At 67.1% G+C, this 109,325-nt stretch carries 121 protein-coding genes, 1 other RNA gene and 1 other annotated feature (2 of these 123 only partly in view); of the genes, 59 read left to right on the plus strand and 63 right to left on the minus strand.

What is annotated here, in order from left to right; genetic code table 11:
* The 11 genes from R4823_RS08905 to R4823_RS08955 all read right to left on the minus strand — a co-directional run.
* A protein-coding gene (locus R4823_RS08905; RefSeq protein ID WP_338618320.1) for a tape measure protein crosses the window boundary here: on the minus strand, positions 1-1,851 show its 5' portion. The gene continues 1,539 nt to the left of window position 1, outside the view; 1,851 of the gene's 3,390 nt are visible here — the first part of the coding sequence; it begins with the start codon at positions 1,849-1,851; its stop codon lies beyond the left edge, outside the window.
* Positions 1,852-1,855: 4 nt separating this feature from the next.
* Positions 1,856-2,503 carry a DUF6441 family protein gene (locus R4823_RS08910; protein WP_338618324.1) on the minus strand — a complete coding sequence of 216 codons (648 nt, stop codon included), beginning with the start codon at positions 2,501-2,503 and terminating at the stop codon, positions 1,856-1,858.
* A complete protein-coding gene (locus tag R4823_RS08915; protein ID WP_338618326.1) occupies positions 2,481-2,642 on the minus strand; it encodes a hypothetical protein in 162 nt (53 codons plus the stop codon). Before R4823_RS08915 ends, R4823_RS08910 begins: the two co-directional genes overlap by 23 nt.
* 50 nt (positions 2,643-2,692) lie before the next feature.
* Positions 2,693-3,082: a DUF6631 family protein gene (locus tag R4823_RS08920; protein WP_338618328.1), complete on the minus strand. Its 390-nt coding sequence runs from the start codon at positions 3,080-3,082 to the stop codon at positions 2,693-2,695.
* Positions 3,083-3,092: 10 nt separating this feature from the next.
* A complete protein-coding gene (locus R4823_RS08925) occupies positions 3,093-3,845 on the minus strand; it encodes a hypothetical protein (RefSeq protein WP_338618330.1) in 753 nt (250 codons plus the stop codon).
* 2 nt (positions 3,846-3,847) lie between these two features.
* Positions 3,848-4,018 (minus strand): hypothetical protein, encoded by a 171-nt coding sequence (locus R4823_RS08930; protein ID WP_338618332.1) that lies wholly within the window; start codon positions 4,016-4,018, stop codon positions 3,848-3,850.
* Positions 4,015-4,449, minus strand: a complete 435-nt coding sequence (locus tag R4823_RS08935) for a hypothetical protein (protein ID WP_338618334.1) — start codon at positions 4,447-4,449, stop codon at positions 4,015-4,017. Before R4823_RS08935 ends, R4823_RS08930 begins: the two co-directional genes overlap by 4 nt.
* 85 nt (positions 4,450-4,534) lie before the next feature.
* Positions 4,535-4,816 (minus strand): hypothetical protein, encoded by a 282-nt coding sequence (locus R4823_RS08940; RefSeq protein WP_338618336.1) that lies wholly within the window; start codon positions 4,814-4,816, stop codon positions 4,535-4,537.
* The gene (locus R4823_RS08945; RefSeq protein WP_338618339.1) at positions 4,816-5,817 is read right to left on the minus strand and encodes a major capsid protein; all 1,002 of its coding nucleotides are present in this window, start codon (positions 5,815-5,817) and stop codon (positions 4,816-4,818) included. The genes R4823_RS08940 and R4823_RS08945 overlap by 1 nt, the downstream gene beginning before the upstream one ends.
* A 133-nt stretch (positions 5,818-5,950) precedes the next feature.
* Complete coding sequence (locus tag R4823_RS08950; protein WP_338618342.1) at positions 5,951-6,328, minus strand: head decoration protein; 378 nt, start codon at positions 6,326-6,328, stop codon at positions 5,951-5,953.
* Positions 6,329-6,331: 3 nt separating this feature from the next.
* Positions 6,332-7,555, minus strand: a complete 1,224-nt coding sequence (locus R4823_RS08955) for a S49 family peptidase (RefSeq protein WP_338618343.1) — start codon at positions 7,553-7,555, stop codon at positions 6,332-6,334.
* Positions 7,556-7,614: 59 nt separating this feature from the next.
* On the opposite strand from R4823_RS08955, the gene R4823_RS08960 reads away from it, so the two are divergent.
* Positions 7,615-7,839: a ParD-like family protein gene (locus R4823_RS08960; protein WP_338618345.1), complete on the plus strand. Its 225-nt coding sequence runs from the start codon at positions 7,615-7,617 to the stop codon at positions 7,837-7,839.
* A complete protein-coding gene (locus tag R4823_RS08965) occupies positions 7,836-8,114 on the plus strand; it encodes a type II toxin-antitoxin system RelE/ParE family toxin (RefSeq protein ID WP_338618347.1) in 279 nt (92 codons plus the stop codon). The genes R4823_RS08960 and R4823_RS08965 overlap by 4 nt, the downstream gene beginning before the upstream one ends.
* A gap of 4 nt (positions 8,115-8,118) precedes the next feature.
* On the opposite strand, the gene R4823_RS08970 is transcribed toward R4823_RS08965, so the two are convergent.
* The 4 genes from R4823_RS08970 to R4823_RS08985 form a co-directional block, all read right to left on the minus strand.
* The gene (locus R4823_RS08970; RefSeq protein ID WP_338618348.1) at positions 8,119-9,588 is read right to left on the minus strand and encodes a phage portal protein; all 1,470 of its coding nucleotides are present in this window, start codon (positions 9,586-9,588) and stop codon (positions 8,119-8,121) included.
* 3 nt (positions 9,589-9,591) lie between these two features.
* Positions 9,592-9,816: a hypothetical protein gene (locus tag R4823_RS08975; protein ID WP_338618349.1), complete on the minus strand. Its 225-nt coding sequence runs from the start codon at positions 9,814-9,816 to the stop codon at positions 9,592-9,594.
* A gap of 108 nt (positions 9,817-9,924) precedes the next feature.
* Positions 9,925-11,889 (minus strand): phage terminase large subunit family protein, encoded by a 1,965-nt coding sequence (locus R4823_RS08980; protein WP_338618351.1) that lies wholly within the window; start codon positions 11,887-11,889, stop codon positions 9,925-9,927.
* Positions 11,890-11,962: 73 nt separating this feature from the next.
* On the minus strand, positions 11,963-12,493 hold the full coding sequence (locus R4823_RS08985) for an elements of external origin (protein ID WP_338618353.1): 531 nt from the start codon (positions 12,491-12,493) through the stop codon (positions 11,963-11,965).
* 105 nt (positions 12,494-12,598) lie between these two features.
* Between R4823_RS08985 and R4823_RS08990 the strand changes: the two genes are divergently transcribed.
* The 5 genes from R4823_RS08990 to R4823_RS09010 all read left to right on the plus strand — a co-directional run bounded on the left by R4823_RS08990 (position 12,599) and on the right by R4823_RS09010 (position 14,404).
* A complete protein-coding gene (locus R4823_RS08990) occupies positions 12,599-12,787 on the plus strand; it encodes a hypothetical protein (RefSeq protein WP_338618354.1) in 189 nt (62 codons plus the stop codon).
* A gap of 82 nt (positions 12,788-12,869) precedes the next feature.
* Entirely contained in the window at positions 12,870-13,352 is a 483-nt protein-coding gene (locus tag R4823_RS08995; protein ID WP_338618355.1) for a DUF3489 domain-containing protein, read from the plus strand.
* A gap of 81 nt (positions 13,353-13,433) precedes the next feature.
* The gene (locus tag R4823_RS09000; RefSeq protein ID WP_338618356.1) at positions 13,434-13,655 is read left to right on the plus strand and encodes a hypothetical protein; all 222 of its coding nucleotides are present in this window, start codon (positions 13,434-13,436) and stop codon (positions 13,653-13,655) included.
* Positions 13,656-13,752: 97 nt separating this feature from the next.
* Positions 13,753-14,118, plus strand: a complete 366-nt coding sequence (locus R4823_RS09005; RefSeq protein ID WP_338618357.1) for a hypothetical protein — start codon at positions 13,753-13,755, stop codon at positions 14,116-14,118.
* 97 nt (positions 14,119-14,215) lie between these two features.
* Complete coding sequence (locus R4823_RS09010) at positions 14,216-14,404, plus strand: hypothetical protein (protein ID WP_338618359.1); 189 nt, start codon at positions 14,216-14,218, stop codon at positions 14,402-14,404.
* Here the strand turns inward: R4823_RS09010 and R4823_RS09015 are convergent.
* The 17 genes from R4823_RS09015 to R4823_RS09095 form a co-directional block, all read right to left on the minus strand.
* Positions 14,379-15,644: a site-specific DNA-methyltransferase gene (locus R4823_RS09015; RefSeq protein WP_338618361.1), complete on the minus strand. Its 1,266-nt coding sequence runs from the start codon at positions 15,642-15,644 to the stop codon at positions 14,379-14,381. The genes R4823_RS09010 and R4823_RS09015 overlap by 26 nt on opposite strands.
* A 70-nt stretch (positions 15,645-15,714) precedes the next feature.
* On the minus strand, positions 15,715-17,142 hold the full coding sequence (locus tag R4823_RS09020) for a site-specific DNA-methyltransferase (protein WP_338618362.1): 1,428 nt from the start codon (positions 17,140-17,142) through the stop codon (positions 15,715-15,717).
* Between the two features lie 386 nt (positions 17,143-17,528).
* Positions 17,529-17,933, minus strand: coding sequence for a DUF6362 family protein (locus R4823_RS09025; protein ID WP_338618365.1), 405 nt, complete (start codon positions 17,931-17,933; stop codon positions 17,529-17,531).
* Positions 17,926-18,135 (minus strand): hypothetical protein, encoded by a 210-nt coding sequence (locus R4823_RS09030; protein WP_338618367.1) that lies wholly within the window; start codon positions 18,133-18,135, stop codon positions 17,926-17,928. The genes R4823_RS09025 and R4823_RS09030 overlap by 8 nt, the downstream gene beginning before the upstream one ends.
* A 1-nt stretch (position 18,136) precedes the next feature.
* Positions 18,137-18,589: a hypothetical protein gene (locus R4823_RS09035; RefSeq protein WP_338619144.1), complete on the minus strand. Its 453-nt coding sequence runs from the start codon at positions 18,587-18,589 to the stop codon at positions 18,137-18,139.
* Between the two features lie 317 nt (positions 18,590-18,906).
* Complete coding sequence (locus tag R4823_RS09040; protein WP_338618369.1) at positions 18,907-21,093, minus strand: AAA family ATPase; 2,187 nt, start codon at positions 21,091-21,093, stop codon at positions 18,907-18,909.
* Entirely contained in the window at positions 21,093-21,848 is a 756-nt protein-coding gene (locus tag R4823_RS09045) for a hypothetical protein (RefSeq protein WP_338618371.1), read from the minus strand. The genes R4823_RS09040 and R4823_RS09045 overlap by 1 nt, the downstream gene beginning before the upstream one ends.
* Positions 21,849-21,858: 10 nt before the next feature.
* A complete protein-coding gene (locus R4823_RS09050) occupies positions 21,859-22,215 on the minus strand; it encodes a DUF6511 domain-containing protein (protein ID WP_338618373.1) in 357 nt (118 codons plus the stop codon).
* Entirely contained in the window at positions 22,212-23,888 is a 1,677-nt protein-coding gene (locus R4823_RS09055) for a DEAD/DEAH box helicase (protein ID WP_338618374.1), read from the minus strand. Before R4823_RS09055 ends, R4823_RS09050 begins: the two co-directional genes overlap by 4 nt.
* 14 nt (positions 23,889-23,902) lie before the next feature.
* The gene (locus R4823_RS09060) at positions 23,903-24,499 is read right to left on the minus strand and encodes a hypothetical protein (protein ID WP_338618375.1); all 597 of its coding nucleotides are present in this window, start codon (positions 24,497-24,499) and stop codon (positions 23,903-23,905) included.
* A gap of 11 nt (positions 24,500-24,510) precedes the next feature.
* Positions 24,511-25,368, minus strand: a complete 858-nt coding sequence (locus R4823_RS09065; protein ID WP_338618376.1) for an ATP-binding protein — start codon at positions 25,366-25,368, stop codon at positions 24,511-24,513.
* Positions 25,365-25,646: a hypothetical protein gene (locus R4823_RS09070; RefSeq protein WP_338618378.1), complete on the minus strand. Its 282-nt coding sequence runs from the start codon at positions 25,644-25,646 to the stop codon at positions 25,365-25,367. The genes R4823_RS09065 and R4823_RS09070 overlap by 4 nt, the downstream gene beginning before the upstream one ends.
* A 5-nt stretch (positions 25,647-25,651) precedes the next feature.
* Positions 25,652-26,122 (minus strand): hypothetical protein, encoded by a 471-nt coding sequence (locus R4823_RS09075; protein ID WP_029577219.1) that lies wholly within the window; start codon positions 26,120-26,122, stop codon positions 25,652-25,654.
* A complete protein-coding gene (locus tag R4823_RS09080) occupies positions 26,119-26,331 on the minus strand; it encodes a helix-turn-helix domain-containing protein (protein WP_029577220.1) in 213 nt (70 codons plus the stop codon). Before R4823_RS09080 ends, R4823_RS09075 begins: the two co-directional genes overlap by 4 nt.
* Positions 26,332-26,518: 187 nt before the next feature.
* On the minus strand, positions 26,519-26,809 hold the full coding sequence (locus R4823_RS09085; protein WP_338618380.1) for a DUF2188 domain-containing protein: 291 nt from the start codon (positions 26,807-26,809) through the stop codon (positions 26,519-26,521).
* On the minus strand, positions 26,809-27,765 hold the full coding sequence (locus tag R4823_RS09090; RefSeq protein WP_338618381.1) for a hypothetical protein: 957 nt from the start codon (positions 27,763-27,765) through the stop codon (positions 26,809-26,811). The genes R4823_RS09085 and R4823_RS09090 overlap by 1 nt, the downstream gene beginning before the upstream one ends.
* Positions 27,766-27,773: 8 nt before the next feature.
* Positions 27,774-28,997: a hypothetical protein gene (locus tag R4823_RS09095; protein WP_338618383.1), complete on the minus strand. Its 1,224-nt coding sequence runs from the start codon at positions 28,995-28,997 to the stop codon at positions 27,774-27,776.
* A 187-nt stretch (positions 28,998-29,184) separates the two neighbouring features.
* Here R4823_RS09095 and R4823_RS09100 point away from each other — a divergent pair, with 187 nt between their 5' ends.
* From R4823_RS09100 to R4823_RS09130, 7 genes are all read left to right on the plus strand, one after another.
* A complete protein-coding gene (locus R4823_RS09100) occupies positions 29,185-29,505 on the plus strand; it encodes a helix-turn-helix transcriptional regulator (RefSeq protein WP_338618385.1) in 321 nt (106 codons plus the stop codon).
* 17 nt (positions 29,506-29,522) lie between these two features.
* Complete coding sequence (locus R4823_RS09105; RefSeq protein WP_338618386.1) at positions 29,523-30,413, plus strand: ImmA/IrrE family metallo-endopeptidase; 891 nt, start codon at positions 29,523-29,525, stop codon at positions 30,411-30,413.
* Between the two features lie 17 nt (positions 30,414-30,430).
* Entirely contained in the window at positions 30,431-31,645 is a 1,215-nt protein-coding gene (locus R4823_RS09110) for a hypothetical protein (protein ID WP_338618387.1), read from the plus strand.
* Positions 31,646-31,774: 129 nt separating this feature from the next.
* Complete coding sequence (locus tag R4823_RS09115; protein WP_338618389.1) at positions 31,775-31,993, plus strand: hypothetical protein; 219 nt, start codon at positions 31,775-31,777, stop codon at positions 31,991-31,993.
* Positions 31,990-32,490 (plus strand): DUF2924 domain-containing protein, encoded by a 501-nt coding sequence (locus tag R4823_RS09120; RefSeq protein ID WP_338618391.1) that lies wholly within the window; start codon positions 31,990-31,992, stop codon positions 32,488-32,490. Before R4823_RS09115 ends, R4823_RS09120 begins: the two co-directional genes overlap by 4 nt.
* Positions 32,487-33,842: a recombinase family protein gene (locus R4823_RS09125; RefSeq protein ID WP_338618394.1), complete on the plus strand. Its 1,356-nt coding sequence runs from the start codon at positions 32,487-32,489 to the stop codon at positions 33,840-33,842. The genes R4823_RS09120 and R4823_RS09125 overlap by 4 nt, the downstream gene beginning before the upstream one ends.
* On the plus strand, positions 33,839-34,270 hold the full coding sequence (locus tag R4823_RS09130) for a LacI family transcriptional regulator (protein WP_338618397.1): 432 nt from the start codon (positions 33,839-33,841) through the stop codon (positions 34,268-34,270). Before R4823_RS09125 ends, R4823_RS09130 begins: the two co-directional genes overlap by 4 nt.
* Before the next feature lie 116 nt (positions 34,271-34,386).
* On the opposite strand, the gene R4823_RS09135 is transcribed toward R4823_RS09130, so the two are convergent.
* The 7 genes from R4823_RS09135 to R4823_RS09165 form a co-directional block, all read right to left on the minus strand.
* Entirely contained in the window at positions 34,387-36,819 is a 2,433-nt protein-coding gene (locus tag R4823_RS09135; RefSeq protein WP_338618399.1) for a hypothetical protein, read from the minus strand.
* 90 nt (positions 36,820-36,909) lie between these two features.
* Positions 36,910-38,001 (minus strand): Fic family protein, encoded by a 1,092-nt coding sequence (locus R4823_RS09140; RefSeq protein ID WP_338618400.1) that lies wholly within the window; start codon positions 37,999-38,001, stop codon positions 36,910-36,912.
* 504 nt (positions 38,002-38,505) lie between these two features.
* Positions 38,506-38,928: a transfer-messenger RNA gene (gene ssrA / locus R4823_RS09145) on the minus strand.
* A 68-nt stretch (positions 38,929-38,996) separates the two neighbouring features.
* On the minus strand, positions 38,997-39,662 hold the full coding sequence (gene gph / locus R4823_RS09150; RefSeq protein ID WP_338618402.1) for a phosphoglycolate phosphatase: 666 nt from the start codon (positions 39,660-39,662) through the stop codon (positions 38,997-38,999).
* Positions 39,659-40,384: a bifunctional 2-polyprenyl-6-hydroxyphenol methylase/3-demethylubiquinol 3-O-methyltransferase UbiG gene (gene ubiG, locus R4823_RS09155; RefSeq protein ID WP_087836636.1), complete on the minus strand. Its 726-nt coding sequence runs from the start codon at positions 40,382-40,384 to the stop codon at positions 39,659-39,661. The genes gph and ubiG overlap by 4 nt, the downstream gene beginning before the upstream one ends.
* Before the next feature lie 102 nt (positions 40,385-40,486).
* Positions 40,487-41,128, minus strand: coding sequence for an outer membrane protein OmpA (gene ompA / locus R4823_RS09160; protein ID WP_087836637.1), 642 nt, complete (start codon positions 41,126-41,128; stop codon positions 40,487-40,489).
* Between the two features lie 98 nt (positions 41,129-41,226).
* Entirely contained in the window at positions 41,227-42,579 is a 1,353-nt protein-coding gene (locus tag R4823_RS09165) for a TRZ/ATZ family hydrolase (protein WP_087836638.1), read from the minus strand.
* A gap of 153 nt (positions 42,580-42,732) precedes the next feature.
* On the opposite strand from R4823_RS09165, the gene gyrA reads away from it, so the two are divergent.
* From gyrA to aroA, 5 genes are read left to right on the plus strand one after another with little or no spacing between them, the layout of a single operon-like run.
* Positions 42,733-45,366 carry a DNA gyrase subunit A gene (gene gyrA / locus R4823_RS09170; protein ID WP_087836639.1) on the plus strand — a complete coding sequence of 878 codons (2,634 nt, stop codon included), beginning with the start codon at positions 42,733-42,735 and terminating at the stop codon, positions 45,364-45,366.
* 10 nt (positions 45,367-45,376) lie between these two features.
* On the plus strand, positions 45,377-46,507 hold the full coding sequence (gene serC / locus R4823_RS09175; RefSeq protein WP_087836640.1) for a 3-phosphoserine/phosphohydroxythreonine transaminase: 1,131 nt from the start codon (positions 45,377-45,379) through the stop codon (positions 46,505-46,507).
* A complete protein-coding gene (gene pheA, locus R4823_RS09180) occupies positions 46,500-47,582 on the plus strand; it encodes a prephenate dehydratase (RefSeq protein ID WP_087836641.1) in 1,083 nt (360 codons plus the stop codon). The genes serC and pheA overlap by 8 nt, the downstream gene beginning before the upstream one ends.
* Before the next feature lie 14 nt (positions 47,583-47,596).
* The gene (locus R4823_RS09185) at positions 47,597-48,523 is read left to right on the plus strand and encodes a prephenate dehydrogenase/arogenate dehydrogenase family protein (RefSeq protein ID WP_279813661.1); all 927 of its coding nucleotides are present in this window, start codon (positions 47,597-47,599) and stop codon (positions 48,521-48,523) included.
* A 5-nt stretch (positions 48,524-48,528) separates the two neighbouring features.
* Complete coding sequence (aroA, locus tag R4823_RS09190) at positions 48,529-49,857, plus strand: 3-phosphoshikimate 1-carboxyvinyltransferase (RefSeq protein ID WP_087836652.1); 1,329 nt, start codon at positions 48,529-48,531, stop codon at positions 49,855-49,857.
* Here aroA and R4823_RS09195 read toward each other — a convergent pair.
* Positions 49,833-50,048, minus strand: coding sequence for a DUF2061 domain-containing protein (locus R4823_RS09195; protein WP_087836643.1), 216 nt, complete (start codon positions 50,046-50,048; stop codon positions 49,833-49,835). The genes aroA and R4823_RS09195 overlap by 25 nt on opposite strands.
* A gap of 102 nt (positions 50,049-50,150) precedes the next feature.
* On the opposite strand from R4823_RS09195, the gene cmk reads away from it, so the two are divergent.
* From cmk to cysM, 9 genes are all read left to right on the plus strand, one after another.
* Complete coding sequence (cmk, locus tag R4823_RS09200; protein WP_279813665.1) at positions 50,151-50,831, plus strand: (d)CMP kinase; 681 nt, start codon at positions 50,151-50,153, stop codon at positions 50,829-50,831.
* 137 nt (positions 50,832-50,968) lie between these two features.
* Entirely contained in the window at positions 50,969-52,675 is a 1,707-nt protein-coding gene (rpsA, locus tag R4823_RS09205; protein ID WP_087836645.1) for a 30S ribosomal protein S1, read from the plus strand.
* A gap of 181 nt (positions 52,676-52,856) precedes the next feature.
* Complete coding sequence (locus R4823_RS09210; RefSeq protein WP_087778781.1) at positions 52,857-53,159, plus strand: integration host factor subunit beta; 303 nt, start codon at positions 52,857-52,859, stop codon at positions 53,157-53,159.
* Between the two features lie 168 nt (positions 53,160-53,327).
* Positions 53,328-53,651, plus strand: coding sequence for a LapA family protein (locus R4823_RS09215; RefSeq protein WP_087836646.1), 324 nt, complete (start codon positions 53,328-53,330; stop codon positions 53,649-53,651).
* A gap of 9 nt (positions 53,652-53,660) precedes the next feature.
* Positions 53,661-54,938, plus strand: a complete 1,278-nt coding sequence (lapB, locus tag R4823_RS09220) for a lipopolysaccharide assembly protein LapB (protein ID WP_338618410.1) — start codon at positions 53,661-53,663, stop codon at positions 54,936-54,938.
* Between the two features lie 243 nt (positions 54,939-55,181).
* Positions 55,182-56,129 (plus strand): D-glycero-beta-D-manno-heptose-7-phosphate kinase, encoded by a 948-nt coding sequence (rfaE1, locus tag R4823_RS09225; RefSeq protein WP_338619145.1) that lies wholly within the window; start codon positions 55,182-55,184, stop codon positions 56,127-56,129.
* Positions 56,130-56,144: 15 nt separating this feature from the next.
* A complete protein-coding gene (gene rfaD, locus R4823_RS09230; RefSeq protein ID WP_087836649.1) occupies positions 56,145-57,134 on the plus strand; it encodes an ADP-glyceromanno-heptose 6-epimerase in 990 nt (329 codons plus the stop codon).
* Positions 57,135-57,286: 152 nt separating this feature from the next.
* Entirely contained in the window at positions 57,287-57,688 is a 402-nt protein-coding gene (locus R4823_RS09235; RefSeq protein ID WP_087836650.1) for a helix-hairpin-helix domain-containing protein, read from the plus strand.
* 29 nt (positions 57,689-57,717) lie between these two features.
* Positions 57,718-58,623, plus strand: a complete 906-nt coding sequence (cysM, locus tag R4823_RS09240; protein ID WP_087836651.1) for a cysteine synthase CysM — start codon at positions 57,718-57,720, stop codon at positions 58,621-58,623.
* Here the strand turns inward: cysM and mltB are convergent.
* Positions 58,596-59,825: a lytic murein transglycosylase B gene (gene mltB / locus R4823_RS09245; protein ID WP_338618413.1), complete on the minus strand. Its 1,230-nt coding sequence runs from the start codon at positions 59,823-59,825 to the stop codon at positions 58,596-58,598. The genes cysM and mltB overlap by 28 nt on opposite strands.
* Before the next feature lie 86 nt (positions 59,826-59,911).
* Between mltB and R4823_RS09250 the strand changes: the two genes are divergently transcribed.
* The 4 genes from R4823_RS09250 to R4823_RS09265 all read left to right on the plus strand — a co-directional run bounded on the left by R4823_RS09250 (position 59,912) and on the right by R4823_RS09265 (position 64,582).
* Positions 59,912-60,832 carry a histone deacetylase family protein gene (locus R4823_RS09250; protein ID WP_087841048.1) on the plus strand — a complete coding sequence of 307 codons (921 nt, stop codon included), beginning with the start codon at positions 59,912-59,914 and terminating at the stop codon, positions 60,830-60,832.
* A gap of 164 nt (positions 60,833-60,996) precedes the next feature.
* Positions 60,997-61,746, plus strand: a complete 750-nt coding sequence (locus tag R4823_RS09255) for an electron transfer flavoprotein subunit beta/FixA family protein (RefSeq protein ID WP_087840980.1) — start codon at positions 60,997-60,999, stop codon at positions 61,744-61,746.
* Between the two features lie 2 nt (positions 61,747-61,748).
* On the plus strand, positions 61,749-62,678 hold the full coding sequence (locus R4823_RS09260; RefSeq protein ID WP_338618414.1) for an FAD-binding protein: 930 nt from the start codon (positions 61,749-61,751) through the stop codon (positions 62,676-62,678).
* A 107-nt stretch (positions 62,679-62,785) separates the two neighbouring features.
* A complete protein-coding gene (locus tag R4823_RS09265; protein ID WP_338618415.1) occupies positions 62,786-64,582 on the plus strand; it encodes an acyl-CoA dehydrogenase in 1,797 nt (598 codons plus the stop codon).
* Positions 64,583-64,603: 21 nt separating this feature from the next.
* Here R4823_RS09265 and R4823_RS09270 read toward each other — a convergent pair whose 3' ends face one another.
* Positions 64,604-65,221 (minus strand): alpha/beta hydrolase, encoded by a 618-nt coding sequence (locus tag R4823_RS09270; RefSeq protein ID WP_338618417.1) that lies wholly within the window; start codon positions 65,219-65,221, stop codon positions 64,604-64,606.
* A 226-nt stretch (positions 65,222-65,447) separates the two neighbouring features.
* Here R4823_RS09270 and R4823_RS09275 point away from each other — a divergent pair, with 226 nt between their 5' ends.
* Together R4823_RS09275 and R4823_RS09280 are read left to right on the plus strand one after the other, a co-directional pair.
* Entirely contained in the window at positions 65,448-66,092 is a 645-nt protein-coding gene (locus R4823_RS09275; RefSeq protein ID WP_087840984.1) for a peroxiredoxin, read from the plus strand.
* A gap of 77 nt (positions 66,093-66,169) precedes the next feature.
* Positions 66,170-66,577, plus strand: a complete 408-nt coding sequence (locus tag R4823_RS09280) for a DoxX family protein (RefSeq protein ID WP_087840985.1) — start codon at positions 66,170-66,172, stop codon at positions 66,575-66,577.
* Here the strand turns inward: R4823_RS09280 and R4823_RS09285 are convergent, their stop codons facing one another.
* Complete coding sequence (locus tag R4823_RS09285) at positions 66,578-67,537, minus strand: CysB family HTH-type transcriptional regulator (protein WP_338618420.1); 960 nt, start codon at positions 67,535-67,537, stop codon at positions 66,578-66,580.
* 292 nt (positions 67,538-67,829) lie between these two features.
* Here R4823_RS09285 and R4823_RS09290 point away from each other — a divergent pair, with 292 nt between their 5' ends.
* Genes R4823_RS09290 through R4823_RS09320 form a run of 7 tightly spaced genes read left to right on the plus strand, consistent with a single transcriptional unit; the run spans position 67,830 to position 74,661 of the window.
* On the plus strand, positions 67,830-68,807 hold the full coding sequence (locus tag R4823_RS09290; protein WP_243724631.1) for a sulfate ABC transporter substrate-binding protein: 978 nt from the start codon (positions 67,830-67,832) through the stop codon (positions 68,805-68,807).
* A gap of 26 nt (positions 68,808-68,833) precedes the next feature.
* Positions 68,834-69,694, plus strand: coding sequence for a sulfate ABC transporter permease subunit CysT (cysT, locus tag R4823_RS09295; protein WP_338619146.1), 861 nt, complete (start codon positions 68,834-68,836; stop codon positions 69,692-69,694).
* On the plus strand, positions 69,691-70,590 hold the full coding sequence (gene cysW / locus R4823_RS09300) for a sulfate ABC transporter permease subunit CysW (protein ID WP_338618421.1): 900 nt from the start codon (positions 69,691-69,693) through the stop codon (positions 70,588-70,590). The genes cysT and cysW overlap by 4 nt, the downstream gene beginning before the upstream one ends.
* 22 nt (positions 70,591-70,612) lie before the next feature.
* Positions 70,613-71,671 carry a sulfate ABC transporter ATP-binding protein gene (locus tag R4823_RS09305; protein ID WP_087840989.1) on the plus strand — a complete coding sequence of 353 codons (1,059 nt, stop codon included), beginning with the start codon at positions 70,613-70,615 and terminating at the stop codon, positions 71,669-71,671.
* A gap of 12 nt (positions 71,672-71,683) precedes the next feature.
* Positions 71,684-72,421, plus strand: a complete 738-nt coding sequence (locus R4823_RS09310; RefSeq protein ID WP_243724623.1) for a phosphoadenylyl-sulfate reductase — start codon at positions 71,684-71,686, stop codon at positions 72,419-72,421.
* A 3-nt stretch (positions 72,422-72,424) separates the two neighbouring features.
* Positions 72,425-73,339 carry a sulfate adenylyltransferase subunit CysD gene (cysD, locus tag R4823_RS09315; RefSeq protein WP_087840991.1) on the plus strand — a complete coding sequence of 305 codons (915 nt, stop codon included), beginning with the start codon at positions 72,425-72,427 and terminating at the stop codon, positions 73,337-73,339.
* On the plus strand, positions 73,339-74,661 hold the full coding sequence (locus R4823_RS09320; protein WP_087840992.1) for a GTP-binding protein: 1,323 nt from the start codon (positions 73,339-73,341) through the stop codon (positions 74,659-74,661). Before cysD ends, R4823_RS09320 begins: the two co-directional genes overlap by 1 nt.
* Before the next feature lie 92 nt (positions 74,662-74,753).
* Here R4823_RS09320 and R4823_RS09325 read toward each other — a convergent pair whose 3' ends face one another.
* The 4 genes from R4823_RS09325 to R4823_RS09340 are packed head-to-tail and all read right to left on the minus strand — an operon-like array spanning position 74,754 to position 79,069.
* Entirely contained in the window at positions 74,754-75,101 is a 348-nt protein-coding gene (locus R4823_RS09325) for a YbaN family protein (RefSeq protein ID WP_279814213.1), read from the minus strand.
* A 38-nt stretch (positions 75,102-75,139) separates the two neighbouring features.
* A complete protein-coding gene (locus R4823_RS09330) occupies positions 75,140-77,284 on the minus strand; it encodes an ATP-dependent helicase (RefSeq protein ID WP_087840994.1) in 2,145 nt (714 codons plus the stop codon).
* 30 nt (positions 77,285-77,314) lie between these two features.
* Entirely contained in the window at positions 77,315-78,061 is a 747-nt protein-coding gene (locus tag R4823_RS09335) for an SDR family NAD(P)-dependent oxidoreductase (protein ID WP_338618423.1), read from the minus strand.
* A gap of 18 nt (positions 78,062-78,079) precedes the next feature.
* The gene (locus R4823_RS09340; RefSeq protein WP_338618424.1) at positions 78,080-79,069 is read right to left on the minus strand and encodes a tripartite tricarboxylate transporter substrate binding protein; all 990 of its coding nucleotides are present in this window, start codon (positions 79,067-79,069) and stop codon (positions 78,080-78,082) included.
* 201 nt (positions 79,070-79,270) lie between these two features.
* On the opposite strand from R4823_RS09340, the gene R4823_RS09345 reads away from it, so the two are divergent.
* On the plus strand, positions 79,271-79,972 hold the full coding sequence (locus tag R4823_RS09345) for a GntR family transcriptional regulator (protein WP_087840996.1): 702 nt from the start codon (positions 79,271-79,273) through the stop codon (positions 79,970-79,972).
* Between the two features lie 39 nt (positions 79,973-80,011).
* On the opposite strand, the gene R4823_RS09350 is transcribed toward R4823_RS09345, so the two are convergent.
* Positions 80,012-80,878, minus strand: a complete 867-nt coding sequence (locus R4823_RS09350; RefSeq protein WP_338618426.1) for an alpha/beta hydrolase — start codon at positions 80,876-80,878, stop codon at positions 80,012-80,014.
* A gap of 120 nt (positions 80,879-80,998) precedes the next feature.
* Between R4823_RS09350 and R4823_RS09355 the strand changes: the two genes are divergently transcribed.
* Entirely contained in the window at positions 80,999-82,135 is a 1,137-nt protein-coding gene (locus R4823_RS09355; RefSeq protein ID WP_243724624.1) for a PA0069 family radical SAM protein, read from the plus strand.
* Positions 82,136-82,142: 7 nt separating this feature from the next.
* Here R4823_RS09355 and R4823_RS09360 read toward each other — a convergent pair whose 3' ends face one another.
* Positions 82,143-82,589 carry an NINE protein gene (locus R4823_RS09360; protein ID WP_243724625.1) on the minus strand — a complete coding sequence of 149 codons (447 nt, stop codon included), beginning with the start codon at positions 82,587-82,589 and terminating at the stop codon, positions 82,143-82,145.
* A 126-nt stretch (positions 82,590-82,715) separates the two neighbouring features.
* Here R4823_RS09360 and rpsP point away from each other — a divergent pair, with 126 nt between their 5' ends.
* From rpsP to R4823_RS09400, 8 genes are all read left to right on the plus strand, one after another.
* Entirely contained in the window at positions 82,716-82,976 is a 261-nt protein-coding gene (rpsP, locus tag R4823_RS09365) for a 30S ribosomal protein S16 (RefSeq protein WP_087840999.1), read from the plus strand.
* A gap of 7 nt (positions 82,977-82,983) precedes the next feature.
* Positions 82,984-83,592, plus strand: coding sequence for a ribosome maturation factor RimM (gene rimM / locus R4823_RS09370; RefSeq protein ID WP_087841052.1), 609 nt, complete (start codon positions 82,984-82,986; stop codon positions 83,590-83,592).
* Between the two features lie 48 nt (positions 83,593-83,640).
* Complete coding sequence (gene trmD, locus R4823_RS09375) at positions 83,641-84,414, plus strand: tRNA (guanosine(37)-N1)-methyltransferase TrmD (RefSeq protein WP_087841053.1); 774 nt, start codon at positions 83,641-83,643, stop codon at positions 84,412-84,414.
* 122 nt (positions 84,415-84,536) lie between these two features.
* Complete coding sequence (rplS, locus tag R4823_RS09380) at positions 84,537-84,920, plus strand: 50S ribosomal protein L19 (RefSeq protein WP_087841000.1); 384 nt, start codon at positions 84,537-84,539, stop codon at positions 84,918-84,920.
* 183 nt (positions 84,921-85,103) lie between these two features.
* Positions 85,104-85,886, plus strand: a complete 783-nt coding sequence (locus R4823_RS09385) for a CoA pyrophosphatase (protein WP_087841001.1) — start codon at positions 85,104-85,106, stop codon at positions 85,884-85,886.
* 68 nt (positions 85,887-85,954) lie between these two features.
* The gene (locus R4823_RS09390) at positions 85,955-86,950 is read left to right on the plus strand and encodes a CobD/CbiB family protein (protein WP_087841002.1); all 996 of its coding nucleotides are present in this window, start codon (positions 85,955-85,957) and stop codon (positions 86,948-86,950) included.
* 106 nt (positions 86,951-87,056) lie between these two features.
* Entirely contained in the window at positions 87,057-87,308 is a 252-nt protein-coding gene (locus R4823_RS09395; protein ID WP_130359865.1) for a hypothetical protein, read from the plus strand.
* A gap of 109 nt (positions 87,309-87,417) precedes the next feature.
* Positions 87,418-87,798 (plus strand): DUF3597 domain-containing protein, encoded by a 381-nt coding sequence (locus tag R4823_RS09400; RefSeq protein ID WP_338618435.1) that lies wholly within the window; start codon positions 87,418-87,420, stop codon positions 87,796-87,798.
* A gap of 76 nt (positions 87,799-87,874) precedes the next feature.
* On the opposite strand, the gene R4823_RS09405 is transcribed toward R4823_RS09400, so the two are convergent.
* The 4 genes from R4823_RS09405 to R4823_RS09420 form a co-directional block, all read right to left on the minus strand.
* Positions 87,875-88,858: a tripartite tricarboxylate transporter substrate binding protein gene (locus R4823_RS09405; protein WP_165963283.1), complete on the minus strand. Its 984-nt coding sequence runs from the start codon at positions 88,856-88,858 to the stop codon at positions 87,875-87,877.
* 22 nt (positions 88,859-88,880) lie between these two features.
* A complete protein-coding gene (locus R4823_RS09410) occupies positions 88,881-90,425 on the minus strand; it encodes a bifunctional 3-(3-hydroxy-phenyl)propionate/3-hydroxycinnamic acid hydroxylase (RefSeq protein WP_338618437.1) in 1,545 nt (514 codons plus the stop codon).
* A 103-nt stretch (positions 90,426-90,528) separates the two neighbouring features.
* Entirely contained in the window at positions 90,529-91,431 is a 903-nt protein-coding gene (locus tag R4823_RS09415) for a VOC family protein (protein ID WP_087841007.1), read from the minus strand.
* A gap of 29 nt (positions 91,432-91,460) precedes the next feature.
* Positions 91,461-91,919: a heme-binding protein gene (locus R4823_RS09420; protein WP_338618441.1), complete on the minus strand. Its 459-nt coding sequence runs from the start codon at positions 91,917-91,919 to the stop codon at positions 91,461-91,463.
* Here R4823_RS09420 and R4823_RS09425 point away from each other — a divergent pair.
* Positions 91,918-93,152, plus strand: a protein-coding gene (locus tag R4823_RS09425) for an IS3 family transposase (protein ID WP_338618288.1) whose coding sequence is annotated in 2 segments (ribosomal slippage) — positions 91,918-92,209 and positions 92,209-93,152 — 1,236 coding nt in all. Because the reading frame shifts where the segments join, the coding sequence is not laid out codon by codon here. The two genes, R4823_RS09420 and R4823_RS09425, sit on opposite strands and share 2 nt — an antisense overlap.
* Positions 92,196-92,312 (plus strand) — a sequence feature (AL1L pseudoknot). Its footprint overlaps the gene before it by 117 nt.
* A gap of 147 nt (positions 93,153-93,299) precedes the next feature.
* Positions 93,300-94,199 (plus strand): LysR family transcriptional regulator, encoded by a 900-nt coding sequence (locus tag R4823_RS09430; protein WP_087841009.1) that lies wholly within the window; start codon positions 93,300-93,302, stop codon positions 94,197-94,199.
* A 256-nt stretch (positions 94,200-94,455) separates the two neighbouring features.
* On the opposite strand, the gene R4823_RS09435 is transcribed toward R4823_RS09430, so the two are convergent.
* The 10 genes from R4823_RS09435 to R4823_RS09480 form a co-directional block, all read right to left on the minus strand.
* Positions 94,456-94,866: a thioesterase family protein gene (locus R4823_RS09435; protein WP_087841010.1), complete on the minus strand. Its 411-nt coding sequence runs from the start codon at positions 94,864-94,866 to the stop codon at positions 94,456-94,458.
* A 20-nt stretch (positions 94,867-94,886) separates the two neighbouring features.
* Positions 94,887-95,381, minus strand: a complete 495-nt coding sequence (locus R4823_RS09440; RefSeq protein ID WP_338618442.1) for a GNAT family N-acetyltransferase — start codon at positions 95,379-95,381, stop codon at positions 94,887-94,889.
* A gap of 124 nt (positions 95,382-95,505) precedes the next feature.
* Positions 95,506-96,972, minus strand: a complete 1,467-nt coding sequence (rng, locus tag R4823_RS09445) for a ribonuclease G (protein WP_087841012.1) — start codon at positions 96,970-96,972, stop codon at positions 95,506-95,508.
* Positions 96,973-97,039: 67 nt separating this feature from the next.
* Entirely contained in the window at positions 97,040-97,636 is a 597-nt protein-coding gene (locus R4823_RS09450) for a nucleoside triphosphate pyrophosphatase (RefSeq protein ID WP_087841013.1), read from the minus strand.
* 146 nt (positions 97,637-97,782) lie between these two features.
* Positions 97,783-98,256 carry a 23S rRNA (pseudouridine(1915)-N(3))-methyltransferase RlmH gene (rlmH, locus tag R4823_RS09455; RefSeq protein WP_087841014.1) on the minus strand — a complete coding sequence of 158 codons (474 nt, stop codon included), beginning with the start codon at positions 98,254-98,256 and terminating at the stop codon, positions 97,783-97,785.
* Between the two features lie 91 nt (positions 98,257-98,347).
* Entirely contained in the window at positions 98,348-98,707 is a 360-nt protein-coding gene (gene rsfS / locus R4823_RS09460) for a ribosome silencing factor (protein ID WP_087841015.1), read from the minus strand.
* 2 nt (positions 98,708-98,709) lie between these two features.
* Positions 98,710-99,339, minus strand: a complete 630-nt coding sequence (gene nadD, locus R4823_RS09465) for a nicotinate (nicotinamide) nucleotide adenylyltransferase (RefSeq protein WP_254914665.1) — start codon at positions 99,337-99,339, stop codon at positions 98,710-98,712.
* Positions 99,336-100,244 carry an oxygen-dependent coproporphyrinogen oxidase gene (hemF, locus tag R4823_RS09470; RefSeq protein ID WP_279813757.1) on the minus strand — a complete coding sequence of 303 codons (909 nt, stop codon included), beginning with the start codon at positions 100,242-100,244 and terminating at the stop codon, positions 99,336-99,338. The genes nadD and hemF overlap by 4 nt, the downstream gene beginning before the upstream one ends.
* The gene (purD, locus tag R4823_RS09475; protein WP_338618450.1) at positions 100,241-101,536 is read right to left on the minus strand and encodes a phosphoribosylamine--glycine ligase; all 1,296 of its coding nucleotides are present in this window, start codon (positions 101,534-101,536) and stop codon (positions 100,241-100,243) included. Before purD ends, hemF begins: the two co-directional genes overlap by 4 nt.
* Complete coding sequence (locus R4823_RS09480) at positions 101,533-102,267, minus strand: YebC/PmpR family DNA-binding transcriptional regulator (RefSeq protein WP_132980387.1); 735 nt, start codon at positions 102,265-102,267, stop codon at positions 101,533-101,535. Before R4823_RS09480 ends, purD begins: the two co-directional genes overlap by 4 nt.
* Before the next feature lie 233 nt (positions 102,268-102,500).
* Between R4823_RS09480 and R4823_RS09485 the strand changes: the two genes are divergently transcribed.
* From R4823_RS09485 to R4823_RS09510, 6 genes are all read left to right on the plus strand, one after another.
* Positions 102,501-104,018: a helicase HerA-like domain-containing protein gene (locus R4823_RS09485; RefSeq protein ID WP_338618453.1), complete on the plus strand. Its 1,518-nt coding sequence runs from the start codon at positions 102,501-102,503 to the stop codon at positions 104,016-104,018.
* 106 nt (positions 104,019-104,124) lie between these two features.
* Positions 104,125-104,613, plus strand: coding sequence for a MarR family transcriptional regulator (locus R4823_RS09490; RefSeq protein ID WP_087841021.1), 489 nt, complete (start codon positions 104,125-104,127; stop codon positions 104,611-104,613).
* A gap of 94 nt (positions 104,614-104,707) precedes the next feature.
* The gene (locus R4823_RS09495) at positions 104,708-106,132 is read left to right on the plus strand and encodes an efflux transporter outer membrane subunit (RefSeq protein WP_087841022.1); all 1,425 of its coding nucleotides are present in this window, start codon (positions 104,708-104,710) and stop codon (positions 106,130-106,132) included.
* A gap of 57 nt (positions 106,133-106,189) precedes the next feature.
* Entirely contained in the window at positions 106,190-107,500 is a 1,311-nt protein-coding gene (locus R4823_RS09500; protein ID WP_087841023.1) for an efflux RND transporter periplasmic adaptor subunit, read from the plus strand.
* Positions 107,501-107,525: 25 nt separating this feature from the next.
* Positions 107,526-109,139, plus strand: coding sequence for a DHA2 family efflux MFS transporter permease subunit (locus R4823_RS09505; protein ID WP_087841024.1), 1,614 nt, complete (start codon positions 107,526-107,528; stop codon positions 109,137-109,139).
* Positions 109,140-109,221: 82 nt separating this feature from the next.
* Positions 109,222-109,325, plus strand: the 5' portion of a protein-coding gene (locus tag R4823_RS09510) for an N-acetylmuramoyl-L-alanine amidase (protein ID WP_303395847.1). The gene runs 760 nt beyond the window's last position; the window shows 104 of its 864 coding nt (coding positions 1-104); its start codon is at positions 109,222-109,224; the stop codon falls past the right edge of the window.

Here is a 109,325-nt window from a genome sequence, read left to right on the forward strand (position 1 = left end):
CGTCTCCTTGAGGAGCTTGAGCTCGGCATCGGCCTGCGCCTGCACGAGGGTGAGGCGCGGCCCTGCGGTGTCGACGCCGGCCGCCGTGGCGCCGCCCGGTTGCGGACGGCCGAACACGCCGGGCGTGGTGTTCTCGGGTCGGATGCGGCTGGCAATGGCGGCGGTGAGCGCCTCACTGGCCTCCCCGACGTAATCGCGCGTGATCGCCTCGCGCACCGTGGCGGCGAGTTCCTGGCCGAAGTCGCGCACCTCGCCGAGCTGGCGGGCAAGCGCCGTGCGCAGTGCACGCGTCGAGAGGTCGCCGCCCAGTGCCGCGGCGATGTCCTCGCCCAAGGCCTTCGCCAGCTCGCCAATGTCGGCGAAGGCGCTGCGAAAGCGCTCGAGCGCGAAGGCGGCGGTCACGCCGATGGCGCTGCCTACGGCGTTGAAGGCGCCGAGGGTGAGGTTGACCAGGGTGCGGATGGCCGACCCGATGGTCTCCAGCGCCGAGAGGACGGTGTCGCGCAGCCCCTGCCAGCTGAGGTCGTTGACGCCGACCAGGTCGACGAGCGTGCGCATCAGCGCACCGACCTTCTCGACCAACAGGTCCCAGGCCGCGACGAGGATCTGCTTCAGGGAGGCGGTCTTGCCGCCGAAGTCGACCACCGCGTCGCGCGCCGAGTAGAGCGCACCTGCCACGAGGCCGATGGCGGTGACGACCACGCCGATGGGCCCGCCGAGCAAGGCCAATGCCCCCCGCAGCAGGCCCGCGGCGCGCCCGAAGAGGGTGGTTGCGGCGACCGCCTGCGCCACCGCGCCGGTCGCGGTGGTGGCCTGGGCACGGGCCTTTGCAGCGCCGGCCACCAGTGCCGCGGTCGCCGTTCCTTGCGCCCGCGCCTGCACCAGGGCCGCTTCGGCGACACGCAACCGGGCCAGGGCCTCGGCCTCCAGCAGGCGCAGGTTGGCGAGGCGCGCGGCCGCCTCGGCGCGCGCCGCTGCAAGGCTCGCCGCGAACGAGCCGATCATGCGCCCGAAGGCGGCCACCAGTGCCACGCCGGCCAGGTCGATGAGCAATTCCAGGTGCTGGGCGACCAGTTGGATCGCCTGCGCGAGGCCCGCGGTCAGGCCGCTGCGGCTGTCGCGCTCGCCGAAGGCCCGGAGGAAGGCGTTCTTGAGGCGGATGAGCGCGCCGGAGACCGTGTCGGGCAGGCTGCCGTACTCCTCGGCGAGCCGCCCGCGCTGGTCGAGCAGCGCATCCAGTACCGCTTGGGCGGTGATCTTGCCCTGCTGTGCCAGCGCACGAAGCGCGCCCAGCGGCACGCCCATGCCGTCGGCGATGGCCTGCGCCAGCCGCGGGGTCTGCTCGACCACCGCATTGAACTCCTCGCCGCGCAGCTGGCCGGAGGCGAACGCCTGCCCCAACTGCAACAGGGCGCCGGCGGCTGCCTCGCTCGAGGCGCCGGAGAGGGCCACGGCTTGGCCGATGGCATCGGTAGCCGCCAGCACGTCCGACTGGGAGCGCCCCAGCGCCTGTACCGAGGGGGCGAGCCGTGCATAGAGCGTGATGGTCTCGGCCAGCGGTGCGCGGTTGCGCTGGGCGATGGCAAAGAGCTCGGCATCGGCGCGGTTGAACTCCTCCTGCGAGGTGACCGCGAGCTTGAGCCGCGCCTGCAACCCCTTGTACTGGTCAGCGGCCTCGGCCAGCTCGCGCAGCCCCAGCCCGATCCCGATGGCCCCGCCGATGCGCCCGAGCACGGCGCCGACCTCGTTTGCCTGATCGCGCAGGCGGCCGAGACTGCCGTTGATCGATTGGAACGCCCGTCGTGTCTCATCCACTGCCGTGATGAGGATCTGGGCGCGGTTGTTGGCCATGGGTTCAGACTCGGGTCATTGCCTTGCGAATGGCCGCGGTTAGCTGCGGGAGATCGGCCCGCACCGCGCCACGCAGGTCGAAGCGTTTCCTGAGCGTCACCCGGTGCACGAGCACGGCGATGGGGATCTCGTGGCCGCGTCGCAGCCGCTTGGTGCCGCTGCGCTCACGCTCGGCGCGCTTGAAGCGGTTCAAGGCGCGGGCGTTCTCTGTGATGTTCTCGGCCATCAGGATCCGCCGGCCGTTCTTCTCGATGAAGTAGGCGTTGCCCGAGCGCATCAGTGCCTCGACCACGCGTGCGAAGGCCTTGCGTCCGAGGCGTCGGTGTTGGGGCAGCAGCGGGATCAGCATCCGGCCCCGGATGGTGCCGCCCTGCTCGTGCAGGCCGAGCCAGGGGATCTTCGAGCCGATGTAGATGGCCGGAAACGCCTCACGCTTGGCGTCGAACACCTTGGCCCGCATGGAGCGCAGGAACGTCGGCCGCGCTTGGCGGAAGCCCGCGCGCATATCAGTGCGCACGCGCTCGGCCATCTCCTTGCCGGTGCTGCGCATCGCCCGCGCGACGGCGGCGTGGATCGCCTTGTGCGTGTCGTTCTGCCACGCCACGAAGCGGCGGCGATCCAGCAGCCCTTCAGCGACCAGATCGATCTTCATTGCGCATCCCTTGTTGCAACTCGGCCTGGAGTTGGCGGATCCCCTCCCGGCTGCCCTGGGCCGCGGTGGTCATCAGCGCCAACTCGGCGGCCAGCCGCTCGCATTCGAGGCGCTGGTCGGCCGCGAGGAAGGCGTTCAATTGGCCAAGGGTGTAGCCGAGGATGTCCGGATAGCGGTGGCCACTTCGGATCAGGCGGGCGATGGCGTCGGCCCAGCCAAGCGGCCGGACAGGCTCTGCGCCAGGGTGCCGATCTTCGGGGCGACCCGGTGGACGAAAAAATCGGCGTTCACCTCGAACACCGCCGCAGCCAGGGCGATCGCCTCGTCGAGCGGTAGCGCATCGACCCATTCGCGCGGCTGGCGGCTGCCGAGCGCCAGCGCACTCAACAGGGCATCGCCGTGCTCGGCGAGCAAGGCGAGCCAGTCCGGATCGCCGGCCAGCTGCTGCGCGAAGGGGCGAACGGCCTTGAGCATTGCGGGCAGCTCGCCGACGACCAACGGGCTGATGCTCAGGCACCGTCCCGCCAGATCCAGCTCCTGGGCGGGCGGCACCATCACGTCCAGATCAGAGGCGTTCATTGGTCACTCCTCACAGCAGCACGATGCGGCCGAACTGGCCGAGGTCGCCGTTGGCACTCTTGAGCGTGTCGGCCAGCACCTGGCCGGAGAGCTCGAACTTCAGCAGTTCGTCAGTGATCACCGATAGTTCCTTGGCCGGATTGATGGCGACGCGGTAGAGGTCGATCACCACCTCGCGGTTGCCGTCGGCGGTGTTGAGCCCCTCGAAGCGGATCCAGCGCTCGGGCAGCGGCTGGGTGAACATCGCCGTGCTCTGCGCGGCGTCGAAGGCATAGTCGACCTGGAACGGCTCGACGAACGGGCCGCCGGTGGTCTTGTCGATGATGGCGAGCGAACCGTGCTTCGGGTTCAGTCTGTACTGGGTCGCGGGCAGGACCGCGGGCGTCGCCGCCGAGTCCTTCACCACCACCGAAGAGACGTTCTGCCTGGCGAGCAGGTAGAGGCTGCCCACGGTCACCGGATTGGGCAGCGCCTCGGCGGTGACGGTGCCCGAGCCATGGTCGGTGGTGGAGCCGTAGAGCGCGAGGGAAAGGTTGGTGGCAATGAGCTCCTCGAGGGTGCAGGCGAACTCACCCTTCTTGGTCTTGATGAGCTGCAGATCGGTGAGGCGCTGGCCGCTGGTGGACTCCTGGTGCTCCAGGGTCTCCACCGAGAGCGATACCTTGAGCTCGGGCACATTGCCCACGTAGGCGAGCCCCTGCGGGTTACCGAGCGCGTCGCGGGCGCCGATATAGACGCGCCCCTGTCCGGAGAAATACGGCATGGTCAGTCTCCCTTGCGTTGGGTGGAATGCGGCTTGGGCTCGGGCGCATCAAGCGGGCGGGCGACGCCCCGTTCGATGAGCCAGCGTGCGGTGGGCTCGCCGAGGTCGAGCCGATCGCCCACCGTGTAGGGCCGGCCGGCGTGGGTGTGGGGTTTGAGCAGTTCAACTGTCATCGGTGGTCTCCGGTTCGGGTCAGGTCCAGGGCATGGGTGCGATAGCGGATCTCGTAGCGGGCCGGCAGTGCGACCGCTCCGGAATCGGCGTCCTCTGGGTCCCACTCGCCGTCGATCTCGCGCACGGCGAGCGCGAGCCCGCCGAGGTTGGGAGCCATCATCAGCGCCGCATGCGCGCCGACCACGATCCGATCGGCTTGGTCGAAGGCGTCCTCATCGCGGGCGATGGCAACCAGGCGCACGGTGAGCGAGCGGTCGACCAGACCGTTGGACTGAGCGGTGATGGCGTCGGCCTCGGCGAACAGCAGCAGCGCGGGGCTCGCCTCCCGGGTGACGGGCACGGTCGGAAAGCGCAGGACCGGGACCGGGACGAGTGCGGCCGATAGGCGTGCGAGAAGCTCCCGCAGGATGCGTTCACGGATGGAGTTCATGCCGCACGTCCCTGTGCGACACCCTTACGGACGCGCTGCGGGTGTGCAAAACGCCAGTCCTGTCGTTTTGTCATCGTTGGGATCCTCAGAGGCGGGAGAGCGCGGCGTGCCGCTCGCTGCCGTCACCGACCGCACGCACCTCGCGCACCCGGTAGCCGACGGCCCCGAGCGTGACCGTGTGGCCGGCCGCCAGATCCGGCAGCGCCGAGGCTGGATAGCGCATGGCGTAGTCGGTGGAGAGCGCGAGACCGTCGAGCACGCTCTCGTCAGGTGCGAGGAAGTCCACCGCGATGCGCCGGCCCTCGAACTCGACCTCGGCGAGCAGGCCGGCGCGGGCGGCGGACGCGTAAAGGTCCTCGATGCGCATCAGAGCGTCAGCTTCACCAGCACGCCGGGGCGGTGGCACATGGGCAGCGGGTTGGACTGGGTGTGCAGGTCGGTGCCGCGGTCGAACTTGCGCGGCTCCTGCTTCGCGTAGAGCGGCTGGCCGAGGGTGTTGACCGTTTCGTTGAAGTCCGCCGGTGCGAAGTAGGTGCCGAAAGTGTCCACGGTGCCGACCGGGAAGGCGTGGGCCTCGCCCGCGGCGATGAAGCGGCGGGTGTTGCCGGTCGGATCGGTGGCCTGGCCGCGGTACTCCTCGAAGGTGAGGCCGGCGAAGCTGAAGCCGGCGCGCACATCGTTGATGAGGATGGCGCCCTGCTGCCAGTTCTCGAAGGCCTTCTCCACCTTCGCGTGGCCGGTGAGCGCGGTGAAGAACTCCGGCGAGCACAGCACGTGGATGCCGGTCATGAACTCGCCCTTGAGACCGTCCTCGATGAGGCGGGAGACCTCGTAGCACTTGGCCTTGACGTTGGTCGACGCGGTGGCGAGTTCGAAGGCGACCGCCTGCGGCGTGAGGCCGAACTCGCTGAGGAGGTCGTAGATGACGCTGCCGTCCGCATCGAGGATCTGGCCCTTGAGCGCGCCCATGCGCAGGTGCTCCAGGGTGATCGCGTGCTTGTTGCGCATCGTCTCCAGGTGCCGGGCCATGACGCCCGCCACCGCCTCCAGCTCGGTCTCGGAGCCGAAGGCGCGGATCCCCTGGACCTCCTCGGGCAGCACCACATCGTCATGGGGGATGTGCGGGATGACGAAGGAGCGCAGCGTGCGCTTGCCGCGCTCGCCCACGGTGCCGGGTGTGCCCGGCGGTTTGGTCGGCAGCAGGTTCAGGCGCCCGGCGTACTCCTCGACGATGATCTGGCGGGTGCGCACCGGCTTGGGCGGGAAGATGCTCAGCTGCTCCAGGCGGCCGTAGCGGTTGGGGATGAGGTTGAGGGCCGCCGTGAGGCTCGCCATCGAGAAACCGGGGTTGTCGAACGGGTTGTGCATTTTTGGGTTCTCCCAGAAAGACGACCAATTCGTCGGGAACGAATTGGCGCGTAAGCCCCGAAGGGGTGAGCCCCAGGGACGGGGCGAACAAACCCGCCGAGCGGCGGGTTGCGAGAGTGGACGGATGTTCGTGTTAGGCGGCGTCGCGCACCAGGATGCCGAGGGCGGCGAGCTGTGCTTCGGCCGCCGCCTTCTCGGCCGGCGCGATCGTGTCCGGCCAGACGAGCGCGCTGCGCGCGACGATGGCGTGGCGGGCGATGAGGATCGCATCCTCGTGGTCGATCAGCGTGGCGTCGGTGTCGGCCGCGAGCACCCCGATCGCGTTCTCGGTGCCGTCGGTGGCGGAAGGGTCGAGCGCGGCGCACTTGCCGTCGGCGGTGCGCTTGCCGAGCACGGTGCCGAGCAGGAGGTTCCGTCCGGCGGCGACCGTGCCCGCATCGCGGGAGTAGAGGTTGGGCGCCTCGTATTTCAGCAGGTCGCCCAGGTTAGGACGCTGGGTGATGGCGGGCATGGCTTACTCCTTGTGAACGAGCTTCTTGACGGCGGCGACGATGGGCGAGCCCTCCGGCCGGGTGGCCTCCTGCGTGCCCGCCTCGGCGGTGATGGTCGACCGGATCGGCGCATGGTCGGAGCGGGCGGCGCGTTCGGCACACAGCAGCCGGCGCACCTCGGGTTCAAGCGTGCCGGCGGCGATGAAGTCGGCGGCCCGCTCCGGGCAGCCGGCGATGAGACACAACTCGGCGATGGCCTGCGCCGATTGGCCGGCCTCGCGGCGGGCTTGCGCGAGCAGTTCGGTGGCATCAGGGGCGCCAAGGGTTTCCTGCGGTTCGTTGTCCATGAGCGGCTCCAATGGGTAGGGCGCCCCCTGTCGAGACACTGCCCGAGTCGGGGGCGCCTTGCGGCCTCGGGAGCGAAGATGGGCGGAGAACTTGGCCAGCGTCGCCTCGAGCGTGCCGATCCCGTCGGCCAGCCCCGCCTCGATCGCGTGCGGGCCGAAGTAGAGAGCGGCCTCGGTGGCACGCACGGCCGGCTCCGGCAGGTGGCGCATGGCCCCGACGTGGGCGACGAAGAGGTCGTAGAGGCGGTCCACCTCGGCCTTGAGTTCGTTGCGGGCGGCGTCGGTGAGCGGTTCGTGGGGCGAGAGGTCGTTCTTGTGGGTCCCCGCGGTGATGGCCGTGTAGCGGTAACCCTCGGCGGCATCCTTCACCGACTGGTCGATGTGCAGTGCGATCACCCCGATCGAGCCCACGCCGCCGGTCTCGGTGACGACGAGCCGGTCGCTCGCGCACGCGATGGCGTAGGCCGCCGAGAAGGCCGCGTCATTGGCCACGGCCCAGATCGGCTTCACGGCGGCGGCCTCGCGCACGCGCCGGGCCAGATCGAAGCTGCCCGAGGCTTCGCCGCCGGGTGAATCCACGTCCAGCAGGATGCCGGCCACCCCCGGGTCGGCCAGCGCCGCCTCCAGCATGGCGGCGATCTCCTGGTAGCTCGTGAGCCCCGAGGCCGCTTCCAGACCGAGGGTGCGCTTGACCAGCGTGCCGTGGATCGGGATCACCGCGATGCCTGCGGCATCCGGGACGGCGGGGCGGGCGGTGGGCACTGCCGCCAGCGGCTCAGGGAGCGTCGTACTCGCCAGCTCCAGGCGTGGGCCCAGGACGGACAGGATCACGTCGAGCTTGGCGCGCTGGACGAGCAACGGCGTCCCGAAGATCCGGGAGGCGAGATGGGGCAGGAGCATGGTTGTCTGATACCCTGAGGGCTGACTACAATTGTGGTAACCGTTTCGAGGAGAGTGACATGAGCGTTTCCGTCCGCATCGACGACACCCTGGTCGAGCAGGCCCGCACGGCGGCCAAGGCCGAGTTCCGCACGGTGCAGGGGCAGATCGAGTTCTGGGCAAAGGTCGGCCGCGCCGCCCTGGACAACCCCGACCTGCCGGCGAGCTTCATCGCCGAGAGCCTGATCTCCCTGGCCGAGCCGCGCGAGGAGGCCACGCCCTTCGTGCCGCGTAGTCGCAAGTGAGCTGGGAGGTGCGGCAGACCCGCCGCTTCGCCCGCGCCTATAAGAAGCTCCACGACAACGTGGCCGCCGAGGTCGACGCCGCGGTCGAGGTCGTGGCCGCCGACCCGGATCTCGGCGAGCAGAAGAAGGGCGATCTCGCCGCGCTTCGGGTCTACAAGTTCCACTGTCAAAACCAGCTCTGGCTGCTCGGCTACACCCGCGATGACGGGGTGCGCCTGGTCTATTTCGAGGCGGTCGGCCCGCACGAGAACTTCTACCGCGACCTCAAGCGCTGATTACTCACTCCGACGACTCCGCGACCGCCGATTGGGGGGCCGGGCCCTTGTCGTGTCGCGGGTCGGAATCGAACACCAGGCCCATCCGATCGGCGCGCTCGGTGTCGGCGGCGATCTCCCGGTCGACCTCTTCGGCGTCGTAGCCGTAGGAGGCGATCGCCTCCGAGCGGCTCATCAGGCCCGCGCGGATGGCGAGCTTGAGGGCGTTGAACTCCTTCTGCGGGTCGACCCACTGCCAGCCCTGGGGGATCCACTTGGCGCCCTGGTACTCGCGCCGGCGCCGGCCGTAGCCGGGCAACGCGAGCGCCCCTTCGAGCACCGCCTGGTCCATCCAGGCCCGCCAGATCGGCCGGCACAGCTGATGGACGATGACGCCGTGCTGGATCGCCTCGCAGCGGCGGCGAAACTCCAGCAGTCCTGCGCGGATCGAGGAGTAGTTCACCTGGGTCAGGTCGCCGGTGAGCATCTCGTAGGTGATGCCCATCGCGGCGGCCACGGCGCGAAACTGCTGGCGCATGAACTCGGCGTAGGAGCTGCCGACATCGGCGGGCGCCGAGAACTTGATGTCCTCGCCGGGTTCCAGGATCTGCAGCGTACCGGGCTCCAGGCCCGCGAGCGCCACGCCCTGGGCGTCGGCCAGCCCCTCGCCCATCAGGTTGTCCTCGGGGGCGAGCCGGGTGATGAAGCCCGCGAACATGGCGGCGGTCTTCTTGCGCACCAGCTCGGCATCGTCGTACTGGTCGAGCTCGTTGAGCTTCACCAACGCCCGCGCGAGCCACGGCTCGCCGCGGATCTGCCCGGGGCGCAGCGGGCGAAACAGGTGGACCACCTCGTCGGCCGGCACCCGCACGGTGTCGATCCCGCCCGCGCCGGACATGGGCGCGAGGGCGCCGTCGTTCGGGTGGGCGCGGTAGAGGTGGTAGGCCACCCGCCGACCCAGCCGGTCGAACTCGATGCCGGCGCGAATGAGGTGTCCGTTGGGTAGATCCCGGTTCATGGTGAGCGGCAGGTGTTCGGCCTCCAGCACCTGCACCTGCAGCGCCACCGGCAGACCGTCCTCGGCACGGCGCCAGCGCAGCCGCACGATGGCCTCGCCGCCCTCGCACATCGCCCGGCAGGCGAGCGCCTGCAGACCATAGAAATCAGTCAGTCCGGCGGCATCGGCCTGCTCGCACCAATCCCGCCACAGGGTGTGGACCGCCTCGCGCAGGGTGGCGTCCGCAATCATCGACTGCGGCTTGATGCCGGTGCCGATGGCATTGGCCACGAAGGCCTCGACGCCGGCGGCGGCCCAGGCGTTGCGGCGCACCAGGTCGCGGCTCTTGGCCCGCAGACTCTCTTGCGTCGAGGCGAGGGCCGCCACTGCGCCGGGGTTCCCCACCGCCCAGGCCAGGGTCCGCCGACCCCGTCCCGCGCCATCGTAGATGGGCGTGGTGCCGAGCAGCCGGCGTTTGATACTGCCGATCCAGCCCACCGATCAGAATCCCTTGCCGGTGGTCACGCGGATCTGGCGCGGCGCGCGCGGATACAGGCCCGTGGCCACGGCGTCCTCGTGCATCGCGGTCTCGACCTCGGCGATGGCCGCCTTCAGTTCGTCGACGGTGCGGTACTCGACCGTCTTGTCGCCGAAGGTGACGCGCTTTTCGCCTTTGGCCAGAGCGTCGCGCAGGGCCTGCAATTGGGCCTCCGTGTAGCTGCTCATCGGTAGACCACCAGGTTGATCTCAGTGCTGTTGGCGAGCGAGCCGGCGGCCGAGACAAAGGCCATGTCGAGGGTTTGCACAGTCACGGACGGTTGGTCTTGAAAGGGTTCAGGTGAGCCAGCGGCTGCGGATCACGTGCCGGCCTGTTTTCGTGGTTCCAGAAGCACCAGGGCCACCGCGTGGGGTGGCCTCAGGAGCTCGTTCAATGCTTGTTTCGTTGTCGTCGGGTGGCGGTAGCCCGAGCTGGCGTTCGAGCTCACGCCAGTGGCGGTCCTCGAAGCGGTCGAGCCCCGCGGCGGCAGCCGCGGCGCGGGCGTAGACGTAGCAGTCGAGCGCCTCGTTGCGTTCGCGCAGCTTCTGCCACTCGCGCGCCAGATAGCCGTTGCGGTCGCGCCGGGTGACGAGCTGCTCGGCGCACAGCTGCTGCACGAACTCGGCGTCGATCCGGGGCAGATGGACGTAACCGGCCGGATAGACAGGCGTCACCCCGTCGTCGGCCACCTCCGCGCCCTTGCGCAGGTTGTTGTAGAGCTCCAGTTTGGCGATGCCGGTGGCCACCGCGAACACCTTGATGCCGCGGCGCAGCTTCTTGCCGCCTTGTGAGACATCGACCGCCGTGGGCGTACCGATCAGGGCTGCCCCGCGAGGGACGCCTTTGACCGCCATCACCCGCGCGTCGCGGCAGGCGCGCACGAAGGCGTAAGCCTCCTGGGTGGCAAAGCCGGTATCGAGGGCAAGGCGCGCGAGCGGCAGCTGCGCGCCGCACTCGTGCCTCCAGGTCTCGCCCAGCACTCCCGCCAGCGCCTTCCACACCGCATCGCGCGCCGTATCGCCCATCAGCACCCGGTGCTCGATGAGCCAGCACGCCTTGCCGCGGCCGAAGGCCCACACCGATACCTCGATGCGGTCCTTCTGCACATCGGCACCGGCGGTGAGCAGCAGGCCCCCCGCCGGGACACTGCCCGCTTGGTAACCCTCGCGCCGCTCCAGCAGCCGCTGCCAGTCGGGCGCTTCGCCTTCCTCGACCCAGGTCTCGCCCAGCTCGGTGTTCTTGAAGGTCTTGATGGCCGAGGCCGATTTGCTCTCCGACATCGCCGCCGATTCCCACGCCGCGGCGATGTCGCGCCAGGAGCGCCAGCCAAGCGGGCTGTAGAGGCTGGAGAGGTGAAAGCCAGCCGTCTTGCCGGCATTCTCCGGCGCGAGAGCCCGCCACTCTCCGTGCTCCAGCATCCAGCCTTTGTGGTGCTCGGGGATCGGCCGCTCGCAGGCCTCGCACACATAGGCGGCGGTCGCGGGCTGTCCGCGCTCCCAGCGCAGCTGCTCGAAACGCAGCCATTGGCGCGCACCGCAGTGCGGGCACGGCACGAAATAGCGACGCTGATCGGAGGCGGCGTACTCGCGCTCGATGCTGCTCGCCCCGGCAATGGTCGGGGTGGAGACGATGAGGAGCTTGCGTCGTGCAAAGGTGCGGGTGCGCGCCTCGGCCAGCGCGATGGCGTCGCCTTCGCCCTCGACATCCAGCAGGTAGCCGTCGACCTCGTCGAGAAAGAGGTAGCGCACCGGCATCGAGCGCAGGCCCACCGCCGAATTGGCGCCGGTCATCACCAGCACCCCGCCCTGGAACTCCTTGGTGAGGATGGTGTTGCCGGAGTCGCGGCTCCTCGCTGGCGCGATTCGCTCGGTCACTGCGGGCGTCTCCTCGATCAGGGCGTCGATGCGCTGCTTCGAGGCACGCTTGGCCATTTCCACCGTGGGCCACACCGCCATCATCGGCCCGGGGGCGTGGTGGATGACGTAGCCGATCCAGTTGAGCCCCAGCTCGGTGCCGCCGACCTGTGCTCCCTTCATGAACACCACCCGCTCGATGGGCGAGGTCGGCGAGAGGCAATCCATGATCGCGCCCAGGTATGGGGTGCGGCTCGTGCGCCAGCGCCCGGGCTCAGCCGAAGCGCGGCTGCCGAGCACACGGTGGCGGTCGGCCCACTGCGACACCGTGAGCAGCGGATCGGGCGTGAGCCCCTCGCGCCAGGCCCGTTCGACTGTCTCGGAGCCGTCGTAGACAAAGCCGTCCATCACAAATTCGTCGGGAACGAATTTGGACGCGCGCCAGCGCGCCCGTCAGGGTGAAACACAGGGACGTGTTTCATCAGTCGATGCGGGGGCGCAGCTCGCCCAGCTCCTGCAGGTGCTCGCGCACGGCGGTCTCCAGGGCGACGTGCAGGTCGTGGGCATCCACGCCGAGGCGTGCGGCCAGTGTCGCCGACACCCGCGCCGGCCAGTTGAGCCAAGCATCGCGCTCGGCGCGGGCGAGGGTGAAGACGTGGGCGACGGCCTGCGAGCGGTCAACCAGCTCGCCCTTGAGGCGCGCCAGCCGCACCTTGTTGGTCTGGGCCTTGACCACCTCGTTGACGGTGCGCGCCTGCAGCAGCGAGGTGCCGCCGGCGGGCAGTCCCGTACCGAGGCTCGGGGCCGGCTCCTCCGGCACGCGCACCTTCGCGGCTTTGGCGCTCGTTCCCTCCTTGAGCGGCTCGGAGTTCCTTGCCCAGTCGCGGTCGGCCTTGTCCGGATCGATCGTGCCGTCCGCCTCGGGCGTGATGCGCCCGGCGCGAATGGCCTTGTGTACGGCGGTGTCCGACACCCCACGGTGGCGGGCGTAGGCGCGAATCGACAGTCCCATGGTCTCCATCAAGCATTGGCGCCGTCCTGCTCGAATTCCGCTTGGCTTCTCTCGGGAACAGCGCGTTCATGTCATCACCATCAGCGACACCCCGAGGAGAGGTACATGGACAAGCAAGCCGAGAAGGACATCGACCATCAGCTGCGCCAGATCGCGCTGAACCACCTGTTCATCGACACCCTGGAAACCCGCAACAGCGACCGGCTGGACTTCCACGAGGTCAGCGTCTGGGCCGTCAAGAGCGCCTTGATGGCCGCCTACCAGGCGGGCCGGCAGGCCGCGCGACAGGGCTGAGAAAGCAGCGGAAGGCGCTTGGCTTCTGCAGCAAACAGCGCCTTCATATCGCCACGATTGACGACCACGAAGGAGCATTGCCATGAAACTGACCGACACCCAAAGCTTCGTCCTATCTGCCGCCGCCGATCACCCGGAGTACCGCGTCGAGCAGTTCCCCGAGAACGTCAAGGGCGGCGCCCGCGCCAAGGTACTGGCGGGGCTGTCGGCCCGCGGCCTCATCCGCCAGGAGGGTGAGCACCCCGTCCTCAGCGACGAGGGATTTCGTGCCATCGGCCGGGAGCGCTCGGCCCCGGTAACGACCGATTTCGAGGCGGAAGTCGCCGCGGCCGAGACCGCCTGGGCCAAGCCGGAAACCAAGCCTCGCCGCACCCGGGAGGGCAGCAAGCAGTCGCGGATCATCGAGGCGCTGAACGCCCCCGGTGGGATCACCCTGGCCGGGCTCATCGCCCTCACCGGCTGGCAGGCACATAGCGTGCGCGGGGTGCTGGCCAATCTGAAGCGCGCCGGCGTGCCAGTCACCTCGACCAAGGAAGGCAACGAGCGGGTCTATCGCATCGCCTGAAGAAAGAGCGTGAACTCGCTTGGCTTCTCTCGGCCGCAGCGCCTTCATACAGGTGTCAACACAATCACCTGAGGGATCGCGATGAACGTCACCCAGCCGGTCAAGAAAGGCGACAAGGTGTCCTACCACATCAAGCGCCGCACCAGCGCGGCCGATGCCCCCGAATCCGGGATCCGCGACGGCTGGTGCAGCGTGCGCCGGGTGGGCACCGTCAAGGGTCGGCGTGACGGCAAGGTTGTCGTCCAGCATGCGGACCACACCACCGACCTGGTACACGAGGCCGATCTGTACCTCCTCGGTTAACAGGGGATCGAATGAGAGCCAAGCCGAGCTTGGCTTCTCAATCGAACAGCGCCTTACTACAGGTCAGGTGTCGCCACCCAATCCGAAGGAGCCCACGATGGACACCAACACGCTGATCCCCGCTACCCGGAACACCGAATGGGGCTTCTGGGGCACGATGACCAAGCAGGCCGAAGCGGCCTGGCCGATCGCGATGAGCGCGATCGCACAGGCCACCGGCGAGCCGCTCGAGTCGGTACGGGCCTTTCTCGACAGCCGCTATGGCCGCCACTTCGCAGACGACGTCTTGAACGAGATGCACGCCGGCCGCGCCCTGGCGGAGGCGATCCCCGCCGCCACCCGGCGCTGGATGAGCTGGACGATCGGGCGGCGCACCAGCCGCGACTACGGCATCCCGCGCGGGCTGCCCTATCTCACCGGGTTCGTGGTCCAGACGGCGATCGATGCCGAGCTTGCCGCGTGAAGCGCGCCAGTCGCAAAGGTGCCGCCGCTCGGCTTGGCTTCGCAATCGAACAGCGCCTTACTACAGGTACAGCAGCAATCGACCGACGGAGCCCACGATGAACAACGCGATCCGCAACCACCGCAACTACGATGCAGACGACTACGCCTACCTGGCCGCGAAGGGCTGGAGCGACGCGGAGATCCTGGCGCGTTGGGACCAGGAGGCCGCCCGCGGTAACGGAGCCTGTCGCTGGCAGGGCGAGGTTGCCCGCGCCAAGCTTAAGGCGGTGAGGGATCGGCGCTGAGCGCCGCCTCGCCAAAGGTCGTCCCATCGGACTCGCGGGTGGCCACCTCGCCCGTCCATTCCTGCCAGCGGCGCACGATCACATCCACGTACTTGGGGTCGAGTTCGATCAGGCGCGCGGCGCGTCCCGCCTTCTCTGCGGCAATGAGTGTCGTGCCCGAGCCGCCGAAGGGGTCAAGCACGGTATCGCCCGGGCGGCTGGAGTTGCGGATCGCCCGTTCCACCAGTTCCACCGGCTTCATGGTCGGGTGCAGGTCGTTCTTGGCGGGCTTCTTGATCTGCCACACGTCGCCCTGGTCGCGGTCACCACACCAGTGGCGGTTCGCTCCCTCGGGCCACCCGTAGAGGATCGGCTCGTACTGACGCTGGTAGTCGGCGCGCCCGAGGGTGAAGGTGTTCTTGGCCCAGATGATGAAGGTCGACCAGTGGCCGCCCGCGGCGCGAAAGGCCGCCTGCAGGGTATCGAGCTCGCTCGATGACATCGCCACGTACACGGCGCCGCGACAGTGGGCGAGCAGCAGTGCCATCGCGTCGTAGAGAAAGTCGTAGAAGCCTTCGCCCAGCGCGTCGTTGAGGATGGGCCGGTGCTTGCCCCGCAGCTTGTCCTTGGCGCTGTTGGCGTAGTTCACGTTGTAGGGCGGATCGGTGAAGACCATGTCCACCTTCTCGCCGCCCGGCAGCAGCAGCGCGTAGGCCTCCGCCGTGGTGGCGTCGCCACAGACCAGGCGGTGACGGCCAAGCAGCCACACATCCCCCGTGTGGCAAACGGGCGTCTGCGGCGCCGCGGGCACCGCATCGTCGTCGCTGTTCCCTTCCTGCTCGGGCTCCTCGCCGGCGAGGAGCTCGGCCAGATCGTCCGCATCGAATCCGGTCAGGTCCAGATCGAAGTCATCGTCCTGCAAGGCCTCGAGTTCGATCCGCAGCAACTCCTCGTCCCAGGTCGCGTGCTCGGCCAGGCGGTTGTCGGCGATGACGAGGGCCCGCCGCTGCGTAGCGGTGAGGTGATCGAGCACCACGACCGGCACGGTCGCAAGCCCCAGCTTGCCGGCGGCGGCCAGGCGTCCGTGACCGGCGACCAGCACGCCGTCCGCGCCCACCAGGCAGGGATTGACGAATCCGAACTCGGCGATGGAGGCGGCGATCTGCGCGACTTGCTCTGCCGAGTGCTGACGGGCGTTGCGCGCGTAGGGCAGCAACCGCTCGGTGGGCCAGTGCTCGATGCGCTCGGCCAGCCAGTTCATGGCGCACATCCCTGTGCGCCACCCTGACGGGCGCCCTGCGGGCGTGCAAAACGACTCTCCTGTCGTTTTGTCATGCGATCGCCTCCGTAGGCTCGGCCAGCCGCTCGGCCGCCACCTCATCGAAGGTTTGGCCCGTTGCCGCGAGCGTCGGGACGATGTCCGGATGGTGCTGATGCCAGCGGCGCAGCGCCACGTCCACATACGCCGGCGCCAGTTCGATGGCGCGGGCGCGCCGGCCGCTCTCTTCGGCTGCCAGGATCAGGGTGCCTGAGCCGGAGAACGGCTCGAGCACGATCTCGTGTGGGTCGGTGTAGGCCTCGACGACGAACCTGGGCAGGCCGATCGGGAACACCGCTGGATGATCGATCCCCTCACCAATACGACCTCGCTGGCGCGTCACCGCGATGACCGAGTCCGGAATGCGAAACGCCTGCGTAGGCTGCCCGGCGTGGTTCCACTCGCCGACCGTCCCGTCCTTGCCGCGCATCGCGGTGGAAGATCCGTCCGCGCGCAGGTGCGTCTCGTGGCCGGCCCACTTGCACGGCACGGTCTTGTTGGGCTTGCGCGCCTCGCGGTTGAAGTGGAAGACGAACTCGTGGCGCGGCGCGAGCCGTCCGGCCCAGTCGCCGGGTACGGTCACCGCTTGGTCCCACACGTACCAGCCGAAGCGTCGCCAGCCTTGGGTGCGCATCCATTCGATCCAGCCGTTCCAATACGGTTGCCACTCGCCCTCGCGATGGACGAGCCCGAGGTTGACCAGGACCTGTGCGTCGGCGCGTAGTGCGAGGCTGGCGGCGCCGAACACGCCCTGCATGAGGGCGTCCCAGTCGGTGATGCCGCCGGTGGTGTAGTCGCGTTGGTTGGCGTAAGGCGGGCTGGTGAACAGCAGGTGCGCCCGCTCGCCGTCCATCAAATGCGCAATGGCCGCTCGATCGGCGCTGTCGGCGCAGATGAGCCGGTGCTCGCCCAGCAGCCATAGGTCGCCCGGGCGTGTCACCGCTACCACGGGCGGTGTCGTGTCGTCCGCATCCGCCTCGGTGGCCACGTCCGGATCCGTGTCCGCGGGCGCGTCCTCGTCCTCGATGCGGTGGAGCAGCCGTTCGATCTCGGTCGCGTCGAAGCCGGTGAGATCCAGGTCGAAGCCGGCCTCGGCCAGCTCCGCGAGCTCCAGCGCCAGCATCTCCTCATCCCAACCGGCATCAAGCGCCAGGCGGTTGTCGGCGATCACGTAGGCCCGTTTCTGTGCGGGCGTGAGGTGGCCGAGCTCGATCACCGGCACCTGGGCGAGCCCCAGCTTGCGTGCCGCCGCGAGCCGCCCGTGCCCGGCGATCACGCCGTTGGTGCCGTCGACCAGGATCGGGTTGGTCCAGCCGAACTCGGCGATACTGGCCGCGACGCGGGCGATCTGGGCGTCGGAGTGCGTGCGCGGGTTGCGCGCGAACGGGACCAGTGCCTCGATCGGGCGGTACTCGATGTGGAGGGTGCCGGTGTCTTGCATGGCCCAAATGCAAACGGCCCGCACGCGAGCAAACGCGTCGAGCCGTCTGGAATCTCGGATTATGGAAAGGCCCGCGGTGACGGGCCGTCGATGGGGTGCAAACCTGCAAACCCCGCAAACCTCGGTTTGCGGTCGGACGCTAGAAAAGCGCCGCGCTCGCGCCCCCCGCATGGCTCGGTGCCCGGGAAGGACCCGTGGCAATCCGCGTTCGTGGGCGAAGTCCAGAAACGACGAAGGCCACCGGTGGTACGGTGGCCCTCTGACGCACTTCGCTCGCGAGATTAGCTGCAATCCTAGCCAAAAACGCCGGAAATGTTGCGCTTGCTTTTTGCCGCTCACTTCGCAGCGATCCGCAGCGGTTCGCATGGACACGCGCCGCCTGCAAATTACCCGCAGCGTCTATCACGTAGCGATGCAGCGGGCTCGTTCAACTGCGCGACGATCTTCGCCAGGGCCGCCTCCCAGCGCCGCCACGCCGTCGTGCGGTCGCAGCCAAACCGGCAGCAAATCTTCTTCCACGGGTAGCGCTCGGCCCGCATCCAGACGAGGTGGCGTTGCTCCAACTCCAGCCAGGAGACCCAATGCATGGTCTCCAGCATGCGCTCGACGGCCTCTGGATCGGGTGGAAAGCGGTAGGTCACAGTCTCCGCGCCGAGATTCTCCCAGGGCATCCGTTTGATCGCGGGCCAGGTGTTGAAGTAGCCCTGGACACGCACCGGTGGGAGCCGGTGTGCGGTGCTGGCCGCCTCGCGGAAGCGTTCCGCGACGCGCTCGGTCGTCCACTCAGCCATGGCGTCGCTCCCTCGTTCCGTAGAGGCGCTCGCCGATCTGTCGCACCAGTTCGTGTTCCGTCCAGTCGAGCCGATCGTCGTCCGGTGACACGACGAGGATGTGCTGGTCGCGCCAGCCGCGTCGCTTCACCGCTTCCAGGTCCGTGACTTCGGGTTGCAGCTTGGCCAGCGGGCAGCGGTAACGCGGGTTCGGGATCTTCATGTCACACCTCCTGCGTCGCGATGGCCCAGCGCAAGATGGCCAGGGCATCGGCCTCGTTGTCGTCGGCCGGATCGAAGCCCAAGGCTCGGACGGCGGCGATCACCGCGTCCTTGCCGGCGTTACCCTTGCCAGTGATGTGTTTTTTGATCGTGCCGACCGGCACGCCCCGGTACGGAATCTGGTGGTGCTCACACCAGGCCGTGAGATGCGCCATGAAGCCGCCGTAGGCGTGGGCGGCGTCGACCCCGACGTGGCGGCGGACCTCCTCGAAGTACACCGCATCGATGCCGTCCGCCGATTGCTTGATCTCGGTGAGCCAGCGCTTGAAGCGCAGGTAACGCATGCCGCCGCCCTCGAAGCGCTGGGGCTTGAAGAACTCCGAGCCGCTGGTGATGGAGCCGTCGCGTCCGAGCAGCGCCCAGCCGGTCCGGGTGCCGAGGTCGAGGCTCAGGATCGCCGCAAAGGGTCCTCGGCTCCGACCGCCCAAGCTGAGCAGACCCCTTCGGGTCGGGGGAGAGGACACGACGTGGTCCTCTCCCCCCGAAGGGGGGAGGGAGTTTTCGCCAACTTGGAAATCTCCGAGAACCCAGCAACCACGCGGGTTTGGGGAAGTTGGCAAGTTGGCAGCGTTGCCAACTTGCCAATCTGCCGACAACTCCGTAACACGTTGATATGTATGGGATTCAAGTTGGCAGGCGTTTGCCAACTTGCCAACGTCTCCGAAAATCGGGGGGAAGTTGGCAGCGGTTTTGCCAACTTGGCTGTGCATGTTCATACGGGCTCCTTGGGGTCGTTCAGGTCGTCTTGGTAAACCCACACCTCGGGGTTCTCGACCGGCAGCGCGGCCCCCGATTGCGGGCATTTGAAGTGGGTGGGCAGCACCGGCAGTTCGCGCAGCGATACTTCGCCGGTATCGGGATCGGGTTCGCCGAGCGGCAAGCGCAAGACCATTCCTTCCACGCACAGGTAGCCGAACTTGGTGCGGGCGGGCGGCAGGCCGTAGTCCGCGGCGTTGCGGAAGTACTTGATGTAGCCCTGGGTCGAGAGCGCGGAGAGGCGCTCGCGGATGGTGCGCTCGCCACCCAGCCCCGCCTTGCCCTCGAAGGATTCGGCGAACTGGTTGGCGGTGTAGCAGCGCCCCTGGGCCGCCTCGTCGAACAGGATCTGCAGGATGGCGTCGCGCTTGCGCCGGCGCTCGGCATCGAGCCGCTCGCCGTAGTCCCTCATCACCAGCCGCGCGTTGGCATCCACCTCCCGCCACTCGCCGCGGATCTTGTCCACGTGCATCGAGGGGATGGCCGCGCCGTTGCGCAGTTCGAAGATCAGCTGGCGCGTGGTGCGCGTCTCGTCCGGGCGAAACAGCAACATGCCGGTGGTGTAGTAGCCGCGCAGACTCCCGGCCCCGGCCAGCGCCTGGAACGGGTCTTCCTCGAACTGTTTCTTGCCGAGCTTCTTGGTGTGGTGGGCCAGCACGATGCCCGCGTCCGGGTTCACCGCATCGCGCAGGCGCTCGACCCGCTGCGACAGGAAGAACAGCATGGCGGCGTTGTCGTTCTCGCCGCCGGCGTCCCCGCCGTCGAAGACGTTGCGAATAGGGTCGATGGCGATGATGTCCGGCAGCTCGTCGCCGAATGCCTGCTTGATCGCGGGGATGACCTGGGCCAAGCCGGCGTCGTCCAGGATCAGCCGCAGCTGCGGCGTGGCGACGAAGTTGACGCGCGCCGCACCGATGCGACTGGGCGGCAGGCGGATTTCCTTCACGCGCTCGCGCAGGTAGTGGTACTGCACCTCGGCCTGCAGGTAGAACACCCGCAGCGCACGCGGCGGCTTCATGGCGAGGAAGGTGGCGCCCGCCGCCATGTGCGTGAGCCACGCGAGCAGAAAGTCACTCTTGCCGACCTTGGGCGCGCCACCGAACACCAGCAGCCCGCCGGGTGTGAGCACGCGCGGTGCGATGAGATCGGGTGGCAACGGGGAGTCGTCGTCGAGCAATGCGCCCAGAGTGAAGGTCGGCAATGCCCGCGCCGCAGCCTTGACGAGCCTGCGCTCGCCCTCACGAATGAAGGCGGCGCAGTTGAACCCTTCGGCCACGGCATCGGCCGCATCCCATTTGTCGGGTTTGTCGGTCGGCGGAACGAGAATGACGACCGACGCCGCGCCCGCCGTCACGCAGGCGCGGGCAGCGTTCTCCGCGTAGTCCCAGCCGGGGGCGTCACGATCCGGCCAGATGATCACGTGCTTGCCGGCGAGCGGCGACCAGTCGGTCTTGTCGACCGGTGCCCGCGCACCGTTCATCGCCGTGGTCGCCGTGATGCCGGCGTCGATCAGCGCCGAGGCGGCCTTCTCACCCTCGGCCAGCACCACCTCGCGCGCCTTGGCGACCGCCGGCAGGTTGTAGAGCGGACGCGGGTCGGGAGCGCGCCACATGCGGGCGCGCACGTCCCAGGGGCGGTACTCCTTGCCGGTGGGCGGGTCGTAGCGATAGACGCAGGCGATGAGCCGGCCGTCCGCCGTGAGGTAGTCCCACTTGGCGGTGTAGGGGCCGAGTTCGTCGACAGGCGCGCTGCGAATGTTGGATCGAGGTTCGGGATGGCGAGTGGGCGGTGCGATCCCGAGCCATTGACGGATTTCCTCCGCGATCCGAGGGAAGTCGTGCCGCGCGGAAAGTCCACGGGATCGCGCCCACAGATCGATGACGTCGCCGCCTTCGTCGGTCGCAAAATCCTTCCACAGCCCACGTCGTTCGCCGTCGAGCTCCACCACCAGGCTCTTGCCGCGATTGCCGTCGATGTCTCCGACGTAGAACTTGCAGCCACGGGTGCGGCCCTGTGGGAACAGGTAGAGCAGCACGGCCTCCAGGCGATCGAGCAGCCCTCGGCGGAGCGCGTCGGTATCCGGGAGTGCCATTCCCTGCTGTTCGGGCGCGTCGTTGTAGTCGAGCCAAATGACGTCTGCCATCAAGCCGGCCCCCAACACCGGTCCTGCCATGGACACGACTTGCACTCGAAGTGGGTGGACGTGGTGGCATGACGGGGCAGCAGCTCGCCGGCTTCGGTGGCGGTGATGACGCGCACGGCCCGGTCCGACATGCGCTGCGCGATCCCGCCGTCGAACGGCACGAGCTCGAACCAGATCTCCTCGCTGTCCTTGTTGATGGCGGTGAACAGCGCGGGATTGCTCGCGATGCCAGGCACGGTGCCTTCCATGTAGGCCTGGTAGACGGCGAGCTGGGCGGCATAGATCGGTTTGGCGCGCGCCACACCCTGCTTGACGGTCTCGCGCCAGGACTTGTCGTTCATCGTCTTGCACTCCCACAGCGCGGGGTAGGCAAGCCCGATGTCGGCAGGGCCGGCGGCCAGGATGCCGTCGACGTGTCCCTGGATGCGACCGCCGGCGACGGAAAAACCGAACTGTCCGCCGTCGGCCTTGCGCGTGTAGAGCTCGAAGCCGGCCAGGCGCAGCCAGCGGATCGCGAGATCCTCCAGGACATGGCCGACCTCGAACACGCGCAGCACCCGCCCGGGCAGCTCGCGCCCGGGATCGACCGGCGCCTGGACGTACTCGTATTGCAGGGCACGCTCGCAGGCGACGCCGAGGCGCGACGCACCGAGGTAACTCCGGGATACCTGTGCTGCCCGTTCGCGCGCCAGTGCTTCGTCGATGACAGCGTTGACGCGCTCGTGGAACCTTGGGCGGTGGTTGTAATCGAGCATCACCGCCTCCTCAAAACGGCACATCGTCGGGCGTGAGCTCCCGCAGGTTGTCGAAGTAGGCCGTGAGCACCACGTCGACCAGTTGCAGGACCTCCTCGCGGCGGTAGGCCGACAGCGGCCGGTCCATGCCGATGGACGCGACGTACTCGCCGAGGTGGGGAAGGACGGCCTCCATCGCGGCCTTCTCGTTATTGGTGGGATCGATCACGACGCCGCCTCCCGCCTTCAGTCGTTGTAGATGAATGTCCTGGCAGCGCATCGAGCAGAAGCGCTTGAACAGGGGCTTGCCGTCCGGCGCACGCGGGCCGTTCCTCGGTGACAGCCAGCAGAAGCCGCGTCCCTCTCGTCCGCAGATCGCGCATATCACGCCGCCCTCCGGTGTTCGTCGTTGGCCGCCAGCACGAGGCGCTGGATCGACGACTTGTTGAACTGGAAGGCGAGCAGTACCGAGGCCTGATAGCGCGTGAGTCCGAAGTCGGCCCGCAGGACAGGCGGCAGATAGCGGAGCTGCTTCTCGGAGGGCGGCTCGTTGAGCCAGCGGCGGGTCTTGTGGGCGGTGTCGAGGGACTCGTTGTCGTTGAGCCAGTCGTCCGCCTTGGCCATGCAGACGGTGCGATCGCCCACCGCCAGCAGCCGAGGCTGCAGATCCTTGCCGCCACCGACCGCATGCCAGCGGCCGTTGAGGAAAAAGATGCCGCCCCAGGCACCGAAGCCGGTGGCCATCAAGGCGTCGTCGCAGCCGAAGAGATCGCACCAGCGAAAGTTGGAGCGCTTGAGCAGATCGATCTCCGTCATGACGAACTCGTCCAGCGCCTCTGCCTGCTCCGTTTCTTCGCGGGTCCACTCGAAGCCGCACAGGGGACACTCGCGGCAGCCGAGCGGGACCAATGCCTCGCAGGAGGGGCAATCCTTGGTCGGCGCCTCGCCCTGGCGCTGGTGGCCGTCCAGGTTGGCCTCCTGCTCCAGAGAACCGTGCATGAGCGTCGCAGTGCCGAAGTCGAGGACGATGCAGTCGGTCTTGACCACGCCGGGATGCTCGGCCGGATCGACGGTGCGCAGCCCACGACCGATCATCTGGGTCAGCGTCGACTTGTGCGAGCTCGGGCGCAGCAGCACCACGCAGGAGGTGGGCGTGTAGTCGTAGCCTTCGGTCAGCACCGCCACGTTGACCACGACCTGGGCATCGCCGGTCTCGTACTCGGCCAGGCGGGTTGCGCGCTCGGCATCCGACAACTCGCCGTGAATCAGTACGGCGCGGATGCCGGCGGCGACGAACGCCTCGGCCACGCACTGCGCGTGTGCCACGGTCGAGCAGAACACGATGGTCTTGCGCTCACCGGCCTTCTCGCGCCAGTGGCGGATCACCGCATCGGTGATCGGCGTCTTGTTGAGGATCGCCTCCACCTCGGTCATGTCGAAGTCGGTGGCGGTGCGCCGCACCTGAGCGAGGGCCGATTGCGCGCCGACATCGATGACGAAGGTGCGCGGCGGCACCAGATGGCCCGAGGCGATGAGCTCGCCCAGGGTGATCTGGTCGGCCACGTTGCTGAAGACCTCGCGCAGTCCCTTGCCGTCGCTGCGCGCGGGCGTGGCGGTGGCACCGAAGATCTGCGCCCGGGGGTTGCGCGACAGCACGCGGTCGATTACGCGCCGGTAGGAGGGCGAGGCAGCGTGATGCGCCTCGTCGACCACCAACAGATCGAGCGTGGGCATCGCGTCGAGATGAGCGTCGCGCGAGAGCGTCTGCACCATCGCGAAAGTGGCGCGCCCGGCCCAGGACTTCTCCTTGGCATCGAACACCGAGGTGGTGATGCCGGGATTGACGCGGCCGAACTTCTCCCGGTTCTGACCGGTGAGTTCATCGCGGTGGGCGAGGATGCAGGCCTTTGCGTCGGGCTCGTCCAGCACGCTGCCGGCCACCGCCGACAGCATGATGGTCTTGCCCGAGCCGGTGGGACCGATGGCCAGGGTGTTGCCGTGCTGGTGCAGCGCCGCGAGTGAGCGCTCCACCAGCAGGGCCTGACGGGGACGAAGCATCATGACGGCAGTCCCCCTTACTGCGCCCAGCTCGGGCGGCCCGAGACTGGGGCGCGACCGGTGGCCTGGGCGTAGGCGTTCGCGGTGGTGGATGCCGGGGAGGTGGCAGGCGCGCTACCCATCCGCGCGGCGTAGTCCTTGTGATCGGGCTGGATCGCCTGCTTGATGACGGCCTTGTCCTGACCGTGCTGATCCTTCTCCCAGTCGACTTTGCCGAGGAACTCGATGCCGTCGAGATCCGCGAAGCCTGCAATGCGCCGCGCGTTCTGTGCCTGGGGACTGGCATCGCCCGGATGGACGCCGCGCGCGGAGTTGAGGATCGCCTTGACGAAGGCGCGGCCCATGTTCGCCCACTCCGGGCCCTTGGGGCTGTGGAGGCCGATCAGCGACCACATCTTGCGGCGGGCGTACTCGCCCTCCATCACGACGAACTCGCAGTTGAGGTACACCGAGCCGGTGTTGTCGTTGCGGGTCGCGTAGCCGCCGGTCCACCCCTGGCTCGCATCATCGAAGCCGCCGGGACGGATGGTCATGCGCACGCGCACCAGCGTGCCTTCGGGGATCAGGTCGAACGAGGACTGCTCGTTGGCGTCGTTGAAATCGAAGTAAGTCATGGCGTAGCTCCTTATTGCTGCGCGGATTCGGAAGGCGCGGGGCGCGCGAAATCGAGGCGTTCGAGAGCGGGGCGGGCAGGGCCGGTGATCTTGGTCATCAGCCGGCCGAGGTGCGGCTCCTCGATCTGGTCGAGGCGCCCGGAACGATCCTTGGCGGGGTAGCCCCAGGGGTTGAGCGTGTGGCAGACGAAGGCGCGATAGGCGGTGCCGTCGTCGGCCTTGAGCTCGGCGAGCGTCACCACTTCGTCGACGATGCCGGGTAGTTCCAGCCCGGTCTTGGAACCGTCGATCTGCAGCTGGAAGACGCGGCGATTGAAGTCGTCGAGCCGCTCGTCGAGGATGCCGACGAACCAGACGTTCTTGCCCCGGGTGTGCTGCAGGTGGGTGAGCCAGGCGATCATCTCCTGGCCCATCAGGCCGTAGGCCCCGCGCGTGTCCGGCTTGCCGGTCTTCTCGGAGAAGGCCTGCGGCTGGCCCTTGCACCACTGCAGGCACAGGCGCCCGGCGACGGTGATCGAGTCGACGAACACGGTCTCGTACTTGTCGAGCACGGACGGATCGCCGAAGCGGGCGCAGACGGCGTCGAAGTGCGCCTGGCTGAACGGTTGCTCGTCGCGCAGCGCCGGATTCGGGCCGCCGATGAACACCGCGAAGTCGCGGCATTCCTGCCAGGTGCGCGGCCGGATCGTGTCGCCGGCCCATCCTTCGACGGCGAGATCGCCCGCCTCGAGGTCGAAGAACAGGGTGGCCTCGGGCGTCAGCGTCCAGAGCTGCGAGGTCTTGCCGATACCGCTCTTGCCGACCAGCACGCCCTTGACGCCGCGCTTCTCGGCCAGGCGCTGGTCGGCGGAGATGATGGGGAGGTTCATGCGCGGCCCTCCTTGTCGGAGAAGGCCTGCTCGATGCGGTACGCGCCGAGTGCGCCGCGCTTGCGGGCGAGGTCGTAGAGTTCGCGCAGGGCATTCATGCGGCGGCTGATCGGCCGGACCTCGTTTTCGAGGGCGATGACGGCGAAGGCGATCTCATCCAGGGTGGCGCTTTCGAGCGGCACCTCGATACCATCCGCGCGGACCGTGGCCGGAAGTTCGTCCAGCAGGTAGGGATGCTTGTTTTTCAGCTTCTCGAGCAAAGTGCGGTTCTTGAACATGGCGGTCACTCCTTCATCAGGGCGAGACGGAAGCCGGGCTTGCCGGTCTTGAGCGTGCGGGCGGGTGCGAAGGCGCTCTTCAGCGACTCCGGCCAGGCGTTGAACTTGGTTTCCGAGACGCGGTAGCTGATCTCGACGTACTCGGTCGGGTCCTCGCCGCCGTTGGCGATGCGGCGGACGACCTCGGCAAGCCGCTGCTGATCCCACTCGATCCGCTTGGGCAGGTCGGCGGTGATGCGCACATGGCCGTCATCGAAATGCACGACGCCGGTGTCCTTGCCGGCGGCCAGGCGCAGGGCATGGGCGCGGTCGGCGTACTTCAGGTCGAGCGCTCGGTCGATGTGCTCGACGATGGCGCGGGCCACCGAGAGCAGATCGGCGGCATCGTTCTTCAGCTGAAACAGCGCCTCGCTTTGCAGCGCGGCGAGATCGCCGGCGGGCGTGGCGAGGACCTGATCGGGCGTGAGGCGGCTCATGCGACACCTCCCGCGCTGGCACGCTCGGAGGTGCTCTTGCGCAGGCACTCCGCTTCGTAGGACTCGACGTCCTCGACGCGGTAGAGCACGCGGCCTTGGATCTTCAGAAAGACCGGCCCGATCCCTTCGGAGCGCCAGCGTTCCAAGGTGGCTTCGCTGACGCCCCAACGGTCGGCCAGTTGGCGTTGGTTGAGGTGTTTGATACTCACGGTTCGCTCCTTACGGGTTGTTGTGGAAACGTGAGGTCATTCTGGTTTTCAGGGGGTGGGCAAACCGGCGGGTAAAGCGGGCAGGATTGGCGGGCAGATCGTGCAAATCGGCCTTCGCAGAGCCAGAAAGAAAAAGGCCCGGAGTTTTTGGCTCCGGGCCTTGCTGGGGGATGGAAATGGGGGGCGGTCAGCCGCGAGGCGGGAACGGGTCCTTGCCGTAGGTGTTGCGCTCGCGAATCTTTCCATCCGTGCCTTGGATGAATACCTCGCTGCCCTGGTTGCGCGCGATGTCGCGTGCGCGCTCGAAGGCTTCCTGTTGCGTATCGTGCGTAGAGGTCAGGCGGTCGTTGCCTTCCCCCCGGACACCCCATTTGTCGCCGTTGCGGACGACCCACTGGTTCTTACCACTCATGTCATTCACCTCATCGAAATCAAAGTTGCACTGCCGGATAAAAGGATTGAGCTTTTCTGTGCGCATCACTTCCTTTGGTCGTCGGCGTATTCGGGTTTGAGCCAATAGTGGCCGTCGGTGTCGTGGGCGACGAAGGTGCGGTAGACCGCCTTGTGCCGCTTGAAGATGTCCGCGCCCTTGCACTTGTCGACATCGATCTCCAGGGCGTCGGCGATGGTGCGTTTGTGGACGGGATCGCCAGCAGCCCGCTGAAGCACGGAAAGAAAACCGCAGACTTGGGGTGACAGCGCGTGCCGCCCACCGTCGATCAGTGCGATGCGACCGGAGTGCATCAGCCGCAGGGAGGTTTCCGAATCCGGTTCGCCGATCCCGACGGAGCCGTCGAGGTATGCGTCGAGATTTTCGATGACGAAGCCGGCCTTGCGGAGATGCGCCACGGCACGTAGCGGAACGATGAGATGGCCAGAAGCGTGGATGGTTTGAGCGACGTCAGCTGTGGTGGTGAGCAGGACGCCGCAGCCGGGTGCGCAGGCAGTGCGCAATCGATGGTCGATGGAGGGCATCAGGACCGGATCGTCTAGCTTCCGGCCGAAGAAGACAGTGCGCCGCTTTCGTCGATGTTCGATCTCGCCCAGGCGCCACAGCGCTGTCGGAACCAGCTCTTCGTGTTGATAGCGTCCCGCAAGGCCCAGGGCGGAGGCGAGCCACCGGACGATGCGCGTGGTGTCCACCCTGAGCCATGTCACTTGATCACTGGCCAGATCAACCCAGCCGCAGTCCGTGCAGTACCCCTGGCGACGTCCTTGCTCGAAGCGAATCCCCTCCAAATCGCCCATTCCGCACCAGGGACAGAGGATGCTTGATCCGACACCATCACTCGCCCCGAGGGCACCGAGGTCGAGGAGATGCCGATAGGCATCCATCTGTCCGGAATACCGGGCGGCATCCGGATGGAGGTTTCCATCGGATTCCTCGACGAGCCCGCAGAGCAGGCCGAAGGCGATGTCGTTGCGTGCTTTCACGGCGTCTCCTACGCGACCAGGGCCAGTTCGACCTCGGTCGGTTCGGAAACGCGCCACGCACGCAGGAGGCTCTCGGCGAGCTTGGCATCCTCCTCTCCCATGTCCTGGAGGTTGGAGATGCCAGATTGCTTGAGGTCGATGTTCAGTACGCGGCCGCGCTTGCCCACCTCGGCAGGGGCGAAGTAGATGCTGATAAGGGCCTCGACGATATTGAACGGACCGCGGAACAGGTCGTGATCTTTCAAGTGGGCGCTCGATGCAGTGAGTGCGCAGGGTTCGGACTGATCGGCCGGTACGCCCACCCAGAAGTCGCAGACAGGCGCCTTGGTGCTCCTGAGCCGGGCACGGCGGAGGCGGATGCGATTGATGCCGTGGGCGGCGAGGTCGATGTCGCTGTCCTCCGGAAGGTCCAGGCCGTGCCGCAGGCGGTTGAGATAGAACATCGGCTGCTTCACCGCCTCGGGCTTGACCTCCTGTTTCAGCAGATGGCGTGCGAAGAGCGTCACCAGCGGCTGGTGGACCTTGGCGCCGCCCCGGCCGACGGTGTCGACGATGCCGGATGCGGGGAAGTAGACCAGCGCGAGATTGGTCGCCGGGCGGGTCGTCCGGCGGCGCATGCCCTCCTCGACGAACTCCACCAGATCGTTGGGATCGTCCTCCACGTAGACGCTGATCTGGACGCCGCCGTCCAGGTGACGATCGCAGACGTCCACGTGGCAGGCGCGCCGCGGCCCTTTACGCTTGGATAGCACCTCGGACAAGGCGGCCTGCAATCCCTCGATGTCGGCAGCCTCTCGGGACACCGGCTCGGTCACCTTGATGGCTTGCCGTTTCCACGACCGCTTGCCGACGCCGAGATCGAATTGGAGCAGCGCCTCCGCCGTCATGAAGGTGGTCGGCCAGTTCACCAGCACCCACAAGGCCCGTTCGGCGTGGTTGCGCAGTTTTCCGAAGTCCTCCCGAATAGCCGCGTCGTTGTCGCTGGCGTTGAGGATCGCATCGATGCCTTTCTGGGTCGCGAGGGCGTGGACATGGCGCAGCTCGGCGTGCAGCAGGGCCTGTTGATCCGGTTCGAGTTCCTCCAAGAGGGTGATCAGGGCATCGGAAAATGCCTTTTCCTCGGCGCTCCAGTCGAAAGATTCGGGGATGGCGATGGAGCGGGAGGACAGATAGGCCTGCCAAGTGGAGGCGGGAACCTGGCGGGCGAGGTGGCGAGGGTTGAACGCGGTCATGCCATGCATCTCCTATACAGACGGAAGGTGCCCGGCATGCCGTCACGTCCCAACAAGGACGCGGGCGTTCGGTGTGCCGAACGATTCGGATTGTCTCGGAGTAATGCGGGGTTTGTCAAGCAGGTACGAAAACGTTCGGTCTGGTGGTAACATCTTCGGACTGACGCAGAACGTTTAGGAGAGTCCAGTGCCATCGCCCTTGGGGGACAAGATCCGCGCCTTGCGGAAGCAGAAGCGGCTCAGCCTCGAGCAGCTGGCCGAACTGACCGACTCCAGCAAGAGCTACATCTGGGAGCTGGAGAACAAGGACGATCCGAAGCCATCGGCCGAGAAGATCGGAAAGATCGCAGCCGCGCTGGACGTCACCACGGAGTTCCTGTTGACCGAGTCCGTGACCACGCCGGACGAGGAGGTGCTCGACGAGGCCTTCTTCCGAAAATACAAGAGCATGTCCGAGCCGGACAAGAAGAAGATCCGCAAGATTCTCGACGCGTGGGAAGATGAATGACAGAGGCGAAAAAGCCCATGGCCGAGGCCAACCGCATCTCGGCCATGCTCAACATGGTTCCGGGCGCGGATCGGTTTCCGGTCAAGGTCGATGAGCTCGCCCTGGAGTACTCGCGCCAGTGTTTCGCCGACTCGCCGATCGACAAGATCCGGGGGGAGGATCTGGACGGCTTCGACGGCCTTCTGGCGGCCAACAAGACGCGGTCGAAGTGGCTGATCCTCTACAACAGCGCCACTCCATCGGAAGGCCGCAAGCGCTTCACGATCGCGCACGAGTTCGGTCACTACATCCTGCACCGCCATCAGCAGGATCGTTTCGAGTGCGGCGACGACGACATCGAGACCGGTGACAACGACGAGCGGCACATCGAGGCCGAGGCGGATCTTTTCGCGTCCACCCTGCTGATGCCGCTGGACGACTTTCGGCGCCAGGTCGACGGGCAGCCGGTCAACTTCGATCTGCTGGGTCACTGCGCCGACCGCTACGGCGTCTCGTTGACTGCGGCAGCTCTGCGCTGGACCGAGATCGCGCCCAAGCGAGCGGTGCTGATCGCCAGCCGCGACGACCACATGCTGTGGGCCAAGTCGAACAAGGCGGCCCTCAGGTCCGGCGCCTATTTCGCGACCCGCAGGAACACCATCGAACTACCGCACGATGCTCTGGCGCACAGCTACAGCGCCTTTGACATGGCCGACAGCCGGACGGGGCGTGCGCAGTCCTGGTTTGCCCGTGAACCTGCCAGCATGCCGATCACCGAAATGACCCGCGTCGCGGGCCAGTACGACTACACGCTGACACTGCTACTGCTGCCGGAAGCGGAGTGGCAGGGGGCACATCATGACGACGAAGAGCCGGAGGAAGACACCTACGATCGCTTCATCCGCAACGGCCAGTATCCGGTGCGGTAGCTCATGGCGGATCGATCATGAGCGCCCACAAGTGGCAATTCGCCTCCCGTTTCCGCCGTCATGCGTTCGGCTGGCGATCCGACACGCCGGTGCAGCGGATCAAGGAAGCCATCGCGGAGATCAAGCAGGTCGCCCGCAAGGAGCCTGTGCTCGCGGCTGAGGGTGCCATCACCTTGCTGGAAAAGCTCTCGCCGGCCCTGGAACAGGTCGACAGTTCATCGGGCGCCCTGGGTTCGGCCGTCAACAAGGCCATCGACACCCTGGTGCCGATCATCGTCAAAGCGGATGTCGAGCCACAATTGCGGCAACGCTGGCTGGAGCGTTTGTGGCAGGCGCTGCAAGACGACGAAATGCCCTACATCGAACTGCTGGGCGACTACTGGGGCGAATTGTGTGTGACGCCGGAACTGGCATCGCACTGGGCCGACGAGTTCATGCCTGTCGTCGAAAGCGTGTGGAGCCCGAAGGCGCCCGGCCACGGATTCTTCAAGGGCACCAGCGCCTGCCTGGCATCCTTGTACGCCGCAGGCCGCCACCAGGAACTACTGGCGCTGATCGACAAGGCCCCATTCAAGTGGTGGCACGATCGGCGCTGGGGAGTGAAGGCACTGTCGGCGATGGGCAGGAAGGCGGAGGCGATCCGCTATGCCGAGGAATCACGTGGTCTCAATGACCCGGGGTGGCAAATTGCGCAAGCCTGCGAGGCCCTCCTGTTGTCCTCCGGATTGACCGACGAGGCCTACCGGCGTTACGCCTTGGAGGCGAATCAGGGCACAACGAACCTGGCGACGTTTCGTGCCATTGCCAAGAAGTATCCCAACACGCAGCCGGAAGAGATCCTGCGCGACCTGATTGCCAGCACGCCCGGCGCCGAGGGCAAATGGTTTGCCGCCGCCAAGGACGCGGGGCTGTTCGCCCTGGCTGCTGAACTGGCGACACGTAGTCCGACCGATCCGCGTACCTTGACCCGCGCCGCCCGCGACTTTGCCGTGAAGCAGCCTGACTTCGCACTCGCCGCCGGCCTGGCCGCGTTGCGCTGGATCTCCCTTGGACATGGCTACGACATCACCGGGGCTGATGTGCTCGATGCTTATTCGGCAGTCACACAGGCGGCGGCAGGCGCAGGCGTCCCTGCCCAGCGCGTCAACGAGCAGATCCGGGAAATGATCGCCAGCGCTCAGCCCGGAGATTCGCTGGTGAAGACGATCCTCGCCCGTCATTTATCGGGCTGACAGGAACCGGCTTTTCGCCACAGCCCGCATCAGTCCGCACGCCTCCGAAACTCCCTCATGGTGTCGGCGGCAGTCCGTCCTGACAATTTCGCTTCATGCGAGTTGGACAGACAGACAGGACCGCTACCGATGCATCGATTCAACCATCTACCACCCGACCAGATGACGCCGGAACAGCGTCGGCGTGAGATTGCGTCACTGCTGGCGAACGGATTGGTGCGCTTGCGCAACGGAGGTGCTGCGCAGTCCGCAAACATGGCCGCAGAGAGCGAGTTTGAGCTTGGCTTCTCCGGCAACCAGCGCGTTCATTCAGACCCCGTCAACAAGACAACTACGGAGTCAGAATGAGCACGTCGAAAGAGATATTTTCACCGCCGCCATCGGTGGCGGCGCAAATCGCCCGATTGCCCGAGCTGCCGATGGCCGAGATCAGGGCGCTCTGGAAAAAGCTGGTCGGTGAGGACGCGCCCACGCACAACCGTCAGTTCCTTGAGCGACGCATCGCGTACCGGCTGCAGGAAGCAGAATTTCGCAAGGCCAATGCCGGCCTGCTGGATCGCAACAAGCGGCGGATCGCCGATCTGGTGGAAACCGGCAAGGTCAGGAAGCGCGACCGCGATTATCGGCCGGCGGCCGGCACGGTGCTGACCCGGGAATACAAGGGCGTCGAGTACAGGGTTGTCGCTACCGCCGATGGTCAGTACGAATTCCAGGGGCGCACCTTCGCCAGCCTTTCGATGATCGCCCGCGAGATCACGGGCACACGATGGTCCGGTCCGCTGTTCTTCGGACTCAAGCCGTCGGCCAATCCCAAGCCCGGTACCAGGAAGGGAGGCCGGCGATGAGCGAAGTCTTGAAGCGTCGCATGCGCTGTGCGGTCTACACGCGCAAGTCCACGGACGAGGGCCTGGACCAGGAATACAACTCCATCGATGCACAGCGCGACGCGGGCCATGCCTACATCGCCAGCCAGCGCGCCGAGGGCTGGATTCCGGTGGCCGACGACTACGACGATCCTGCGTTCTCGGGCGGCAACATGGACCGGCCGGCGCTCAAACGGATGTTGGCGGACATCGAGGCCGGCAAGATCGATGTGGTCGTCATCTACAAGATCGACCGTCTGACACGCAGTCTGGCGGACTTCTCCAAGATGGTCGAAGTGTTCGAGCGGTACGGGGTGTCCTTCGTCTCGGTCACGCAGCAGTTCAACACCACCACCTCGATGGGGCGGCTGATGTTGAACATCCTCCTGTCCTTTGCCCAGTTCGAGCGGGAGGTGACCGGCGAGCGTATTCGCGACAAGATCGCCGCCAGCAAGCGCAAGGGCATGTGGATGGGCGGCGTGCCGCCACTCGGCTACGACGTCGAAAACCGGCGGCTGGTCCCGAATGAGCAGGAGGCCAAGCTGGTCCGGCACATCTTCCAACGTTTCGTCGAGCTCGGCTCCAGCACGATGCTGGTCAAGGAGTTGAGGCTGGACGGTGTGACCTCGAAATCCTGGACCACGCAAGACGGCAAGGTCAGGGAAGGCAAGCTGATCGACAAGAGCCTGGTGTACAAGCTGCTCAACAACCGCACCTACCTTGGCGAGCTGCGCCACAAGGAGCAGTGGTACCCGGCCGAGCATCCGCCGATCATCGACCGGGAGCTGTGGGATCGGGCGCACGCCATCCTGGCCACCAACGGCCGGGTCCGCGGCAACACCACGCGGGCGACCGTGCCCTATCTGCTCAAGGGCATCGTGTTCGGCAACGATGGCCGGGCACTGTCGCCCTGGCACACCACGAAAAAGAACGGGCGTCGCTATCGCTATTACGTCCCGCAACGAGACTGCAAGGAATATGCAGGGGCGTCCGGGTTGCCGCGCCTGCCGGCTGCCGAGCTGGAATCGGCGGTCCTCGACCAGTTGCGCGCAATCCTGCGCGCGCCTGATCTCCTGGGCGAGCTGTTGCCGCAGGCGATCGAGCTCGACCCGACCCTGGACGAAGCGCAGGTCACGGTGGCCATGACCCGGCTCGACGCGATCTGGGATCAGCTGTTCCCGGCCGAGCAGAGCCGGATCGTCCGGCTGCTGGTTGAGAAAGTGATCGTGTCGCCCAACGACCTCGAGGTGCGGCTGCGCGCCAACGGCATCGAGCGTCTGGTGCTGGAGCTGCGTCCCGAGCCCGTCGAACAGCAAGAGGAGGTGCTGGCATGAGCGATATCCGCATCCAGAAGACCGGCGAGCCGGACATCCTGCAGACCAGCGACGGCAGGCTGACCCTGTCGGTGCCGATCCAGATCAAGCGGCGCAGCGGGCGCAAGCTGGTCACGCTGCCGAACGGCGAAACTGCCCCCGTGAGGCCGTGGGATATGACACCGACGCCGCTCCAGTTGGCGCTGGCCAGGGGGCACCGCTGGCTGGCCATGCTGGAGTCGGGGGAAGCGACGTCACTGAAGGAGATCGCCGCGCGGGAGGGGATCGACAACAGCTACGTGAGCCGGATGGTCAATCTGACCACGCTGGCGCCGGACATCGTTGCGGCGATCCTGGACGATACGCTGCCGAATCACGTCACGCTGTTCGACTTGGCGGTGGACCCGCCGGCGCTGTGGGATGAGCAGCACGCGCGGATTGGGTTCTGACGTGGCTTTGCCGCGATGCCGGAGTGACGTTGCAAAACGTCGGTAGATCTCGGAAGTCACCGACATGACGCAACATGCCGTCTCTTCCGCTGGTGATTATCGTTCTGGTCGGCGATCTAAACGATGACTGCGGCAGCTGCTTCAAGCTTAATCAACATGGCGAGCGGTATGGAATGGACAGTCTTGGCTCTTCCGAACGTCAACAGCAGTCGCCGCACGTCGTTTCGCTCAAAGCCTCCCGCAGGAACAGAGAGTTCAACATTCCCAATCAGGCGCAGCGTTTGGGGCACACTTGCCCATTGGCCATTCATCGCGTTCGCTGCCTTTGTGAACTGCAGGACAAGGTGGTCCGGCCGCAGCTGATCACTTGATTGCCGCGCTGCTTCGGCAAGCCACCTTATCGCTGCTCTCATGTCGCCAAGGCGACCCGCCTGGCGAACCTCGTAGAGCGTTTGTGCGTTCATGTCGATCGGGAAATCAATGGCTCGCAAGCTCTCCACCACAGGTGTCCAAGAACCGATCACCGCTCGGTCTGTTTGCACCGCGTGCAAGTGCAATTGCTGCCAATGAGCTTCGACATCAGTGTAGATGGCAGAACCGGTGAGTGTGGCGAGGTACATCGCTGCTTCCAGACTGTAGCCTTTGAAATACAGAAACTGTGCTCCTGCCTCTCCCGGCTCGATCGATTGCAGTAGCGCGTACGGGTCAACGGCAAGCTCAGTCTTCATGTGGGCAATGGCAGACTCGATCTCCGTGTCCGACGCCTGCGACATGTGCTGACGGAACCATTGCCTCAAGGAGTTCTCCGGCAACTGCCGTAGAAGCCGATGGTGGTCGTCTTTGGCGAGCGCATCGAGCAGACCCATGCTCTTTTGGTCCGGCTTCCAGCCCGCAGTGCGCGCCTCTGCCATCTGAAGCGCCGACGTACCGAACAGCGGGTTAAAGTCTCCCGGGTCCGGGATCAGGTGCACATAGCCTGACCGGATGTACGGCTCCAGGATAAGCAACAAAAGCACGTTCTTGAGCGTTTGCGCCTTGTGTTGCGATGGCGACTTCGTTGGGCTGAACTCTGGTTTGATGCGCAGAGGATTGATGAACGGATGAGCAAGAACGACCTCATCGAAGTATGGGAGCCACCCGAGGACCGTCGCCTCGACTGTGCGAGGGTCGGCCACACCAAGGTACACAACACGAAACGCGTTTCTTGTAGCTCTTGGCAATAACTCCGTGAGGTCAGTGTCCTCCGGCCAAAGGCTGCCGAACGCCTCATGGATGCGCTTGACTTGCTCGTCGCTCAGCTCTCGTCGAACATCATCCCAAGACTTTCCGGCCGTCAGCCCTAAGATGTCCTGGACGGCTCGGGTGAGCATGAGATTGCGCTCTCGAATGCCGTAGACATCCCATGATGGACGATCAGCCTCGGGCAGGACCTTGCAGCAATGCTTGAATTTGCGGCCGCTGCCGCAGCCACAAGAATCGTTCGGACCAAGATCAGATTGACGATTCTTGCGCTGCAGGTACTTGTGGGCATCTGAGGTCCTGCCGAATGCGTCCTGGTAGTGCGTTGACCCATCCGCATACCCAACGTAGATCTCGCCGCCGAATCGCCAAAGGTCATCTCGTGGAAGCAGTACTTTCGCGATGTCCTGCCATCCTCCAGCAAATGACGTCTCCGGGTACAACCACTCTTGGTTCGCTGCCGCCAAGTATCTCCGCGCGCAGCTCTTGAGCAGGTGGTTGATTGCGATGACTTCATCTCGCGAGAGCTTGCGCTTTCGGATGAAGGCGTCAGTCCGCACCAGACTCTGCCCACGATACCGAGCGTGTGTTCTCGGTGCGGTCAGGTCGGAAGCTTTTGGCTCCTGCGCATTCTCCAGGTGAGTCAGAATGAGGCACGTGTTTGCGTCGAGCGCAAAGACCGTCTGAGACCCGACCAACTCGATGAGCGGATCTCCGGGGTACGAACATTCAGGCGATGTCGGCGGCAGGGCAGCGTTGTAGATGGTTACGGGATGGTCAGTCACTATGAACTTGACGTCGGATTCTTCTGCGGTAACGATCTCCCGCACCCCTTCCGTCCACATCGTGCAGTGCATGAGGCGCAGACCCTGCATCTCTCGCATGAGTTGCAGTTGGCTCAGCGTGGGGTAGCGCGACTTGATCCAGTCCAGGCCCTTGGGGGTTCGCAGCTTCTGAGCGTCCAGGTACTCGAAGAAGTCCTGGAACGAGTCGTGCATCGTGCCCGTGTCTCCGCCAGCAAAGGCGCGAACTGCCCTGGCTCCCCTTACGTCAATGGAGCCGAAGAGGTACTTCTCGACTTCGTCGTTCACCATCGTGCCGAAGTGCGTGGAGTAGAGGTCGTACTCGTAGAAGCAGTTCTTCGGCCCCCATTTGTGCAGGGCGTTCATGGTCACTGTTCGGCCATCCGCCAGCACCTTTTGCTCTGGCGAGGTATCTAGGTAGTGCAACTGCGACTGGCCGGGCTCAAGGAAGCCACGTTGGTACCACACGGGTACGTAGTGGTTATTCCTGGTAACTTGGTTATGCATAGACCGCTTCCTTTTCCATCGCCGCCGGGCCTCCGACTCGCACCGCCGCCTATCCGGGACAGTGGAATACGTCCTATCTCGTGCGGTCCATCATCGCTCCGGCAACTCCGTCCCCCGATTCATGATTTCCACGTAGCCGTGGTAGCTGAACAGCCGGTTGCGCTTCTGCGCCGTGAGTTCGCGCACGATGTCGAGTTGCTCGAGGTTGGCCAGTGACTTGTTGACGGTCGCTGGCGTCAGGCCGGTTTTCTCGACCAGCCAGTTCGAGGTGGCGAGCGGGTGTTCCATCAGCACCCGGTGAATCTGCAGTGCGGAGGGCGCCGCCCGACCCAGCGTGCCGATCCGGTCGCGATCCTGGTTCGACAGGGCGACGAGCTGCTGCGCCGTCTCCACGGCCTGAGTGGCGGTGACGATCACGGCCTCGGCAAAGAAATCGAGCCAGGTTTCCCAGTCGCCCGTGTCGCGGATGTTGTTGAGAAGTTCGTAGTAATAACGGCGGTGGGTCTTGAAGTAGAGACTGAGGTAGAGCATCGGCTCGCGCAGCACCTGCTGCTCACACAGCAACAAGGTGATCAGCAGGCGTCCCACACGACCGTTGCCATCCAGGAAGGGGTGGATGGTTTCGAATTGCACGTGCGCCAGCGCCGCCTTGATCAGCACTGGTGTCGGCTCCGGTAGATCGTTCAGAAAGCGTTCGAGTCGGCTCATGCAGTCCAGCACTTCCCCGGCTGGTGGCGGCACGAAGGCCGCGTTTCCGGGGCGGGTGCCGCCGATCCAGTTCTGGCTGCGCCGGAATTCCCCCGGCGTCAGCGTGCTGCCGCGGCCCTTGGCCAGCAGCACGCCGTGCACCTCGCGGATCAGTCGTAGCGACAGCGGCAGTCCTTCCTTCAGCAGGCGCAGGCCGTGGTCGAGGGCGGCCACGTAGTTGCTGACCTCGCGCACGTCATCCAGCGGCACGCCGGGTGCCTCGTCCAGTTCGAACAGCAGCAGATCCGAGAGCGAGGACTGGGTGCCCTCGATCATCGACGACAGCACCGCCTCCTTGCGCACGTACATGTAGAGGAACAGCGAGGTGTCGGGCAGCAGCATCGACACGCTGTCGAGCCGGCCCAGCGCCAACAGCGCCTGATCGAACTTGCTGCGCAGCGAGGGCGTCCAGTCGATGGGTGGGTCAGGGGGCAACGGTGCAGGCACGAAGGCACGAGCCTCTTCGCCCACCGTCGAAATGGTCACGTAATGCCCTTGGAGATCCCGTTTCATTCGCGCAGTGCCAGCCTAAAATAAAGTCCGTAGATATTTTACTGTAATACGACAACGTAAAATAAGATGCGCGAAGACGCAAGGCAAATCGGCCTGCCCCAAGCTCAGCTACTGGTTGGGAAGGTGCTCTCCCAGAAGATCCAGTCCCTCCGCCTGCCAATGCCGCAATCCAACCGCTTGATTCGTCCGCGCGTAACTCGTTGATTTGTAATGGCCGTGTTCGCGGCCTTTGCGGACTTCGGGCCAGTTTCAGGGAGCGAGGCCGGAGAGAATAGCGGCCGGGAGAGAGAGGAATGTGGCCCTGGACAGGGCCATGGGCCGGATGCCGAAGTCCGCAGGCTTCCGCAGGAACCCCCAACAACACGCGGGAACTGGCGCGATCAGGCAAGAAAAAACCCCAACCGAGAACGGTTGGGGTTTTGTTATTGGTGGAGCCGGCGGGAATTGAACCCGCGTCCGGAAGCCCTCTACAGACAGTTCTACATGTGTAGTCGATTTATTTGGATTTAACCGTGTGCTTAGCCAACCGACAGGCCGGCACACAGCGATTCACGTAGTTTAAGCATGAACCGTGTGACCCCAGTTCATACCGATTCCTTGAGAATGACACTGCTGCGGTTCAGGATCAGGCTGCTTCGGGGGTTTATGGCCCTAGACAGGGATCCTTAGGAAAGTTGCCCTTCCTCCGCCCGACCCAAGGACAGATCGGTGCAGCGGCTCACCGCTTAAGCGGCGAGAGCGAAACGCTCGTCGTTGGCGTTTATTTGCGTTCCAGTGGTTTAACGAGCTTACTGGTGCTCGACATGCCCTGTGCTGCTTCGCGACCCCCGTCGAAACCGGTACGGCCCCTTGAGGAGGATTGTATCCCATATGGAGCCATGGGGCGGGTTTTCAAGAGGCGGCTCCGGCCGGGGGGATCATGTCGGCAGCAGGCGCCGTATCGCCGGCAGCAAGTCCGGGACCGAGGCGACGACCGCGTCCGCGCCCCAGGCCTCGACAGGCACGCCATCGCCGCAATAGCCGTAGGCGGTGGCGATGGTCTTCATGCCCGCGGCCTTGCCGGCAACGATGTCGCGCTGGTCGTCGCCCACGTACAGGCAATGCCGCGGCGCGACGCCGACTTCCCGCGCGGCGTGCAGCAGCGGTTCAGGATGCGGTTTCGAGTAGGCGGTGGTGTCGCCGCAGACCACGACGGCGCTGTGCTGCTCGAGCGCCAGGTGGCGCACCAGCGGCGTGGTGAAGCGGGTGACCTTGTTGGTGACGATGCCCCATGCCCAGCCCTCCTGGACGAGGCTGGACAGCAATATTTCCACCCCGGGGAAGAGGGAGGTATGCACGGCGATGTTGGCGGCGTAGTCGTCCAGGAACTGCTGCTTGCACGCTTCGTAGCCGGGCGACTCGGGGGTCAGCCCGAGCGCCACGCGCAGCAATCCCCGCGCGCCGTGCGAGGCCATGGGACGCAGTTGCTCGTAGGGCAGGGCGGGCAGGCCCCGGCGCAGGCGCTGCTGATTGGCGGCGGCGGCAAGGTCGGGGGCGGTATCGGCCAATGTGCCGTCGAAATCGAAAAGAACCAGCGGTTTCATGAGCGTATCGTCGCCACCATGTAATTGACGCTGCTGTCGCTGCTCAGTTTGTAGATTTTCGTCAGGGGGTTGTATTCCAATCCCTTGATCGCGACTGCCTCCAGGCCGGCGCCGCGGGCGGCGCCCAACAGTTCGCTGGGGCGGATGAAATGGTCGTAGCTGTGCGTGCCTCGCGGTACCAGGCCCAATATGTATTCGGCGCCCAGTATGGCAAAGGTAAACGATTTTAAATTGCGGTTCAGCGTCGAGAAAAAAACGTGTCCGCCGGGTTTGGCCAGCCTGGCGCAGGCCCGGATGACGGATTCCGGATCCGGTACGTGCTCCAGTAACTCCATGCACGTCACGATATCGAAAGAGCCGGGTTGGTCATCGGCCAACTGCTCCACGCTGATATTGCGGTATTCCACTTTCACGCCGCTTTCCAGGCTATGGAGTTTCGCGACCTTCAGCGATTTTTCGGCCAGGTCGATACCGGTGACCATGGCGCCGCGAGCCGCCATGCTTTCGGCCAATATGCCGCCGCCGCAACCGACGTCCAGCACGGTCTTGTTTCCCAGCCCGTGCGCCATCTGGCTGATCCATTCCAGGCGCAGCGGATTGATGGCATGCAGCGGTTTGAATTCGCTTTCCGGGTCCCACCAGCGCGAGGCCAGGGCGCTGAATTTGGCCAACTCGGCCGCATCGGCGTTGACGGGCCGGGATTCCTGGGCGGTGGTGGTCATGGCGGACTCCAGTTTGGCGGCAAAAAAATAAACCCCGCAGAGCGGGGTTCCAGCCGGCGGTACCCGAAGGATACCGCCGGGATCCAACTGTCAGGCAGTGGATTACTTGTTGCGCGTACCCACAACTTCGACTTCCACGCGGCGGTTCTTGGCACGGCCGGCGGCGGTCTTGTTGTCGGCGATGGGCTGCTTCTCGCCCTTGCCTTCGGTGTAGACGCGGTTGGCTTCGATGCCCTTGCTGACCAGGTAGGCCTTGACAGCTTCGGCACGACGGACCGACAGGCGCTGGTTGTAGGCGTCGGTGCCGATCGAGTCGGTGTGGCCGACGGCGATCACGACTTCCAGGTTGATGCCGCGGATCTGGTTGACCAGCTCGTCCAGCTTGGCCTTGGCTTCGGGCTTGACGACGGACTTGTCGAAGTCGAAGAAGGCGTCGGCGGAGTAGGTGACCTTCTGGCTGACCGGAACGGGCACGGGAGCCGGAGCCGGGGCGGGAGCGGGGGCAGGAGCCGGGGCAGCGGCGGGCGCAGCGACCTTCAGCGCGCCATCGCAGGACGGGTCGGCGGTGGCGGGGGTCCAGAACCCATTGCGCCAGCACAGGCCGTCAGCGCTCTTGACTTGCACGCCGAACGCCGATTGCCAGTTGTCGTTGACCTTACCGGCTTGAGCAGAGGCCACGCCCGAGGCCGTCACGGCAGCGAAGGCGAGCGCCAGAGAGATTCCAATTTTGGAGCGTTTGTTCATGTTTCTCCTCTTAGCTTGAAATGAAACTCGCAGCGAACCCCCGCCGCAACATGGATATACATGCCCAGTATAGCATTGCGGTTGTTCTCTCATGCCACTCACTCCTGGGATAAGTAAGTGTTTGTGCCAGAAATCACACCGGCTGCACGCAAGCGCCACTGCGATATCCGGGACATTATCCTTTCGAGATCGCTTTTTGATGGTGAATTGGTGAGTTGTAGTTTTTTTGCAACTGTCCGGCCGTCGATCCATACCTCTTCCACGTCCTCTCTTCCGGCCGCGTAGACCACGTGGGACACCGGGTCGAATACCGGCGCGAGCCGGGCGGAATCGAGCCGTATCGCCACCAGGTCGGCATATTTGCCCACCGCGACCGAGCCGATCCGGTCGTCCCACCCCAGCGCCTTCGCGCCGCCCAGCGTGGCCGCGTGCAGCGCCCGGTGGGCAGGCAGCGCCCGCGCATCGCCGCTGGCGCCCTTGGCCAGCAGGGCCGCCAGCCGCAGTTCCGACAGCATGTCCAGGCGGTTGTTGCTGGCCGCGCCGTCGGTGCCTATGCCCAGGTTGACGCCGGCCTCGAGCAGGCGGGCAACCGGCGCGAGGCCGCTGGCGAGCTTGAGGTTGGAAGCGGGGCAGTGGGCCAGGCTGACCCCGTGGGACGCCAGCAGCGCGATGTCGTCGGCGTCCAGGTGGACGCCGTGCACGGCCACCAGCCGGGGCGACAGCAGGCCGAGATGGGCCAGGCGCTCGGCGGGGCGCATGCCGTGCATGGCCACCGCTTCCTCGACTTCCTGGCGGGTTTCGTGCAGGTGGATGGCGATGGTCAGGTCGGCCTCCTCGGCCACGGCGGCCAGGTGGCGCAGCATGTCGTCGCCCACCGTGTAGGGCGCGTGGGGAGCCAGCATGAAGCGCAGTCCCGGTTCGCCGCGGTACTTTTCATGGGCCGCCAGGGCCTGCGCCAGCATCTGCTCGGCCGGCGGCGCGCCGGGTATCTCGAACACCGTGCCGCCCACCGCCGCGCGGATTCCCATCGACAGCGCGGCGCGGGCCACCTCTTCGGGGTGGAAATACATGTCGGCGCAGCAGGTGGTGCCTCCGGCCAGCATCTCGGCGAAGGCGAGGACGCTGCCGTCGTAGACGAAGTCGGCCGACATCAGCTTGCGCTCCAGAGGCCAGATGCGCTCTTGCAGCCAGGCCATGAGCGGCAGGTCGTCGCCGGCGCCGCGCAACAGGCTCATGGCTGCGTGCGTGTGCAGGTTGACGAAGCCGGGCAGCAGGGCACAGCCGGCCAGGGGGCGTTCGGCGGCGCCGGGGTGGCGGTCCCGCAGGACGGCGTGCGGCGCGATGTCGGCGATCCGGCCGTCGCGCACGGCGATGCCGTGGCCGGCCAGGACGGCCTGGTCGGGTTCGACGGGGATCAGCCAGTCGGGAAGCAGCAGGGTGGTCGGGGCCATGGACGCGTCGGGTGGCGGGCGGGGCCCTAAGCATAACGCCAGGCCGGGGTGATAAACTCTTAAGCTTCGCCCGCCGTTCGTTCGCAAGCTGTTTTGCCCTCGCGAAATGCCTTGCGAGCGGGATGCGACAACACCTCTTGAAGCAGCTTGCCCATGGATTCCTTCGCCAAGGAAACACTACCGATCTCTCTTGAAGAGGAAATGCGCCGCAGCTACCTGGATTACGCGATGAGCGTGATCGTGGGCCGCGCGCTTCCCGACGTGAGGGACGGTCTCAAGCCCGTGCACCGGCGCGTGCTGTACGCGATGCACGAACTGAACAACGACTGGAACCGGGCCTACAAGAAGTCGGCCCGTATCGTCGGCGATGTCATCGGTAAGTACCACCCGCACGGCGACCAGGCGGTCTACGACACGATCGTGCGCATGGCGCAGCCGTTCTCGCTGCGCTACATGCTGGTGGACGGCCAGGGCAACTTCGGCTCGGTCGACGGCGACGGCGCGGCGGCCATGCGGTACACCGAAATCCGCCTGGCCAAGATCGCGCACGAACTGCTGGCCGACATCGACCAGGAAACGGTTGACTTCGGGCCCAACTACGACGGCAGCGAGAAAGAGCCGCTGCTGCTGCCGGCCCGCCTGCCCAACCTGCTGGTCAACGGCAGTTCCGGCATCGCCGTGGGCATGGCCACCAACATCCCGCCGCACAACCTGGCCGAGGTGGTCGACGGCTGCCTGTACTGCCTGCGCAATCCGGAGTGCACGGTGGACGAGCTGATCGAGATCATTCCCGCTCCCGACTTCCCCACGGGCGGCATCATCTATGGCATGTCCGGCGTGCGCGAGGGTTATCGCACCGGCCGCGGCCGGGTGGTGATGCGGGCCAAGACCCATTTCGAGGACGTCGAGAAGGGCGGCCGCCAGGCCATCGTGGTCGACGAGATCCCGTACCAGGTCAACAAGCGTTCGCTGCTCGAGCGCATCGCCGAGCTGGTCAACGAGAAGAAGATCGAAGGCATCTCCGATATCCGCGACGAGTCCGACAAGGACGGCATGCGTGTCGTGATCGAGCTCAAGCGCGGCGAAGTACCCGAGGTCGTGCTCAACAACCTCTACAAGAACACCCAGCTGCAGGATACCTTCGGGATGAACCTGGTGGCGCTGGTGGAAGGCCAGCCGCGCCTGTTGAACCTGAAGCAGATGGTGGAGTATTTCCTGGCGCACCGGCGCGAGGTCGTGACCCGCCGCACGGTGTTCCAGCTGCGCAAGGCGCGCGAGCGCGGCCACGTGCTCGAAGGCCTGGCCGTGGCGCTGGCCAACATCGACGATTTCATCGCCATCATCAAGGCTGCCCCCACGCCGCCCATCGCGCGCCAGGAACTCATGGCCCGCACCTGGGATTCGTCGCTGGTGCGCGAGATGCTGACGCGCGCCGAGGCCGACACGGTCGGCGGCCGCGGGGCCTACCGTCCCGAAGGCCTGGGCGAGGAGTTCGGCATGCAGGACGATGGCCTGTACCGCCTGAGCGATACGCAGGCCCAGGAAATCCTGAACATGCGCCTGCAGCGCCTGACCGGCCTGGAGCAGGACAAGATCGTGGGCGAGTACAAGGACGTGATGGCCAACATCGCCGACCTGCTCGACATCCTGGCCAAGCCCGAGCGCGTGACCGTCATCATCGGCGACGAACTGTCGGCTATCAAGGCCGAGTTCGGCACCGACGTGAAGGACATCCGCCGTTCGCAGATCGAGCTGAACGCGACCGAGCTCGACACCGAGGACCTCATCACGCCGACCGACATGGTGGTGACGCTGTCCCACTCCGGCTACATCAAGAGCCAGCCGCTGTCCGAGTATCGCGCCCAGAAGCGCGGCGGTCGCGGCAAGCAGGCCACGGCCACGAAGGAAGACGACTGGATCGACCAGCTCTTCATCGCCAACACGCACGATTCCATCCTGTGCTTCAGCAACCGCGGCCGGGTCTACTGGCTGAAGGTCTGGGAAGTGCCGCAGGGCACGCGCAACTCGCGCGGCCGGCCCATCGTCAACATGTTCCCGCTGTCGGAGGGCGAAAAGGTCACCGTGGTGCTGACCGTCAAGGCGTACAGCGAGGACCACTACGTCTTCATGGCCACCGCCAAGGGCACGGTCAAGAAGACGCCGCTGTCCGAGTTCTCCAACCCGCGCAAGGCCGGCATCATCGCGGTCGACCTGGACGAGGGCGACTACCTCATCGGCGCCTCGCTGACCGACGGCAAGCATGACGTGATGCTGTTCTCGGACGCCGGCAAGGCCGTGCGCTTCGACGAGAACGACGTGCGTCCCATGGGACGCACGGCCCGGGGCGTGCGCGGCATGATGCTGGAGGAGTCGCACACCGTGATCGCGCTGCTGGTGGCCGAGAACGAGACCCAGAGCGTGCTGACCGCGACCGAGAACGGCTACGGCAAGCGCACGCCCATCGGTGAATACACGCGCCATGGCCGGGGCACCAAGGGCATGATCGCCATCCAGACGTCCGAGCGCAACGGCAAGGTCGTGGGCGCCGTGCTGGTGGATCCGGCCGACGAGATCATGCTGATCACCACCGGCGGCGTGCTGGTGCGTACGCGCGTCAGCGAGATCCGCGAAATGGGCCGGGCCACGCAGGGCGTCACGCTGATCAACGTCGACGAGGGCACGCACCTGTCGGGCGTGCAGCGCGTGGTCGAGTCCGACACCGAGGAGCCCGAAGGCAACGGCACCGACGCCGGGCCGGAAGCTCCGTCTTCCAGCGAGGCCGAATAAGGCGGCTGCCATGAATCGACCCTACAACTTCTCGGCCGGGCCGGCCGTACTTCCCGAGGCCGTGCTGCAGCAGGCGGCGGCCGAAATGCTGGACTGGCACGGCAGCGGCATGTCCGTGATGGAAATGAGCCATCGCGGCAAGCACTTCGAGCAGATCTGCGACGAGGCCGAGGCCGACCTGCGCGAGTTGCTCTCGGTGCCGGACGACTATGCCGTGCTGTTCCTGCAGGGGGGCGGGCTGGGCGAGAACGCCATCGCGCCGATGAACCTGATCGGCCGCCGCGAGGCGCATGCGGCCGACTACGTGGTAAGCGGTTCGTGGTCGGCCAAGTCCTTCGCGGAAGCCCGGCGCTACGGCGACGTGGCCGTGGCGGCCACGTCCGAGCAGGCCGCCGTCGTGGACGGCGCGCAGCAAGGTCCGTGGACCTACATGCCGGACCCCGCTTCCTGGCGCGTGCGCCCGCAGGCGAGCTATGTCCACCTGTGCAGCAACGAGACCATAGGCGGCGTCGAATTCATGGATTGGCCCGACCTGGCGGCGCTGGGCGCGCCCGGCGCCGCGCTGACCGTGGACGCATCCTCGCACATCCTGTCCCGGCCCATGGACGTGCGCCGCGCCGGGCTGATCTACGCCGGCGCGCAGAAGAACATCGGGCCGGCGGGGCTGACCATCGTCATCGTGCGCAAGGATCTGCTGGGCCACGCCTTGCCCATCTGCCCGTCGGCGTTCGACTACGGCATCGTGGCCAAGGAGCGCTCGCGCTTCAACACGCCGCCCACGTATGCGATCTACGTCGCCGGGCTGGTGTTCAAGTGGCTCAAGCAGCGGGGCGGCGTGGTGGCCATGGAAGCCGCCAACGTGGAGAAGGCCCGGCTGCTGTACGACTATCTCGACAGCACCTCGTTCTATCGCAATCCGGTGCACCGGCCCGTCCGGTCGCGCATGAACGTGCCGTTCATGCTGCGCGACGATGCGCTGAATGCGCCGTTCCTGCAGGCGGCCGAAGCCGCGCGCCTGCTGCAGCTCAAGGGGCACAAGAGCGTGGGCGGCATGCGCGCGTCCATCTACAACGCGATGTCCATCGAGGGCGTGCGCGCCCTGGTCGACTTCATGAAGGAATTCGAGCGCAGCCATGGATGACGATCTGCAAAAGAAGCTGGCGCCGCTGCGCGAGCGCATCGATGCCATCGACGCCCAGGTGCTCGAGCTCCTGTCCGAGCGCGCGCGTACCGCACAGGCGGTGGGAATGGCGAAGGAGCACCACGCCGGAGCCGTGTTCCGGCCCGAGCGCGAGGCCCAGGTCATCCGCCGGCTGCAGGAGCTCAATGCCGGCCCGTTGCCCGGCCAGGCGCTGTCCGCCATCTGGATGGAGATCATGTCGGCGTGCCGCGCGCTGGAGCAGCCCGCCCGCGTCGCCTATCTCGGTCCGCAGGGCACCTATTCCGAACAGGCCGTGCTGGCGCATTTCGGCCATGCGGTCGACGCGATCTCGTGCGGCACGATCGACGAGGTCTTCCGTTCGGTGGAGACCCGCCGCGCGGACTTCGGCATCGTTCCGCTCGAGAATTCCAACGAAGGCGCCGTCAACCGCACGCTGGACCTGCTGCTGTCCTCGCCGGTGAAGGTGCTGGGCGAGCGTTCGGTGGCCGTGGTGCAATGCCTGATGACCCAGAGCGGCACGCTGGACGGCGTGAGCGTCATCCGCTCGCATCCGCAATCGCTGGCGCAGTGCCAGGGCTGGCTGTCCGATCATCATCCCGAACTGGCCCGCGCGTCGGCGGCCAGCAATGCCGAGGCGGCCCGCCTGGCTTCCGAGGATCCCACCGTCGCGGCCATCGCCAGCGAGCAGGCGGCACAGCGCTGGGGCCTGAAGGTCGTGGCCGCGGGCATCCAGGACGATCCGCACAATCGCACCCGCTTCCTGGCCATCGGCCATCTCGAGACCACGCCCTCGGGCCGCGACAAGACCAGCCTGATCCTGGCCGTGCCCAACGAGGCCGGTGCGGTCTACCGGATGCTTGCTCCGCTGGCCGAGAACGACGTGTCCATGACGCGCTTCGAATCCCGCCCGGCCCGCACCGGCCAGTGGGAATACTATTTCTACGTGGACATCGAAGGCCATCGCCAGGATCCCAAGGTCGCCAAGGCCCTGGCCGCGCTCCAGGCGCGCGTGGCGTTCTTCAAGGTGCTGGGGTCGTACCCGGTATCTGCGTGAGCGGAGACCTACCCATGTCGCATCCGGATTCGGCCGGGGGGGCCTCCGGTTCCTCGCGGCCATTGGTACCGGTGCTCGCGGTCGTGGGCGTGGGGCTGATCGGCGGCTCGTTCGCCGCCGCGCTGCGGCGGGCCGGACAGGTCGGCGAGGTCTGGGGCGTCGGCCGCCAGGTCGCGACGCTCGAGCAGGCGCGCAAGCTGGGCCTGATCGACCGTCCTGCCACGCTGCAGGAAGCGGCGCGGGCCGACCTGATCCTGATGGCCGTGCCGGTGGGCGCGACGCGTGCGACCCTGGATGGCCTGGCTCCGCACCTGGGGCCCGATACCGTCGTCACCGACGCCGGCAGTACGAAGATGGACGTCGTGCGCGCCGCGCGCGAGGCGCTGGGCGGCCGCATCGGCCAGTTCGTGCCGGGCCATCCGATCGCCGGCAGCGAACAGAGCGGCCCGGGCGCCGCCTTTGCCGACTTGTACCAGGACCGCACGGTGATCCTGACCCCGCTGGACGAGAATCCGCCCGGGGCCGTCGGATTGGTCGAGCAGGCATGGGCCACCTGCGGCGCCCGGATCAGGACGATGCGTCCGGGCGAACACGACACCGTGCTCGCGTCGGTCAGCCACGTGCCGCACCTGCTGGCATTCGCCTACATGGCCCAGGTGCTGGAGGCCGCCGATGCGCCCCTGCGGCTGGACCTGGCCGGCAGCGGGTTCCGCGATTTCACCCGCATCGCCGGCGGGTCGCCCGACATGTGGCGTGACATCTTCCTGGCAAACCGCGAAGCCATGATGCAAGAGACCGCCGCGGTGCGGCGGGCCCTGGACGCCTTCGAGCAGGCCATGCGCCAGGGCGACGCGGCGGGCCTGCAAGCCATGCTGGAGACCGTGTCGAAATCCCGGCGCGCCTGGCGGGCCGGGCAGCCATCTCCCGATACGAACGAATGACCGCCATGACCGATTCCCGCCATCCGCCGTATCTCGACCTGGCGCCGGCGCGCCACGCGCGGGGTACCGTCGACCTGCCCGGTTCCAAGAGCATCTCCAATCGCGTGCTGCTGTTGTCCGCGCTGGCCGAGGGGACGACCCGCCTGACCGGCTTGCTGGATTCGGACGACACCCAGGTCATGCTGGCGGCATTGCGCAAGCTGGGCATAACGATTTCTTCGGGCCAGCGTCCGGACGAAGTGCTGGTCGAGGGGGCGCGGCGCTTCCCGGTGGGCCAGGCCGACCTGTTCATGGGCAACGCGGGCACGGCCATCCGGCCGCTGACCGCCGCGCTGGCGATGATGGGCGGGCATTACCTGTTGCACGGCGTGCCACGCATGCACGAGCGCCCGATCGGCGACCTGGTGGACGCGCTGCGCATGCTGGGCGCGCGCGTGGCCTACCAGGGGCGCGAGGGCTATCCGCCGCTGTCGCTGGGCTGGGGCGAACCGGACCTGTCCCGGCCGGTCAAGGTCAACGGCTCGGTTTCCAGCCAGTTCCTGACCGCGCTGCTGCTGGCGGCTCCGCTGGCTACCCAGGCCGCTGGCCGGGACTTCGTGATCGAGGTCGAGGGCGAGCTGATTTCCAAGCCCTACGTCGAGATGACGCTGAACCTGATGCGCCGCTTCGGCGTGACGGTCGAGCGCGAGGGCTGGCTGCGCTTCACCGTTCCCGCCCAGGCTGCCTACCGGTCGCCGGGCCAGATGCTGGTCGAGGGGGACGCCTCGTCGGCCTCCTATTTCCTGGCGCTGGGCGCGATAGGCGGCGGTCCGGTGCGCGTGGCCGGCGTCGGCCGCGACAGCATCCAGGGCGACGTGGCGTTCGCCGACACCCTGGCGGCGATGGGCGCCGAGGTCGAGATGGGGCCGGACTGGATAGAGACCCGCGGCGTCAAGGTGGCCGAAGGCGCTCGCCTGAAGGCCTTCGACGCCGATTTCAACCTGATCCCGGATGCCGCGATGACCGCCGCGGTCCTGGCCTTGTATGCGGACGGCCCGTGCCGCCTGCGCAACATCGCGAGCTGGCGGGTCAAGGAAACCGATCGCATCCACGCGATGCAGACCGAGCTGGCCAAGCTGGGGGCGACGGTGACCGCCACCCCGGACAGCCTGACCGTGACCCCTCCCGCCACCTGGACGCCTGCCGAGATCGGCACCTGGGACGATCACCGCATGGCCATGTGCTTCTCGCTGGCGGCGTTCGGTCCCGTGGGGGTGCGCATTCTCGATCCCGGCTGCGTGAGCAAGACCTTTCCCACGTATTTCGATGTCTATGCGGGGCTGGTGGGGGCCTGAGCCGCGGCGGCCGGGTTCCCGGCGCGCCGGTCCCGTTCCCAGAATTTGTCGAAGAAATAGTGCACGACGGTGTTGACGGCCGGCTCGATGAAGGTGACCGCGCCGCTCAGCGCCACGCTGCCGGTAATAATGTAGGTGACGCTGAACGAGGTCACGATATGCAGGCCGCCGAAGGCAAGGGTCTTGGCCATCGTCGTCTTCCTTGATTGGTAATGAGAATCGTTATCGAATTGTGCGCCGACTCGCGAGGCGACGCCAATTGATCGATACGATAAAAATGATAGGTTTCTTAAATGAATGGTTCCACCGTTCCCATGATCGCCATCGACGGGCCGACCGCCTCGGGCAAGGGCACCATCGCGGCGCGCGTGGCGGCCCGGTTGGGCTGGCATCTGCTGGACAGCGGGGCGCTGTACCGCCTGACCGCGCTGGCCTGCCTGGAGCAGGGTATCGCGGCCGGTGACGAGCAAGGCGCGGCCGCCGCCGCGGCCGCCCTGGACGTGCGCTTCGTCGCCGACGGGGTCTTCATGGGCGGGCGCGACGTCAGCGCCGACATCCGGCGCGAGGAAGTCGGCAACATGGCCTCGCAGGTGGCGGTCCTGGCGCCGGTGCGGGCGGCGTTGCTCGACCGCCAGCGCGCTTTCCGGTGCCCGCCCGGGCTGGTGGCCGACGGCCGGGACATGGGGACGGTTGTTTTTCCGGATGCCGACCTCAAGATATTCCTGGTGGCCAGCGCCGAGGCGAGGGCCCAGCGACGCTATAAACAGTTGATCGAAAAGGGTTTTTCGGCTAACCTCTTAACCCTTTTGCGCGATCTGGAAGCGCGCGATGCGCGCGATACGCAACGGGCGAACGCGCCTTTGGCCGCCGCCCACGATGCCCTGGTGCTCGATTCCTCCCACCTCACCATCGACCAGACGGTCGAGCAGGTGATGAGCTGGTGGGGCGAGCGTTCGGGCGCATCGCGTAGCTGATGGCGCAGCGGCAATCATAGTCAGCACGTAGTACAGGCCCTCAGCAATGAGGTATTGCAACTCCACCGATTGGTGCGGTGTCAGGTCGAATGTCTCGGCCGCCCCCATGAAGTGCGTAACCCGGTAATACATCAACAATGTCTTCGGTTTCCCAAGCCCCTGCCGGCGAAGAAAGCTTTGCCGCCCTGTTCGAAGAAAGCATCAAGCGCCAGGAAATGAAATCCGGCGAAGTCATCACCGCCGAGGTGGTGCGCATCGACCATAACTTCGTCGTGGTCAATGCCGGCCTGAAGTCCGAGGCCTTGATCCCGCTCGAGGAATTCCTCGACGACAAGGGCGAGCTCGAAGTCTCCGAAGGCGATTTCGTCTCGGTGGCCATCGACGCGCTCGAAAACGGCTACGGCGACACCGTGCTGTCGCGCGACCGCGCCAAGCGCCTGGCTGCCTGGCTGCAGCTCGAGAAGGCCCTGGAGTCCGGCGATCTCGTCACCGGCACCATCACCGGCAAGGTCAAGGGCGGCCTGACCGTCATGACCAACGCGATCCGTGCCTTCCTGCCGGGTTCGCTGGTCGACCTGCGTCCCGTCAAGGACACCACTCCGTACGAAGGCAAGACCCTCGAATTCAAGGTCATCAAGCTCGATCGCAAGCGCAACAACGTCGTGCTGTCGCGCCGCGCCGTGCTCGAGGCCAACATGGGCGAAGAGCGCCAGAAGCTGCTCGAGACGCTGCACGAAGGCGCGATCGTCAACGGCGTCGTCAAGAACATCACCGACTACGGTGCGTTCGTCGACCTGGGCGGCATCGACGGCCTGCTGCACATCACCGACCTGGCATGGCGCCGTGTGCGTCATCCCTCGGAAGTCCTGTCCGTCGGCCAGGAAATCCAGGCCAAGGTCCTCAAGTTCGACCAGGAAAAGAACCGCGTTTCGCTGGGCGTCAAGCAACTGGGCGAAGATCCGTGGGTGGGCCTGGCTCGCCGCTACCCGCAGGGCACCCGCCTGTTCGGCAAGGTCACCAACCTGACCGACTACGGCGCGTTCGTCGAGGTCGAGGCCGGCATCGAGGGCCTGGTCCACGTGTCCGAAATGGACTGGACCAACAAGAACGTCGATCCCAAGAAGGTCGTCACCCTGGGTGACGAAGTGGAAGTCATGGTCCTCGAGATCGACGAAGACCGTCGCCGCATCTCGCTGGGCATGAAGCAGTGCCGTCCCAACCCGTGGGAAGAGTTCTCGATCAACCACAAGCGTGGCGACAAGGTCCGCGGCGCCATCAAGTCGATCACCGACTTCGGCGTGTTCGTCGGCCTGCCCGGCGGCATCGATGGCCTGGTGCACCTGTCCGACCTGTCCTGGAGCGAGTCCGGCGAAGAAGCCGTGCGCAACTTCAAGAAGGGCGACGAGGTCGAGGCCGTGGTGCTGGGCATCGACACCGAGAAGGAGCGCATCTCGCTGGGCATCAAGCAGCTGGAAGGCGATCCGTTCAACAACTTCGTGGCCACCCATGACAAGGGCGCCGTCGTCCAGGGCACCGTGAAGTCGGTCGAGGCCAAGGGTGCGGTCGTGACCCTGTCGGTCGACGTCGAAGGCTACCTGCGCGCTTCTGAGATCTCTTCGGGCCGCGTGGAAGACGCCACCACGGTGCTGAAGGCCGGCGACAACATCGACGCCATGATCCTGAACATCGACCGCAAGACGCGTTCGATCCAGCTCTCGATCAAGGCCAAGGACAGCGCCGAGACGGCCGAGGCCATCCAGCGCATGTCGGATGCCAGCGCTTCGTCGGGTACCACCAACCTGGGCGCCCTGTTGAAGGCCAAGCTCGACCAGCAGAACGGCTGATAGGCCCACCCCCTGGGCGCTCTCACGCGCGCCCGGTATGGTGAGCCCCCAGCCGCTACGCGGCAGCCCCCCGAGGGGGGCCGGGGCCCGCCTTGGGGCGGGGCGGAGCCGGATCCGCCGTGCCCATGGGGAGGGTTGCCAGGTTGCCCGGTACGGCGTTCCAAGAGGTTTCATGAACTCAATGACGAAGTCCGAGTTGATCGCCCGATTGGCCGCCCGGTATCCGCAACTGGTCGCCAAGGACGCCGACTACGCCGTCAAGACCATCCTCGATGCGATGGCCCAGTCCCTGTCGGAGGGGCAGCGCATCGAGATCCGTGGTTTCGGCAGTTTTTCGTTGTCCAGGCGTCCGCCGCGTATCGGGCGCAATCCCAAGTCCGGTGAAAAGGTGCTGGTCCCCGAAAAGCGGGTGCCGCACTTCAAGGCCGGCAAGGAGTTGCGCGAGCGGGTCGACGCCCCCGTGCAAGAGCCTTCCGGGAACTGACCGGGCCTCGCAGGCCGCAGGCAAGCCCGAACAAAACCCCGCCAGCTCTCCAGCTGGCGGGGTTTTCTATTACCGCCCCGTCCCGGCCCCCTTCGGGGCTCGCCATACCGGGCGCGCGAAGCGCGTAGGGGGGGATACAATCCTTTTTTTCCTCACCTGGAGCAAACCATGCGATATCTCGTCTGGGCGCTGAGACTGGTCATATTCGTGGTGGTCCTGCTGTTCGCGCTCAAGAATACCGACCGGGTGAACGTCTATTTCTTCGCCGATCACCTGATCAGCGAAGTGCCGCTGATCGTGGTCATGCTGGCCAGCTTCGTGGTCGGCGCGGTATTCGGCCTGTTGCTGACGGTGCCGGGCGTGATGCGCCGCCGGCGCGAGATCGCCTCGCTGCGGCGCGAGCTGGATCAGGCCCGGGCCGTGGCCAAGGGTGGCTCGGCCGCGGATGCGCCGCCGTCCCCCGACGCCATCCTGCCCGTGACCCCCTTGTAAGGGACCGATGTGGATTTCGAACCCTGGTGGCTGATCGCCATTCCCTTGTTGTTCGGGTTGGGCTGGGTGGCCGCGCGCGTGGACATCCGGCAGATGTTGTCCGAGCATCGCAGCGTGCCCGATTCCTATTTCCGCGGGCTCAACTTCCTGTTGAACGAGCAGCACGACCGTGCCATCGACGCTTTTATCGAGGTGGCCAAGCTCGACCCCGAGACGATCGAGCTGCACTTCGCCCTGGGCAGTCTGTTCCGGCGCCGCGGTGAGATCGAGCGTGCCATACGCGTGCACCAGAATCTGCTGCAGCGAGCCGACCTGCCGGACAACCAGCGTGAGCAGGCCTTGCACGAACTGGCGCAGGACTATCTGCGCGCCGGCATGCTGGACCGGGCCGAAGCGGCATTCGACCAGTTGAAGGGAACGCGATTCGCCCCCGACGCCCTGCGTGCGCTGATCCGGATCCACGAGACCGAACGGGATTGGCCGCATGCCATCCAGGCCGTGCAGGCCTTGCAGGGACTGATCGACGAACCCGTGTCCCAGGCCGTTCATTTCCATTGCGAGGAAGCCGCGGCGGCGCTGGCCGCCGGCAACATGGACGCCGCCCATGCTGCGCTGGACGCGGCCACGCATGCCTCGGTCCAGGCCCAGCGGGGCAGCGGCACGGCTCCGCATGTGCGCATCGCCATGATGCGGGCCGATCTGGCCCGGCGCGAAGGCGACCTGCGGGCGCAGCGCCTGCACCTGGAGTCCGTGCTGTCCGCGCATCCCGAGTACGCGGGCCTGGTGGCCGAGCAGTTCCTTGCCAACCACGAGGCGCGCGGTACGGCCAGCGAGGGGCTGGAGAAGCTCGAGGCGCACTATGCGCGCCACCCGTCGCTGGATCTGTTCGATGCGATCTTCCAGGCGCTGCGCCGGCAGCGCGGCCTGGCGCAGGCCTGGAACTTCGCCCGCGGCGCCTTGCAGCGCAATCCGTCGCTGCTGGGGCTGGACCGGCTGCTCGAGGCACAGGTGGCGGGCGACAAGGCCGCGCAGGCCGAACCCGGGCAGCAGGCGGCCGCGAACGTGGTGACGCTGAACAACCCGCAGGCTGATACCGCCTCGCCGTGGACGCCCGCGGACGATGCCGTGCTGATGCGCAGCCTGATACACAAGCATACGCAACGCCTGGATCGCTACGCCTGCCAGGCGTGCGGTTTCAAGGCCAAGCGGTTCCATTGGCAATGTCCGGGCTGCAACGCCTGGGAGACCTATGCACCCAAACGATTGGAAGAACTCGATGCAGGCTGAGGCCCCCCCCTACGCGCTGACGCGCGCCCAGTATGGTGAGCCCCCAGCCGCTACGCGGCAGCCCCACAAGGGGGCCGGGACCCGCCTTGGGGCGGCCCGGCGCCTGATCCCGGGGGCGATGCGGGTGGACCGGCGGAGCCGGATCCGCGGCGCCCTGGATCTGTGTGACGTTTTCTTGGTGTGTGGCATTGGCTGGCTGGCTGCCGGTTTTTCATTGGGGAGCAACGCATGAGCGCGTCGGCGTTGGGGGTGTTTCCCTCGGATGAGCAGCGCGCGGCGGCGCGGGTGTTGGTGGTGGGGGACGTGATGCTGGACCGTTATTGGTTCGGCGAGGTGCATCGCATTTCTCCCGAGGCGCCGGTGCCGGTGGTGCATGTGTCGCGCAGCGAGGACCGGCTGGGCGGGGCGGCGAACGTGGCGCGCAACGCGGCGACGCTGGGGGCGCATGTGACGCTGGTCGGCGTGGTGGGCGATGACGATTCCGGGCGTGCCATTGCGCGGTTGTGCGAGGACGAGGGGGTGCGCGCGGATCTGGTTGCGGATCCGTCGGTGCCGACCACGATGAAGATGCGCGTGCTGGGACGCCAGCAGCAGTTGCTGCGGGTGGATTTCGAGCAGCCGCCCTCGCCCGGCGTGCTGGCCGAGCTGGCGGCGCGGGTGGCGCTGCATATCGCCGACCACGACGTGGTGGTGCTGTCCGATTACGCCAAGGGCGTGCTGGACCAGGTGCAGGACCTGATCGCCCTGGCCCGCGCGCGCGGCTGCGTCGTGCTGGTGGATCCCAAGGGCGACGACTATGGACGCTATCGCGGCGCCTCGCTGGTCACGCCCAACCAGTCGGAAATGCGCGAGGCCGTGGGCCGCTGGCGCGACGAGGCGCAACTGGCCGAGCGGGCCCAGCATCTGCGCCAGGCGCTGGACCTGGAGGCCTTGCTGGTGACGCGCTCCGAGCTGGGCATGACGCTTTTCACGGCCGAGGGGCGCGACCACGTCGAGGCGCTGGCGCGCGAGGTGTTCGACGTCTCGGGTGCCGGCGATACCGTGATCGCCACGCTGGCCGTCATGCGCGCCGCGGGACTGGATCTGCATGTGGCCATGAGATGGGCCAACCTGGCGGGCGGCATCGTCGTCGGCAAGCTGGGAACGTCGATCGTGACGCCGGACGAGTTGCGCGCCGGCCTGGCGATCTAGATTGAGGAAATTGCCATGATCATCGTAACGGGAGCCGCCGGCTTCATCGGCAGCAATCTGGTCAAGGGCCTGAACGCCCGCGGCGAGCGCGACATCATCGCGGTCGACGATCTGCTCGAAGGCGACAAGTTCGTCAACCTGGTCGACTGCGAGATCGCGGACTACCTGGACAAGAATGATTTCCGCCGGCGCGTGGCGGACGGGTCGCTGCCCAAGGTGGACGCGATCCTGCACCAGGGCGCGTGTTCGGACACCACCGAGCGCAACGGCCAGTACATGATGGACAACAACTATCGCGTCACGCTGGAGCTCTTCGAGTATGCCCAGCGCGAGCGGATTCCCTTCCTGTATGCGTCGTCGGCCGCCGTTTACGGCGCGGGCCCGGTCTATGCCGAGGACTTGCGCAACGAGAAACCGCTGAACGTCTACGGCTATTCGAAGTTCCTGTTCGACCAGGTGCTGCGCCGCCGCCTGGCCTCGCTGACCGCGCCGGTGGTGGGGCTGCGCTATTTCAACGTCTATGGCCCGCGCGAGCAGCACAAGGGCAGGATGGCCTCGGTAGCCTTCCACAACATGAACCAGTTCCTGAAGGAAGGCCACGTGCGTCTGTTCGGCGGCTGGGACGGCTACGGCGATGGACAGCAGCAGCGGGATTTCATCTCGGTCCACGACGTGGTCGAAGTGAACCTGCATTTCCTGGGCCGTCCGGTGTCCGGTGTCTACAACTGCGGCACCGGCCGGGCCCAGCCTTTCAACGACGTGGCGGCCGCGGTGGTCAACACGCTGCGCGAGGAGCGCGGCGAGGCGCCGCTGCCGCTGGCCGACCTGGCGGCGCAGGGGCTGCTGCGCTACATCGAGTTCCCCGAGGATCTCAAGGGCCGCTACCAGAGCTACACCCAGGCGGACACCACGCAATTGCGCGCGGCAGGCTTCACCGCGCCGATGCGGGACGTGCAGACGGGCGTTTCCGAGTACATCCGCGAGTTGCGCGGCATCTCGAAGTAGGGGGCGGCCGGAGGCCTCCCTACGCATTTCCCCCCTTGGACAGCGGGCCGTTCGCGCCCGCTTGCAGGGCGGTTCCTGGAGCAAGCTTGCGATGACGCCGGACGGTGTCGCGGCGGCCGGCCGGTCGCCGGCAACTCTCAAGGAGCCTAGCCATGAATCCTTTCCTCGATCCCACCCGCGCCGAACCCGATCCCAGGCCCTATCGCATGCGCGGCGCCCGACTACGCGCGGGAAGGCTGGCCGCCACCGCCAGCCTCGGGCTGGCCATGCTGGGCGGAGCCCATGCCGCCAGCGTGGACGTGAATACCGCGACGCCGTCCCAGCTCGAGGCCGTACGGGGCATCGGCGCCAAGACCGCCGCCAGCATCGTCCAGGAACGCCGCCGAGGGGGGCCGTTCTCGTCGTTCGAGGACCTGGCCGGACGCGTGCGCGGGCTGGGCACGAAGCGGCTCCAGGGGTTGCGGGCGGCCGGATTGGCTATCGGCCCGGCCGGCCGCGAGGGGCCGGCCATCATGGTCAATATGCCTCCGGGCAGTAAGGGGAAAGGGAACTAAACCGGGCCGGCTGGATTATGATGGGGCGCATGAGAAGCTACCCCACCATCGAACAGACCATCGGCAACACGCCCCTGGTCCGGCTCCAGCGCATCCCGGGAGAAGGGAACGCCGCGCGCGGCAACGTCATTCTCGCGAAGCTGGAAGGCACCAATCCGGCCGGTTCCGTCAAGGACCGCCCGGCCTTGTCCATGATCGCCCGGGCCGAGGCCAGGGGCGAGATCAAGCCGGGCGACACCCTGATCGAGGCGACCAGCGGAAACACCGGCATCGCCCTGGCCCTGGTGGCGGCCATACGTGGCTACCGCATGATCCTGATCATGCCCGACAACCTGTCGCTCGAGCGCCGCGCGGCCATGACGGCCTATGGGGCCGAACTGATCCTGACGCCGGCTTCGCAAGGGGGCATGGAATACGCCCGCGACCTGGCCTTGCAGATGCAGGCCGAGGGCAAGGGCAAGGTGCTGGACCAGTTCGCCAATCCCGACAACCCGCTGGCCCACGTCGAGACCACCGGGCCGGAAATCTGGCGCGATACCGACGGGCAGGTCACCCACTTCGTCAGCGCCATGGGTACCACGGGAACCATCGTGGGCGTCTCGCGCTATTTGAAGAGCCGCAATCCGGCGGTCCGGGTGGTGGGCGCGCAGCCGGCCGAAGGTTCGCAGATTCCCGGCATCCGCAAATGGCCCGAGGCCTATCTGCCCAAGATCTACGACCCGTCGGCGGTCGACAGCCAGGAGTCCGTCACCCAGGCCGAAGCCGAGGAGATGGCCCGCCGGCTGGCAGCGGAAGAAGGCATCTTCGGCGGCATCTCGTCCGCCGGCGCGCTGGTGGCGGCGCTGCGCGTGGCCGAAACCGTCAGCAACGCCACCATCGTCTTCATCGTTTGCGACCGTGGCGACCGCTATTTGTCCACCGGCGTATTCAACTGACTGACCCGGCTCGCCACCCGGCCGCGCCGTTCGAGCTCCACGGCCAGGTCGGTGACCGAGGTGGCGTAGAAGTAGCTGCGGTTGTATTCGGTCAGGGCGAAGAAGTTGGGCGCGGCGACGCGGTATTCGGTCGTGCCCGTCGCGCCGTCGTACAGATCGATCACGGCCAGCGGCCATTGCATCCACGCGTCCGACATTCCCGCCACCTTGGGCGCCCGCGCGCCCGCCGCCTGCAGCCGGATCCAGTCGAGCGTGGGCTTGAGCCCGCCGTCGACCAGCGCGGCCGGGTCGCCCGGTAGCCGCACCGGCAGGAACACCGGCTGGTCGCGCTGCCATCCATGTTCGACCAGGAAGTTGGCCACCGAGGCGATGGCGTCGGCGGGGCTGGCGAGCAGATCGATGCGGCCATCGCCATCGCCGTCGACCGCGAACTGGCGCAGGCTGCCGGGCATGAACTGCGGCAGGCCGATGGCGCCCGCGTACGAACCCTTTACCGCCAGCGGGTCGGCGCCGGTTTCCTTGCACCAGATCAGGAACTGCGCCAGTTGCTCGCGGAAGAAGGCGCTGCGGTCGCTGCGCGCCTGGGCCGGGTAGTTGAAGGCCAGCGTCGCCAGCGCGTCGATGACGCGGAAATTACCGGTGACCCGGCCGTAGAACGTTTCCACGCCGATGACGCTGACGATGATGGAGGCGGGCACGCCGTACCTGGCCTCGGCGCGCGCCAGGTCCTGTGCATGTTCCTCCTGGAACGCGATGCCTTCCTTGATGCGGCGGCTTTCGATGAAGCGCGCGCGGTACCGGGGCCAACTGCGCACCGTGGGCGAGGAGGGCGGCAGCACGAGCCGCGCGACGGTTTCCGAATACTTGGCCTGGTCGAGCAGGGCGCCGACCCGGGCGGCGTCCAGGCCCCGGCCGGCCATGTCGGCGACGAAAGCGCGCCGGGCCTCGGCGGCCGGCATGGGGCCGGAGGGCGCGGGCACCGGTACCGGGACGGCCACCGGCGCGGCGGGCGCCGGCGCCACGGGCTGCGCGGCCGGGCCGGAGCCCGGAGCGGCCTGCATGCCAGGGGAGGGCGGCACGCCCTGCATGGGGGCGGCGGCGGGGGGCGGGGGCGAGGCGCAGCCCCACAGGGCCAGCGCGGCAAGACCGGCGACGATCGGGCCGCTGCGCGACCCGGTCGGAAAGCGGGGTGTCGAATTCACGCGTAAGATTTCCGGAAAAGCGATATCGATAGCGTGATGCTGCCGGCTGTTCGGCCGCGATGCAAGTCGGGCGCATAATGGAGGCCATGGCTACGCTTTACTTCACGCATCCGGCGTGCCGGCAGCACGAGATGGGCGAAGGGCACCCCGAGTGCCCGGCGCGGCTGGACGCGATCTCCGACCAGTTGCTTGCCTCGGGCGTGGCGGTCCACCTGGTCGAGCGCGAGGCGCCGCAGGCCACGCAGGACGCGCTGCTGCGCGTGCATACCTCCGAGTACCTGGAATCACTGGTCGAGCGCTCGCCCGTGCACGGCTACGTCGAGCTCGACCCCGACACCTGCATGAACCCCCACACCTACGCGGCGGCACTGCACGCGGCCGGCGCCGCGATCGCGGCCGTCGATGCCGTGCTGGCGGGAGAGGGCGAGTCGGCGTTCTGCGCGGTGCGGCCGCCCGGCCACCATGCGTGCCCCGACCAGGCCATGGGGTTCTGCTTCCTGAGCAATGTGGCGATCGCCGCGCGCCATGCCATCGCGCGCCACGGTTTGACGCGCGTGGCGGTCGTGGATTTCGACGTGCATCACGGCAACGGCACCGAGGCGGCGCTGGCCGGCGACGAACGCGTGCTGATGTGCGGTTTCTTCCAGCATCCGTTCTATCCGTTCAGCGGTACCGCGCCCTGGGCCGACAACATGCTGAACGAACCCGTGCCCGCCTATACCGAAGGCGCGGCGATACGCGAACTGGTCGCGGCCCGGTGGCTGCCCAGGCTGGAGCGGTTCCGGCCCCAGCTCGTGCTGGTGTCGGCGGGCTTCGATGCGCACCGCGAGGACGATCTGGGCAGCATGGGGCTGGTCGAGTCGGATTTCGCCTGGATCACCGAGCAGCTGGTGGCGCTGGCCCAGCGCCACGGCGCGCGGGTCGTCAGTTGCCTGGAAGGCGGCTACAACCTGTCGGCGCTGGGGCGCAGCGCCACCGCCCACATACGCGCGCTGGCGGGGATCTGAGCCCCCATGCGCGCTCGTCGTCCGTATTTACCCGTATTCCAGGCCCGCGAGAGGGGTATGTCGATTACCTATAATCGACAGGTTTCCCTGTGGCGCGGCGACCGTGCCGTGTGCGTGCCCGTTACCCAGGCGTAGCCGGCTTATCTACAACGAGGTTGCAAACGATGAAGGTGTTAGTGCCAGTCAAGCGAGTGGTGGACTACAACGTGAAGGTCCGGGTGAAGTCGGACCAGACCGGCGTGGACATCGCGAACGTGAAGATGTCGATGAACCCGTTCGACGAAATCGCCGTGGAAGAGGCGACGCGCCTGAAGGAAAAGGGCGTGGCCAGCGAGATCCTGGCCGTGTCTTGCGGCGTCGCGCAGTGCCAGGAGACGCTGCGCACGGCGATGGCCATCGGCGCCGACCGCGCCATCCTGGTCGAGACGCAGCAGGAGCTGCAGCCGCTGGCCGTGGCCAAGCTGCTGAAGGCGCTGGTCGACAAGGAGCAGCCGCAGCTGGTCATCCTGGGCAAGCAGGCGATCGACGACGATGCGAACCAGACGGGCCAGATGCTGGCCGCGCTGCTGGATTGGCCGCAGGCGACCTTCGCGAGCAAGGTCGAGGTGGCCGACGGCAAGGCGACGGTGACGCGCGAAGTGGACGGCGGCCTGGAGACGGTGGCGCTGTCGCTGCCGGCCATCGTGACCACGGACCTGCGGTTGAACGAGCCGCGCTACGTGACGCTGCCCAACATCATGAAGGCCAAGAAGAAGCCGCTGGAGACCGTCAAGCCGGAAGACCTGGGCGTGGACGTGACGCCGCGCCTCAAGACGCTGAAGGTGGCCGAGCCGCCGGCGCGCAAGGCCGGGGTGAAGGTGGCGGACGTGGCCGAGCTGGTGGGCAAACTCAAGAATGAAGCGAAGGTGGTGTGAAGATGGCGATACTGGTCGTAGCGGAACATGACAATGCGCATCTGCGCGCGGCGACGCTGAACACGATCACGGCGGCGCAGCGCCTGGGTGGCGACGTGCACGTGCTGGTCGCGGGCGCGGGTGTGGGCGGAGCGGCTCAGGCGGCCTCGCAGGTGGCCGGCGTGGCCAAGGTGCTGTCGGCCGACGGTGCCGCGCTGGCCGACGGGCTGGCCGAGAACGTGGCGGCGCAGGTGCTGGCGGTGGCCCAGGGCTACAGCCACATCCTGTTCCCGGCCACGGCGTACGGCAAGAACGTGGCGCCGCGCGTGGCGGCCAAGCTGGACGTGGCGCAGATCTCCGACATCATCGGCATCGATTCGGCCGATACGTTCGAGCGTCCGATCTACGCGGGCAACGCGATCGCCACGGTGCAGTCGGCCGACGCCGTCAAGGTGATCACCGTGCGCACGACGGCCTTCGACGCGGCCGCGGCCACGGGCGGTTCGGCGCCGGTGGAAAGCCTGTCCGCGGTGGGCGACGGCGGCAAGTCCTCGTTCGTGGGGCGCGAGGTTGCCAAGAGCGACCGTCCCGAACTGACGGCGGCCAAGGCCGTGGTCTCGGGCGGACGCGGGATGGGCAGCGCCGAGAACTTCAAGCTGCTCGAGCCGCTGGCGGACAAGCTGGGCGCGGCCATGGGCGCGTCGCGCGCCGCGGTCGACGCGGGCTATGCCCCCAACGACTGGCAGGTGGGCCAGACCGGCAAGATCGTCGCGCCGCAGTTGTACGTGGCGGTGGGCATCTCCGGCGCGATCCAGCACCTGGCCGGCATGAAGGATTCGAAGGTGATCGTGGCGATCAACAAGGACGCCGAGGCGCCGATCTTCGGCGTGGCCGACTACGGGCTGGTGGCGGATCTGTTCACCGCCGTGCCCGAGCTCACGAAAGCGCTGTAGGCGCGAACGCCGCCGCGCCCTCGGGCTGCGGCGGCGCACCCGAACAGGGCCGGGCCGCCGGTCTTGCCGCCGCGCGGCCCTCGGTGCCCAACTGACCGGAGGTTTGCATGGCTTACGTGGCTCCATTGCGGGATATCCGATTCGTGCTGAACGAATTGGCCGGCCTGGACAAGGTTCATCAATTACCCGGTGGCGAGGAAGCCGGCCAGGAAGTCGTCGATGCGATCCTGGACGAGAACGCGCGCCTGCTCCAGGACGCGATCGCGCCGCTCAACCGCGACGGCGATCTGCAGCCGCCCACCTGGCGCGACGGCGCCGTCACCGCATCGCCGGGGTTCGCCCAGGCATTCCGCAGTTTCGTCGAAGGGGGCTGGCAGGGCTTGCAGCATCCGGTGGACTTCGGCGGGCAAGGCCTGCCCAAGGTCGTCGCCACCCCCTGCATGGAAAACCTGAACGCCGCCTGCCTGTCCTTCGCGCTGTGCCCCTTGCTGACCGATGGCGCCATCGAGGTGCTGCTGACGGCCGGGACCGAGGAGCAGAAGCGGCGCTTCATTCCTTCGATGATCGACGGTTCCTGGACCGGAACCATGAACCTGACCGAGCCGCAGGCCGGATCGGACCTGTCGCTGGTGCGCACGCGCGCCGTCGCGCAGCCCGACGGCAGCTATCGGCTGCACGGGCAGAAGATCTTCATCACCTACGGCGAGCACGACATGGCACGCAACATCGTGCACATGGTGCTGGCCCGGCTGGCGGACGCGCCCGAGGGCGTCAAGGGCCTGTCGCTGTTCATCGTGCCCAAGTTCCTGGTGAACGATGACGGGTCGCTGGGCAAGCGCAACGACGTGTGGTGCGCCTCGATCGAACACAAGCTGGGCATCAAGGCCAGCCCCACGGCCGTGCTGCTGTATGGCGAGGACAAGGGCGAGGTCGGCCCGGGCGCCATCGGCTATCTGGTGGGCGAGCCCAACCGCGGCCTGGAAACCATGTTCATCATGATGAACGCCGCGCGTTTCGCCGTCGGCTTGCAGGGTATCGCGGTGGCCGAGCGCGCCAGCCAGCATGCCGTGGCCTATGCCAAGGACCGCGTGCAGAGCCGGGCGGTCGAGGGTTCGGCCGGGCCCGTGGCCATCGTCCATCATCCGGACGTGCGCCGGATGCTGTTGACCATGCGCACGCTGACCGAAGCCGCCCGCGCCGTGGCCTACGTGGCCGCCGGGGCGCACGATTTCGCGCACCGGCATCCCGATGCCCAGGTGCGCGCGCGCAACCAGGCCTTCTACGAATACATGGTGCCCATCGTCAAGGGTTTCTCGACCGAGATGGCGGTGGAGGTGGCGTCGCTGGGCATACAGGTGCATGGCGGCATGGGCTTCATCGAGGAGACGGGCGCTGCCCAGTACTACCGCGATGCCCGCATCCTGTCGATCTACGAAGGCACCACCGCGATCCAGGCCAACGACCTGGTGGGACGCAAGACCGCGCGCGACGGCGGCGCGGTGGCCGCCGCCATCATCGGCCACATGCGCGAGACGCTGGCCGAGCTGGACGGCGACCAGGAACTGTCGGCCTTGCGCGGACAACTGGCCGACGCCATCCAGGCCTACGAGGAAGTGGTCCGTTTCGTGGTCGAGCGCTATCGCGACGACGTGCGCGAGGTTTACGCGGGCAGCGTGCCCTACCTGATGCTGGCCGGACTCACGCACGGCGGGTGGCAGATGGCGCGCGCCGCGCAGGCCTGCCGGCGCCGCATCGGCAAGGGCGACGTCGACAGCTTCTATTCGGCCAAGCTGGCGGGAGCACGGTTCTATTGCGCTCACCTGCTGCCGCGGGTCGAGGCGCTGCGCCGCGAGATCCTGCAGGGGGGAGCGAGCACCCTGGCCATGCCGGTCGACGCGTTCTGAGGCCGGCCTGGCCGGCGCCGCTCAGGGGGATGGGCGGTGATGGCCGGGGGCCAGGGACGGCGGCAGCGGAGGCGTACGGCAGGGGGCGACCGGGATGCGCCAGTGCGACCTGCGCCGCAGGGCAGCCAGCAGTTTGAGCCCCTGGGGCCACGCGCCGTACCCCGATTCGGCATTGATGTGGCCGGCATCGTCGAGCTGCTCGAAGCGGCTGCCCCAGGCCTCGGCGAATTCGCGGGCCCGGTCCAGCGAGCAATACGGATCGTTGGTGCTGGCGACCACCACGCTCTGGAAGGGCAGCGTCTGCATCGGCACCGGGCAGAACGAGCGCAGCCGCACCGGGGCGTTCGGCCGCTCGACGTCGGCGGGCGCCACCAGCAGGGCGCCCGCCACTTTCTCGCGCACCCGCAGCGGCAGGTGGCATATCGTGATGCAGCCCAGGCTGTGGGCGATCAACAGCGGCGGGCGCTGCGCCGCTTCGATGGCGGCGGCCAGGGTCGCGGTCCAGTCATGCAGGTCGGGCGAGGCCCAGTCGGCCTGCTGCACGCGCACCGCGCGCGGCAGACAGGCCTCCCACAGGCTCTGCCAGTGGCCGGGCCCGGAGTTGTTCCAACCTGGGACGATCAAGGGTTGCAGTCGCATGAGCGCATGATGGCGTCCCCGTTCATTACTGGGAACGAAGAATTTTGCGTTTGTTAATTACCGCAGCTTCGTTGGCGGTACGCCGCGCCGGGTAACGTCCTTATATGAAAAAATAAGTATCCGGCTTTCCTTTATGGTGGAAAGCTATATGGTTATGTGCAAACATTTGTTCCCGCTTCCCCGGCGGAACGCCAGAATGCTTCATTTGAAAACGTAGGAGACCGACATGACCGCATTGCGTCTGGGCGACACCGCTCCCGATTTCGAACAGGATTCCTCCAAGGGACGTATTCATTTCTACGACTACCTCGGCGACAGCTGGGGCGTGCTGTTCTCGCACCCGGCGGACTTCACGCCGGTCTGCACGACCGAACTGGGCTATACCGCCAAGCTCGCGCAAGAGTTCGCCAAGCGCAATGTGAAGGTGCTGGCGCTGTCGGTCGATCCGGTCGATTCCCATCAGCAGTGGATCGGCGACATCAACGATACGCAGAACACCCGGGTGGATTTCCCCATCCTGGCCGATGCCGACCGCAAGGTGTCCACGCTCTACGACATGATCCACCCGAATGCCAGCGCCACCGCCACGGTGCGCTCGGTCTTCGTGATCGACCCGGCCAAGAAGGTCAGGCTCATCATCACCTATCCCGCCAGCACGGGGCGCAACTTCGACGAGATCCTGCGCGTGATCGACTCGCTGCAGCTTACCGACAACTACAGCGTCGCGACGCCGGTGAACTGGAAGGACGGCGAAGACGTCATCATCGTGCCCTCGCTGCAGGATCCCGAGGTACTCAAGCAGAAGTTTCCCAAGGGCTACAAGGTGGTGCGGCCCTACCTGCGCACCACGCCCCAGCCCAACAAGGAGTAAGTCCGCGGCGGAAGAAGTGCCCGGGTCACGCACATGTGCTGTAATGCGGGCCTTCGTTTCCTTTCGACAGGACTCCCATGCTCCAGACCGCCGACGATCTCGGAAAACTCCTGCTGCGCGTGGTCGTAGGGGTGCTCATGCTCATGCATGGCATTCCGAAGGTCATCGGCGGCATCGGCTTCGTGAAGGGGCTCGTCGCCTCGCACGGGTTGCCCGCCTTCCTCGCCTATTTCGTCTACGTGGGCGAGATCGTCGCCCCCATCCTGCTGCTCGTGGGCCTGTACAGCCGGCTCGGCGGCCTGCTGGTCGCCATCAACATGGTCGTGGCCATCGCGCTCGCCCACTCCAACCAGGTATTCACCGTGGCCAAGAACGGGGCCTGGACGCTGGAGCTCCAGGGACTCTACCTTTGCGGCGGCCTGGTCATCGCGCTGATCGGCGCCGGCCGCTTCAGCGCCGGCGGCAAGGGCGGCACCTTGAACTGATCAGGCTCCGGCCGGTTCAGGCTGGCGGGCCGCCGCCGTGTCCTCGTTCTGCTGCGCGGTGATCGTGTCGCGATCCAGGTGCGGCGCGAACATCTCGATGAAGGCGATCGCGAAATTGCGAAGATAGGCGCCGCGGCGCACGGCCAGGCGCGTCATGTTCGAGGCGAACAGATGGTCGGCCGCCAGCGACCGCAGCTTGGTGTCTTCCTCGCTGTCGTAGGCCATGGCGGCGATGATGCCTATGCCCAGGCCCGCCGATACATAGGTCTTGATCACGTCGGCGTCCATCGCCGTCAGCACGATGTCCGGCACGATCGAGGCGCGCGAGAAGGCCTCGTCGATGTGCGAGCGGCCGGTCAGGCCCGTGTCGTAGGTGATCAGAGGATGCCGGGCCAGTTCCTCGACCGTGGGCCGCTCGCGCGCCAGGATGGGATGCCCTGGCGGCGCGACGATGACGTGGTTCCACCGGTAGCCGGCGAAGGTCGACAACCTGCCGTCGGCCTGCAGCCCTTCGGTGGCGATGCCGATGTCGGCCTGGCCGCTGGCCACCCATTCGGCGATGTGCAGGGGCGAGCCCTGCTGCAGGTTCAGGTGGACCTGGGGAAAATTGCGCCGGAACGCCTGCACGACCACCGGCAGCGCGTAGCGGGCCTGCGTATGGGTCGTTGCGATGGTCAGCCGGCCCTGGTCGCGGGCGCTGAATTCCTGGGCCGCGCGCTTGAGGTTCTCCTGTTCGAGCAGCAGGCGTTCGATGATCGTGACGATTTCCTTGCCCGGCTCGGTCAGCCCGGTCAGGCGCTTGCCGGCGCGCTCGAAGATCGTCGTACCTAGTTCATCCTCCAGCTCGCGTATCTGGCGGCTGACGCCCGGCTGCGAGGTGTACAGGGTGTTGGCAACCTCGGTCAGGTTGAAATTGCGGCGCAGGGCTTCGCGGACGGAGCGCAGTTGCTGGAAATTCAAGGTGGTTCTCCTGCTCGGGCCGGCGCGACGGAGGCCGGCGGCGATCAGCCATGTTGCGTCGCAAACAAAAAAATCAGAACGAAAATTTGAAAATGATCTAATGCGCGTCCGGGCATAACGGCGTATTTGTTCTGTGCCGGGGCGGGTTTATACCGGTCGGAAATAAGTAACCATCCAAGATGTCGTTCCCAAGCATGGGGCTTGTGACCGACCATGCATTCCTCGAAAAGATGGAATGGAGCTTCGGATGGCCGGATTGCTGGGAAGGACCCTGGGTGTCGCCGTGCTGGCCATGGCGGCCGCCGTGTCGCCTGTTGCGGCACAGCAGAAGCAGACCCTGCTGAACGTTTCCTATGATCCGACGCGCGAGCTGTACAAGGATCTGGACAAGGCGTTCGCGGCCGAATACAAGAAAAAGGCCGGCGTGGACCTGACCATCCGCCAGTCGCATGGCGGTTCCGGTGCGCAGGCGCGCTCGGTCATCGACGGCCTGGACGCCGACGTGGTCACGCTGGCCCTGGCCTATGACATCGATGCCCTGCACGCGCGCGGCAACCTGCTGCCCGCCGATTGGCAGAAGCGGCTGCCGCAGAACAGCTCGCCGTATACCTCGACCATCGTGTTCCTGGTGCGCAAAGGCAACCCGAAGGGCATCAAGGACTGGGGCGACCTGATCAAGCCCGGCGTCTCGGTCATCACGCCCAATCCCAAGACCTCGGGCGGCGCGCGCTGGAACTACCTGGCGGCCTGGGCCTATGCCCTGAAGCAGCCGGGCGGCAGCGAGGCCAAGGCGCGCGAGTTCATCGCCGAGCTGTTCAAGCACGTGCCGGTGCTCGACAGCGGCGCGCGCGGCGCCACCACGACCTTCGTCGAGCGCGGCCAGGGCGACGTGCTGCTGGCCTGGGAGAACGAGGCGCTGTTGTCGCTGAAGGAACTGGGGCCGGACAAGTTCGACATCGTCGCGCCCTCGCTGTCCATCCTGTGCGAGCCGCCCGTGGCCGTGGTCGACAAGAACGTCGACAAGAAAGGCACGCGCCAGGCCGCGCAGGCCTACCTGGAGTACCTGTACACCAAGGACGCGCAGGAGATCATCGCCAGGAACTACTACCGTCCCCGCAATCCCGAGGTGGCCGCCAAGTACGCCTCGGCGTTCCCCAAGGTCAACCTGATCACGATCGATGACGTCTTCGGCGGCTGGCAGAAGGCCCAGAAGACCCACTTCGAAGATGGCGGCACGTTCGATCAGCTCTACCAGCCGGGCAAGCGTTGAAGGCCTCCATTTCCACTCTCGGCATCCTGCACCCGCCGCTGGCCAGGCCCAGGCGGGCGCGGCGCTTCGGCGTGCTGCCCGGGTTCGGGCTGAGCATGGGCTTCACCGTGTTCTACCTGAGCCTGATCGTGCTGATCCCGCTGTCCACGCTGTTCTTCAAGAGCGCGACCCTGGACTGGGAGACGTTCTGGACGGCGGTGACCGCGCCCCGCGTGCTGGCATCGTACCGGCTGACTTTCGGCGCCGCGCTGCTGGCGGCGCTGGTCAACCTGGTGGCCGGGCTGGCCGTGGCCTGGACGCTGGTGCGCTACGAGTTCCCGGGCAAGAAGATCGTCGACGCGCTGGTGGACCTGCCGTTCGCGCTGCCGACCGCGGTGGCGGGCATCGCCCTGACCGCGCTGTATGCCTCGAACGGATGGATGGGCCGCTGGCTGGAGCCGCTGGGCATCAAGGTGGCCTATACGCCGCTGGGCGTGGTCGTGGCGCTGATCTTCATCGGTCTGCCGTTCGTGGTCCGGACGGTGCAGCCGGTGTTGGAGGACGCCGAGCGCGAACTGGAGGAGGCCGCGGCCAGCCTGGGCGCCAGCCGCCTGCAGACCTTCCTGAAGGTCCTCCTGCCCACGATCCTGCCGGCCTTGCTGACCGGCTTCGCGCTGGCCTTCGCGCGGGCCGTGGGCGAGTACGGCTCGGTGGTCTTCATCGCCGGCAACATGCCCATGGTGTCCGAGATCACGCCGCTGCTCATCATCACCAAGCTCGAACAGTACGACTATGCCGGCGCGGCCTCGATCGCCCTGGTCATGCTGCTGCTGTCCTTCGTGCTGCTGCTGTTCATCAACCTGCTGCAATGGTGGCAGGCGCGGCGCGGCCTGGGGAAGAACGTATGAGCAACTCCATCCGGCCCGTCCACCTCGATGAACCTACCTGGGTGCGGCGCCTGCTGCTCGTGGTGTCGCTGGGCTTTCTCGCGCTGTTCCTGCTGCTGCCGCTGGCGGTGGTGTTCTCCGAGGCGCTGAAGAAGGGCTGGGAGCTGTATGCGCAAGCCCTGGTCGAGCCCGACGCGCTGGCCGCGATCCGGCTGACGCTGCTGGTGGCGGCCATCGCCGTGCCGCTGAACCTGGCGCTGGGCGTGGCGGCGGCCTGGGCCATCACCAAGTTCCAGTTCCGCGGCAAGCAGGCGCTGGTCACGCTGATCGACCTGCCGTTCTCGGTCTCGCCGGTGGTCGCGGGATTGATCTATGTGCTGCTGTTCGGCTCGCACGGCTGGCTGGGGCCGCTGCTCAAGGCCTACGACCTGAAGGTGGTCTACGCCGTTCCCGGCGTGGTGCTGGCCACGCTGTTCGTGACTTTCCCGTTCGTCGCCCGCGAGCTGATTCCGCTCATGCAGGCCCAGGGCAGCGAGGAAGAACAGGCGGCGCTTACCCTGGGCGCCTCCGGCTGGCAGATGTTCCGCCGCGTGACGCTGCCCAACATCAAATGGGGCCTCTTGTACGGGGTGATTCTGTGCAACGCCCGGGCCATGGGAGAATTCGGCGCGGTATCGGTGGTGTCGGGCCATGTCCGCGGCCTGACCAACACCATTCCGTTGCACGTGGAAATCCTCTACAACGAATATGCCTATCAAGCCTCGTTCGCGGTTGCCTCGGTGCTCGCGCTGCTGGCCCTGGTCACGCTGGTCCTCAAGAGCGTGGTCGAGTGGCGCGGCGGCCGGCAACTCAAGGACCAGGCGCTCCCCTCCGAATTTCCAGGCGCCGCGCCGTTGCAACTGAAGGTGGCCGGCTGACCGTCCCGGGAAGGTAAAAGACATGAGTATCGAAGTTCGTCATCTCTCCAAGCGTTTCGGAAACTTCCATGCCCTCAAGGATGTGTCCCTGCACATCGAGTCGGGCGAGCTGGTCGCGCTGCTCGGGCCGTCGGGCTGCGGCAAGACGACCCTGCTGCGCATCATCGCCGGGCTCGAGACGCCCGACGAGGGCAGCGTCTATTTCTCGGGTGAAGACGCCACCGACGTGCACGTGCGCGAACGCCAGGTCGGCTTCGTGTTCCAGCACTACGCGCTGTTCCGCCACATGACCGTGTTCGAGAACGTCGCCTTCGGCCTGCGCGTCAAGCCGCGCGGCCAACGCCCGTCCGAGGCGCAGATCAAGGACAAGGTCCACCAGTTGCTGAACCTGGTCCAGCTGGACTGGCTGGCCGACCGCTATCCCTCGCAGCTGTCGGGCGGGCAGCGCCAGCGTATCGCGCTGGCGCGGGCGCTGGCCGTCGAGCCGCGGGTGCTGCTGCTGGACGAGCCGTTCGGCGCGCTGGACGCCAAGGTGCGCAAGGAACTGCGCCGCTGGCTGCGACGCCTGCACGATGAACTGCACGTGGCCAGCGTGTTCGTCACCCACGACCAGGAAGAGGCGCTGGAGGTGGCCGACCGGGTGGTCCTGATGAACGCGGGCCGCATCGAGCAGGTGGGCACGCCCACCGAGGTCTGGGAACGGCCCGCCACGCCTTTCGTCTATGGTTTCCTGGGGGACGTCAACCAGTTCCACGGGCAGGCCCATGCCGGCGTGCTGCACGCGGACGGGCTGACCATTCCCACGCCGGACCTGGCCGACGCCCAGCATGCCAAGGCCACGGCCTACATCCGGCCGCACGAATTCGACGTGCAGCGCTACAGCGATGGCGACATCGGCCTGGTCACCACGTTCAACCGCGCCTACCTGTCGGGGCCCAGCGCCTACCTGGAACTCACCCGCCAGGGGTCGGACCAGCCGGTCGAGGTGGAACTGCCCGCCGAGGTCTTCCGCCAGCTCGACCTGAAGGGCGGCGAGGCGCTGGTCGTCAAGCCGCGCAACGCGCAAGTCTTTCTTACCTGAGCCATGGCCGCCGTGACCACTTCTTCCTTCCCGTCGCAACGCTGGTCCGAACTGGTCGACCGGCTGGGCGGCATCGCCCGCGCGCATGCCGACGTGGCGCTGGCCTCGTCGCTGGCCGCCGAGGACATGCTGTTGACCCATGCCATCCTGGATGGCGGGTTGGCCATCGAGATCTTCACGCTGGACACCGGCCGGCTCAACGCCGAGACCGTCGCGATGGTCGACCGCATCGCGGGGCGCTACGGCCGCGGCATCGGTGTCGTGCGGCCCGATCCGGCCGCCGTCGAGCGCTACGTTTCCACCCATGGCCTGAACGCCTTCTACGAAAGCGTCGAGCTGCGCAAGGCCTGCTGCGAGATCCGCAAGGTCGAGCCGCTGCGGCGCGTGCTGGCGGGCCGCAGCGCCTGGATCACGGGGCAGCGGCGCGAACAGGCGGTGACCCGCGGTGAACTGCCGCTGGACGAGCCCGATCCCGTGTTCGGGCTGCACAAGTACAACCCGCTCGCGCTGTGGACCCAGGAGGAAGTCTGGGCCGCCATCCGCGCGCTGGACATTCCCTACAACCCGCTGCACGACCGGGGTTATCCCTCGATCGGCTGCGAACCCTGTACCCGCGCCATCCGGCCCGGCGAGGACCTGCGCGCGGGCCGCTGGTGGTGGGAATCGTCCGACTCCAAGGAGTGCGGACTGCACGCCGGCAACCTGTCGGCCATCCCGGTCTCCGTCGTCACAACCAAGCAATCAGGCTGAATCATGCCCGCTATCCTGAACACCACGCGCAGCCATCTCGACTGGCTGGAATCCGAAGCCATCTTCATCATGCGCGAAGTCGCGGCCGAGTGCGCCCGGCCCGTGCTGCTGTTTTCCGGCGGCAAGGATTCATGCGTGCTGCTCAGGCTGGCGGAGAAGGCCTTCCGGCCCGGCAAGTTCCCGTTCCCGCTGATGCACATCGATACCGGCCACAACTTCGACGAGGTCATCGCCTTTCGCGATGCCCGCGCCGCCGAGCTGGGCGAGCAACTGATCGTGCGCAGCGTCGAGGATTCCATCGCGCGCGGTTCGGTCGTGCTGCGCAAGGAGACCGATTCGCGCAACGCCGCGCAGGCCGTCACGCTGCTGGAGGCGATCGAGGAATTCGGCTTCGACGCCTGCATAGGCGGCGCCCGCCGGGACGAGGAAAAGGCGCGCGCCAAGGAACGCATCTTCTCGTTCCGCGACGAGTTCGGCCAATGGAATCCCAAGGCCCAGCGCCCCGAGGTCTGGAACCTGTACAACACGCGGGTCCACGCCGGCGAGAACATGCGCGTGTTCCCCATTTCGAACTGGACCGAGCTGGACGTGTGGCAGTACATCGCGCGCGAGAACCTCGCGCTGCCGTCGATCTACTACGCGCACCAGCGGGACGTGGTGCGGCGCAAGGGCCTGCTGGTGCCGGTGACGCCGCTCACGCCGCCACAAGAGGGCGAATCGGTCGAGAACCTGACGGTGCGTTTTCGTACGGTGGGCGACATTTCGTGCACCTGCCCGGTGGCCTCCGAGGCCGCGGATCCGCTGGCCATCATCGCCGAGACGGCGGTGACGGACATCACCGAGCGCGGCGCCACCCGCATGGACGACCAGACCTCGGAAGCCTCGATGGAGCGCCGCAAGAAGGAAGGATATTTCTGATGAACGCCATGACCGATTCCGCATTCTTTTCCGCCGCCGACAAGGGCGTGCTGCGCCTGATCACCGCCGGTTCGGTGGACGATGGGAAGTCGACGCTGATCGGCCGGCTGCTGTACGACAGCAAGGGCATCTTCGCCGACCAGCTCGACGCGATCTCGCGCGCCAAGTACAAGCGCACGGTGGGCGATACCATCGACCTGTCGCTGCTGACCGACGGGCTGGAAGCCGAGCGCGAGCAGGGCATCACGATCGACGTGGCGTACCGCTATTTCTCGACGCCGGTGCGCAAGTTCATCATCGCCGACGCCCCGGGGCACGAACAATACACGCGCAACATGGTGACCGGCGCATCCACGGCAGACGTCGCGATCATCCTGATCGACGCGACCCGGGCGGCGGATGGCCAGCTGCTGACGCAGACCAAGCGCCATAGTACCCTGGCGCACTTGCTGGGCATCCGCCACATCGTGGTGGCGGTCAACAAGATGGACCTGGTCGAGTGGAGCCGCGAGGTGTTCGAGCGCATCCGCGAGGCCTATGCGGCGCTGGCCGCGAAGCTGGGCATCGCCGGCTTCCACGTCCTGCCGCTGTCGGCCCTGACCGGCGACAACGTCGTCGGCAAGTCCGGACGCACGCCCTGGTACCAGGGGCCGGCGCTGCTCGAACTGCTCGAGGCGCTGGATGTGCGCACGGACGCTTCCGGCAAGGCCCTGCGCTTCCCGGTGCAACTGGTCGCGCGCCATGGCGGCGACCGGGCCGACGATTTCCGTGGCTACATGGGACAGGTCGCCAGCGGCACGCTGGCCGTGGGCGACCGCGTGCTGGTCCAGCCCTCGGGCGTGGCGGCGACGGTGAAGTCGCTGGTCGTCCACGGCGGGGAGGTGGAGGCCGCCGTCGCCGGCGATTCCGTCACCGTCGTGCTGGACGAGGACGTGGACGTGTCGCGTGGCGATGTGCTGGTGCATGCGTCGGCGCCGGCGGCCGTGGCGCGACAGTTCCAGGCCGAGATCTGCTGGCTGGATACCCAGGCCCTGAATCCCGCGCGCAAGTACCTGCTCAAGCACGGTACGCGCCTGACCTCGGCCAAGATCAAGTCGGTGCTGGCGCGGCGCGACATCCACGAGCTTGGCGAGGTCCCGGCGGCCGACACGCCGTTCGCGATGAACGACATCGGCCGCGTGGAAATCGCCACCCGCGATGCGCTGGCGCTGGACGCCTACGACGACATCGCGGCCACCGGGGCATTCATCCTGATCGACGAAGCCACGCACCAGACGGCCGCGGCCGGCTTGATCCGGCTGACATCTCTCTCCGCGCACTGACTGGTATCCCAGGGCGCCGCGGATCCGGCTCTGCCGGTCCGCCAGCGCCGCCCCCTTGAGGGGGCGCCCGAAGGGCGTAGGGGGTGGGTTCCCTAGCAGTGTGGCTCGGGTCTCATCCATAGCCATATGGCCACCGTCAGCATGATGGCGGTGGACAGTCCGGCGGCCCAGCGCGGCACGGGGGCGATGAAGAGGATGGCGGCGCACAGGGCCATGGTGATGGTGGCGCTCCATTTGGCCCGGCGGCTGACGGAGCGGTCCGTGCGCCAGTTGCGGATCATGGCGCCGAAGACCGGGTGGCGTTCCAGCCAGGCCAGCAGGCGGGGCGATCCACGGGCCGCGAACCAGGCCGCCAGCAGGACGAAGACCGTGGTCGGCAGGCCCGGCACGAAGATGCCGACGATGCCCAGGGCCAGGCAGAGCAGCGCCGCCAGCAGCATCAGGCCGCGGACGACGATGCCCGGATCGGAACAGGGTTTCACGGCCGGCCCTGACCGTCGTCGGCGCTCAGCCATTTGGCGAAGAGCCGGCGAGGCATGGCCGGCGAGATCCACCATTTCCGCTGCACGTTGTCCCACTGCGCGCCCAGTTGCTTGGCCGCATCCTTTTCTCCGTAAGGCACGTCCAGGTAGACGCGGGGCGGCGTGGCCGGTGCGGCGGCAGCGGCAGGCCGGGTGCGCGCGGCCGCGCGGGCCGCGGGCAGGTCGAGCGCGCGTATGAAATGACTGTCGTGGCCTTGCGGGGTGTACAGGAATAGCTTTTCGCTGGTTCGCGTCATGGCGACGTAGAACAGCCGGCGTTCCTCGGCCGGGTCGGCGTGCGCCTGCGGGAACTCGCCGTCGGCGATGAAGGGCATGTGCACGAAGCGCCATTCCTTGCCCTTGGCGGCGCGGGCGGTGGTCAGGACCAGCGGCTGCCGGTTCTTCTTGAGCGCGCCGCTGCGGCGCTGGGCCTGGTGCAAGTGCTCCAGCAGGCCGGTGGCATCCAGCCCCGTGGCGTCTGCATAGGAAATGAAGCCGTCGATGGAGCGGGCGACGGCCTGGGCGTCCAGCCTGTGCACGAACAGGCGGCGCGTGACGTCGGCCAGTTGCAGTTCCGCCGCCGCGTGGGTCAGCAATTCGCCGGCCGACAGCGAGGGCGCCCGGGCGATGAGATGGTCGCAGACTTCGGCGAAACGGGCGCGCCAGCGGCGAGTGGCGGGATCCACCGTTTCCTGCGCGTCCGCGGTACGGCTGAGCCGGCCGCTGTAGAAATAGCGGATGGTCTCGGGGTCGGTGGCGATGGTGCGCTCGGCATCCGCCCATTCGCTTTCCGTGTAGTCCAGGCCGGCGAACAGGCCCAGCGCACGCAGGATGGCCTTGACTTCACCACGGTCGCGCACCGGCGCCATCGACAGCCGCGCGATGTGCAGGATGCCGCGCAGCATCAGGATCTCGATGCGATCGAAATAGCTTTGGCAGCCGTCCGTGGCATAGGGCAGGTCACGCGCGATCAGCGCGTTCTCCAGGGCAATGCTCTGGTGCGCGTCGCGCAGCACCACGGCGCAATCGCCCAGGCTGCGCGCGGCGCCCGATTCGAGCAGGGCAGCGAGCGCATCCGCCACCCGGCTGCAGCAATCGTCTTCCGGTCCCGTGCCGTAGCGCACGATGTCGACTTCGGTGTCTTCGGATCGTCCGGACTGGAAGACCTGGGCCGTCAGGGCCTGCGCGCAGGCGCCCAGCGTCGGGCCGCAGCGGAACGAGCTGGTCAGCGGCAGGCGCCGCGTGCCGGGAAAGAGATGCTCGAAGGCCTCGCCCATGTAGCGGGGGTCGGCGCCGTTCCACGAATGGACGACCTGCTCCTTGTCTCCGGCGGCGATGATGCGGGTGCGAGGGCCGGTCAGCTTGCGCAGCAGGCTGATCTGGGCCGCGTTGGCGTCGTGCCATTCGTCCGCCACGACCAGCGCGGGGCAGGGCAGGGACACGATCTCGCCCAGCTCGTCGGCAATGGCCAGCACGTCGGTGACGAGATCGTGTTCGCTCTGGAAGGCGAAATGGCCGGCGTCGATCCGGCGCAGCCGTTCGTAGGTGCGGCAGATGGACAGCAGTCCGCGCGGCAGGTCGAGTTCTTCGGCCAGTTCCGCGTCCGATGCGTCCGCGAAGCGGGCAAAGGCCAGCGTGCCCTTGAGCCGGGACAACTGGTTGATGATGACCTCGGCGTGCAGGTTGTTCAGGTCATAGCCGTATTCCCGGTCCGCCTGCGGGTCGGCCGCCGCTTCCTCGATGGCCTCGAATACGCAGGGCCGCATGGCTTCGGCATCGGGAAGGTAATCCTCGGCGCCGTCGATCAGGCCTTGCGCCTGCCAATCGGCCAGCAGCCCCCGCGCGAACTCCGCATAGGTGGCGACCCGGATCGAGCGCGACGCACCGGCCTGCGCCAGGCGCTGGAGAAAGACCTGCCGGGCGGCCTCGGTGAACACCAGCGCCAGGATGCCGTCGGCCGGCGTGCCCTGGCGCTCGCGATGGGCCACGCATTGGGCCAGGGTCGTGGTCTTGCCCGAGCCGGCCACGGCGTCGATCAGCAGGAACTGGCCGGCTTGAGAGACGATCTGCCGCTGTTCCGGCGTCAGCAATAGGGAACTCATGGCGGGAAGTGTAAACCGCCGGCCCGGATATCAGATGCCCAGGCCACCCAGCGATTTGCCGCCGTCCACGAACAGGGTCTGGCCGGTGATGAACTTCGTCGCGGGCGAGGCGAAGAACTCGATGGCGACGGCGATGTCGTCCGGCGTCGCCGGTGCCCCGCCGGGCTCCAGCGCGACGGCCTTCGCGTACTGGTCGGGCGGCATGGTGCGGGTCATCGGGGTATCGGTGAAACCGGGCGCGATCGAGTTGACCGCGATGCGGCGCGGACGCAGTTCCAGCGCCATGGCCCGGGTCAGGCCGATCACCCCGGCCTTGGATGCGACGTAGTCGGCGAAGCCGTAGCCGCCCAGCGCGCCCCGCGACGACACCGTCACGATGCGGCCGCCGGGCCGCATGCGGCGCGCGCCTTCCTGCGCGGGCACGAACACGCCCAGCAGGTTGACATCGACGGTGCGCCGGAAGTCCTCGTCGGAGATTTCGTCGAACTGGCGGGGGGTGTAGACGCCCGCCGCGCAGACGACCACGTCGACCCGGCCTTCGCCGTCCATGATGCCGGCCAAGGCCTCGCGGTCGCGCACGTCGGCCACGTAGCCTTGCGCGTCCAGCCCGAGCGCCGACAGTTCTCCTGCCGCCGCCTGGACCCGGTCCTCGCCCAGGTCCAGGATGGCCACGCGGAATCCCGCCACGGCCAGGCGCCTGGCAGTCGCGTAGCCGATACCCGAGGCGCCGCCGGTGACGTAGGCGATTTCCTTGCCGGCGGGACGTGCGTCGTGCATGTTCTGTTCCTTCATCGCTCAGTTGGCCTGGATGCCGAATTCCTTGATGATGCGGGCGTAGCGCGTGTCGTCGGCGGCGATGCGCCGGGCCAGCGCATCGGGCGTGCCGCCCGTGGGCGTGAGCCCCATCACCGCCGCCCGGGAAACGATGTCCGGCATCTTGATGATCTCGTTCACCGCCGCGTTCAGCTTCTGCACGACCTCGGCCGGCAGCCCCCGCGGCCCCAGCAGGGCCTGCCAGGCGCCGACCTCGACGTTCTTGTAGCCCAGTTCGGCGAAGGTGGGGACGTCGGGCGCGAAGGGCGAGCGCTGCGGGTCCGCCACGGCCAGCAGGTGCAGCTTGCCGTTGGCGACATACGAGGTAATGGGGCCGAGGGTGGTGTACATCAGCGGAACCTGTCCGCCCACCAGGTCGACGATGGCCGGAGCGCTGCCGCGATACGGGATCTGGTTGATCCGGGTACCCGCCGCCTTGTCGAACAGCTCGGCCAGTATGTGCATGGGCGACCCCGCGCCGGGGCTGGCATAGCTTTGCAGCGTGCCCGCCTTCACTCCCGCCACCACGTCCTTGACCGACTTCACGCCGGATTGCTGGGAACTGGCCAGGAACAGCGACTGCGTGCCGATCTCGGCGATGGGCGTGAAGTCGGCCTGGACGTTGTAGTCGGCGCCGGTACCGGGCTTGAGGACATGGGGCACGATGGCCAGCGTGTTGGGCGCCAGCAGCAGCGTGTAGCCGTCGGCGGCGGACCGGGCGACGTAGGCGCTGCCTATCGAGCCGGCCGCGCCGCTGCGGTTCTCGACCACGACGGGGTGGCCCCATCTGGCGCTGAGCTTTTCGCCTATCCAGCGGGCCAGCACGTCGGTGTCGCCGCCCGCGGGGTAGGCGACGATGATTTTCACCGGCTTGTCGGGATAGCCGGCCGCCGCGGCGGGGGCGGACAGCGCCGCCAGGGAAACCGCCGCGGCGAAGGCGGCGAGCGTGGTGCGTCTTGCGAGATCGGTCATGGCTTTCCCTGTAGGTTCCGCGGAAATTTATACTAAGTTAGTAAAATATATTAAGTTAAAAAAATATAAATTATTTTTTCTCGTATGAATTTAAGGATAAACCCTGGCATTGGATGAGCCACCAATGAAACAAGCTCATCGGCTAAAATTTATGAATAACGGATTTTGTATATATTCAACCGTCGTCGGAGCGCTACCCTCATGCGATCAGCGGAAACGCCCGCCCCCAAGGCGGCTTCGGAAACCATGTCCGAGCGGGCGTACCAGCACCTGCGCGCCGACGTGATCGCCGGCGCGCTGGCTCCCGGCCAGAAGCTCAGGCTGCAGGCCTTGCAGCAGCGCTACGAGCTGGGCATCAGCCCCATACGCGAAGCCCTCATGCAGTTGTCCGGCGAAGGCCTGGTCAGCAATGACGGCCAGCGCGGCTTCAGCGTATCGCCCTTGTCCAGGGACGACATGATCGACTTGATGCACGCGCGCACCTCGATCGAGACGCTGCTGCTCCAGGATGCGATCGAACACGGCGACGACGACTGGGGGGCCGGCATCACGGCCGCCTACTACAAGCTGACGCGGGCGCGCCTGCCCCAGGATCCCAACGATCTCGTGGCGGTGGAACTGTGGGAAGCTGCCCATCGCGGGTTCCACGCCGCGCTGCTGGCCGCGGCGCGGTCGAGGTGGCTGATGCGCATCGACGAGCAATTGATCGATCATTCCGAGCGTTATCGCCGGATCCGGCTGGCCTACACATCCTCGGCGCAACAGCTCGAGGACGACGTGATGAGTGAACACGCGCAATTGATGGAAGCGGCCCTGGCCCGCAACGCCGGCCTGGCCTGCGAGCTGCTGCGCAGCCATCTGATGCGTACGGCGCAGGTGCTGGGCGAGCGCTTCGCCGAGTAGCCTGGGGCCTGCGCGAGGCGCCTTTTGGCGTGAACGATCCTAGCGGCTGGTCCGCGCCACCAGGGCCTCCAGGTGTCCATACCAGGCATGGCCAGGGTCGGCCAGCATCAGATGTGTGTCGAAGTGATCGAGGCCTTCCCAGGCGTGCAGCCCGGCGTCGGCCGGCTGGTGCTTCAACAGTTCGTACATGCGCGTATTGGCGCCGATCACGCGTGCGCTGTCCCGCTCCCCATAACTGGCCATCATCGGCACGAGATTGCCGGCGGTCCAGCTGATGGCGCTCATGAGCGCGTCCTCGCACGGCTGTTCCAGCAGGGTGGTATACACCCGCTCCTCCAGGCTGTCGGGCTCGGGGCAGGGATGGTGCAGGTCCATGACGCCGCTGATGGGCAGGCAGCCGCGGATGTCGCCGGGCGGCACGCCCGCTCGCTCCAGGGCCCGCTTGCGTAGGGCGGCCATCGCGGCGGTGCCGCCGCCGGCCGAGTGCCCCGACAGGTAGAGATTCCGGCCATCGCCTCCCCACCGGCCCACGGTCCGCCGCAGTTCGCCCAGCAGCAGGGCCGCGTCGTCGAACGCGGCGGGCAGGCGGTGCCGGGGCGCCAGCCGGTAGGTGGGCGCGACGAACACCAGTCCCCGCCGGACCACCGCCTCGGCCATGAAGTGCACATACTCCTTGTAGCCGTTGGTCCAGCCGCCGCCGTGCCAGAACACCAGCACCGGCGCGCCGCGCATGCCGCCGGCGGCGAACACGTCGTAGCGTTGCTGCGGATCGGGTCCATAGGCCAGGTCACGGGCGCGCAAGATGCCCGCATCCAGGTCGCGGGCCCATTCCAGCACCGTGTCTTCGTAGCGCTGCGCGGCGGGAAAGGGCAGGGGAGGTTGAGCGAAGAGCGGGGCGTGGTCCATGGGTTGTCCCGAGAATTTCTAATTAATTATAGAAATTATATATTTTTATGGAAAATATTTTTTGCTGAAAGACCAGGGGGCCAATTGTGCGCAATACTGTATGGATATACAGTATTGCGTGTGGAACACGATGACTCGCCGCAAGACGGCTATCCCCAGGCGCCTCCCGTCCCGCAGCGCGGGCGCGGTGCCGTGCTCAACGTCAGGCACCGGTTCGAGGGCGACCGGCGCGACGCCGTGGACGACGGCTGGGCCGCTCCGGAAGAAGAGCCGCCCCCGCTGCGGACCGAGGTCGCCATCGAGCGCGCGCGCAAGATCCTGTCCCGCAACGACTCTCCGGACATCCCCTTCGACCGCGCCATCAATCCCTATCGCGGCTGCGAGCACGGCTGCGTGTATTGCTTCGCGCGGCCCACGCATGCCTACCTGGGATGGTCGCCCGGCCTGGACTTCGAAACCCGGCTCGTCGCCAAGGCCAACGCGGTCGAGGCGCTCCGGGCCGAACTGGGCCGCCCGGGCTACCGGGTGGACGTCATCAACATCGGCTCGGCCACCGACGCCTACCAGCCCATCGAGCGCCAGTGGAAACTGACCCGGGGGCTGCTGGAACTGCTGCTGGAAACCCGGCATCCCGTGTCACTGGTCACCAAGGGGGGACTGGTTGCGCGCGACGTCGATCTGCTGGCCAGGCTGGCGGAACTGAAGCTGGTCGCCGTCTACGTATCGATCGGTACGCTGGACGGACACGTGGCCCGGACGCTGGAGCCGCGCGCGGCGGCGCCGTGGAAGCGGCTGGAAGCCGTGCGGACGCTGGCCGGTGCCGGCGTGCCGGTCGGCGTGTCGCTGGCGCCCGTCATTCCCTTCATTACCGACGACCACATCGAGCATGTGCTGGAAGCGGCCAAGGAAGCCGGTGCGCGGGCGGCTTTCTACACCATGCTGCGCCTGCCCTGGGAGGTCAAGGACGTGTTCTCGGACTGGCTCGAAGCGCACTTTCCCGACCGCAAGGCCCGCGTGCTGCACTGCCTGGAGGACTTGCGCGGCGGCAAGCTCAACGACGCGCGCTTCGGCAGCCGCATGCGCGGCCAGGGCATCTGGGCCGACCTGGTCGCGCAGCGCTTCGGGCGTGCCGCGCGCCGGCACGGGCTGGCGGACCGGCGCATCGAGCTGGAGACAGGGCTGTTCAGGCCGCCGCCCCGCTCGCCGCGTGGCAAGGAACCGCCCGCCGACACCGGCCAGATGCCGCTGTTCGGCTAGGGCCCGTTCAGGCGGGAATGCCCTCGAACAGGCTCTGGAACAACAGCACGATGCCCAGCATCAGGATGGCGGTACCCACGGCCAGCGTGATGCCGGCCACCAATACCGGCCCCCAGCCGGTACGCGTCTGCCGTGCCTGTCCCGGGTTGTATTTGGCGTCGAACTTGGCGTCGGGAGTCAGGCACAGGACGATGGCTTCGATGAAGCCGGCGACGGCCGGGACGAGGAACAGGAAGAAGGCGGGATGGAAGTACCACGCTTCGCTGCGCAGCGCCGTGCCTATCATGATCAGCGAGAACAGCAGCACGATCCAGCCGTGCCGGCGGCCCAGGTACCACCAATGCGCACCGGCCCAGCCCAGCACGGCGGCCAGCAGTCCCGCCACGGTCTTGTGGCGGAAACTCCGGGTCGGCGGAAGGATATGGGATTTATCGTCGGCGGAAGATGTGGACATGTGGTGGGAATCCATCGTAGAAGACCTTGATTTTGAAGGACTTTACCGCATCCTTGCTTGCTAGGCCCAGCAGGCCGGGCTATACTTTAGGGCTTTTCTTAGTCAACTTTTTCCAAGGAATTACCTATGGTGGTGATTCGTATGTCCCGCGGCGGCTCGAAGAAGCGCCCCTTCTACAACCTCGTTGCTGCCGATTCGCGCAATCGCCGCGATGGCCGCTTCATCGAGCGCGTGGGTTTCTACAACCCCGTCGCTTCCGAGGGTGAAGAAGGCCTGCGCATCGCGCTCGACCGCGTCGAGCACTGGACCAAGAACGGCGCCCAGCTGTCGCCGGCCGTGGCCCGTCTCGTCAAGGAATACGGCGCCAAGGTCGCGCCGGCTGCCTGATTTCGTGGTGTCCGCCGCGTCCACGGGGTCCGTTAGCGATCCCGCTCTGCCCGCCGATCTCGTCGAGGTCGGGCATGTGGCGGAGGCCTTCGGCGTGCGCGGCGGCCTGAAGGTCCAGCCGTATTCGGCCCAGTCCGAGGCCTTGTTGGGCAGTCGTACATGGTGGCTGCGCAAGGGCGCGGAAGTGCGCCGTGTCGAAGTGGCCGACGCCAAGCGCCATGGCGCGGTGGTGACGGCCACCTTCCCCGGCGTGTCCGACCGGGACCAGGCCCTGGCCTGGAAGGGTTGGACGGTGCTGGTGCCGCGCAGCCAGTTCCCCCGGCTTGCCGAAGGCGAGTTCTATTGGGTGGACCTGATCGGCTGCGAATTGACGGGCAAGGATGCCTCGGACCGGGAGGTCGTCCTGGGCTCGGTGACGGAAGTCAGCGACAACGGGGTGCATGCCATCCTGCACGTGGCCTGCGTCGAACCCGTGGCTCCAGGCCAGCCGACGCAGCCGCTGCTGGATGCGCGCGGCAGGCGGCGCGAGACCCTGGTGCCTTTCGTCGACGCGTATATCCGTGGTGTCGATCTCGACGCCCGGCGCATAGACAGCGATTGGCCCGAGGGTTTCTGACCCGTCGGGCGTGAACAAAGGGCTTGGGCCCGGGCCATGGACGAGATGTTGCGGTTCGACGTGATCACGCTGTTCGGCCCGATGTTCGAGGCCATCAGCCAGCAGGGCGTAACCGGCCGGGCGCATGCGCAGGGCCGGTGGCAGTTGCAGGCCTGGAATCCGCGCGACTTCACGGTGGACGTGCATCGCACCGTGGATGACAGGCCCTATGGCGGCGGACCCGGCATGGTGATGCGGGTCGAGCCTCTGGAGCAAGCCGTGTGCGCGGCGCGCGACCAGCGTGCGCAGGCCGGCTTGCCCGAGGCGCCGGTGGTGTTGCTGTCGCCGCAGGGGCGTCGTTTCGACCAGGCCCAGGCTTGCGAACTGGCCGGCGGAACGGGGGCCATCCTGGTGTGCGGGCGCTACGAAGGCATCGACCAGCGGTTCATCGACCGCTGGGTGACGCAGGAAGTGTCGCTGGGGGACTTCGTGCTGTCCGGCGGAGAAATCGCCGCGATGGCGATGATGGATGCCGCGGTCAGGCTGTTGCCCGGCGTCCTGAACGACGACGAATCCGCCGTGCAGGATTCGTTCAACGAGCGGTTGTCCGGCTTGCTGGACTGTCCGCACTATACTCGGCCGGAAGTCTATGACGGCCAGCCGGTGCCCGACGTGCTGTTGTCCGGGCATCATGCCAACATCGAGCGTTGGCGGCGCCGCCAGTCGCTGGAAGCGACGAGCAGGAAGCGCCCCGACCTGATCGAGGCGGCACGCGAGCGCGGGTGGTTGAGCCGCGACGACGAGAAGTTTCTGTCCGACCTGCAAAGGGAAGACAAGCGCTGACCGCCCTGGCGGCCGGCGTTGCAGCAAGCCTGCCGGGCATGAGTCCGGTGGGAGTTCCCATCCTCTGGTAGCGGTGCCATCAAAAGCAGAACCGCCACGTATGATGGTCATTGGAGATAGAAATGGACCTGATCCAAGTCCTCGAGCAAGAAGAGCTGGCCCGCTTGACGGCCAACAAGACCATTCCCGAATTCGCCCCCGGCGATACCGTGGTGGTCAACGTCAACGTGGTTGAAGGCAACCGCAAGCGCGTCCAGGCATACGAAGGCGTGGTCATCGCCAAGCGCAATCGTGGCCTGAACTCGTCGTTCATCGTCCGCAAGATTTCGTCGGGTGAAGGCGTCGAGCGTACGTTCCAACTGTACGCGCCGACCATCGCGTCGATCGAAGTCAAGCGTCGCGGTGACGTGCGCCGCGCGAAGCTGTACTACCTGCGTTCCCGTTCGGGCAAGTCGGCCCGGATCAAGGAAAAGCTGGTTCGCAACGCGCCTGCTGCCAAGGCTTGATTCCCGCGGTACTGCAAGATGAGCGCCCCCGTGTGGGGCGCTTTTTTTTGCCGCCGGGCCGCCCCAAGGCAAAAAGCGCCCCCCCCGGGGGGCACTCTCCGGCGAGGCAGTCCTGAGGCGCCAGCGGGAGTATGCTCTAGCCATGCCGATAACGACGGCGTTTCCGCCGGATTTCCGTTTCACATGTCATCATCCATTCCGACCGACCAACATAGCGACGCTCCGGCAGACGAGATCGACGATACGCCGGAGGAAATCCAGCCCGACTCCCTCGCTCCGCCTGCCCGGCGTCCGCCGCAGCGCCCGGCCTTCGATCCGGTCGCGCAGCCCTGGGTCGCCAACCCGGGCGGACTGGTCGCCGTGCCCGAGACGCGCCTGACGCCGATGGCGCTGCGCGACCGTTTCGCCGCGCCGCCCGCCTGGACGCCGGATGCGCAGGACATCAATCCGGCCCGCGCCGCGGACCGGTCCCTGCGGCTGGCGTCGGTGCTGGTTCCGATGATGCTGCGGCCCGACGGCATCCAGGTCATGCTGACGCAGCGCACCGCGCATCTTCATGACCACGCCGGCCAGGTCAGTTTTCCTGGCGGACGGGTGGAACCCAGCGATTCGTCGGTGACCGACGCCGCGCTGCGCGAGACCGAGGAAGAGACCGGGTTGCCGCGCGGATTGGTGGAGGTCATCGGCCAGTTGCCGGATTACTTCACCGGCACGGGATTCCGCGTGGTGCCGCTGGTGGGGCTGGTGCGCCCGGATTTCACGCCGCGTCCCGATCCCTTCGAGGTGGCCGAAGTATTCGAGGTGCCGCTGCGCTTTCTGATGGACCCGGCCAATCATCGGCTGCACAGCGCCACGCTGCCGGCAGGCGGCTTGCGCTCTTACTACTCGATGCCGTGGAAGCAGTTCTTCATCTGGGGGGCAACGGCGGGCATGCTGCGCAATCTCTATCAATTCCTGCGCGCATGATCCCCGTGTCCACCTCGCGCACGCGAGGGATGATGCAAAACCATGGCTATGCAATCTAGAATGCGCTCATGAGCTTCTTCGCACTCCTTCTTGCCTTTCTTGCCGAACAAGTCCGGCCTCTGCCGCGTTCCAACGCCGTCCATGAAGCCGCCCGCGCCGCCTGCCGCTGGGCGGGCCATGCGCTGGACGCCGGCAGCCGTGGCTATGCCGTGCTGGGCTGGCTGCTGGTGGTGGTCGTCCCCACCCTGGCGATATGGCTGATCGGGTCGCTGGCATGGTCGGTGCATCCCGTTTTCTCGTTGGTGTTCCATGTCGTCGTCCTGTGGTTCACGCTGGGGTTCCGGCAGTTCAGCCACCACTTCACCGAGATCCAGTTCGCGCTGGCCCGTGGCGACGTCACGCTGGCGCGCAGCCACCTGCAGGAGTGGCTGCGGGCTTCCGGCGGCAACGTGTCCGTCGAGACCATGACCGTGCCGGAGATCTGCCGCACCGCGATCGAGGAAGGCGTGGTGGCCTCGCACCGGAACGTCTATGGGGTCCTGTTCTGGTATGCGCTGCTGCCCGGTCCGTCCGGCGCCGTGCTGTACAAGCTGGCGGGCATTGCCCGCCAGGAGTGGGGCGATCGCACCGATGCCTTTGGCGAAGTGGCCCGCCGGGCCTTCCACCTGCTGGACTGGATTCCCGCCCGGATGACCGCGGTCGGTTTCGCCATCGTCGGCAATTTCGAGGATGCCTTGTACGGGTGGCGCCAGCGCGCCTCCAGCTGGGACGACCCCCAGCGCGGAGTGGTGGTGGAAAGCGCCGCGGGCGCGCTGGGCGTACGCCTGGCGCCGGTGTCGGGCAAGTGGCAGCCGCCGGTCGAGCCGGTCGATCCCGATCTGGTGGGGCCGGTCCAGCCGGCCTCCGCGGCCAGCGAGTTCACCGCCGCCGCCGAGGCGCCCGACGAGCCGGCGCGCCTGCCGGACCCGGCCACGCTTCACGCGGCGGTCGGGCTGCTGTGGCGGGCGGTGGTGCTCTGGATGGCGCTGCTATTGCTGCTGTCGCTGGTGTCCTGGGCCTCCTGAGGCCGGGCGTGACGGGCATGGCCGGCGCCATGCTGCACTGCATGAGGCCAGGCGAGGTTTCCGGCGCTATAGTGGCCCGGTCGAACTGACCGGAGCGGGGCCAGCCATGTTCTCTTTCCAATATTGCCCGAATCGCACTTCCCGTGTGCTGGAAGTGGAGATAGACCCGCTGCAGCGTGGCCCGGGCACCTGGGACGTCAACTGCAAGATCTACGAACAGAGCGAGGGCAGGCGACTGCTGCTCGGGCCGACCCTGGCCCTGCGCGACATTCCCGCGCAATCCGAGCAGGAATGCCTGGACGAGGCCGAGATCCGCATCGCCGACGAGATCGAGAACGATCGCTGGTTCAAGCTGTAGGGCCGGGTTTCTCAGTTATTGCATCCCGTTACATCCCTGGGCTTGGCGCTGGACGGCGATCTATACAATCGGCGCAGGCATGTGCCATTCACGACGATTAGGGGAAGATATGAGCATTTTCAAGGCCATACTCGACAAGATTTTCCCATCCAGCCATCCTGCCGTAGCCAAGGAGGCGCCTCCTTCGGCCGCGCCCGCGCCCGGTGGCGTCCCGGCGCCGGCCGCGATGCCGGCGGTGGACGTGGAGTCCATCCTGAACGCGATGGCGGCCAAGAATCCCGAGAAGCTCAACTGGAAGACGTCCATCGTCGACCTGATGAAGCTGCTGGGGCTGGACAGCAGCCTGGCGGCCCGCAAGCAGCTCGCGACCGAACTGCATTACAGCGGCGATACCAACGATTCGGCTTCGATGAACATCTGGCTGCACAAACAGGTGATGCAGAAGCTGGCCGACAACGGCGGCAAGGTTCCCGACGACCTGAAGAAGTGATCGGAAAAAGGGCCCCCGTGCTTGCCGGCGCGCAGCGGCAAGCACGGGGGCCCTTTGTTTTACGATCGCTCTTGTTTCACTCCGGCAGGATGTTGATTTCCTTGGTGATCTGGGCCCATCGTGCGTGCTCGTGCCTGAGGAAATCGCCGGTCTGCGCGGGGCTGTAGCCCGGCGCGGCGATCGGCCCGATGGCGGCGATGCGTCCTGCGACTTCTTCATCGGCCAGCAGCGCATTGACGTCGCGGTTGACCCGCTCGATCGCCGCCGCTGGCGTGCCGGCGGGGGCGACGATGGCGAACCAGCCCACCATGTCGAAGTCGGGCAGCAGTTCGGACACCGCGGGCACCTGCGGCCAGTCGGCCAGGCGCTTGTCCGAGGTCACCGCCAGCAGCCGCAGGCGCCCTTGCCTGGCGAGCTGCGCGGTCGAGGCCACGTCGGCAACGATCGCATCCACGTGCCCGCCCATCAGGTTTTGTGCGGAAACGCCCACCGACACGTAGGGCACCAGGTTGGCCTGGGCGCCGGAGCGGGCATTGAACAGGCGGGCGATCATCCCGCCGAAGGTGCGCGGCCCCTCGTTGCCCAGCGTGAAGGTGCCCGGGGCGGCCTTGGACTTGGCGATCAGCTCCTCGACGCTGCGGATGGGCGAATCGGCCTTGACCAGGATGCCGAACGGACTGCGGGCGACGAAGGCCACCGGCACGAAATCCTTGGCGGGGTCATAGGGCAACTGCTTGAACAGGAAGGCGTTGGTGACCAGCGCCGCGGTCGTCGCGAAATAAAAGTTGTAGCCGTCGGCGGGCGACCGGGCGGCAGCCTGCGCGCCCACCGTGTTCTGGCCCCCCGGCTTGTTCTCGATCACGACGGCCTGGCCCCAGCGGGGATACAGCCGCTCGGACAACAGCCGGGCGATGTTGTCCGGACCGGATCCGGGAGGCTGCGACAGCAGCAGCCGTACCGGTTTGTCGGGCCAGGCCTGCGCCAGCGCCGACCGCATGGGGGAAAGCGCCGGGACGGCGGCCAGGGTGGCCAGGGTCCGGATGGCGTGTCTTCTGTTCATCGTTGTCTCCTCGCGTAATGGGTCAATGCAGCGCGCTGCGTAGTTCGTCCAGCAAGGCGTCCAGTTCGCGCGCATCGGCCGCGACGCCGTAGACATAGCGGTCGGGACGCACCACGGCCGCCGTGCAGCGGTAACGCTCGAACCACGCCTGACACACGCCTTCGGTCTCGGCCAGGGCACCCAGGTCCAGGGTGGTCATGCCCCACGCCGGCGGAAGGGGCGGCACGGTCCCCGCATGGCGGGCGTCCAGCACCAGCCACCAGCCGTCTCCCGCCGCGTGGTCCAGGCGGACGGTGGCACCCGCCTGCCTGATCCAGGGTTGGGGGAACAGCGTGCCGCGGGCGGGAGTGCCGGCTCGGGCCAACAGTCCTTGCTCCAGCGGCGGAATGACTTCCTGGCGCGGCATGTCGCGCACCGTGCCGCCGCATTCGTCCAGCAGGCGCGCGTCGCGGGCGCGGGCCCGGGCCTCGTCGCGTTCGCAGATCACCGCGCCGATGGCCTTGATGCGCCCGGTCAGGCTGCGCACGTGCTGCTTGCGCTCGATGCCGTAGCTGTCGAGCAGCGCGTCGGCCTGGGCGCCCGTGACCGTCCGCCGCAGCACGGCCGCCAGTTTCCAGTTCAGGTTGGCGACGTCGCGTATGCCCTGGCACATGCCCTGGCCCAGGAAGGGGGGCTGCTGGTGGGCGGCGTCGCCGGCGACGAACACGCGTCCGTGGCGCCAGTCGCGCGCCACCAGCGCGTGGAAACGGTAGCTTGCCTGGCGCCAGAGCTCGCCGTCCTCCGGTGTCAGCCAGCGCGAGAGCAGTTTCCAGGTTGCTTCGGGCTGGGTGACGGTACGGGGATCTTCGTCCGGCTTGAGGGAGATTTCCCAGCGCCGGTGGTTGCCTGGACCGATCACCAGCGTGCACGGCCGGTCGGGCTCGCAATACTGCACGCTGGTGCGGGGCAGCTTGGCCAGTCCGCGTTCGTTGGCCAGGACGTCCACCACAAGCCAGGGTTCGTCGAATTCCAGGTCTTCCAGTTCGATGCCCGCCAGCTCCCGCACCGTGCTGGAGGCGCCATCGCAGCCGATGACGTACTTCGCGCGCAGGCTGGCGCGGCTGCCGTTCGCGTGGGCCACGTCCAGCCTGGCGCCCGAGGCGTCCTGTTCCAGGCCGAGCAGGGTGGTGTCCAGTTCGACGCGCACGTTCGGCAGTTGCTGGACGTGGTCGCGCAGGATGCGTTCCACCGGAGGCTGGGTGAAGACGTTCGAGGGCGTGTAGCCCAGAGGGTAGGGCGGCTCGACCATCGTGAGCCGCTTGATCAGCTGGCCATCCACGCCGAAGTACTCCGATGGCGTGAAGGGTTCCACGTACCGGGAGATGGAATCGACCAGTCCCAGCTGCTGGAAGACCCGCATGATCTCGTGATCGACCGCGATCGCGCGCGGCTTGTCGTAGACGTCGTGCTGCCGGTCGCAGACGTAGACCTTGAATCCCTGGTTGCCCAGCAGTCCGGCGGCGACCGCCCCCGAAGGGCCGAAGCCGACGATGGCGACGTCGTACAGGGGATGCGTGGAGGCGTTCATGCCCGGCCTCCGGATGCGGGGTGTTTCTTCGGGGCGAGACGGGCCATGCCCGCCAGCCGGGCGTGAGGGTGTCGCATGATGGATCCGTGAGTCGGGAAAAGGGTCAGGCCGACGAAGGTACGAAGAACACTTCGCTTTGCGCGGTCTTCAGGCGCGCCGATGGCGGCGGCGAGATGCCCCACTGGTCCACGCGGCCCGGCGGCCATTTCCAGTCATCGGGGCCGCCCGCGACGTAGCCGTCGTCGATCTGTTCCACCTCCGCCGTGTATTCGATCACCTCGCCGAAGGGGCCGATGAAATAGTTGAAGGCGTTGTCGCCGGGGCCGTGGCGGCCCGGGCCCCATTCGATCGCGTAGCCTGCGTCCTTCATCCGGCCCCCGCCGCGCATGACCGACTCCAGGTCCGGCATGACGAAGGCGATGTGGTTCAGCGCGTTGTTGTCGGTGATGCCCACCGCGATCGTGTGATGGTCGGCATTGCAATTCATGAAAGCCATGATGCGGGTGAGATCGGCCAGCCGGAAGTCAAGCGCCTGCTCGAAGAACCGCCGGGTGGCGGCGACGTCGGCGCTGTTCAGGACAGCATGGGCGAGACGCACGGGGCGGTCGGGCACGTCGGCTGCCTGGGCGTGCCGGGCATCGCCGGTCACGACCTGGATCAGCCGGCCATCGGGATCGCGCAGCAGCAGCCCGAGGCCGCCCGCTGGATCGGCCACGGGGCCGATGGGGGTTGCCAGCGTTCCGCCCGCTTCGATGCCGGCGCGCGCGACCGCGCGCAAGGCGTCCTCGTCGTGCGCCCGCAGCGTGACGTGGCGGATGGCCGTTCGCGGGCCGCGGTGCAGCGCCAGCAGATGGTGGTCCTGGCCGGTGCCGCGGAAATACAGAGCGTCCGGCTCGCGGGCCACGACGTCCAGGTGCCAGATGCGGGTATAGAAGTCTTCCGCCTTGTCGAGGTCGGGGACTTCCAGGGCCACGCTACGCAGCCCTTGTATGGTGGAAGATGCCATGGGGTGATTGCTCCGTGATGCGTGCCGCGTCAGCCCGCCTGCAGGCCGGCCGCCGTGACGCCGGCGATGCAGATTTCCTCGTCCTCGTCGCCCGTGCCGCCGCTGGCGCCGGCCGCGCCCAGGATGGCGCCCGCGGCATCGCGGATCAGGATGGCGCCGGTCTGCGGCAGGAAGCGTCCTTGCGCGGTGGCCGCCAGCGTGACGAAGAAGTTCGGGTTGTCCTTGGCGCGCTGCGCCAGCGTGCGGCTGGAGGCGTCCATGCCCACCGCGGCCCAGGCCTTGCCGGTGGCAACGTCCACGCGGAACATGCTGGCGCCGTCCTGGCGCTGGGCCGACTTCAGATGGCCGGCGGCGTCCAGCACCACCACGGCCATGGGCTTGTAGCCCTTGCCGGCGGCATGCGCCAGCGCGCCCGCGATGATGGCATTTGCCTGTTTGAATCGCCCCGGGTTTTGAGGAGGCTCCAAAACTTGAGAGAATGGAGCCATGAACAAATCGAACCGTTTTTCCCCCGAAGTGCGCGAACGCGCTGTCCGCATGGTGCAAGAGCATCGTGGCGAGTATCCGTCCCTGTGGGCGGCCATTGAGTCGATTGCACCAAAGATTGGCTGCGTTCCCCAGACCTTGCATGAATGGGTACGCAAGCACGAGATCAATACCGGGCTGCGCGATGGAGTTACCAGCGAGGAGCGCGACCGCATCAAAGCCCTGGAGCGCGAGGTTAAGGAGCTACGCCGGGCCAACGAGATTCTGAAGCTGGCCAGCGCGTTTTTCGCCCAGGCGGAGCTCGACCGCCGACTCAAGTCCTGAGAGACTTTATCGACCGGCATCGTGACACCCACGGGGTCGAGCCGATCTGCACGGTTTTGCAGATTGCCCCGTCTGGGTATAGGCGCCATGCCGCTCACAAACGCAATCCAGAATTACGCTGTGCCCGTTCCAAGCGTGATGAGGTGTTAGCCCCTCAAATCGAGCGTGTCTGGCAGGCCAACATGCAGGTCTACGGCGCCGACAAGGTCTGGCGTCAGCTCAACCGCGAAGGGGTGCAGGTGGCCCGCTGCACGGTCGAGCGGCTCATGAAGCGTTTAGGGCTGGAAGGAGTCCGGCGCGGCAAGGTCGTGCGCACCACGGTTCCGGACAAATCAGTGCCTTGCCCGCTGGATCGGGTCCATCGGCAATTCAGGGCTGATCGTCCCAATCAGTTGTGGGTGTCTGACTTCACCTATGTCTCGACGTGGCAAGGCTGGCTCTATGTCGCCTTCGTCATCGACGTGTTCGCCCGGCGCATCGTGGGCTGGCGGGTCAGTTGCAGCATGCGCACGGACTTCGTGCTGGATGCGTTGGAGCAGGCCTTGTACGCCCGACAGCCTGATCCCTCGGATGCATTGATTCACCACTCGGATAGAGGCTCGCAGTACGTCTCCATCGTTTACACCGAGCGCCTCGCCGAGGCCGGCATAGAACCCTCGGTCGGTAGTCGTGGCGACAGCTACGACAATGCACTGGCGGAGACCATCAACGGGCTGTACAAGACTGAATTGATCCACAAGCGGGCGCCCTGGAGGAGCCGTGAGGCTGTGGAATTGGCCACCCTGGAATGGGTGTCCTGGTTCAACCACCACCGACTGCTGGAACCCATTGGCTATATAACGCCGGCGGAAGCTGAGGCAAACTATTACCGGCAACTCGCCGAGCAGTCAGTTGCCGAGGTCACTACTTAAACCAAACAACCTCCACGAAATCCGGGCCGATTCAGTTCCAGGGTCAGGCCGGGCATGGGAGTCTCCGTTCGTATGAGTGATGCGGGCAGTCTACGGGCCGGAAGAATATCTATCCAGATGATTGGGTGAATAGTTAAAATCCACCCCATGGATATTCGTCATGTGGACCTGAACCTGCTGCGCGTGTTCGACGCCATGCTGGAGCATCGCAGCGTGTCGCGCGCGGCCGAGGCCATCGGCCTGAGCCAGCCGGCCATGAGCGCCGCCGTGGCCCGCCTGCGCACGCTGTTCAACGATGCACTGTTCGTGCGGACCGGGGCGCAGATGCAGCCCACGCCGCGCGCGCTGGCGCTGGCTCCGGCGGTGCGCCGCGTCATGGAGACGGTCAAGAGCGAGATCCTGCAGGCCCACACCTTCGACCCGGCCACCAGCGAGCGCACCTTCACGCTGATCACGCCCGACATCGGCGAGATCAACTTCGTGCCCAAACTGCTGGCGCGTTTCGTCCAGGCCGGCCCGGGGCTGAACCTGCGCACCCTGGCCATGCCGCGCCACGCCGCGGCCGAGGCGCTGGAGTCGGGCGAGGCCGAACTGGCCATCGGCTATTTTCCCGACCTGCACAAGGCGGGCATGTTTCAGCAGCTGCTGTTCCGCAATCCCTACGTCTGCATCGTGCGCCGCGGCCATCCCGACGTGGGCGATGCGCTCACGCTCAAGCAATACCTGGCCTTGCCGCATGCGGCGGTCAGGCCGGGGCGGGAACACCTGTTCGAGGAATATCTCCAGCGCAAGGGACTGCGGCGCAGGATCCTGCTCGAGACCTCGCATTTCACGAGCCTGCTGCCCATCATCGAAAGCTCGGACCTGATCGCTACCGTGCCGCACGACATGGCCACCGTCTGCGTGCAGCATGCCGACATCCGCATGGTGGACGTGCCGCTGAAGGTCCCCACCATCGAAGTCCACCAGTTCTGGCCGCGCCGCTTCCACAAGGACGCCGGCAACATGTGGCTGCGAGCGCAGGTGCACGAATTATTCAGGGGGTAGGGCCCCCCCCTACGCGCTGACGCGCGCCCCCCAGGGGGCGAAACCGGCGGACTGGCAAAGCCAGATCCGCGGTTTCCTGGGTCTAGTTCCTTTATCTTGGGTTGGAGCACCTGTGCTTCGCTGGCTGCCAGCGGTAGCAACGGTGTGACATACCAAGATAAAGGAACTAGACCCAGGATGCGGTGGATCCGGCTCCGCCGGTCCACCCGCATCGCCCCCTGGGGGGCGCCCGAAGGGCGTAGGGGGGGGCACCCCTCTACCCTATTGCAGTTCGCAGGTCGTCGGGCAGGGCGATCGATTTGTGCGTGTCCAGCGAGGTGGTGACCAGGGTTTGGACCGCCGACATCCGTACGACGTCGTCCGTGCCCACGCAGCGCCAGGCCAGCGTGAGCGAGCGGTTGCCTACGCGCGTGACCTCCAGTTCCAGCCACACCTGTTCGCCGAAGCGGCTGATTGCGCGGAAGTCCGATTCGATGTGCACGGTCGGCATGCCCACCCGCCGCTCGCCCACCAGGCCGTGGTAGCCGCCGGGCAGGATCGCGTCTATCCAGCTCTCGACCAGGTCGTTGAACAGGATGAAGTACTGCGGATAGAAGATGATGCCGGCCGGGTCGCAGCGCGAGAAGTGGATCTTGTAGGGGAGCCGGAAGGTGTGCGCGGTTTGCATGGAGAGACGGGCTGGGTTCGTCAGGAAAGGGCGGGCCCGATGGGCTTGTGGAAGCACACGCGATGCTGGCCTGGGCCGGCATGGTCGAGATGGACGGGGACGCCGTCGACGACACCGGTTCCGGGCGCCAGCTCGAAGCCCATGCTCCGGTGGAAGGCGATCGAGCCCCTATTGGCGGGCGAGGTGATGCTGCGCACTTCGCGACAGCCGCGGGCCCGCACGGTATCGAAGAATCGCTCGTACAGCACCCGCCCCAGGCCCGCGGCGCGCAGCGTGGGGTCGACGCCGACGAAATGGATGTAGGCCACGCCCGCTTCCGATTGCGAGACGAAGCCGATCAGAAAGGCGCGCACTTCCCCGGGCTGGCCGGCGACGAAGCTGGTGTCGCGGAAGTGCTCGAAGAACAGGCGCTGCAACAGGCCGCGCATGGGACGGCCGCCCCACCAGTCGTCGACCACCGAGGCGATGGGTTCGTAGTCGTCGATGGAGAGGGGGCGCAGGGATGGGAGTGTCATGGATGGCTGCAAAGGGATATGCCGATTGTCAGGAGCGCCTCGTGAACACGATACACGAGTTCAAGCCCGGCCCATGCCTAGGCCGTGGTTGCGTGCGCATGCCGTTTGATCCAGGACATCCGCATCACATCAAAATTATGTCGTACTGCTCCTGGCTATAAATACCCTCGACCTGCAGCGAGATCGGCTTGCCGATGAAATCGCCCAGCGCCGCCAGGTTCTGGCTTTCCTCTTCCAGGAACAGGTCCACCACTGCCTGGGCGGCCAGGATGCGGAATTCCTTGGGGTTGAACTGCCGCGCCTCGCGCAGGATCTCGCGCAGGATCTCGTAGCACAGCGTGCGCGCGGTCTTGACCTGGCCCCGGCCCTGGCAGGTGGGGCAGGATTCGCACAGCACGTGGCTGAGCGATTCGCGCGTGCGCTTGCGCGTCATCTCGACCAGTCCCAGCTGGGTGAAGCCGTTGAGCGTGATGCGCGTGCGGTCGCGCGCCAGCGCCTTGCGCAGTTCGCCCAGCACCGCCTCGCGGTGTTCCAGGTTCTCCATGTCGATGAAGTCGAGGATGACGATGCCGCCCAGGTTGCGCAGCCGCAACTGGCGCGCGATGGCCTGCGCCGCCTCGAGATTGGTCTTGAAGATGGTGTCGTCGAAGTTGCGTCCGCCGACGAAACCGCCCGTGTTGACGTCGATGGTGGTCAGCGCCTCGGTCTGGTCGATGATGAGGTAGCCGCCCGATTTCAGCTCGACCCGGCGCGACAGGCCCCGGTTGATTTCCTCGTCGACGTTGTAGAGGTCGAACAGCGGGCGTTCGCCGGTGTAGTGCATGACCTTGTCGATGACCGAGGGCGTGAACTCCCGCGCCCAGGCCAGCAGCCGGGTGAAGCTGCTGCGCGAATCGATCTGGATGGAGGCCGTCTCGGTGCTGACCACGTCGCGCAGCACCCGCTGCGCGAGGTTGAGGTCTTCGTGCAGCAGCCACGGCGCCCCCTTGGTGCGGGCCTGCTGCTGCATGATGGCCCACAGCTTGCCCAGGTAGGCGATGTCGGCCGCGAGTTCCTCGTCGGAAGCATCCTCGGCCTGGGTGCGCACGATGTAGCCGCCTTTCTCCTCGGCCGGCACCAGGCGCTGGACCCGGTCGCGCAACTGGTTGCGCTCGGCCTCGGATTCGATGCGCTGCGAGATGCCGATGTGGGGATCGTAGGGCAGGTAGACCAGCATGCGGCCGGCCACGCTGATCTGGGTGGACAGGCGGGCGCCCTTGGTGCCGATGGGGTCCTTGATGACCTGCACCATCAGGGTCTGGCCCTCGAACAGCAGTTTCTCGATGGGCGTGGCGGGGTGGCCGCCGTGGGCGCGCTCCTGGCGGCTTTCGCGGATGTCGGCGATGTGCAGGAAGGCGGCGCGGCCCAGGCCGATGTCGATGAAGGCGCTTTGCATGCCCGGCAGCACGCGCGCGACGCGGCCGAGGTAGATGTTGCCGACGTAGCCCTTTTGCGAGGTGCGCTCGATGTGGAGTTCCTGGACGGCTCCCTGCTGGATGACGGCGACCCGGGTTTCGTAGGGGGATACGTTGATGAGAATGTCTTCGGTCATGGAATGTGCCGGTGGCGTGCGCGACTATCCGCAGCTTACCGCGAGTCGGGTGCCGGCGGGGCCGGGATCAGGGCAGGACGATGCCGGCCAGCCCCAGCAGGCGCGCCGTCTCGTACAGCGGCAGGCCCATCACGCCGGTGAAGCTGCCGGCGATGTGCTGCACGAATACGCCGCCCAGGCCTTGTATGCCGTAGGCGCCGGCCTTGTCGTAGGGTTCGCCGGTGTCGCAATAGCGCGCGATGTCGCGCGGCGTCAGTTCGCGAAAGCGCACGCGGGTGATCGAGACGTCTTCGTGCAGCGCGCCGCGATGGACCAGCGCGAGGGCCGTGTGCACCTCGTGCTCGGACCCCGACAGCCGGGCCAGGATGCGCTGGGCATCGTCCCGGTCGACCGGCTTGCCCAGCACCTCGCCGTCCAGGATGACGGTCGTGTCCGCCGCCAGGATGGGGCGCTCGGCCAGCTTGCGCTGCTTCAGCAGTTCGGCGCCGGTCAGCGCTTTTTCGCGGGCCGTGCGGCGCACGTAGTCGGCGGCGGGTTCGCCCGGTAGCTGCGGCTCGTCGGGACCGTCCGAGGGCGGCGGCAGCAGCAATTCGTGCTCGACGCCCAGTTGCGCCAGGAGTTCCCGGCGGCGCGGGCTGCGCGAGGCGAGGTAGATGGAGGGCATGTCAGCGCCCCATGGCGCGATGCGCCTTTCGTGACGGATGAAGCGGGTGCTGGTTGATCCAGGACGCCGCGGATCCGGCTTTGCCGGTCCGCCAGCGTCGCCCCCTTGAGGGGGCCCGCGTAAGCGCGTAGGGGGTGGGTTTCATCCTAGCCGCCTCGATGATAGGGGTGGTTGGCCAGGATGGACCAGGCCCGGTACAGTTGCTCGGCCAGCAGCACGCGCACCATGCCGTGCGGCAGCGTCAGGCTGGACAGCCGCAGCATGCCGTGGCAGCGGCGCTTCAGGTCGGGGTCGAGCCCGTCGGGCCCGCCTATCAGCAGGGCGACGTCCTGGCCGTCGTCGCGCCATTGCTGCATCTGTTTGGACAGGTCCATCGTGGTCAGGTCGCGGCCCCGCTCGTCCAGGGCCAGCCAGCGTCCGCCGGCGGGCAGGGCGGCTTCGATGCGCCGGGCTTCCAGCGCCTGCATCTGCGCGGCGGTCTTGCCCGTGGTGCGCGGCTCCGGCCGCACCTCGCGCAGTTCGATCGGCAGGTCGGGCGGCATGCGCTTGGCATAGTCCGCATAGGCCTCGTCCACCCAGCCCGGCATGCGATGCCCCACGGCGATGATGATGAGCTTCATGCCCCAAGCCTCGTTAGTCAGATGTCCAGACCCAGGATGCGGTGGATCCGGCTTTGCCGGTCCACTCGCATCGCCCCCTGGGGGGCGCGCGTCAGCGCGTAGGGGGGGGACTCAGCTTCACCCGGACGGGCTTGCCGCCCCAGACCTCTTCCAGGTTGTAGTACTGGCGGATGGCCGGCTGCATGATATGGACGACGATGTCGCCCAGGTCCACCAGCACCCACTCGCCGGTTTCCTCGCCTTCGGTGGCGATGACCTCGCCGCCCAGGGCCTTGATCTTCTCGCTCACGCTGGAAGCCAGGGCCCGGGTCTGCCGGTTCGAGGTGCCGCTCGCGATGACGACGCGGTCGAACAGGCTGGTCAGGTGGGTGGTGTTCAGCACCGTGATGTTCTGCGCCTTGACGTCCTCGAGGGCATCGACGACGGCGCGTTGTAGTTTGCGTATGTCCATATTCAGGCCTGATACAGGCGATGCTGGGTGATGTACCGAAGTACGGCGGGGGGAACGAGGCCGTCGACCGATTCGCCGCGGGCCAGCCGTTGCCGGATGCCGGAGCTGGATATCGCCATCTCGGGCATGGGCAGCCGGTGCAGGGTGCGCCCGTGCCGCGCCAGTTCCGCGTGCAGCGCAGCGGGCGGCTCGGGCTCGTTGCCAGGGCGGCCGGCCACCGCGAGATCGGCCAGCGCGACGATGCCCTGCCATTCATTCCAGGTACAGAAATTCGCCAATTGGTCCGCGCCCAGGATCCAGACGTAGCGAGCGTCTCCAGCAACCGGCGTGCCCGTGCCGCCCGCCAGGGCGCGCAGGGTATCGATGGTGTAGCTGGGACCGCCGCGATCGATCTCGATCCGGTTCAGGGCCAGACCGGGCTGGCCGGCGATGGCCAGCGCGACCATCTGCGCGCGCTGTTCGGCCGTGGCGGCCAGGGGCTGGCGCTGCCACGGCGCGGCCGCGGGTATGAGCTGGACCGAGGCTGCGCCCAGGTGGGCGAGCGCCGTGCGGGCCAGCGTCAGGTGCGCTTCGTGGATGGGGTCGAAGCTGCCCCCCAGAAGACCGATGCGAGGTGTCGTGGAGGCGCTCAAACCCAGTCCCGGGGGGGCAGCAGTTCGTAGAGGCGGGCCTCGGGCGAACCGGGTTCGGGGTGCCAGTCGTAGCGCCATTGCGCCAGCGGCGGCATGGACATCAGGATGGACTCCGTGCGCCCTCCGGATTGCAGGCCGAACAGCGTGCCGCGATCGAAGACCAGGTTGAACTCGACGTAGCGCCCACGGCGGTAGGCCTGGAAGTCGCGTTCGCGTTCGCCGTAGGGCAGCGCCACGCGCTGGCGCACGATGGGCAGATAGGCGTCCAGGAAGGCATCGCCCACCGAGCGGGTCGCGGCGTAAGCGTGGTCGAAGCCGCCTTCGTTGAAGTCGTCGAAGAATATGCCGCCCAGGCCCCGCGCTTCCTTGCGGTGCTTGAGGTAGAAGTACTCGTCGCACCACTTCTTGAAGCGCGGGTAGAGATCGCCGCCGCTGGGATCGAGCGCGGCCTTGCAGGTACGGTGGAAATGGACCGCGTCTTCCTCGAAGGGGTAGTACGGGGTCAGGTCCATGCCGCCGCCGAACCAGAACACGTCATCGTCGTCCGATGCATGGACGGACTTGGCAATGAACACCCGCACGTTCATGTGCACCGTGGGCACGTAGGGATTGCGCGGGTGGATCACCAGCGAGACGCCCATGGCTTCCCAGGGGCGTCCGGCCAGCTCGGGGCGGTGGGCGCTGGCCGAGGGCGGCAGCGTGGCGCCGGTCACGTGGCTGAACAGCACGCCGCCGCGTTCGAACACCCGGCCTCCCTCGATCAGCCGGGAGACGCCGCCCCCGCCTTCGGCCCGCTCCCAGGCGTCCGAACGGAAGGGGCCGCCTTCGATTTCCTCCAGGGCCTGGACGATGCGGGACTGCAGGCCGGTGAAATAGGCGCGGGTCAGCGCGGTGTCTATCTTCATGCCGTGCCGGGCTCCGCGGGGGCGTTGCGGCGCGTGATGGCCCGCCAGCCGATGTCGCGGCGGTACTGCGCGCCATCGAAATGGATGGACTGCAGCACGTCGTAGGCGCGCTGCTGGGCCAGCCGGGCGGAGTCGCCCAGGGCCGTGACGCACAGCACCCGGCCGCCGCTGGTCCGGACCTCGCCGCCGCTTTCGGTGGTGCCGGCATGGAACACCATGCTGTCGGGCGTCTCGGCGGGCAGGCCGCGGATGACGTCGCCGGTGCGCGGGGTGTCGGGATAGTTGTGGGCGGCCATGACCACGCCCAGCGCGGTGCGGCGGTCCCAGTCGATGTTGGCCTGGTCCAGCGTGCCGGCCACCGCGTGCTCGAAGACTTCCAGCAGGTCGCTCTTGACGCGCATCATGATGGGCTGCGTTTCGGGGTCGCCCATGCGGCAATTGAATTCCAGCACCTTGATGCCGTTCGGGCCGATCATCAGCCCGGCGTACAGGAAGCCGGTGAACGGAATGCCGTCCTTGGCCATGCCCTGGATGGTGGGCCAAATGACCTCGCGCATGATGCGGCCGTGCAGCTCGGGCGTGACCACGGGGGCGGGCGAGTAGGCGCCCATGCCGCCGGTGTTCGGGCCTTCGTCGTTGTCCTTGAGGCGCTTGTGGTCCTGGCTGGTGGCCAGCGGCAGCACATGCTTGCCGTCGCACAGCACGATAAAGCTGGCTTCCTCGCCCTCGAGGCATTCCTCGATCACCACCCGCGCGCCCGCCTGGCCCAGCTTGCCGTCGCCCAGCATGGCGTCGACCGCGGCATGGGCTTCCTGGGCGGAGCCGGCGACCACCACGCCCTTGCCGGCGGCCAGGCCGTCGGCCTTGATGACGATGGGCGCGCCTTCCTGGTCGATGTAGGCGTGCGCCTGCGCCGGGTCGGTGAAAGTCTGGTACTTGGCGGTGGGGATGCCGTGCCGAACCATGAAGGCCTTGGCGAAGTCCTTGGAGCTTTCCAGTTGCGCGGCGGCCTTGGTGGGGCCGAAGATCTTCAGCCCGCGCGCGCGGAAGATGTCCACCACGCCGGCCGCGAGCGGGGCCTCGGGGCCCACCACGGTCAGGCCTATGCCTTCCTTTTCGACGAAGTCGGCCAGTTGCGTCGGGTCGGTGAGGGAGATGTTCTGCAGGTGCGAGGTCAGGGCCGTGCCGCCGTTGCCGGGGGCGACGAACACCTTCTGGGTCTTCGCGGCTTTGGCCAGTTGCCAGGCCAGGGCGTGTTCGCGGCCGCCGGAGCCGATGACGAGAAGCTTCATGTGGGTGACTCGTCCATGACCGCGGTGGTGTAGACCTCCTGGACGTCGTCCAGGGATTCCAGCACGTCCAGCAATTTCTGCATTTTCTCGGCGTCCTCGCCGGACAGGGCCGTTTCGTTGAGCGCCTTCATCACGATGCCGTCCATCTCGGCCTTCATGCCGGCGCCGTCGAAGGCCTGCTTGACGGCGACGTAGTCGGTGGGGGCACAGATGACCTCGATCACGCCTTCGTCGTCGGTGATGACGTCTTCGGCGCCGGCATCCAGCGCCAGTTCCATGACCTTGTCCTCGGGCGTCCCGGGGGCGAACAGGAACTGGCCGCAGTGCTTGAACATGAAGGCGACCGAGCCTTCCTGGCCCAGGTTGCCGCCGTGCTTGGCGAAGGCGTGGCGGACCTCGGCCACGGTGCGCGTGCGGTTGTCGGTCATGCAGTCGACGATGACGGCCGCTCCGCCGATGCCATAGCCTTCGTAGCGGACTTCCTCGTAGTTGTCGCCGTCGGCTCCGCCGGCGCCGCGCGCGATGGCCCGCTGGATGGTGTCCTTGGGCATGTTGGCGTCGGTCGCCTTGTCCCACGCCAGGCGCAGGCGGGGGTTGGTGTCGGGGTCGGCGCCGCCGGCGCGGGCGGCCACGGTGACTTCACGTATCAGTTTGGTCCACAGCTTCCCGCGCTTGGCGTCTTGGCGCCCTTTGCGGTGCTGGATATTGGCCCATTTGCTATGTCCGGCCATGGAAATCGCTTGTGTCGTAACGATGAAAGGGGCATTTTAGCTTGACCGGCAGGTGGCGGCTCCCGGAGGAAGGTCCACTTGCTGCCAATACCACAGACCGCGCACCATCCCAGCCCTGCGAAAGCTCCCGAACCGGGGCGCGGAGCCAGGCCCGGCGCGGCTTTTGACAAGAGCGGGGCCTTGCGCACAGAATCCCCGCAACCCCGCCGCCCAGTTTGACCAACGGAACCATCATGGCCGCTCCCATTCTCCTTGCCAAGAACGCCAAAACCGAGCTTTTCCTGCTGCCGGGCATGGCCAACCGCCACGGCTGCATCACCGGCGCGACCGGCACCGGCAAGACGGTCACCCTGCAGGTCATGGCCGAAGCCTTCTCGCGCCAGGGCGTGCCGGTGTTCATGGCCGACGTCAAGGGCGACCTGACCGGGATTTCCCAGGCCGGCGCGCCCACGCCCAAGCTGCAGGAGCGGCTCAAGTCGCTGGGGCTGGACGAGCCGGCCTGGGGCGCGAGCCCGGCCACGCTGTGGGACGTCTTCGGCGAGCAGGGGCATCCGGTGCGGGCCACGGTTTCCGACATGGGGCCGCTGCTCCTGGGCCGCATGCTGAACCTGAACGACACCCAGGCCGGCGTGCTGAACATGGTGTTCCGCATCGCCGACGACAACGGCCTGCTGCTGCTGGACCTGAAGGACCTGCGGGCCATGCTGCAATACGTGGGCGACAACGCCGCCCAGTTCAAGACGCGCTACGGCAACGTCTCGGCCGCCTCGGTGGGGGCGATCCAGCGCGGGCTGCTGGCGCTCGAGGCGCAGGGCGGCGACCGCTTCTTCGGCGAGCCCATGCTGAACATTGACGACCTGATGCAGACGGACGCCCAGGGGCGCGGCGTGGTCAACATCCTGGCCGCCGACAAGCTGATGCAGTCGCCCACGCTGTACGCGACCTTCCTGTTGTGGATGCTGTCCACGCTGTTCGAGCACCTGCCCGAGGCCGGCGACACCGACAAGCCGAAGTTCGTGTTCTTCTTCGACGAGGCGCACCTGTTGTTCAACGACGCGCCCAAGGCGCTGCTGGACAAGATCGAGCAGGTGGTCCGGCTGATCCGTTCCAAGGCCGTGGGCGTCTATTTCTGCACCCAGAACCCGTTGGACATACCCGAGACGGTGCTGGGCCAGCTCGGCAACCGCGTGCAGCATGCGCTGCGGGCCTTCACGCCGCGCGACCAGAAGGCCGTGAAATCTGCGGCCGACACCATGCGGCCCAATCCGGGCCTGGACATCGCCGCTGCCATCACCGAGCTGGGCGTGGGCGAGGCGCTGGTCTCGCTGCTGGACGAGAAGGGCCGGCCGGGGCCGACCGAGCGTGCCTACGTCGTCGCCCCGGGCAGCCGGATCGGTCCGGCCACCGACGCCGAGCGGCAGGCGCTGCGCCAGTCGTCCCTGGTGGCTGGCATCTATGAAAAGGCCGTCGACCGGGAATCGGCCTACGAAATCCTGGCCGCCCGGGCCGGCGGCGCGGGCACGGCCGCCGGTGGCGCCACGGCGCCGGCCCAGCCCGGCCAGCCGGCGTCCGAGGGCGGCCTGGCCGATGGCCTGCGCGACATCCTGTTCGGTTCCACCGGCCCCCGGGGCGGCCGCCGCGAAGGCGTGCTGGAGTCGGCCGCCCGCAGCGCCGTGCGCTCGATGGGCACCCAGCTCGCGCGCGACCTGACCCGCGGGCTGCTCGGTTCGCTGCTGGGCAAGCGGCGCTGATACCGGCCGCGCATGGCGCGGCCATGAAGCCCCTGTCGCCAGCAGGGACTATAAGTGGGTCTATTACTGCATTGACAACCATTGCCTATGCAGTAATAATGCCGGCATGGCAGATTCCACCTCGTCCCCCCGCATTTCTCCGGAGCTGGCCGACCTGATTCGGCGCTACGACCCGGAAGAAAGCGTGGGCTACCTGATCAAGCAGGCCCATTTGTCGCTGCAGCGCGCCGTCGATGCCGAAATGACGGCGCTCGACCTGACGGCCATGCAATGGGGTCCGCTGATGTTGCTCGCCATGGGGCGGGGGGAAACGGCGGCCGAACTCGCGCGCAGCGCCTGTTCGGACACCGGCGCCATGACGCGCATGCTCGACCGCCTCGAATCCAAGGGATTGATACGGCGGGTGCGCAGCGCGGAAGACCGCCGGGTCATCAAGCTGGAGCTGACGGAAGAGGGCGTGCGCGCCACCGAGCAGGTTCCGCAGCGCCTGCACGACGCGGTCGATCTGCACACCCGCGACTTTTCCGAACAGGAAGTCCAGCAATTGAAGTCCTTGCTGCGCCGCATGGCGGCCAACGGCGCCCAGCGCGGCTGAGGCCGGGCCATCGGGGCGCGGCCCTTGTTTCGTTTTTATGACTGCCTAAGCAGTAATAGGCAAGGCAACTAAATTCAGCGGATCGTAAGCTTCCATGAAAAAAATCTTGCTAGTGCCCCTGGTCGCCGCCCTGGCCGCGTGCGCCGGCATGGACCGGGACGGCGCCTCGCACGCCCGCCTGGTCGATGCGCCCACGCTGGGCATGGCGCAGGCCGACGTCAGGTGGCCGGTGCAGCAGTGGTGGCATCGCTACGGCGATGCGCAACTGGACGGCCTGGTCGATGAGGCCATCGCGGGCAGCCCGTCCATCGTCATCGCCCAGGCCCGCCTGGCGCGCGCCGAGGCAGCCGTGGGCAACGCCCGCGCGAACGGCCTGCCCCAGGTCGACGGTACCTTCACCGCCACCCGCCAGCGCTATACCGAGCATGGCGCCATCCCGGCGCCGCTGGCCGGCGGCGTGCGCACCGATTCGCGGCTGGCGCTGAACGTGAGTTATGAACTGGACTTCTGGAACAAGAACGGCTCGCTGCTGAAGGCCGCGGTGTCCGAAAGCCGGGCGGCGCAGGCGGAGAACCAGGCGGCGGTGGGCATCCTGGCCAGCGCGGTGGGATCGGCCTACTTCAACCTGCAGCGTCTGTTCGCTCAGCGCGATGTGCTCCTGGCCGCCATCGGGCAGCGCGAGGGCGTGGCCGACCTGACCCGCCAGCGCTATGCCTCGGGGCTGGATACGCAGGTGGAGGTCAAGCAGGCCGACTCGGCGCTGGCCGAAGCCCGTACGCAACTGGCGCAGGTCGACGAGAGCATCGCCCTGCAGCGCAACGAACTGGCCGCGCTGGCGGGGGCCGGCCCGGAGCGCGGCGCGGCCATCCGGCCGGTGCCGCTGGTGTCGCCCGGCACCGAGGTGCCGGCCAGCATACCGCTGTCGCTGCTGGGCCGGCGCGCCGACATCGTGGCTGCCCGGTGGCGGGTCGAGTCCGCCCAGCGCAACGTCGACGCGGCCAAGGCCATGTTCTATCCCGACGTCAACCTGGCCGGCTTCGTCGGCACGTCGGCACTGGGGCTGTCCAATCTGTTCAAGTCCGGCAGCCAGATCATCGGCGTCGGCCCGGCCATCACCCTGCCGATCTTCGAGGGCGGGCGGCTCAATGCCAACCTGAAGGGCCGGGCGGCGGACACCGATCTGGCCATCGCGTCCTACAACCAGACCGTGCTGCATGCCGTCAACGAAGTGGCCGACACGCTGGCGTCGATCCGCGCGCTGGACCGCGAGAGCGGCGAGCAGCGCAAGGCCCGCGAGGCCATCGAGCAGGCCTACGAGCTGGCGGTCAAGCGCTATCGCGCCGGCCTGGGCAACTACCTGAGCGTGCTGACCGCGCAGAGCGCGGTGCTGACGCAGACCCGGCTGGATACCGATCTGAAGGCCCGCGCCCTGACGCTGGACGTCGCGCTGGCCAAGGCGCTGGGCGGCGGCGCGGAACTGCCCGCCGGCCCGGCCGAGCCGGTCGCCGCCGCGCGCTAGCCGAACGAGTCGAACACCTGTTCATGCCGCGCGCAGCGCGGCGCAAGGGAAAAAGAGATGGAAACCGCACAACAAGCTTCCAAGAACCCCCGCAAGAAACTGCTGCTGGGCGCCGCAGGCGTGTTCGCCGTGGCCGCCGTCGCCTACGGCGCCTGGTGGGCGCTGGTGGCCCGCCATTACGAAGGCACCGACGACGCCTACGTGCAGGGCAACCTGGTGCAGATCACGCCCCAGATCGCCAGCACGGTCGTCGCCATCCAGGCCGATGACACCGACTACGTGAAGTCCGGCGATCCGCTGATCCTGCTGGACAAGGCCGACGCACAGGTGGCGCTGGACCAGGCCCAGGCCGCGCTGGCCCAGACCGTGCGCCAGGTGCGCACGCTGTACGCCAACAACGGCGCGCTGACCGCCAACATCGCGGTGCGCCAGGCCGACATCGAGCGCGCGAAAGCCGATCTTGCCAAGGCCCAGAACGATGCCAAGCGCCGGCAGGAGCTCGCCTCGTCCGGCGCGGTCAGCGGCGAAGAACTGCTGCACGCCGAAACCGCGGTCAGCAACGCCAAGTCGGCGCTGGCCTCGGCGCAGGCGGCCCTGGTGGCCGCGCGCGAGCAGCTCGCCACCAATACCGCGCTTACCGACGGCACCAGCGTCGAGCAGCATCCCAACGTCCTGGGCGCCGCGGCCAAGGTCCGCGAGGCCTACATCAACCTGTCGCGCACCACGCTGCCCGCGCCCGTGACCGGCTACGTGGCCAAGCGCAGCGCGCAGGTGGGGCAGCGCGTGGCCCCCGGCGCCTCGCTGATGACTATCGTGCCGCTGGACCAGGTGTGGGTGGATGCCAACTTCAAGGAAGTGCAACTGGGCCGCATGCGCATCGGCCAGCCCGTCACGCTGGAAGCGGACGTCTACGGCTCGAAGGTCGAATACCACGGCAAGGTCGCCGGCCTGGGCGCCGGCACCGGCAGTGCGTTCGCCCTGCTGCCTGCCCAGAACGCCACCGGCAACTGGATCAAGGTGGTGCAGCGCGTGCCGGTGCGCATTGCCCTGGATCCCAAGGAAATCGAGGCGCATCCGCTGCGCGTGGGCTTGTCCATGAACGTCTCGGTGGACGTGTCGTCCACCGACGGCCCCGCGCTGGCCGAGGCGACGCGCACCGAGCCCGCCTACTCGACCACGGTCATGGACCACGCCCGCGAGGATGCCGATGCCCTGGTGGCCGCCACCATCGCCCAGAACCTGGGCGGCCGCGCGGCCGAAGCCAAGCCCGCGATGGCCAAGACCTCGCCGCTGCACATCTCGACGCCCGTCCGTGCCGAGCTGGGCGGCGCGACGACGGTCGCTCGCCACGGCGCGGGCGTGATGTAAAGCCGCGCCGGCCACGGATGCTTCCATGACGACCAACGCTTCTTCCCCGGCGGCGGCCGACGAGCCCGCCGCGAACCCCGCGCCCGGCAGTCCGGCGGCGGCCCATCCGCCGCTGCAGGGCGGCCAGCGCCTGCTGGGCACGGTCGCCCTGTCGGCGGCGGTGTTCATGAACGTGCTCGACACGTCCATCGCCAACGTGTCGCTGCCGGCCATCTCGGGCGACCTGGGGGTCAGCACCAGCCAGGGTACCTGGGTGATTACCTCGTTCGCGGTGGCCAATGCCATCTCGCTGCCGCTGACGGGATGGCTGACCATGCGCTTCGGGCAGGTGCGGCTGTTCATCGCCTCGGTGCTGCTGTTCATCGTCGCGTCGTGGCTGTGCGGTCTCGCCCCCAACCTGGAATCGCTGATCGCGTTCCGCGTGCTGCAGGGCCTGGTGGCCGGCCCGATGATTCCGCTGTCGCAGACCCTGATGCTGGGCAGCTACCCCCGCGAGAAATCCGGCATGGCGCTGGCGCTGTGGGCCATGACTACCCTGGTGGCTCCCGTGGCCGGCCCCTTGCTGGGCGGCTGGATCTCCGACAACTACTCGTGGCCGTGGATCTTCTACATCAACATCCCCGTCGGCCTGGTGGCGGCATGGGTGAGCTGGAGCATCTACCACAAGCGCGAATCGCCCATCCGCAAGCTGCCCATCGACACCATGGGGCTGGTGCTGCTGGTAGTCTGGATCGCGGCGCTGCAGATCATGCTGGACAAGGGCAAGGAGCTCGACTGGTTCGCCAGCGGCACCATCGTGACGCTGGCCGTCATCGCCGTGGTCGGCTTCGTGTTCTTCATCATCTGGGAACTGACCGACCGGCATCCCGTCGTCGACCTGCGGCTGTTCGCGGGGCGCAATTTCACCGTCGGCGCGCTGACGCTGTCGATCGCCTACGCGGTGTTCTTCGGCAACGTGGTGCTCTTGCCGCTGTGGCTGCAGACGCAGATGGGCTACACCGCTACCGACGCCGGCATGGTGACCGCGCCCATCGGGTTGCTCGCCATCGTGTTCACGCCCATCGTCGGCCGCATGCTGGCGCGCACGGATCCCCGCATCCTGGTGACCGTCGCCTTCGGCGTGTTCGCCGCGGTCAGCTTCATGCGTTCGAACTTCACGCCGCAGGCCGACATCGTGACCCTGCTCGAGCCCACGGTGATCCAGGGTGCGGGGATGGCGGCGTTTTTCGTGCCCCTGGTGTCGCTGACCCTGGCCGGATTGCCGCCTGACAAGATCGCCAGCGCCTCGGGCCTGTCGAACTTCCTGCGGATCACCGCGGGGGCGTTCGGCACTTCCATCTCGACGACGATGTGGGAGGACCGGGCGGCCATGCATCATGCCCACCTGACCGAGCACATCGCCGCCGGCAGTGGCGCCACGTCGCAGGCGCTCTCGAGCATGCAGGGCGCGGGCATGTCGCCGGACCAGGCGCTGGCGTCGGTCAACAACCTGATCAACGGGCAGGCGCTGACGATGTCCGTGGTCGACATCTTCTACGGTTCGGCCATCATCTTCCTGGTGCTGACCGCTATGGTCTGGCTGGCCAAGCCGGGCAAGCGCGGCGCGGGCGCCCCGGTCGATGCGGGCGGCGCGCACTGAAGGGCGGGGCGGCGGCCGTGAAATTTACGGCGGCCTCGCGAACGACTATATTCCATCGGATTTCCCCGGCAGCAGCAATCCGATGACCCGGTCTTACCTTTCCCGGCCCCTGGCCATGCTCGGGCTTGCCGGCCTGCTGGTGCTCCAGGGGTGTGCCCCGATGGCGCCAGGCAAGGCCGGCCTGGA

Origin of the sequence: Pigmentiphaga sp. CHJ604 (genome assembly GCF_036972535.1) — a bacterium.
Lineage (GTDB): Bacteria > Pseudomonadota > Gammaproteobacteria > Burkholderiales > Burkholderiaceae_B > Pigmentiphaga > Pigmentiphaga daeguensis.

Excerpts from the sequence above, each read along its gene's own strand:
- R4823_RS08910 (WP_338618324.1), bottom strand. The coding sequence starts at position 2,503 with ATGAAGATCGATCTGGTCGCTGAAGGGCTGCTGGATCGCCGCCGCTTC.
- R4823_RS08920 (WP_338618328.1), bottom strand. The coding sequence starts at position 3,082 with ATGAACGCCTCTGATCTGGACGTGATGGTGCCGCCCGCCCAGGAGCTG.
- R4823_RS08925 (WP_338618330.1), bottom strand. The coding sequence starts at position 3,845 with ATGCCGTATTTCTCCGGACAGGGGCGCGTCTATATCGGCGCCCGCGAC.
- R4823_RS08930 (WP_338618332.1), bottom strand. The coding sequence starts at position 4,018 with ATGACAGTTGAACTGCTCAAACCCCACACCCACGCCGGCCGGCCCTAC.
- R4823_RS08935 (WP_338618334.1), bottom strand. The coding sequence starts at position 4,449 with ATGAACTCCATCCGTGAACGCATCCTGCGGGAGCTTCTCGCACGCCTA.
- R4823_RS08940 (WP_338618336.1), bottom strand. The coding sequence starts at position 4,816 with ATGCGCATCGAGGACCTTTACGCGTCCGCCGCCCGCGCCGGCCTGCTC.
- R4823_RS08945 (WP_338618339.1), bottom strand. The coding sequence starts at position 5,817 with ATGCACAACCCGTTCGACAACCCCGGTTTCTCGATGGCGAGCCTCACG.
- R4823_RS08950 (WP_338618342.1), bottom strand. The coding sequence starts at position 6,328 with ATGCCCGCCATCACCCAGCGTCCTAACCTGGGCGACCTGCTGAAATAC.
- R4823_RS08955 (WP_338618343.1), bottom strand. The coding sequence starts at position 7,555 with ATGCTCCTGCCCCATCTCGCCTCCCGGATCTTCGGGACGCCGTTGCTC.
- R4823_RS08960 (WP_338618345.1), top strand. The coding sequence starts at position 7,615 with ATGAGCGTTTCCGTCCGCATCGACGACACCCTGGTCGAGCAGGCCCGC.
- R4823_RS08975 (WP_338618349.1), bottom strand. The coding sequence starts at position 9,816 with ATGAGCAGCTACACGGAGGCCCAATTGCAGGCCCTGCGCGACGCTCTG.
- R4823_RS08980 (WP_338618351.1), bottom strand. The coding sequence starts at position 11,889 with ATGGACGGCTTTGTCTACGACGGCTCCGAGACAGTCGAACGGGCCTGG.
- R4823_RS08985 (WP_338618353.1), bottom strand. The coding sequence starts at position 12,493 with ATGGGACTGTCGATTCGCGCCTACGCCCGCCACCGTGGGGTGTCGGAC.
- R4823_RS08990 (WP_338618354.1), top strand. The coding sequence starts at position 12,599 with ATGGACAAGCAAGCCGAGAAGGACATCGACCATCAGCTGCGCCAGATC.
- R4823_RS08995 (WP_338618355.1), top strand. The coding sequence starts at position 12,870 with ATGAAACTGACCGACACCCAAAGCTTCGTCCTATCTGCCGCCGCCGAT.
- R4823_RS09000 (WP_338618356.1), top strand. The coding sequence starts at position 13,434 with ATGAACGTCACCCAGCCGGTCAAGAAAGGCGACAAGGTGTCCTACCAC.
- R4823_RS09005 (WP_338618357.1), top strand. The coding sequence starts at position 13,753 with ATGGACACCAACACGCTGATCCCCGCTACCCGGAACACCGAATGGGGC.
- R4823_RS09010 (WP_338618359.1), top strand. The coding sequence starts at position 14,216 with ATGAACAACGCGATCCGCAACCACCGCAACTACGATGCAGACGACTAC.
- R4823_RS09015 (WP_338618361.1), bottom strand. The coding sequence starts at position 15,644 with ATGAACTGGCTGGCCGAGCGCATCGAGCACTGGCCCACCGAGCGGTTG.
- R4823_RS09020 (WP_338618362.1), bottom strand. The coding sequence starts at position 17,142 with ATGCAAGACACCGGCACCCTCCACATCGAGTACCGCCCGATCGAGGCA.
- R4823_RS09025 (WP_338618365.1), bottom strand. The coding sequence starts at position 17,933 with ATGGCTGAGTGGACGACCGAGCGCGTCGCGGAACGCTTCCGCGAGGCG.
- R4823_RS09030 (WP_338618367.1), bottom strand. The coding sequence starts at position 18,135 with ATGAAGATCCCGAACCCGCGTTACCGCTGCCCGCTGGCCAAGCTGCAA.
- R4823_RS09040 (WP_338618369.1), bottom strand. The coding sequence starts at position 21,093 with ATGGCAGACGTCATTTGGCTCGACTACAACGACGCGCCCGAACAGCAG.
- R4823_RS09045 (WP_338618371.1), bottom strand. The coding sequence starts at position 21,848 with ATGCTCGATTACAACCACCGCCCAAGGTTCCACGAGCGCGTCAACGCT.
- R4823_RS09055 (WP_338618374.1), bottom strand. The coding sequence starts at position 23,888 with ATGATGCTTCGTCCCCGTCAGGCCCTGCTGGTGGAGCGCTCACTCGCG.
- R4823_RS09060 (WP_338618375.1), bottom strand. The coding sequence starts at position 24,499 with ATGACTTACTTCGATTTCAACGACGCCAACGAGCAGTCCTCGTTCGAC.
- R4823_RS09065 (WP_338618376.1), bottom strand. The coding sequence starts at position 25,368 with ATGAACCTCCCCATCATCTCCGCCGACCAGCGCCTGGCCGAGAAGCGC.
- R4823_RS09070 (WP_338618378.1), bottom strand. The coding sequence starts at position 25,646 with ATGTTCAAGAACCGCACTTTGCTCGAGAAGCTGAAAAACAAGCATCCC.
- R4823_RS09075 (WP_029577219.1), bottom strand. The coding sequence starts at position 26,122 with ATGAGCCGCCTCACGCCCGATCAGGTCCTCGCCACGCCCGCCGGCGAT.
- R4823_RS09085 (WP_338618380.1), bottom strand. The coding sequence starts at position 26,809 with ATGCGCACAGAAAAGCTCAATCCTTTTATCCGGCAGTGCAACTTTGAT.
- R4823_RS09095 (WP_338618383.1), bottom strand. The coding sequence starts at position 28,997 with ATGACCGCGTTCAACCCTCGCCACCTCGCCCGCCAGGTTCCCGCCTCC.
- R4823_RS09105 (WP_338618386.1), top strand. The coding sequence starts at position 29,523 with ATGGCCGAGGCCAACCGCATCTCGGCCATGCTCAACATGGTTCCGGGC.
- R4823_RS09110 (WP_338618387.1), top strand. The coding sequence starts at position 30,431 with ATGAGCGCCCACAAGTGGCAATTCGCCTCCCGTTTCCGCCGTCATGCG.
- R4823_RS09115 (WP_338618389.1), top strand. The coding sequence starts at position 31,775 with ATGCATCGATTCAACCATCTACCACCCGACCAGATGACGCCGGAACAG.
- R4823_RS09120 (WP_338618391.1), top strand. The coding sequence starts at position 31,990 with ATGAGCACGTCGAAAGAGATATTTTCACCGCCGCCATCGGTGGCGGCG.
- R4823_RS09125 (WP_338618394.1), top strand. The coding sequence starts at position 32,487 with ATGAGCGAAGTCTTGAAGCGTCGCATGCGCTGTGCGGTCTACACGCGC.
- R4823_RS09130 (WP_338618397.1), top strand. The coding sequence starts at position 33,839 with ATGAGCGATATCCGCATCCAGAAGACCGGCGAGCCGGACATCCTGCAG.
- R4823_RS09135 (WP_338618399.1), bottom strand. The coding sequence starts at position 36,819 with ATGCATAACCAAGTTACCAGGAATAACCACTACGTACCCGTGTGGTAC.
- gph (WP_338618402.1), bottom strand. The coding sequence starts at position 39,662 with ATGAAACCGCTGGTTCTTTTCGATTTCGACGGCACATTGGCCGATACC.
- ubiG (WP_087836636.1), bottom strand. The coding sequence starts at position 40,384 with ATGACCACCACCGCCCAGGAATCCCGGCCCGTCAACGCCGATGCGGCC.
- ompA (WP_087836637.1), bottom strand. The coding sequence starts at position 41,128 with ATGAACAAACGCTCCAAAATTGGAATCTCTCTGGCGCTCGCCTTCGCT.
- R4823_RS09165 (WP_087836638.1), bottom strand. The coding sequence starts at position 42,579 with ATGGCCCCGACCACCCTGCTGCTTCCCGACTGGCTGATCCCCGTCGAA.
- gyrA (WP_087836639.1), top strand. The coding sequence starts at position 42,733 with ATGGATTCCTTCGCCAAGGAAACACTACCGATCTCTCTTGAAGAGGAA.
- serC (WP_087836640.1), top strand. The coding sequence starts at position 45,377 with ATGAATCGACCCTACAACTTCTCGGCCGGGCCGGCCGTACTTCCCGAG.
- pheA (WP_087836641.1), top strand. The coding sequence starts at position 46,500 with ATGGATGACGATCTGCAAAAGAAGCTGGCGCCGCTGCGCGAGCGCATC.
- R4823_RS09185 (WP_279813661.1), top strand. The coding sequence starts at position 47,597 with ATGTCGCATCCGGATTCGGCCGGGGGGGCCTCCGGTTCCTCGCGGCCA.
- aroA (WP_087836652.1), top strand. The coding sequence starts at position 48,529 with ATGACCGATTCCCGCCATCCGCCGTATCTCGACCTGGCGCCGGCGCGC.
- R4823_RS09195 (WP_087836643.1), bottom strand. The coding sequence starts at position 50,048 with ATGGCCAAGACCCTTGCCTTCGGCGGCCTGCATATCGTGACCTCGTTC.
- cmk (WP_279813665.1), top strand. The coding sequence starts at position 50,151 with ATGAATGGTTCCACCGTTCCCATGATCGCCATCGACGGGCCGACCGCC.
- rpsA (WP_087836645.1), top strand. The coding sequence starts at position 50,969 with ATGTCTTCGGTTTCCCAAGCCCCTGCCGGCGAAGAAAGCTTTGCCGCC.
- R4823_RS09210 (WP_087778781.1), top strand. The coding sequence starts at position 52,857 with ATGACGAAGTCCGAGTTGATCGCCCGATTGGCCGCCCGGTATCCGCAA.
- R4823_RS09215 (WP_087836646.1), top strand. The coding sequence starts at position 53,328 with ATGCGATATCTCGTCTGGGCGCTGAGACTGGTCATATTCGTGGTGGTC.
- rfaD (WP_087836649.1), top strand. The coding sequence starts at position 56,145 with ATGATCATCGTAACGGGAGCCGCCGGCTTCATCGGCAGCAATCTGGTC.
- R4823_RS09235 (WP_087836650.1), top strand. The coding sequence starts at position 57,287 with ATGAATCCTTTCCTCGATCCCACCCGCGCCGAACCCGATCCCAGGCCC.
- cysM (WP_087836651.1), top strand. The coding sequence starts at position 57,718 with ATGAGAAGCTACCCCACCATCGAACAGACCATCGGCAACACGCCCCTG.
- R4823_RS09250 (WP_087841048.1), top strand. The coding sequence starts at position 59,912 with ATGGCTACGCTTTACTTCACGCATCCGGCGTGCCGGCAGCACGAGATG.
- R4823_RS09255 (WP_087840980.1), top strand. The coding sequence starts at position 60,997 with ATGAAGGTGTTAGTGCCAGTCAAGCGAGTGGTGGACTACAACGTGAAG.
- R4823_RS09260 (WP_338618414.1), top strand. The coding sequence starts at position 61,749 with ATGGCGATACTGGTCGTAGCGGAACATGACAATGCGCATCTGCGCGCG.
- R4823_RS09265 (WP_338618415.1), top strand. The coding sequence starts at position 62,786 with ATGGCTTACGTGGCTCCATTGCGGGATATCCGATTCGTGCTGAACGAA.
- R4823_RS09270 (WP_338618417.1), bottom strand. The coding sequence starts at position 65,221 with ATGCGACTGCAACCCTTGATCGTCCCAGGTTGGAACAACTCCGGGCCC.
- R4823_RS09275 (WP_087840984.1), top strand. The coding sequence starts at position 65,448 with ATGACCGCATTGCGTCTGGGCGACACCGCTCCCGATTTCGAACAGGAT.
- R4823_RS09280 (WP_087840985.1), top strand. The coding sequence starts at position 66,170 with ATGCTCCAGACCGCCGACGATCTCGGAAAACTCCTGCTGCGCGTGGTC.
- R4823_RS09290 (WP_243724631.1), top strand. The coding sequence starts at position 67,830 with ATGGCGGCCGCCGTGTCGCCTGTTGCGGCACAGCAGAAGCAGACCCTG.
- cysW (WP_338618421.1), top strand. The coding sequence starts at position 69,691 with ATGAGCAACTCCATCCGGCCCGTCCACCTCGATGAACCTACCTGGGTG.
- R4823_RS09305 (WP_087840989.1), top strand. The coding sequence starts at position 70,613 with ATGAGTATCGAAGTTCGTCATCTCTCCAAGCGTTTCGGAAACTTCCAT.
- cysD (WP_087840991.1), top strand. The coding sequence starts at position 72,425 with ATGCCCGCTATCCTGAACACCACGCGCAGCCATCTCGACTGGCTGGAA.
- R4823_RS09320 (WP_087840992.1), top strand. The coding sequence starts at position 73,339 with ATGAACGCCATGACCGATTCCGCATTCTTTTCCGCCGCCGACAAGGGC.
- R4823_RS09325 (WP_279814213.1), bottom strand. The coding sequence starts at position 75,101 with ATGCTGCTGGCGGCGCTGCTCTGCCTGGCCCTGGGCATCGTCGGCATC.
- R4823_RS09330 (WP_087840994.1), bottom strand. The coding sequence starts at position 77,284 with ATGAGTTCCCTATTGCTGACGCCGGAACAGCGGCAGATCGTCTCTCAA.
- R4823_RS09335 (WP_338618423.1), bottom strand. The coding sequence starts at position 78,061 with ATGCACGACGCACGTCCCGCCGGCAAGGAAATCGCCTACGTCACCGGC.
- R4823_RS09340 (WP_338618424.1), bottom strand. The coding sequence starts at position 79,069 with ATGACCGATCTCGCAAGACGCACCACGCTCGCCGCCTTCGCCGCGGCG.
- R4823_RS09345 (WP_087840996.1), top strand. The coding sequence starts at position 79,271 with ATGCGATCAGCGGAAACGCCCGCCCCCAAGGCGGCTTCGGAAACCATG.
- R4823_RS09350 (WP_338618426.1), bottom strand. The coding sequence starts at position 80,878 with ATGGACCACGCCCCGCTCTTCGCTCAACCTCCCCTGCCCTTTCCCGCC.
- R4823_RS09360 (WP_243724625.1), bottom strand. The coding sequence starts at position 82,589 with ATGTCCACATCTTCCGCCGACGATAAATCCCATATCCTTCCGCCGACC.
- rpsP (WP_087840999.1), top strand. The coding sequence starts at position 82,716 with ATGGTGGTGATTCGTATGTCCCGCGGCGGCTCGAAGAAGCGCCCCTTC.
- rplS (WP_087841000.1), top strand. The coding sequence starts at position 84,537 with ATGGACCTGATCCAAGTCCTCGAGCAAGAAGAGCTGGCCCGCTTGACG.
- R4823_RS09385 (WP_087841001.1), top strand. The coding sequence starts at position 85,104 with ATGTCATCATCCATTCCGACCGACCAACATAGCGACGCTCCGGCAGAC.
- R4823_RS09390 (WP_087841002.1), top strand. The coding sequence starts at position 85,955 with ATGAGCTTCTTCGCACTCCTTCTTGCCTTTCTTGCCGAACAAGTCCGG.
- R4823_RS09395 (WP_130359865.1), top strand. The coding sequence starts at position 87,057 with ATGTTCTCTTTCCAATATTGCCCGAATCGCACTTCCCGTGTGCTGGAA.
- R4823_RS09400 (WP_338618435.1), top strand. The coding sequence starts at position 87,418 with ATGAGCATTTTCAAGGCCATACTCGACAAGATTTTCCCATCCAGCCAT.
- R4823_RS09405 (WP_165963283.1), bottom strand. The coding sequence starts at position 88,858 with ATGAACAGAAGACACGCCATCCGGACCCTGGCCACCCTGGCCGCCGTC.
- R4823_RS09410 (WP_338618437.1), bottom strand. The coding sequence starts at position 90,425 with ATGAACGCCTCCACGCATCCCCTGTACGACGTCGCCATCGTCGGCTTC.
- R4823_RS09415 (WP_087841007.1), bottom strand. The coding sequence starts at position 91,431 with ATGGCATCTTCCACCATACAAGGGCTGCGTAGCGTGGCCCTGGAAGTC.
- R4823_RS09420 (WP_338618441.1), bottom strand. The coding sequence starts at position 91,919 with ATGGCTCCATTCTCTCAAGTTTTGGAGCCTCCTCAAAACCCGGGGCGA.
- R4823_RS09430 (WP_087841009.1), top strand. The coding sequence starts at position 93,300 with ATGGATATTCGTCATGTGGACCTGAACCTGCTGCGCGTGTTCGACGCC.
- R4823_RS09435 (WP_087841010.1), bottom strand. The coding sequence starts at position 94,866 with ATGCAAACCGCGCACACCTTCCGGCTCCCCTACAAGATCCACTTCTCG.
- R4823_RS09440 (WP_338618442.1), bottom strand. The coding sequence starts at position 95,381 with ATGACACTCCCATCCCTGCGCCCCCTCTCCATCGACGACTACGAACCC.
- rng (WP_087841012.1), bottom strand. The coding sequence starts at position 96,972 with ATGACCGAAGACATTCTCATCAACGTATCCCCCTACGAAACCCGGGTC.
- R4823_RS09450 (WP_087841013.1), bottom strand. The coding sequence starts at position 97,636 with ATGCCCTCCATCTACCTCGCCTCGCGCAGCCCGCGCCGCCGGGAACTC.
- rlmH (WP_087841014.1), bottom strand. The coding sequence starts at position 98,256 with ATGAAGCTCATCATCATCGCCGTGGGGCATCGCATGCCGGGCTGGGTG.
- rsfS (WP_087841015.1), bottom strand. The coding sequence starts at position 98,707 with ATGGACATACGCAAACTACAACGCGCCGTCGTCGATGCCCTCGAGGAC.
- hemF (WP_279813757.1), bottom strand. The coding sequence starts at position 100,244 with ATGAAGATAGACACCGCGCTGACCCGCGCCTATTTCACCGGCCTGCAG.
- purD (WP_338618450.1), bottom strand. The coding sequence starts at position 101,536 with ATGAAGCTTCTCGTCATCGGCTCCGGCGGCCGCGAACACGCCCTGGCC.
- R4823_RS09480 (WP_132980387.1), bottom strand. The coding sequence starts at position 102,267 with ATGGCCGGACATAGCAAATGGGCCAATATCCAGCACCGCAAAGGGCGC.
- R4823_RS09485 (WP_338618453.1), top strand. The coding sequence starts at position 102,501 with ATGGCCGCTCCCATTCTCCTTGCCAAGAACGCCAAAACCGAGCTTTTC.
- R4823_RS09490 (WP_087841021.1), top strand. The coding sequence starts at position 104,125 with ATGGCAGATTCCACCTCGTCCCCCCGCATTTCTCCGGAGCTGGCCGAC.
- R4823_RS09495 (WP_087841022.1), top strand. The coding sequence starts at position 104,708 with ATGAAAAAAATCTTGCTAGTGCCCCTGGTCGCCGCCCTGGCCGCGTGC.
- R4823_RS09500 (WP_087841023.1), top strand. The coding sequence starts at position 106,190 with ATGGAAACCGCACAACAAGCTTCCAAGAACCCCCGCAAGAAACTGCTG.
- R4823_RS09505 (WP_087841024.1), top strand. The coding sequence starts at position 107,526 with ATGACGACCAACGCTTCTTCCCCGGCGGCGGCCGACGAGCCCGCCGCG.